The following is a 115,343-nucleotide window of genomic DNA, read 5'->3' as shown; positions in this document are numbered from 1 at the left end:
AACGCATCTCTATCGCTGAAATGCTCCTTGCACAAGCAGAAAAACAGCAAAAAAATATTTATCTTGTTGCAACGGCTGAAAATGATATCTCCAATATAGAGCCTCAAGCAGCAAAGATTATAAAACAGCATTTAATGCATTTGCAACCGCATCCTTGGCCTATCAACCGTGTGCATGCCTTCAAAAAACTCAGCAAAATAACCAAAGGAAAACCTCTTGATATTGCTTATTTAAGTGATGGATTACAAACAAATGAAGATGAGCAAGCTTTTGCTCTTCTTGAAAAATTAAAACCTAGAAACTTCTTATGGTATTTGGCTGATATTTCCGATTTAACCGGCATAACATCTATAGAAAATAACAATGGAAACATGGTCGCGCGTATTATCCGCTCAATAACACACGGCAAAACTCCCGCTACACTCAGCCTCTACGATTCAAATAATCATCTTCTCGGTCAATTTACGAAAAATTTCTCTGAAGGAGAAACAACAGCACTTGTTCCTTTTGATATCCCACTTGAAATCCGCAATGATATCGCTTGGATAAAGATGAATAATCAAAACCATGCTGCCGCAACCTTCTTGGTGGATAGCCATAGCAGGATAAGCCGTGTTGCTCTTCTCTCACCAGATACCAATGAAATGGCACAGCCTTTACTTGCTCCATTTTATTATATTATCAAAGCATTACAAGGTCATACACAGCTTATAACAGCCGGTGGAAGAGAGCTTTCAACGGATATTGATCATTTGCTTAAACAAAATCCATCTGTTTTGATTATGGGCGACATTGTTAACATGCCCGAAAATGCAGAAAAAAAACTTTCTGATTTTGTGAATAAAGGGGGAACCCTCATTCGCTTTGCAGGAGAAAATCTCAGTAGCGTAGAACATTACGATAGCCTCCTTCCGATACCGTTGCGTCCTGGTCAACGTTCCCTTGGAAGTATTATGTCTTGGACAAAACCACAAAAGCTTGCACCTTTTGCAAAAAATAGCTTTTTCTTTGATCTTCCTTTTCCAGAAGATGTTACTGTCTCTCGCCAAATCTTGGCAGAACCAACCCCAGATCTTTTTGAAAAAACATGGCTTAGCCTTTCAGATGGAACCCCTCTTGTTACAGCAGAAAAACGTGGTAAAGGAACCCTCATTCTTATTCATATTGCCCCTGATCCTACATGGTCTAATCTTCCTCTTTCTGGCTTTTTTGCACAAATGTTGCAAAAACTAATCACATTAAGCACCTATGAAAATACAAACCCAACACATAGAGAAAAAAGAACAGTGGTACAAAGCCCTTGGCGAACTATAGCAGCTGACGGACAATTACAAGTCCCGCCCTCTGATGTTATTCCACTGGTCTTTGATGCTCAAAATCCACCCCGTCCTTCCTATCATACTCCACCAGGACTTTATGGTGTCAAAAACGATTTTTATGCGCTTAATCTCTTAACTCATTCATCGCGCTTGGTGAAACAATCATCATTGCCACCTTCTCTTAACAAGAGTCCTTTATCTTACGATACAAAAGAAAAAAATCTTACCGGTCCACTTTTAGGATTAGCCATCTTATTATTCGCCTTTGATAATTTTCTCATTTTATGGATGGGAGGTATTTTTTCTTTCAATAAACGGCATAATATGTTTTTCCTCCCTCTCATAATTCTTATTGCCTTGTTTGCATATGCTCCAATTCTTCATGCACAAACGACAGAAAATCATCATGATAGTGTACAAGCCGCTGGCGCAACACATCTTGCCTACGTTATAACCAACAATCGTGAAATTGATACAACGAGTAAAAGTGGTCTAGAAGCCTTAAGCCAATTTATCGCAGAGCGCACAATGCTCTCCCCTGGCTCTGTTACAGCACTTGATCTCGATAAAGATGAACTCTCCTTTTACCCTCTTATTTACTGGCCAATTGATATTGAGAGTCCTATACCAACTCCCAAAAGCCTTGAAAAAATAAATAATTTTATGAAACATGGGGGAACAATTTTATTTGACACACGCGATCAGATAAAGAGCAACCTTAATCTTGAAGGAGATGCCACTCCAGAAACGCAAAGATTACGAACCATCTTAAAAGGATTAAATATTCCATCCATTGAGCCAGCATCAACCGATCACGTTGTTGCACGTTCCTTTTATATTATGCCAGATTTTCCTGGTCTCTACCGTGGTTCACCTTTATGGGTTGAATCCTCATCAACAAACAAAAAAAATAAAAATTCTCTTGCCAGTGGTGATAACGTAAGTTCTCTTCTCATCACCGCAAATAACTTTGCCGGTGCTTGGGCACTCGATGAAAAAGGAACATGGAAATATCCCCTTGTTCCCAATGATCCAATGCAACGTCTATGGGCATTTCGCGCAGGTTTAAATATTGTTCTTTATGTGCTTACAGGAAACTATAAAGCGGACCAAGTTCATGTTCCTGCGCTCTTGGAACGCTTTAAAAGAGAAAGAAGGCAATGATACCACTTTTCACTTTTCAGCCTTTCTTACCACTCTTTTGGATTCTGCTCTTAAGCGGAATATCCTTTCTTTTTGTCGTTGTTGGTCTTGTTACGCAACGTCAAGGTTCTATATTTCGTCTGATGGCATTAAGCGCCCTCATCCTTGCTTTGCTTAATCCAATGATCATAAAAGAACAGCGCGAACCACTGAAAAGCACAGTGGGAATTATTATTGACCGCAGCAAAAGCCAAACATTTGGAACACGTACAAACGACAGTGATGAAGCGCGCGCGCAATTAACTCAAGTATTGGCGCATTATCCACAATTTGAACCACGTTTTATTGAAGCTGGAAAACTTGCTGATAATCAGTATGCGCCCTCAACGAATTTGTTTGAGACTTTAACACAAGCAGTATCTGATGTACCACTCTCTCGTTATGCAGGAACCATTTTTATCACTGATGGACAAGTGCATGACATCCCTGACCTATCAGATCTTCATCATGAAGCACCTCTCAATGCTTTGATTACAGGATACTCAGATGAATTTGATCGCCAAATCAAGTTTATTTCTCCTCCACGCTTTGCCCTTGTCAACAAACCACAAACGCTCTCCATTTTGGTAGAAGATAAAGGCCCCGCCAAAAAAACAATACCACAGAAAGCAAATATTACACTAAGCGTCAATGGACAAGACATTGGCCATTATTCTGTAACTCCTGGCGTGATTTTTCAAACTGAAATTACTCTTCCTCATGCTGAAAAAAATATTATCCAAGTTATAACTGATCCATACAAAGGTGAACTAAGCTTTGAAAATAACCGCGCTATAACAATTATTGAAGGAATCAGAGAAAATTTACGCGTTCTTCTTATTTCAGGTGCTCCTTATAATGGAGAACGGACATGGCGTGACCTTTTGAAAGGTGACTCCAATATTGATCTTGTGCACTTTACTATTTTGCGTCCCCCCACCAAAGCAGATAATACGCCCTTAAGCCAATTATCCTTAGTGGTCTTTCCCACAAGAAAACTCTTTGTTGAAGAGATTAATAACTTTGATCTCATCATCCTTGATGGCTACCAGCACTCTGCTGTTCTACCCTTAATCTATTATGATTATATCGCCCAATATGTACAAAAAGGTGGTGCATTGTTGATGGTAACAGGACCTGAATTTACCCAAAAAAACTCACTTGCAAAAACACCTTTAATAAGCATTCTACCGGCATTGCCCAATGGAACTATTATTGAAAAACCTTTTCGCCCCACATTAACCAAAGAAGGTGAGCGCCATCCTGTCACAAGGGGTCTAGCAACACTTAACTTTCCCGCTTCTCAATGGGGACAATGGTTGCGACAAATTGCTATTCAAAATATAAACAACGGAATCGCCCTCATGAAAGGAGCCAATGAACAACCACTTTTAATTCTCTCCCATGTTGATAAAGGGCGTGTAGGCATGTTGCTTTCCGATGAAAGTTGGCTTTGGGCTAGAGGTTTCGAAGGCGGAGGTCCTTATGCTGCTCTTTATCGACGAATTGCCCATTGGCTTATGAAAGAACCAGAACTTGAAGAAGAAAAATTAAGTGCGACCAGCAGCAATCATCATTTAACAATTCGCCGCCAAACCCTCAAAGAGCGTCCAGAGCCCGTCGAAATAATCTTTCCCTCTGGAAAAAAAGAAAATATTACTCTCACCAAAGAACAAGAAGGCCTTTTTACTGCAACTGTGACCACTAATGAGACAGGAGTTTTTACCATTAAAAATGGCGATTTAACAATACTTTCTTCTGTAGGGATGCTCGATAATCTTGAGTTGTTTGACTTGATTTCAACACAAGAAAAACTAGCCCCCATTATTAAGCACACTGGTGGCTACATCGGACGTTTACACCCTGAGGGAAAAGAAAATTTTCATCTTCCTCCATTCAAGCTGATTCAATCAAAAACAAATCCGTCCTCTTCCCCAGCACATTCAATTGTTCTGAAAGAAGCGACCGAAACCCGTTTAATCAATACCTTTTATTTTTCGATATTTTCTGGCTTTTTTGCACTGCTTGCCTGCCTTTTACTGTTGAGCAGCATGTGGTATCGTGAAGGTCGTTAAAAAATCTGAAATTTAGTATAATTAGTTTTTTTAAATTGAGTTTATCCTTTTACGTGTTTACGTGTCTTTTATAATTATAAAACAGTTTGATTGATAATTATAATTTGTATTTTATATTGAGTAATAACGCCAAATACAGGGGGATTTTTCTTATTTCAAATATCCATTACATCAATAAAAATCATTCTCTTGCGTATCATGAGAAGGAGTGCTGTATGGACAAAAACCATCGAAAAAGAGAGTGAAATACCTCTTATGAATCCTCTTAAAACAAAAATTTTCACCAAGTTGGGAGAAATAATATGATGATTTTAGTTTCCAGCTTGTAGAAGTTATAGAGATGGTAGTTGTATAATAAGCCTTATACACTTTACAGAGGCTTTTCCGTTATAGCACCCAAGTACCTTTCGTAAAATTGAGCTCATGCACATTGAGAAATGTTTTTTAACAAATGTGTGAATATACAACACAATAATATTCTATTTGGAACCTTCCACTTGAAACATTCTGTTTTACGTGAAATATGTTTTTCCCTTAAAAAGCAGTACAGAGCAGTGCAAAACCGTGAAAATTCCTGATCATTTAAAATACAATACATTCTTTCGTATTTCACACTTAATAATGAGATGTTTTATGATCATGTATGGTTGTATAAAAGCCGTTTAAAAATCCTAAAACTTTATGATCACTATTTTAAAGTTTATCCCATCATACAAAAAACATATCGGTTACCAACAATGATATGTCGTATTATGCTGTCTTTTTTATTTTAAAAATCAATACAGCATCAATTCTTTACAGAATTTTCTCATATTTTCAACAAGCTATTTTTCATTTTATAATCTTTCTTGCCTTTAAGTACCAACTTATCTTATGTTTGTTCTTTAAGTCGCTTTTAATGCTCTACGAGATTTTATGTTTTATCTTGCCCATATATCGGATGTACATCTTTCACCTCTTCCGCAACCTTCCCTCTTCGAACTTTCTGGAAAACGTCTTAGCGGTTATCTGAATTGGCAAAAAAAACGTAAGAGGCAAATGGCAACAAATGTCTTAGAAACTTTAATGGATGCCTTGAAAAAAACAAAGCCTGATCACCTTGTGATCTCTGGTGATCTTGTCAATCTTGCTCTCGATAAGGAATTTGAACAAGCGTATCGTTGGCTCCTTAACTTAGGACAACCCCAAGATATTTCTTTGACATTTGGAAATCATGATGCCTATGTCCGCGGAGCTTTATCAAAAGCATGTACCCTCTTTAAACCTTGGATCACAGGTGATATCCCTCAAAAAAGCGCCTTTCCTTTTCCTTATATGCGCATTCGCAAAGATGTCGCCATCATAGCAACTTCTTCAGCCATCGCGACACCACTTTTTCAAGCTTCTGGTTATTTTGGTAAAATGCAAGCACAAATTTTACCGCTCTTTTTAAAGGAAGCAGCACAACACAACTTTTTTCGTGTCGTCATGATTCACCATCCCCCCTTTCCCAAAGCAACATCTTGGCATAAAAAACTACGGGATACAAAACGTTTTCTAGACGTTATCAAATATCACGGTTGCGAACTTATTCTTCACGGACATACTCATTTACCCACATTGAATTACATCGAAGGACCAATTAAAAAAATTCCTGTTGTTGGTGTCCCTTCCGCATCACAAGCTTTTGGTGATAAAAAACCACCCGCAGGCTTTAACTTATTTTCCATTGAACGCTTACAAAATCAATGGCACTGCCAGTTGCAACGTTATAGCATTATTAACCCCCAAAACGAGATCGCATGTACCGAAACAATTACTCTTTAAACGCTTTGTAAAAACGCTTCCAAAGTTGCCCTAACAACCAAAAACGAAAATATTTTTACTTTATATTCCTTTGCAAATCATAATTTTATTTCCCTCCTTCTCTTAATAAGACAAAGTTTTACCTTTTTTATCGATAGATCAATTTCTCTCAGAGAGCTCCACATGCTAATTACTTATGTAATTTATTTTACAAACGTACCGGTTGCCTTCCTTTCTTAAAGAAGGAAAATTTCTACTACAACTGATCTATAAATAATCCGGATTCTTGTCGAACGAATTCCACCTGCTCATCGCACATGTAATTTACCTCACAAAATTCTACAAACAAACCCTACTTTGAATTTCATCACACAATCCCCCAAAAGCATCTAAGACATAAAACCCTCATACCACCACCTTAGGTGATGATATTTTATAGCATAAAGCATAATAGAATAATAAAGAAACGCATTCAGCTTCTATGCCTGAATACCAATACCATAAAAAGCCAAATAATAACTAAAGTATATAATTTAAATAACCTAACCTACTTGTGATTCATAAACAAATGATGTTGATTGATTTATCGTAAATAGATTTGAAATGATCCATTACTATTTCACTCGAAATTTATTATCGTACATTAAAAAATTAGGAAAAATAATAGATTATATTTCGATAACAGACATAGGTAATAATATTTTTTATGTTTCAATAAATTCCTAATTTTCTATCTATTTTTTCCTATAAATCACTTTATAATACTCTTTATAATTATTTTATTATTGAGTTACATTGCGGATGTAATTTTACGTTCTTTAGAATTTTTTTGCGAGCTTTTTGTTATTAAATAAAATATTTTACGATACCGCAAAACAGAAAAGTTGATTGTATGAGAGATCTTTCAAATAAAATAAAATAAAATGCCATTAGCTTGCCAATTCACATGTTGGTTTAAAAAAGCATCTTTTAAAGCACCCAAACCCATTTCCCGACGGCACCTATGAATGATGTAATGTTAAGTCCATTTAGCAACACCATCTTCACGTTTATGGAAAAGCAAGCTAGTATCAAATCTCATACTTTGCCCCCCCTAATGTAGCGACAGCCTTTAGCACTTAAGATGGTTCATAAGAAGCATTTTTATTCTTTCTTTAATGTTTTTATCTCACGACTCCCCCTCTTTTTGACGTGCAAAAGACATGGTTTTGGTTGGTTCAATATGGTATAGGTTTAAAATGAGAAAATCTTATGACACTTGGGTCTCTCACTCAACATGACAAAAAGTAGTTTATATTTACAAATCAAAGTATTGTTCGAATAAAATAGTAGCTCTTTTGAGTAAAGGATATTTACTAGAACATATCTGAAAAATAAAAGCCTCATTCGAAAATGAGACTTTTTAAGTGTTTAATTCTGCAAAAAATTAAAATTTATAAGCTACACCTACGCGGAAATCATTCGTCTTGTAGCCCATTTCAAATCTATCATGTACAAACTTCTTTTTGCCAAAATCTGAGTAACGATATTCTGCACGCACAATAATGTTATCAGTCATTGCAAAATCAACACCACCTCCAAGGGTATAGCCAATCATAGTCTTTTTTTCATCATGGAACCAATCAGAAAAATCAACTTCCTCATTTTTGCTATCAGCTACTGTCGCAAAAATATTCTGAAGTTGCGTATAAGCAATCCCTCCAGAAACATAAGGCATCATACGTTCAAGTGCAAAACCAACTTTCACTCGCGTAGCACCAGACCATTTTTGTTTTAAAGTATGCTGTATAGCCTCAATAGGCAACGCTGGAGATTCCTCCTCATGAGAATCTCTTGTGTGACCTATTCTTTCTAAAGATTTTGATGTTTCTTCAGGTTGATTTTTTGGTAGAGGGATATCCTTCGTACTTTTTTTATTAGACCACATAACATCCGTATCAATACCTATAATAAAACCATTATCGATATCAATATTGGAACCTGCATAAACGCCCCCGATAAAACCAGAAAGTTTAGGCAAATTCTCTTTTCCAACTGGATTCCATATCCCTGTCTCTTTTTTTAAATAACTTGCAGTCGTTTTGCCTGAAAAGTTTCCAATCTGCCCTCCAAGATAAAATCCTGTCCAAGAAAAAGAAGGCGCTACAATAACAGGAACAGGCTGTTCAGGAATAACGCTATCTGCCGCCTGTACGATAGAAATTGAAATTAAAGAAAATATAGATGTTGAGATTAAATACTTTGTAATCATAATTGCTCCCCTAAAAGCTAATGTGATACATAAATAATAGTAAATCGTTTCACATTTTTTGCAAAAAATCTATAGCAAAAATGACACAGTTAAAAAATTTAAACTCCTATTTAAAAATAAAATTATTTTTTAATAAATAATTATTATAAATACTTTAAAAAAATTATTTATAATTTTCTTAAATTATTACTCTATAATAGCTTTCATAGATGGATATTTTTCATTATTATCCATAATAATATAAACAACTCCAATATCAATTTTAAAAAAAATGAGATATATAATCAATAAAACTTTTTATCATATTTACTTCAATATATTTGTATAATAATAAATAATATATCCACTACCTCTATAATATTTTATATAAATCTAATATGATAAAAACATTATCGAATATATTATTGTGTTTAATATCTCTAACTTGATAAATATATCTAATATAATACTACTGTTTTATAACTTCTTCATATTCTTTTATCATATACATGAGAAACATCATTCGCTAAAATTTAGTCCTTATTTCTTTTTGTATAAAGAATAACACCTAGAATGATTTTTTTTGATAGAGAAACTCTTTCATGACACTTGAGGAAATAAGTAGAGAATGGTTTTTACTCTCTAGATCTCTCAAACCTATAATGACATAAAATCTCAAAATTAATATAAAAATGGAATTAATAATTTTTAAGCTTCTATAATATCTTTTTATGATTTTATCTAATAATCGCATTCAATAATTTCATAAAAGCATTATAAAATACATTTAATGTTTCATGACTTTCGTAAAAACTGAACAGACTAATTGCCCAGTTTCTGCAATTAATTTTTCAACACGAAGCAAATCAGGTTCCCCAACACTCTTTAACAAAAGATCACTTAATCCAGCTGGCATATCATTGGGATCAAAAGAATCATTTAAGCAAAGCCGTATAATTTGACTCAAGTTTGTATAGAGACCATAGGCATAATGTAAATCAGCAACACATGACTGATTAAGAAAACTATTTGGTAAATTATCTAAAATATCTGCTGTCGTCTCTCCAATGTGAAACTCAATGACATGTGTAATAAGAGCAAATTGAGCGATAAACTCCAAATCCATAATGCCACCAGACATCGTTTTAAAATCCCACTGATTTTTGGGCGGCTTTTCTTTTGCAATTAAAGAACGCATTTCGCATACTTCTTTTGCAACTTCCTCCTTATTACGAGGAATAGCAATAATTGCGCACACTTCATTTTCTAGCCTTTGTAAAAAATCAGGATCTCCTGCAATGCCTCGAGCTCTTGTTAAAGCAAGATGTTCCCATATCCATGCTTCTTGGCGATAATATTTTTTAAAAAATGGAAAAGAAACAGCAACAGGTCCTTTATTGCCTAAAGGCCGTAACCTTAAATCAACGGCATAAAGAACACCTTGGCTTGTAAGAGTAGATAAAGCAGAAATAAGGCGCTGTGCTAAACGGGTATAATATTGAGAAATATAAAGAGGCTTTTCTCCATCAGATATTTCTGCATCCTCATCGTGTTCATAAAGCAAAATAAGGTCAACATCAGAGCCCGCTGTTAATTCGCGACTTCCAAGCTTCCCCATACCCAATATGCCAACACGCCCCCCTTTAATACGACCATGAAGACAAGAAAACTCCTCTTGAACGGCAGCAAATGTTTTTGTAATCATAAGATCAGCAAGAGCAGTAAAAGCAAAACCCGCTCTTTCTCCTGTAATTGTACCATTCAAAATTCGAATACCAATCAAAAAACGTTGTTCATCTGCAAAAATCCTTAAATGGTCGAGAATTTTCTCATAAGAAAGAACATTTTCAAGAAAATATTCAAGCCGTTTTTCTAAATACGTTTTTGTGGGTAATTCTGAAAGAATATTTGGGTCTAACATTCCATCAAAAACATGAGATCTGCGTGTAATAATTTCTGCAAGACGTGGAGCTGCACCCATAATAAGGACAAGCATATCCAAAAGAGAGGGATTAGATTGCAAAAGACTAAAAAGTTGAATTCCTGAGGGTAAGCCCTGTAAAAAACTATCAAAACGCAACATCGCCTCATCAGCTCGCTTTGTCGCGCCAAAAGCTTTCAAAAGAGCAGGTGTTAATTCCGTTAATCTCTCGCGTGCTTCGGCTGATTGCGTTGCTTTATAACGACCACAGTGAAGGGTGCGCATAATACGACAAATATCACTTGCTCTTTCAAAGCCTAAACGGCTTAACGTTATTAATGTCTCTGGATCATCTTCTTCACCTGTAAAAACTAAATTACCAATTTCTAAACCAAGTTCTTGCTCATTCTCAAACAGTGCTGCATAATGCTTTTCAACAACATGAAGTGTTTTTAATAAATCGTCAATAAAACTGCTCCTATCGTGATAGCCCATTAAATAGGCAACACTCGTGAATTGAGTAATATCATTTGGGAGAAGATGCGTTTGTTCATCTGCAAGCATCTGAATACGATGTTCCACATTTCGCAGAAAAGCATAACTTTTTATAAGACTATCTCTCGTTTTCTCACTAATCCAACCAAGCGCATGAAGTTCTGCCAACATCGCAACCGTCTGACGTCCACGCAATTGAGGAAAACGCCCACCAGCAATGAGTTGTTGTGTCTGAACAAAAAACTCAATCTCACGAATACCCCCACGACCTAACTTTATATTATGGCCATAAGCTGCAATTTGACCATAACTTTTATGCGCATGAATTTGACGTTTGATCGAATGAATATCAGCAATAGCAGCATAATCTAAATATTTCCGCCACACATAGGGAAAAAGCTCTTTGAGAAAGTTAAACCCCGCCCTCTTATCGCCAGCGACTGGACGTGCTTTAATCATAGCTGCGCGTTCCCAATTTTGTCCACGCCCTTCGTAATAACGCAATGCAGTCCTTACTGGTAAGGCTAAAGGTGTTGATCCTGGATCTGGACGAAGCCGAAAATCAAGACGAAAAACATACCCTTCCGCAGTACGTTCTTGAATGATACGGATTAATCGACGTACCATTTTAGAAAATATGTCGACACTTTCAGAAAGATTACCAATATGAGATGATGTTTCATCAATAAAAACAATAAGATCAATATCAGAAGAATAATTAAGTTCCCCTGCTCCTAATTTTCCCATCCCTAAAATAATTAAACCACAGTCTTTTTCTGGATTTTCGCGGCTTAGCAAATTAATCTTACCATGATCATGTGCTTCTCTTAAGAGAAAACGCAATGCTACACCTAATGCTGCTTCACCCAAACGTGTCAACCAAGCACATGAAACTTCGTAAGTAAAAATACCACCCAAATCAGCTAAAGCAATGAGAATATGCGCTTCTCGTTTTTTGCGCCTTAAAGCAGCCATTAATGAAGTTTCATTTATAGTTTCATCCTGATCAATAACTGTAATATCATCTATAATTTCGCTCAGTCTTGTTTCTATATCAACGTTTAATAAAGCACTAAGATATGATGGATTGGCAATTAAAACCTCACGCAAAAAAGGAGATAAGGTCATAACCGCACTGATAAAATCAATCTGTGTTCCATGCTCTGAAATGATGGAAACAAGCGGTTCTAAACCTTCTTTCCTTGCTTGTTCTTCCATGTCTTTTAACCATTGGGAACCACTTTTATCGAGAGGACATAAAGGGAGAAGCTGTGTTTTTAAAAAAGCTTGTTTCGTCTGCGCTCCCTTGAAAAGCATTTTGCTTTCCTTTCTATTGCATTATACTTTTAAAATAGTTGTTACGTATAAAAAGAGAAAAATGAAGAAAAATATCTTTAAGGAAATAACAAAACAGCCCTAAGCCCTGGATTTGCATTTTCAAGTAACAATTCACCGCCATGAAGCTTCATAACTGCTTTTGCTATACTTAAACCAATCCCAAAACCAGCTTGTGTACGACTTTCTTCAAGACGAACAAATCGTTCTGTTACTTTTTCACGTTTATCCTCTGCTATTCCTGGTCCATTGTCGCTCACAACAACTAATAAATGTTCATCACGATATTCCATTGATAAGCAAACTTTTGCTTTCCTTCCACCTTTAGGCGCATATTTAATGGCATTATCTATAAGATTAAAAATTGATTGCGCAACAAGCTCACGATTCAACTTAAGCTCTTTATCAAATATATCCCCCAACTGAAGTAAAACACCTGACTCTTCAGCAAAAGGTTCGTAAAGTTCAATAGCATCTTCAAGGATCAATTTCATATTCATCATCTCAAGATGCTCAATTGCACTGCTCGCTTCAATGCGTGAAATCATTAAAATTGCATTAAATGTACGAATAAGTTGATCTGATTCAGCAATAACACTATCAAGTACCTGACGATATTCAAGCTTTGTTTTATTTCCCGAAAGCGCTTCTTCAGCGCGATTTCTAAGGCGTGTTAACGGTGTTTTTAGATCATGAGCAATATTATCTGATACTTGACGCAAACCAATATTTAACTCTTCAATGCGATCTAACATAACATTAAGATTAGTTGACAGTCGATCAAACTCATCCCCTACCCCAGAAACAGGTAAACGCCCACTGAAATCACCATCCATCAAACGCTGTGATGCAGCCGTTACGTGATCAATCCTTTGTAAAGCCCTCCTGCCAACAAAAAACCATATGAGTAAAGCCCCCCCAACCATTGCAGCAAGTGCAATGATTACAGCTTTATGAATAACCGCCGCAAAACGTTCTGGCTCATCCAAATCGCGTCCGATAAGAATCTTCATAGCATTAGGCAAATCAACAACAACTGCCAAAGCGCGATGTTCACTTGTTTTGCCAGGTTCTCCAAAACGGGAATACAAAAAAGAGGTAGAAATAAAACCGCTCTGATTCAAAAGGCCTAATTCAATACGTGCAACATTTCCTGCTAAAATACGCCCCATAGGATCCGTGACAAGATAAAGAAATGCACCTGGTTGTCTTGAACGATAATTAATAGTGCGCATTAATAAAGATAACCCCCCATAATTATAAGCATTTTCAATATACTTTAATTCTTCATGTAAAGCCTTTTCAGTTTGCTTTGTTAACAATGAAACAGAAAATGCTGTCATATAAATAGAAAGCCCTGTTGCCACCAATCCAAACAATAAAATATAAAGTGCTGAAAGCCTTAACGCTGTCGTGCGCATTATATTAATCAAACGATTCATGCTTTATTATCTGGCGCTTTCAGCATATATCCAGCTCCACGTACAGTATGGAGAAGTGGAACATCAAAATCTTTTTCAATTTTGGCTCTCAAACGGGATATATGAACATCAATAACATTTGTTTGTGGATCAAAATGGTAATCCCAAACATTTTCCAAAAGCATAGTGCGTGTAACAACTTGCCCCGCATATCGCATTAAATATTCAAGTAAACGAAACTCTCGCGGTTGCAATAGAATGTTTCTATCTCCCCGTTTTACTGTATGTGCCAACCGATCAAGCTCGAGATTACTTACGCAATAAACAGTTTCTGCTTCTTTAGGATTCTTCCGCCGTTGTAACACTTCAACACGCGCAAGAAGTTCAGAAAAAGCATAAGGCTTTGTCAAATAGTCATCTCCCCCTGCACGCAACCCCGTGACACGATCATTAACTTGCCCTAATGCCGACAGGATAAGAACCGGTGTTTCATTGCCTTTAGCACGCAATTCAGCAATAATAGAAAGACCATCGCGATGCAAAAGCATTCGATCAATAACCATAACGTCATAATTTTCCGTGGTCGCTAGAGTATATCCCGTATCTCCATCATAAGCAACATCAACAGAATGCCCTACTTCCAAAAAAGCTTTTTCGAGATAACGCCCCGTCTCATGATCATCTTCAATAACGAGTATCTTCATAAAACGCATCTCCATTATTTTAGTGTGTTTTAGGACAAATTTTAATAAACATTTGTCCTAAAACCAAAGCTTTATTTTTTGAAAATTGGAAGAGCAACAAAACGATTTTGATCATTTGTTCGCACTTGTAAGAGTATAGCTTTTCGTCCTAACTGCTGAGCATTTTCGATTGTGCTAATAATATCAGAGACTCGTTTAACCGGTTTATTATTCACTGTCACAATGATATCACCAGGGCGTATCCCTTTATCTGCTGCATCTGAATCGGAATCTACATCGGTTACAACCAACCCTACACCATCATCAGAAGGAATAACAATCAAACCATAATCTTCCAATGTGTCATCTAAATCACCGCGTCCACTTGAATATTTTGAACCCTCTTCTTTACTTTCATCTTCAGACATTGAAGCAAGTTTGACTTTGATATTCTTCTCTTTACCTGATCTCCAAATCCCTATATCAACCGTTTCTCCTGGTTTAATATTTGCAATACGTCTCGCTAACTCACGCGCATCGGCAACCTTTTCATTATTCACTGAAATAATGACATCACCAGCCTTAATACCAGCCTTTTCTGCTGGTCCCTTTAACGGATCAGTAACCAAAGCGCCCTTTGCTTCTTTTAGACCTATTGAATCAGAAATCTCCTTTGTTACCGGCTGAATCTGAACGCCTAACCAACCACGCTGAACTGAACCTTTTTCGATAAGTTGCTGTACAACCTGTTTGACAGTCGTTGCCGGAATAGCAAAAGCTATCCCAACGTTTCCTCCAGAAGGAGAAAAAATTGCTGTATTAACCCCAACAACTTTTCCATTAAGATCAAAAGTTGGTCCACCAGAGTTTCCTCTATTAACAGCGGCATCAATCTGAATAAAATCATCATAGACACCCGTGCCAATATCACGTCCGCGCGCTGAAACAATCCCTGCTGTTACAGTCCCACCAAGGTCAAATGGATTTCCAATGGCAACAACCCAATCTCCAACACGAAGCTTTGAATCATCTCCAAAATCAACATAGGAAAATTTCCTGTTATCATTCACTTTTAGTACGGCAAGGTCGGTTTTGGGGTCTTTCCCAATGAGCTTTGCATTCAATTTTGTCCCATCATCAAGAACAACAGAATAACTTGTCCCCTCAGAAATTACATGATCATTGGTCACAATGTAACCATCAGACGAAATAAAAAAACCCGATCCAAAAGCGACAGGACGGAGTCGCTGCGAATGATTGGGAAAATTATTTTTAGGTTTATCAAGATCATAAAACTCTTTAAAAAGCCTCTTCAAAGGGTGTTGATCTGGTAATTGATCAATACCCGGCCCACTAAAAAAGTTACTAAAGAACCAATCTTTTTTCTTTTTATTGCTCTTTACTTGTACTGCAACAACTGCTGGCTTCACTTGAGCAACGATATCTGCAAATCCCTGTTGTGGTATTAACGAAGTCAATACAGAACTTGCATGAGCTTTTGTCGTCCACAAGCTTGATGTACATCCACTAAAAAACAGTGCACTCTCCAATACTGCGGAAAAACTTACTGCAACAAATGTTTTAAAGAATGTTTTTTTTAACATTTATTCTATGCTCCTATTCAATCATTCCTTTATCCCAATTTTGATAACTTATAAAATACCTGACCTTACCGTTTTGTGTCTAAATTATTAAAATTTTGTAAGGTTTCAGTATTCCCCAATATAATACGATAAGGTTGAATGTTCATTGCAGATAATCTGAATTTTTTCTTTATATGTGCATCATTTTTAATGCAATGGCATTTTTGATTGTTCTTTTTCATTCACATAATCCATTATTTTTTCACTATTATACCGTCTTAACTGGAAAAATATGACACTGGCACCAATGATGATAATTATCAAAGGCGAAAACCATAAAAACCAAGTTTTTTTATTCAATGGTGGTTTCAAGAGAATAAATTCACCATATCGTTCAACAAGAAAGTCAATGACTTGCTGATTACTATAACCCATTTTTAATCTTTCCCGAATGAAAAGCCGTAAATCACGTGCTAAAGCAGCATCTGAATCATCAATTGATTGATTTTGGCAAACAGGACAACGTAAATGCGATGAAATATCTCGTGCGCGCGATTCAAGAATTGTATCCTTTAAAATCTCATCCGGCTCTACTGCTGTAGCTAATCGAAAAGGATACGCTGCTATAAAAAAAAATAAAATCCAATAAAATTTTTTCATCTCAATGTCTTCTCCCTAAATTTAAAGCCCCCAGCACCCTGTGGTACACGCCAATGCGAAACCAATACCCCAGAAGAGAAAGACATCCTCCCATAGCCATTATGAAAGCCCCTAACCAAATACATATTACATAAGGCTTCCACCATATGTGCACAACAAGACCCCGATTATCGATCCGTCCCGGCACAATATAGAGCTGCGATAAGCCATGATTTTGAAGACCAACTTCCGTTGTTGATGTATTTTGGCTTGAATAAAATCGCTTTGAGGCTGTTACATGACCAACAATATTTTTATTTTCATATACTTTAAAATAAAACTCCATTGCCGAATAATTTGAACCAAAACCATCATGCACTGCATCAAAATAAAGAGTTTTATCCGCTATCGTCACCCTATCTCCTATATTCATGGTTAAAATACGTTCTTTCCCCAAATTGGCCACACAGACAATGCCAAATAATGTAACGCCTAATCCCATATGTGCCATTGCAGCACCAAAAACAGACCATGGCAATCGCAAAAATCTCTTCACGCGTACTGAAAAAGCTGTCTTGCCATATCCACTCTTTCCCCACAGATTCGCTAAACTGCCTAAAAAAACAAATGCTGAAAGCCCAATGCCTAAAACTGCAAAAATATCATGCAAAGATGTCGCGTAAAATGTTATAAAACAGACGATACCAACCAATACAAAAACAAACCACAACCGTTCAAAAACTGCGAGAAAATCACCGTGTTTCCATGCCATCATTGTCCCAAATGGGACAAACAACAACAGCAAAAGCATTAGTGGACCACAGGTAAGATTAAAAAAAGCAGCTCCTACAGAAATTTTTTGCCCTGTTAACATCTCAATAAAATAAGGATAGAGCGTACCAATCAATACGGTTGCTGTTATTGTTATGAATAACAAGTTATTTAAAACAATAAATCCTTCACGCGAAATTGGTTGAAAAAATCTTTCTGTTTTAAAAATAGGGATGCGCAAAGCAAAAAGAAGAAAAGCTACACCCGTAAAGAAAAATAAAAGTGCAAGAATTGCCTGCCCCCGTGCTGGATCAATAGCAAAGCTATGAACAGAAACTAAAAGTCCCGAACGAACAAGAAAAGTTCCCATTAAAGAAAGAGAAAAAGTTAGCAGCGCCAAAAACAAAGTCCAACTTTTTAATATTTCTCGTTTTTCGAGAACGAGAATAGAATGTAAAAGAGCTGTTCCTGAAAGCCAAGGCATAAACGAAACATTTTCAACAGGATCCCAAAACCAATACCCCCCCCATCCTAGCTCATAATAAGCCCAATAAGAGCCAACCATAATACCCAATGTCAAAAAACACCAAGAAAGCAAAAGCCAAGGACGAATCCAACGCGCCCAAATTCTATCAATATGTCCCATAATCAATGCAGAAACTGCAAAAGAAAAACAAAGTGAAAAACCAACATACCCTAAATAAAGCAGCGGTGGATGCATTGCTAACGCAACATCTTGTAAAAGAGGATTGAGACCATTTCCCTGCAATGCTGGTGGATTCACACGTAAAAATGGATTGGATAAAAAAAGAATAAATAAAAGAAAAGCACTTGTAATCCAACTTTGGCAAATTAAAACGAGTGTCCTAAAATCTTCTGGTAAATGTTGGCTAAATAACGCCATCAATGCACTAAAAAAAGCGAGACTTAAAACCCATAACAACATAGAGCCTTCGTGATTGCCCCAAACACCTGTAATTTTATAGAGCATCGGTTTTTCTGAATGAGAATTCTCAACAATATTCAAAACAGAAAAATCAGATACGACATGAGCGTAAACCATCACTAAAAAAGATAAGAGCAGTAATGTAAAAGTGATGTATGTTAGAGGAACAGCTGTTTGCATTAACAAACGCTCTTTCCACCAAAAACCTAAAGCAGGTAATAAAGTCTCTAATAAGCTTACTGCAAATGCTGCAACTAAAAAAATATGACCCAGTTCGACAAGCACAATCGAATTATTTCTCCACACTGTAATGTTTTTTCAAACGATCAGCTGCTCCTTTAGGCATATAAGTTTCATCATGTTTTGCTAAAATACGCCTACCTATAAAAAAACCCTGTTTATCAAAATGTCCTTCAATAATGACCCCCTGACCTTCACGAAAAAGATCCGGTAGTACACCATTGAAAATCACTTTTTTACGCTTTACGCTATCCGTTACAAAAAAAATAACGCCCATCTCTCCAATATATTTAACAGTTCCTTTTTCAACAAAACCACCCAAACGCAAAGAGCGCCCCGTTAAAATATCTTCTCTTGTAATATCAGAGGGCATTCTAAAAAAACTGACCGCATTACGCATTGCATAAACTATGAGACTTGCTGCAATCGCCATAACCAAACAACACAATAAGATGATGAGTAAACGCTCTTTTTTTCGCTGCTTTAAAATAACCTTCAACGAAGTAGAATTTTTTAAAGATTGATTGTTCATAGACACTCTACAAAAAAATTTTAAACACGTTAAACACGTTATATAAGCATCCATTTCTATATTTTATTTTTTAAGAGTTTTGCACATCTTCTCTATAGGTGCAACTTTTTATCCAATCTCTCACCTTTGCTAATAAGCTTACCAATAGCTTTCTTACTTTTTGCACCAATTTTTATTTAATATATAACCACTTATATTGCGCCTCTTTCCATTCTTCATTTCTGTTCTTTAATCGTCTCTACACATACCTTTCCCTTCTAGAATGCCCCCTCTTTTATCTTCCTAAACAGCTTTTCTCATCTCAATTGACGCCTATTCCTTTTCTTTGTATGGCCCACTCGATAAATTACGTAACTGAATCATCATTTTTTCAACACGTGATCGTCCTGCAAAATCTTCAGGCATTGTATCAAGAAAGCTTTGCAAAAATTGCACTGCCTGCACAGTTTTTCCTGCTTGATGAAAGGCATCGGCCAACAATAAGCGCGGATAAAAATCTGTTGGCGCTAAATCCGCTGCTTTTTGAAAAGCATTTTGTGCTTCTTGCGTTATCATTCCTCCTTCATAACCAACCAATGCTAAACCATATCCTACAAGTCTTGGAGCTGTCTCTCCATTCAAACGAAGTGCATCTAAATAAGCATTGACCGCCTCTTGAAAATGGCGCTCTTCAAGATACCCTACCGCTAACGCATCTGCGAGCTTGCCATCACGAGGTGAGCGGAAAAACAGCACTTGTAAGCGAACAAGCTTTTCTTGCTGACTTAGAATTTTAGGATCTTTATCCATTAATTCGCTAAAAAAATAGCTTTTCACTTCCGGATTGCCTGTCAGCCCATAAATACTCCATGTGATGAGAAGAACAAACAAAACACTTAAGTCCTTAAGAATATTCCTTTTTTTATAATGCATATAAAGCTTGTTACACTCAATCGTATGCCTATGACTTCTATCACCATCCATGGTTTGAACTTTTCCTTCTTTCTTTATCCTATCGTCAAAACGAAGTGAAAGAAAAAGAATACCTGCCAGAAAAGCCAGAAAAAATGCTGCAAAAATGAGTAAGAGCATATCACTTTTTTCCAATACGAACAGAGAATCTCTCGCTTACCTTTTATCCTCTTCATAAGAAGAGTGATGCTAAATGATAAAAATCATTTTTTCATGGAGTACATTATAAACTTATATAAAATATATTGTTCATTTTTCTCATATAGATCACCTCTATCAAGAAAACAAAAACAAGGCTTTATTTTCATATTTTGATTATAAATACAAATCTTCTGAAATACCTCCCTACTTTTTTGTATTGTCTGAAAATATTGCTTTACACACCTTATAGATGTTTTCTGATAGAGGAGAAAATATGTTATTCTCCTATCTTGGGTAATAAAACTTTTGCATACAACCCACCCAAATCAGAACGCAATAAAAAGAGATTTCCACCATATTCATTGACCATATCTGAAACAATTGCTAATCCTAAACCTGTCCCCGGTTTACTTTCATTAAACCGCCGCCCTCTTTTTAATGCTTCATCAATTTTGTCTTCTGTTAAACCAGGACCATCATCTTCAACAAGGATACTGAAATATTTCTCTTCTTCAACGTTTTCTTCTATACAACAAGAGATCAACACCTTTGTGCGAGACCACTGAGTAGCATTTTCAATCAAATTTCCTATAATTTCTTCTAGATCTTCCTTCTCTCCAGAAAAAACAATATCATCAACATCCATAATAAATTCAATTTTTTTTTCAGGATTAAGCTTTTTCATAACCCGCACTAAACGATCAATCACACTGCGAACAGATGTATGATAGATAATACTATCGCATTGTGCTGCAATCCGCGCCCGCTGAAGATAATGATTGATTTGAGCACGCATAATTTGCGTTTGCTCTCTCAACAGACACGCCTTTTCTCCGTGCATCTTATCGGTCTCATTCATAATCACGGATAGAGGCGTCTTCAATGAATGCGCGAGATTACCAACCTGTGTGCGAAATCGCTCAATAATACGCTGATTATTATTAATGAGAGCATTCATCTCTTGTACAAGCGGCATCACTTCGCTGACTAAATCCGTATTCACATAATGAACTCTTCCTTCGCGAATATCATTCAATGCACGTCGAATAAGCTTCAACGGTTGAAAACTAAAGAAAATAATAGCAATATTAATAAGAACACTCCCAATACCAAAACTCCAAAGAAAAATTTGCAAAGTTTGCTTAAATTCCTTTACTTGCGCATGGGCTTCATCGATATTCCCAACAAGCCGAAAACGTGCAATATGATTTTTATTATCAAGAACAACATCACTCTCAATCACTTGTAGCTTTTGGCCATCATTTCCCTTGATCCGATAAGAGCGAAAAAATTTATTATCAAAAGGTATATCGACTTCGCTTGGGGTAAATATCTTTCCTGTTCCCAATGAGGGAGATGTCAATCTTCCTTTTAAATTATGGGATATCGCAACAACTTCCCAATACCATCCCGTTGTTGGATCAGAATAACGAATATCATCAATCTCAGCCCCTCCTTTCAAAATGCCTTCCGGTGAGACCATGACTGTTGCAATAAGACTGTAAAGTTGAGCAGAAAGGATACGCTCTAAGCTTTGTTCAGTTGAACGTTTATAAAATAAAATACTCACTGCAGAAATCGATAAAAGAGAAATCACAACCCATAGTGTTGATAAGATCATAACACGTAAACTGAGAGATCGCGTAATGACAAAAAAGAACTTCCCAAACCAATTATCCTCCTTGAAAATATTCATTTATCACCTGGCGTTCCCACGCGATATCCCATTCCTCGAATAGTCTCAATCAAATCTACTCCAAGCTTTTTCCGTAACCGACCTACAAAGACTTCCACCGTATTCGAGTCCTTATCAAAATCCTGATCATAAAGATGTTCGGTAAGCTCCGTTCTTGAAATAACTCTGTCACAATGATGCATGAGATACGAAAGAAGTCTAAATTCATAAGATGTTAGTTTAATCAATTGACCATCCACAAAAACACGAGACGTCTTCGTATCCAATAAAACATTTCCACAACATAATGCACTTGTCGCATGTCCGGTAGCGCGACGAATTAATGCCCGTAAGCGCGCCATTACTTCCTCCAAATGAAATGGCTTCACAACATAATCGTCAGCCCCTGCATCAATACCAAGCACCTTATCAGACCAACGGTCTCGCGCCGTTAGTATTAAAACAGGCATGGAGTACCCTTCTTGACGCCACTTTTCAACAACACGAATACCATCAATAGACGGTAAACCTATATCAAGGATCACTGCGTCATAAGACTCTGTACTGCCTAAAAAATAAGCCTCTTCACCATCGAAAGCACTATCAAAAACATATCCAGCATGCTTTACAGCTTCTGCTAATTGATGGTGAAGATTCCGATCATCTTCAGCAATTAAAATACGCATGACAACATCTAATGCTAATCGGCAGGAACCACAACCTCAACACGGCGCAATTTCTCACCATTACGGGCTGGCACAACAACCACAATTGCACACATATCCCTTCCATCCTCAACAACCAGTTTTGAACGGACGAGAACCCCCTTCTCCTGAATTGCAACCTTCTTCCCAACCTCAGCGCAATCAGCTGCTAGAACAGAATCTGCTCCTAAAAAAGATGCTAACATTACAACTAAAAAAACTTTTTTCATCATAGATACTTTAATAACTTATTATTCTTCCTTCTGAAGAATAAAAGAAATAATGGTTTTTGTGGGGTCGATTAAAAAATCACAAATGGAAAATAGTTTATCCTCTATCTTACGGAATAACATATTAATATTACTCCAAATTTTTAAAAATTTAAAATAAAATATTTTTAACAATAAGAAGAAAATTTATTTAATGAAACCATAAAATCTTAATACACTATCTGACGAGAAATGAATAATTCTCAAATAAACTTTTTCTCTGCGAGCACTATAGCAAAAAAATACTTCTACTCCATATACTTATTGTAGATTTGTTTGGTTGTATTGCTTTGCCATAGGCTCTCTTTAAATGTTTGATTTTTTTAAAAAAAAGAAAGGACAACACCATAAGCCATTTCATAGTCCTGCTCTCATTGAATTAGACGCACGATTAGACACAGCGCTTTATCACATTCGTTCTGCTAACAGTTTTTTCTGGAAAAAGGCAAAAATCGTCTCACAAAATTTTCATCTTCAAGGATGGAAATACTTTATCGTTGAAGTTCTCGATGAAATACTAACATTAGGGTTGATGGGATTTACTCTTTTCACCATTTTGGGCATTTCTGTTTTTGAACTTACCAAAACAGATTGGTCTTCTCCTAAAAACTTTTCCATTCTTTTTCTCGATCTCTATGGAAATCCAATTGGACACCGTGGTGCAATGCCGGCTATTTCTGTCCCTGTTGAAGAAATGCCTGACACTGTTATTAAAGCCGTTCTTGCCACAGAAGACCGTCGTTTTTTTGATCATTGGGGCGTTGATTTTCAAGGACTTACACGGGCAATTTCACAAAATATTCAAGCTAAAGGGGTGGTGCAAGGTGGTTCAACTCTCACACAACAATTGGCTAAAAATTTATTCTTAACAAACGAGAGAACCATAACACGTAAAATCAAAGAAGCTTATCTTGCTCTTTGGCTAGAAGCAAATTTTAGCAAAAAGCAGATTTTGCAACTTTATCTTGACCGTGCCTATATGGGAGGAAACAATTTTGGTATTGCAGCCGCTGCAAAATTTTATTTTGGAAAAGATATCCGTCATGTATCTTTGAGTGAATCTGCTATGTTAGCAGGACTCTTTAAAGCTCCAACAAAATATGCCCCTCATAGTCATCTCTTTGCTGCTCAAACACGTGCCAATGTCGTCCTTTCTAATCTTGTTAATAGTGGCTTTATGACGAAAAGCCAGATTATCAATGCGCATCGCCACCCTGCTAGGGCCCTTCCCCAAATAGACAATAATCAGCCTGATTATTTTCTTGATTGGGCATTCGAGGAAGTCAAAAAAATGCGCAATCAACTTCCAAGCCATAGTTTAATTATTCAAACGACCCTTGATCCGAATATTCAAAAAGCAGCAGAAGAATCAATTGCCTATCATTTACATCAATATGGTCAACAATATCGTGTAACACAAGCAGCCACCGTTATACTCGATAATAACGGTGCGGTATGTGCAATTGTTGGAGGACTAGATTACAAAAAGAGCCAATTTAACAGAGCAACACAGGGCGGTCGACAACCTGGTTCTTCATTCAAACCTTATGTTTATGCAGCCGCAATGGAACATGGATTATCACCCTCAACAATCGTTCTAGATGCTCCCATCAATTGGGGAGGTTGGACACCCAAAAATAATTCTGGTCGTTATCTGGGAAAAATTGACTTAGCAACAGCTTTAGCCTTTTCCATTAATACAGTCCCTGTTTATCTCACCTACCAATATCTTAACCGCGATACCCAACCTATCATAGATCTCATTAAAAATATGGGGATTAACGCGCATATTTTATCACACAAAACGATGGTTCTTGGCACTTCCAACATGACCCCCATGGATCAAGCTACAGGCTTTAATGTCTTTGCCAATGGAGGAATAGCGGGTAATCGTCATGGGTTTACGCAAATCAAAACAATTGATGGTCGTGTTGTGTGGGATTTCGAACATAACGGAAAAAAACTACACCGAGTTCTGAGTGAACAATCAGCAGCTTATATGAATCAAATGATGGTGGGTGTCACAACACGAGGATCTGGTAAGCGTGCTGCGTTGCCCATGACTCTTGTCGCTGGGAAAACTGGAACATCACAATCTTATCGTGATGCTTGGTTTGTTGGCTTTACGGGAAATTATACGGGAGCGGTATGGATGGGAAATGATAATTTTTCACCGATGAATCGTGCTTTTGGGGGTGGCGTTCCTGCCATGATATGGCATCGTATCATGCTTGCTGCGCATCAAAATATTATGCTCAAACAGCTCTATGGTGTTAAAGATTCTCTCCTTCCTTATCAGCCTCCAGTACTTTCCGCCCGTGTAGATTCTGAAGTTCCTTCCCCAATACCCTCTACGCTTTCTCCTGAAACATTAAATATCGTGCGATTGATTAACAAAGATCTGAAAAAACCATCTGCAATTTCTTTGAAGATGAAAACAACTGGAGATTCAACATTTTGAATTCAAGATATTCACTGATGTTTTTTAATATCACCATTTTCTTTTTTATCTTCGCTTTTTCCATTTTATGTGGAAAACTGAGTGTCGATTATGTGCTCAATTCCTTTCCTCATTTTGGACGCTTTAGAATTGGAAAATGGAGTGCTTATCCACAAATGGGAACTGCCAATATGGATCCTTATACCCGCGCTCGCACCGCCAAACGAGGCATTGTTTCACTCGGACGAACTGAAGGTATTCAATTCCAGATTTGGCAAGATAACCAAGGGCGTCCACTTCATCATCACTGTCATTATTTGCTCAAAGGCACCATCCCTGAAACCCGTCTTTTTACCCTTTATACAGCTGACAAATCCCTTAAACCCTATACTTCATCCAAAGAAATACCTTTTGAACTTCACACTAACAATATTATCTATGAGCATGATGGCTCATTGCGCATCAATATTTCACCCACACCGCAAACCGGCAATTGGCTTGCAACAGTTAGTCAAAAAGAATTCGGGCTTATTCTCACCTTATACGATACCTCAATCATCTCTGCAACGGCATTACAAAAGCTCACAATGCCCTCTATAGAACAAATTCCATCAGGACAAATAAATTGTGATTAGATTCATTTATACCGCACTTCTTGCAATCATTGGCGCTATTATCGTTCATATTTGCTTTTTATTTCTGATCCCCACTTGGGCACAAGATAATATATGGACAGCACTAAAAAAATCTGGAATCTCTTATCAATTTGTCGATTTTACGCCCAATAATCCTATTCAGCAATCTGCTGATCCCCTCTTTCTTCTTAAAGTCTGCAGATTTAATCTTGAAAATGGACCTGTTCATTTAAAAGCTTTGAAAACACAACAATTTTGGTCACTGGCAGCCTACACACACGACGGAATTATTTTCTATAGCCTTAATGACCGAACAGCCCCTGATGCGACACTTGATCTTATCATTGGAAAACCAATACAAATCATAGAACTCAAAAAATCAAAACCTAAAAAAAATGCCAATTCAGTTTTGGTTGCTAAAAATTTGAATGAAGGGTTTGTTATTTTACGTATTTTTGTCCCTTCTTCCCTTGCAAAAAAAGAAAGTGAAGCTTTTCTTTCATCTGCGACCTGTCGCATATTTTATGAATAAAAACGGACTAACCTCTCATTTGTACAACACCTTACTTTCTATACAAAATACATGAAGCCTATCAAAATGGTTATCTTTTTTCTCTATTAATTGAATATTCAAATTTATCTGATTATAAATCCCTCAATTTTTTATTGAGATATAATGAAATCTCTATTGCACATCATCATATCCTATTTGAGACGCATTATCTGACAGAAAAAACTCCCCGCAATCAGAAGAGAAAAATCAAGAGTAAAGCTCTAAAAAAATATGCTGCTAACAATTGTAAAACTTGTTATTTGAGTTTATTTCTTTTTATTTACAAACATTCCCATAAAATTCGCATCAATAACATGATAAACTATAGAAGAAATACTGTTTACCTTCAATGAAGTGCCAAAACAATCGCTGGAAACTTATAAGACATTACACATCCTTGACCTCAAAAATAAGTGCTTTATTTTTGTTTTATGAGCATAAGCTTTTTGTAAGATATGCGCTCTGAAAAAACTTGGCTTATAGTTTACAATTGAGGGGAAAAACTTCATGAAGAAGAGATATGTTCGGTTCATTTCAAGAGCAGCAGTATGGTCCCCTCGATTTGGTGGTTTAGCCTTCTTTATTTTATTATTTTCGGTCATTTTACAACGTTTTTCCGTACTTAACGTAAGCGACTTCATAATCTTGATAGGAATCTCTACTTGCTGTGTGATTATTTCTCTTTTTCTCGCTCTTAAAGCACTTCATAGTTTGTGGGTCTATGGAGCCCTAGGGGGAATGAAAGCTGTAAAAGGGATCGTTTATTCGTTAATAACTGCAACACCATTGATGCTCTTTTTGGGACTTTGGTTTACCTTACCGGCTCTTTATGATATTTCTACCGATACACAAAACCCGCCGGCTTTTTTTCGCACAATACGTCCTAGCGATGCTTTACCGCTCAAAAGTGTTTTGACTGAACAAGCAACATTACAGATCTCACAATGGCCAGAAATGTCAGGGCGCCGTTATGATGGATCACCTGACCGTATTCGCGAATCCGTTCTCAATGTTTTAGCTGCGTATGATTGGCCCGTTGTGGCTCAAAAAAAGTTTAAAGGTGAAGAAGATGCGCTTTATATTGAAACAATGGCCAAAACTTTTTACCTTGGCTTTATTTCAGATATTGTTATTCGTTTAACGAATGAAGGGGATACAACTTTTGTTGATATGCGTTCTGCTTCTCGTTATTTGCCAAGAGATTTGGGAACCAATGCTGCTTTTATTATCGATTTTATGGATGCGCTTGATACAGAAATAGCCTCACTTCCTCTTTCTCAAGATGATGAGTAGAAACTTGTACTTACTTCCAACAGAAAAATCCCTACCAACCTGTCATTTGTTTCCACTATTATTACTTATTACTGAAAGTGCTTTTACTCTTTCAAGACAAAGCTTTTAAACGAAAATATCTCAATCCTAAATTATTTCATAACAAAAATATTGTTTTGTCTCCCATTTGATGTTTTTATTTAAAATGTTTTAAGTATTAATGTATATTAACTATTAATATACTATGTATTAAACAATAAAAATGATTTATTTTATTAAAAAGTAAATTTACAATATTTGACAAACAATAACAAATTAACTAATAGGTAAGTATTATAATTAAAATTTTAATTGTTTATTTTTCTTACTTCTAAGCGGGGAGAACATGCGGAGCTTATAAGGGAGGAACAGCTATGTCTAAAAAATCTTTACTCTCCTGTACAGCTGTCGCAGCAATTATGCTTTTTGGCAACAATCTCAACGTACATGCTGAATCTCTTGAAGTTGATAAAGGAGAAGTAAAAAACGTATCAAACAAGACTTATGAATATATTCAAACAACAAATGGTGGAAAAATCATCGGTAAAAATTTAACACTGACCGGAGGTCATCCAATAAACAACGATTTGGATGCTGTAGTCCTTAGAACCAAATCTTCAATTGAGTTATGGGATACAACCATTAAAAGTGCAAACAATACTCAGCTGCATAGTGGTGTTGGAATATGGCATGGTAGTACATTTAAGATGATAGGAGGTGTTATTGCAGCCGATTATGGCGTTATATCAGACACTGATGACAGTGGCACAACGATATTGGAAAACGTGAAATTATCAAGCGGTAAAGACAACACTTCGATGACCAAAGGAATCTCCGCTATAAAAAGCATAATTACTTTAAAAAATGTAACCGTCACAAAAGCAAAACGCAGCATCTATGCAGATAACAAATCTCAAGTAATGGTTTCTAGTGGATCTTTTGAAGCAAAAGAAGATGCAATCAATGCTCAAAGCGGTAGTACCATTACTTTGGACAATGAGGCTAAAATCACATCATCTGAGGGTGATGGCCTCCATGCAGTTGGTGAGCAATCAAAAATTTTTATGACAGGGGGAACTGTTACCGGTAGCAATAGTGTATTATATACAAAAGCTGGTGGATATATTAATGTTAAAGACGTTGCTCTCACAGCAAATGGAAAAGGAACAAAATTCGGCGCATTTGCAAGAGGTTCTAGCACCATTGAATTAAATGGAAACACAACAATTAAAAATGCTACGATCGGTGTTAAAGCCCAAAGTAAGAATGCGACAATCAAGATGACAGGAGGATCTATTGAGATCACAGGCGGCCAAGCAGTAGGTGCATTATTCCTTGACACCATAAGCAAAAAAAACACGCTGAAAGATGTGAACATATCAAGTGGAAAAGATGGCTTTCTTATGGAAAAAGGAATAAATGCTGATAATGGAAGCACTGTTACTTTAAAAAATGTAACCGTCACAAAAGCAAAACGCAGCATCTATGCAGATAACAAATCTCAAGTAATGGTTTCTAGTGGATCTTTTGAAGCAAAAGAAGATGCAATCAATGCTCAAAGCGGTAGTACCATTACTTTGGACAATGAGGCTAAAATCACATCATCTGAGGGTGATGGCCTCCATGCAGTTGGTGAGCAATCAAAAATTTTTATGACAGGGGGAACTGTTACCGGTAGCAATAGTGTATTATATACAAAAGCTGGTGGATATATTAATGTTAAAAACGTTGCTCTCACAGCAAATGGAAAAGGAACAAAATTCGGCGCATTTGCAAGAGGTTCCAGCACCATTGAATTGAATGGAAACACAACAATTAAAAATGCTACGATCGGTGTTAAAGCCCAAAGTGATAATGCGACAATCAAGATGACAGGAGGATCTATTGAAGTCACAGGAGACGAAGCAGTAGGTGCATTATTCCTTGAAACCACAAGCAAAGAAAACACGCTGAAAGATGTGAAAATATCAAGCGGTAAAGATGGCTTTCTTATGGAGAAAGGAATAAGTGCTGACAAAGGAAGCACTGTTACTTTAAAAAATGTAACCGTTAAGAATGCAGAAAAAGCTCTCTTGGCTAATGATAATTCCCAAATAACAGTAACGGGCGGCGGTTCCTTTGGTGGAGAAGTACAAACTCTGAAAGGTAGCACTATTACTTTAAACGATAATGTCACAGTAACATCTGATACGACTGGGTTATATGCAGATGATGAAGAAGCCAAAATCACAATGACGGGAGGGAGTGTAAGTGCAAAAGGAGCAGCATTTGTCTTAAAAGATGGCGGACATATTGATGTCACAGATATTTCTGCAAAAGCACAGCGCAATGGACTACGCTTTGATAACTCAAAAAACGATCAAACTTCAGAAATCAACCTGACCAATACAAACCTTCTCATCGAAGATGGAACGGGTATTGTTGCCAACAATTCATCAAATGGTAAACTCAACCTCAAAGATTCAGAAATCAGAGCCGATAGGTTATTCGTAGGGATAATCCACGATACACCAAAACATAATCAAATCTTTTCACTCTCCGCAGACCGTTCTGTCTTACAAGGTGGTGTAAGAAATGACGAAAATGGGCAAACAAGCTTTGATCTCAAAAACAGTACAACATGGTTTGTGAACACCAGCAGAAAAGAAAAAGATGATGCGGGAAAGTTACTTGATATCACTCAAAGATCACGTTCTGATGTTTCTGTACTCAACCTCAATGACAGCAAAATTGTTTTTGAAAAAACAATAGAAAACCATTACCACACATTACATATCGGTTCTGGTAAAAAAAATACTCCAGAAGTCTATAACGCTTCTGGAAACGCAGAAATTCACTTTAACATGGCATGGAGCGATGGGGTTGCAGTAGACGATCAAAAAACCGATCGAGTTCTCATTCATGGCGATGCATCAGGTACAACAACAGTTTATATCAAGAGTGATGTAGGGGATAAAAACAGTGTAGAAAACGCTGCAGCTCCCTCGAATGCAGGCGGTATTTCCCTTATCCAAGTCTCTGGAAAAGCGATGGAAGACTCCTTCAAATTAGCCAATGGTTATATCACAAGAGATGGTTTGCCTTATAAATACATACTAACTGCTTATGGACCAGAATCAAGCCATGGCACAGCCAATATTGAGCAAAACCTCTTTGATGAAAAAAATGAAAACTTCTGGGATTTTCGCTTGCATAAAGCATTTCTAGACTCCGGTGGTGGTGATGGCGGTTCTGGCGGCGGTTCCGGTGGCTCTGTTCCTAGTCCACATGTGGAAGCTGTCGTACCGCAAGTGGCAAGCTATATCGTGATGCCTAACGCGCTCTTCTACGCTGATTTTACCGACATTACTAAGCAAAGCAAATTGTTAGCTGATATCCGTACAACACAAAATTATTCTTTCTTCTTTTTACCCTATAGTAGCACTGCTACCTTAACCTCTGAGCGTGGTCCCTTCAAATATGGCTATGGCGCTGATATTCGCTATGCTGCCGTACAAGCAGGTGGTGCATTAGCTGCAATGGAAAGCCAAAATATCACCATGCATTTTGGACTTATGGGAACCTATGGGCAACTCTCTTTCACACCTAAGGATATGGAGGGTGCAGACAAAAGCACACTCAATAAATGGGCGGTTACAGCTTATGGCAGCATACAACACAACAATGGCTTATATGTCGATGTCCTAGCTTCCTATGGCATGATCGATGGAAATATCACTACGGCTGACATCAAGAATGCCGCAAACTTGAAGGGTGCCAAAACTTTGAGTGCTTCGGCTACCATTGGAAAAGTATTTGCTACAGGAATGGCAGGGATAGAGTTTGAGCCACAAGCACAAATTGTTTATCAACAATTGTCGTTTGACACCATGAAAGATGCTGATAATCTGGAAATTGATATGAAAAATCCTTCCCAATGGTTGGTTCGGATTGGCGGACGTTTAACTAAAACTGTTTCTGCCGAAAGCGATCATCCCTTTTCTTTTTATGGAAAAGTGAACTTTCTTAAAACCTTTAGTGATGATGGGAAAATACAGATTGGTAGGGAATTTGACCTTGATCCTGCTGGAACTGCCATTGAAGGCGGTTTGGGCATCAATGCACAACTCTCCCACAATATCGCACTTCATGGTGATGTTAGTTACCAAAAAAAGCTGCAAAAAACGGGTATAACAGGAGCGAGCTTTTCTGGTGGAATACGTTATCAGTTCTAAGAAAAGGCTGTAAAGTGAGCATTATTTTCCCATTTGCTTGCATAAAAAGGCTGCACAACTCCATACTGTGTGGCCTTTTTGATTTGCACAAACCTACCGTGGAATACCGGTTATTCTTGTCTTTATAACATACCTACAACACTTCTTGCTGAAAGCAATCCTTTGGATAAAATTTTGTAACCAAAGCGCTTGCCTATCTGCCAATTTCTCCTTCTGGCAACACAACTCAAGAATAGAAGGAGAAATACTCATTAGTGTTACCCTTCAATCTCTCCAAGATAAATTAAAAGCGCTAAAAGCACAAGCGGACCGCGTCGAGCGCAGCGGTGCAACACAACATGCGCAATTAGGTAGGTTGGAAGATGATCGTCAATTAAGCCAAGGGAAATTAAAGGCTGCAAAAAGCCTAATGGAAACAAAAGTCATTAGCCAAGCCGTTTACTTAGAGCGTTTACATGACTTTAAAAATGTCGAGCATGAAATTTTAACCAATCAAAGACGTTTGGAAGAAAATGCCGCCGAAATAAACACCCTCCGCCAACAACGGAAAAGTCTCATTTCCGATGAAAACGCCCGCTATCGACAATTTTCGCGTGAAACAGAGCTGAATCTTCAAGGGTTAAAAGCAAAACTTGATAGCACTCAATACCATCTTGACCACTTATCACTTTATGCACCTGTTGATGGACGTATTGATGATTTAAGTATCCATACTTTGGGTGGCTTTGTAGAGGCTGGTAAAACTCTCATGCGCATTGTCCCTGGTGCGGGCGGTCTCATTATTGAAGCATTTTTTGATAATCGAGATATTGGTTTTTTAGAAAAGGGCCAACGTGCTTACATCAAGTTTTCTGCCTTTCCGCCTGAACGTTTCGGTGTTATCCACGGCTCAGTCGTTAATGTAGGCGCTACAGCGCGCTATAATAAAGAAATTAATGGTGTCTACGCTGTTTTAATCAAAATTGACCAAGATCACATCACTTTGAATAACAAACAATTTAAATTTATCCCTGGCATGACTGTAACAACGGATGTCATTACCTCAAAACGGCGTCTCATTTCTTATTTCTTTGAACCTATCACCAAAATTTTAGAACAGTCCCTAAAGAAAAGATAAAGATTAATGTGTGTGCATGAAAATCCTTCATCATCACTCATAGACTCTCTTACAGCATTAGGAGCTATGATGGTTTTAATGCTTACATCTCCCTTATACCACCGCTGGCGAATTTGGGATATAGACCGAAACTTAGGTCCAGCTTTACAGACTGGGCAATACAAGCTCTATAAAAATGAACGTGGAGAATTTTGCGCCTTTATCACTTGGGCTTTTTTAGATGAAAAAAATCATCAATCTACGCTTAAAAAGGGAGAATTTTTACCCGATGCCAATTGGCAAAATGGAAAATACGTATGGTTTATTGATTGTGTAGCACCTTATGGCCATACTGCTCATATTGTACGTGATATGCAACGAAATATATTTCCTGATCAGCGTTATTGTTATGCTGTACGACGTAATGAAGATGGTGGAATAAGAAAAATCGCACGCTGGTGTTGCTATAGAGCGCAAAATCCAGCCAAATAGTTTTTCTAAAGCAAGTGCGCATAAATCATTTAAGCCCCACTCTTATAAAGAAAAATCCCTAAAATAACTATTTTGACTATAGTTATAGTAAGAGCCACTCCGCTACAGACGCGTATTTCCTCTCTGACCAATCCGATATGAATGGCTAAAGATAATATAAGAGGTTTAATCCACTCTCAACTCTATGATTTCTCAAGTTTATGATTGATTCATTTCACTAAAGGCTGGCTGGGGTACCTGGATTCGAACCAGGGAATGCCGGTACCAAAAACCGGTGCCTTACCGCTTGGCTATACCCCAAAAAAACACGATTTACAATTACTTTTGCACCTTATAGCGATTCCTGTGATTGGACGCAATATCTGAAAATCAAAGATCTTATTTTTTATTGTAAAGTTTCTAAGTCTTGAATGATATTGCATCAATACAAATTCGCAGCGAAAACTAATATACAGCTGCACCTTTAACACAACAACCATTTATCCACCAATTATTATACCCTTTTATTAATTTTCTAAGAGCATAAAATGAGAATCTTGTCGTTTACTCATTTATTGAATAAATCAGCATATTCTGTATTTTTCTTTGTATCTTCAAATCTCATCTTACTCAATTAAAACAAAACAAAGAGAAAATGTTGTGTGTTGATGATTTTTTTTATCTTCTTAATTGTATTTTTGTTTTTGGATTCCTCAATATAAAATAATTTGCCTTTCCTTACGAATAGATTGGCTTTGAGTAAGCTTTTTATAGAAAATTCTATTTTTAATCAATATGTGTAAACCTTCAGTGGTAATAAAATTTACAAAATATTTTTTTAATCTTGTGCAAAAATCAGCAGTATCCGCACAAGATAAATATTGATTTACAATAAAAATTAACAAATTTGCACTTCTGAGTAACAACCTCAAACATCGTAAAATTTTTTCATTTCAAATTCTTTTATATTAAACCAATCAAAGTCATTCTCTCGCATATCACAAGCAGAGGTATGGATAAAAAACAATAGAAGACTAAGGAGTAAAACGCTCTTATGGACCATCTCCAAATAAAAAAATAAAAGCTGTGACAACATTGGGGATCAGTAACATATATGATGATGCCGGTGCACTTTTTCATAAGTGTAAAGATGATAATATCCAATGTTTTTACGTTATATTATTCATGAGTAGCGCTATAAAATGAAATCAAGCACATTGAGAAATGTCTCTTAAAAAATAACACTTAATATTCCTGTTGCAAACACCATGGATACACCATACCAATAGGTTGGAAAAATTTTACAAAAATTAAAAACAATTTGTCTCGTATTTGAAAAAATATTTTGAGGTACAAGAACAAGGAATGATAACTATTTCCATTTACCTTCTATTCAAAAGGTCATGATATTTTTTACCCGTTCATAGATGTAAAATTTCTTTTGAAGCAATATTTATATAGACCAGTGCCCTTTTTTGATTGATGAGCATACATTGCCTAAAAGCTCCTTTTACAAAGAGAGACATTAAATTAATTAATATAAATACGCATTCAACATTTGCTTTTAGGTGATGCAAATGGCAAATTGGGCGCTTAACAATTAGAATCGAGGAGATTTTTAAATGGCTTTTGAATTGGCTGAATTGCCTTATGACTACGATGCTCTTTCGCCCTATATGTCACGCGAAACTCTTGAATATCATCATGATAAGCATCACCTCGCTTATCTTAATAATACCAACAACTTGGTGAAAGATTCAGGCTTGGAAAATGAAAGCCTTGAAGAAATTGTTAAAAAAAGTTTTGGGAAAAATATTGGTTTATTTAATAATGCAGCGCAATACTACAATCATAACCATTTTTGGCATTGGATGAAAAATGGTGGTGGTGGTAAAAAAATGCCTGAAAAACTAGCAAAAGCTATTGAATCTGATCTAGGTGGTTATGACAAATTCCGTGCTGATTTTATTGCTACTGCTGGTGCCCAATTTGGCTCTGGGTGGGCGTGGGTTGTGGTTAAAGATGGCAAGCTTGAAATTATGAAAACGCCTAATGGTGAAAATCCTTTGGTTCATGATGCTAAAGCTATTCTAGGCGTTGATGTGTGGGAACATTCCTATTATATTGACTACCGCAACGCTCGCCCGAAATATCTCGAAGCTTTCGTGGATAATTTGATTAATTGGGATTATGTTTTGAAACTTTATGAAGATTGTGGATTGTAAGCTGTCTAAATAATTGTATAGCCTATAAAAGTCCCTATAGTCTAATGAATTATAGGGCTTTTAAAGTGGGGATATTATAGATTAACAACAGTTTTTCTTGCTATCTTTAGAATATATGCATAGATATAGGCAACTTCTTCTAGCTTTGAAAAACGTCCAGCTGCACCTGCATGCCCTGAATCCATATTAATGCGTAATAAAATCGCATTATCATCTGTTTTAAATTCACGCAATTTAGCTACCCATTTTGCAGGCTCCCAGTAAGTTACACGAGGATCGGTTAATCCTGCTATCACAAGCATGGGGGGGTATTTTTGCGCTTTGACATTATCATAGGGAGAATAAGAAGCTATAAGTTTATAATCTTCTTGTGATTCAAGAGGATTTCCCCATTCTGGCCATTCAGGAGGCGTTAGAGGTAAGGAAGCATCTAACATCGTTGTTAAAACATCAACAAAAGGCACATTAGCTACGATTCCAGCAAAATCCTGTGGGGCTATATTGGCAATAACACCCATCAACATTCCTCCTGCCGAACCACCATGCGCAATAAGCCGATCATGAGCTGTAAATTTATTGTTTACAAGATAGCGCCCACAAGCAATAAAATCGGTAAATGTATTATATTTAAAAAGATGTTTTCCTTTTTCATACCATTCAACACCCTTTTCCTTTCCCCCACGAATATGAGCAATGGCATAAATAAAACCTCTATTTACCAGAGAGAGTACATTGCTATTGAAACTGGCAGGAATAGAGATGCCATAAGCACCGTAACCGTAAAGTAGACAAGGTGCACGACCATTCAGAGGAGTAGTTTTATGATAAAAAAGTGAGATGGGAATTTTCTCACCATCGTCTGCAATGGCCATAACACGTCGCGTTATATACTCATCTTTGTTATGGCCAGAGGGAATTATTTGCATCTTTAACAATATTCGTTTGTGTCTTTTCATCTCATAATCGAACACTTGATCAGGCGTTGTCATAGATGAATAAGAAAAGCGAATGGATTGACTGTTATATTCTGCTGCCCCTTGCAGACCTAAAGAATAAGCCTCCTCATCAAAAGTAATAGAATGGATTTGTTTCGTCGTACGCTCCATAATTTTTATACGAGGAAGCCCCTCAAAACGTTCGAGCCAGATAAGAAAATCTTGATACGCATCATGAGATAGTATCAAACATCCAAGCTGATGTGGAATAAGCTCTGACCAATTTTCTGATTGCGGCGCAGCATACGGCGCAACCATAATTTTAAAGTCCTTTGCGTTATCTAAATTGGTAAGAATATAAAAGACATCACCACCTTCTGTAAGTGAATATTCAATACCTTTTTGCCGCTTGCGCACACATTGAGGAACGCTAAGAGGCGCTTTAGCAGGTATTAACCAAATTTCTGACGTTTCATGATCATGAATATTAATATAAATAACATCATGAAGCTTAGAGCCGCTTACATCTAAGAAAAAACCTGGATTATCTTCACGAAAAATAAGCTTATCTTGCGATTGATCAGTGTTTAAGCGATGATAATAGAGCTCTGAAGGTCGATGATTTTCATCCACTTTTGTATAGAAAAAACCTTCAGATTGAGCATCCCACACAATCTGTCCGGATGTGTCAGTAATAATATCCATACAATCAGATAATGTTTCTAAATTCCGAATTTTAGCTGTATAAAATTCTGATCCTTTATCATCATAGGTCCATACAACATATCTATGATCAGGAGATTCTTGAACTGAACCAAAGTTGAAATATTCTTTACCTTCAGCCAAAAGATCACCATTAAGATAAACATGTTTTTCTCCACCATTCCTTGGCATGCGAAAATAATGTGGTTGTTGCCCCCCGGTAACATAAGAAAAACCGTAAGCAAAAGGTCCATTTTTTATAGGAACGGAACTATCATTCTCTTGGATCCTGTTTTTCATTTCAGTAAAAAGCAAATCTCGTAATGGCTTTATATCAGCCATTTGAGCTGCTTGATAAGCATTTTCTTTTTCGAGATGCTGTCGAATATTGGAGTCAAGACAGTTAGGATTTTTAAAAACATCTTGCCAGTTAGATGCGCGTAACCAATGATAGGGATCATCACGAAAAATACCATGATATATTTCCTTATGAGTGATTCTAGATGCTTTAGGAGGAATTGTAAAAGTGCAAATCATACATAACCCTATATAAAATATGTTAATAGCTTCAGTTATATGTTAGAATCATACTTATTTATGCAAGTGTAAAAATCTATAAGTCCTACTCACTTGCAAAAATAGTGCTATGATAATTTTACAATTAATATCCTTCTATTCATTACATATCACTGCTATTGTTTTCTAGGAATATAATACCATTTTATAATAAAAGAGGTTGGTAAGGTAATTATGCTATAAAAAGAAGAAATTTATTTTTAAAAAACAGTATAACTGAACACTTTTATAGAAAGATAGATATATATATAAAGATTTTTCATTATATTATGAAATAATAAAAAATATTCCACGCCATTTTAATGAAATAATTTTATATTGTAATATTAATAATTTGTATTTTTAAAATTTAATAAATTACGAATTAAAATAAATTTAAAATTTATTAAAAAAATATTTAACAAATTATAAGTATTAAAATAAAAATACTTATTTATATGGTGTATTTTTATAGTTAACAATTTTATTTTTATGTTCTAAACAAATAATAAATTTTATCCTATATTTTTTTATATTTGTGATATATTGGATATTATGTAGGATATGTTATAGAATAAAGCTATCTTCTAGCATGTAAGGGGGACGTTTTTCTTATTGTATATTATGACGAAAAAGAGGTATTTATTTGATTTTTTTGTGTTTTGGCAATTTTATAGAATAATTTAATTGACAAAAAAGATTTTTGTACAATATGAAACCCATGTGCATGAGATCTTTATATTATGAGTATATGCACTATATCTCGATTTTGAATTACTCGATTTTAAATTAAAGGAAACAAGAATGGAACATCGTCCAGTCTTAGAGACTGAAAGCAATTTAGTTATTACATTGGTTGCTGATATTGTTGCTGCCTACGTGAGTAATAATTCTATTCGACCGACTGAAGTGCCAAGTTTAATTGCTGATGTCCATGCTGCTTTTCGTAAAGCAGGAAATCTAGAGCTAGCAGAAGTTGAAATTGAAAAACAGAGGCCTGCTGTTAATCCAAAGCGTTCAGTATTTCCTGATTATCTCATTTGCCTTGAGGATGGAAAGAAATTTAAATCTTTAAAGCGTCATCTCATGACACATTATGGAATGTTACCAGAGGAATATCGTGAAAAGTGGCAATTAGACAGTTCTTATCCTATGGTAGCGCCTAATTATGCAAAAACACGATCAGCTTTAGCCAAAGAAATGGGTCTTGGACGTAAAAGCAAGCGGAAAAAAACTAAATAATTATATTTTGCGAAAAAATAGTTTCGTGTGTAAAATTGATTTTTAGTATACATGTTTCCTGTGAAGCCTTGGTATGTATAGACCTTTTTAAAGGAGAGGTTATATATAACTTTCGTTACGAATCCGTTTGATCATTGATTTCAGACCATTTGATCGTTGTGGTGTAAGATTTTCATTTAAACCAAGTTTTTCAAAAAGTCCGTGAGCATCAGAATTGCGAATTTCAGAAGCTTTTTTTCCTGAATAAAAAGCTAGAAGAATGTAAATGAGTCCACGCACAATATGGGCATCGGAATCACCTTGAAACGTTAATATTGGATCTTCTGAATTATTACGTGAAGATAAAAGCCACACTTGGCTAACACAACCACGAACTTTGTGGGCATCATTTCGAGCATTTTCCGGAAAAGGTGGAAGTTCGTAGCCAAGCTCAATTACATAACGATAACGATCTTCCCAATTATCTAGAAGCGAAAAGTTTTCTATAATATTATCGATTGTTTCCGCCATCATCTTAATCCTGTTTCATTTTAATCATCATGTTAAATACACTTATTGGATAGATAAATATTTATTATCCTAATACAAATAACATGAGGAACGTTAAAAATTCCTATTTCAAGATAACATTGTATGGTTGTGTAAGAATTATTTTACTTCCATTTTGCGAGAAGCGTTTGGGGAAGGCTCTGTATTATTTTTGTTGCCTAATATGTGCCCAAAATACTCATAAGCAGCTCTTGCACCGTAATATGCGCGTTCTCCAAGTAAACTTAAAAAGGATTTTCCTACTTTGCAGGTTTCTATATTACGGTCACAAAATGTTCCTAAGTCATTTAAGGCTTCCTTAAAAGCAATAATCACATCGCTCGTTGTTGTCTCATTATTTTTGGGGCTAGAAGAATGGTTACTGCTTGGATCTGCTACAAAAAATGAAATAATGACAAAAATAAAAAATAAAAGAAATGATAATTTGATTAAAAAACGTATCATGGACAATCAATGTACGGCAGTGGTAAATACAATAAAAGAAGCATTTTATACACTGTTGCTTTATAAACAATTTATAAAATGTGTTTTTTATAAAATTGAGTATTCATGTATTGGAGCTATATAATTGGCTTTTTTTATAAATATGACACAATTCCTCTGTATAAAATAGTATACATTGTCTATTCAGTAAAAAATTAATATCAAAATTATACACTTACAGGCTGATCATGTTAATGAACATACTATGGTAAAAAATGAGAGATATAATCATGTTATGTACATACTTATTTTAAATAACAATTCACCATCTTAGCTTAGTTGAAAAAGCTAAAAAGAGTAAAATTCTGTTATTCTGACTTTAATAGTGATAAAATATTTACATTATCTATAAAATTTTTACGAGCACATCATCAACATGATCAATAGGTCGATCAAAAAATTAAACAATTGTTTCATCTCTTATAACTCCATCTCCAGATCTCAAGGCAAGTTTTTTTATAACATTGTAAATCAATTTAATTGATATAAAAGTAGCTACACTAAAATATAATAACCTTAAGAGACCAGTATTCTCACCAAACCGTTTACAGAAAAGTAACCCTATATATGTAAATTGTAAAGAATATAATGACTCTTATCTTTTTAACGTTATAGAAGAATAATCTCTAACTTGTTTTTAAATAATAGGCAAACATCTGCGCCAAAAATGAAGAATAACGTGATATTATTATTGAGATGATTATATGTGATAATGCAGTTTGCAAACACTAAAATGATCTTGAACGTTAATCATTTGATGTTCTCTTTATACATATTAAAGATTTGTAAAATCTGAAATTAATAAAAATTGATAAGAGCTCTTGTTGATTGATCAACTTATACATTGATAGAATGAAGCTGCTTATTCTAGGAGTTTGAAAGGAAAAAACAATAATGTAAATGCATTTCTCTCTAGCGAAAAGTAAAACTAATTTGCATTCGTTTCTTTGTGAAACATAAACGCAACTGAAAATAAAAATGATGACAACAAAACGAAAGACGTTTCGAAAAAAAACTGTAAAACACCGTAAATACTCTAGTAGTATCGTTATCACACTTCTTCTTACAATTTTTCGTTTCATTTTTTGGAGTATAAAAAATCTTTATTTCTATACACGAAAAAATACTTTATTTTTTGTTGGGTCTATTCTTTTTACTATTAGTTTTTTATTTGTTTCATTTAATGCTTTATTTTTGCAAATGACAATGCATCAAGATATTTTCACTCGAATGAAGTTTTCCTCCGCTCAAAGTATAGGGAAGAGCTCTATTTTATCCGAAAAAGAAGCAAGATCACAAGAACTCTCTCGTGTGACTTCTCTACATTCTCAAAGTCATAACCACAAAAATTCACCTTTACCCCCTCAATCAGCAAGAATGCTGGAAAAGCAAAAAGAACTCGCAAAATTAGGACTTTATGATGGACCATTAGATGGACTGGAAGGACCTAAAACACGCCGTGCGATCACTTTATGGAAACAACAAGCTGCTCAGAAAATGCAAAATAATGTTTTACCTCATCCTACAACAGATGAAATTGCGCTATTAATTAAGCAGAGCGAAATAGAAATGGAAAATAAAACAAAAAGCAATATAACACATTTAAGGGAAACTGTTTTAGAGCCTTCTGTTGAAGATATTATACGGGTACAAAAAGCTTTACATATTTTTGGTCATGAGGAGGTTATTGCCACAGGAATAGAAGATCAAAAAACGATAGAAGCCTTAAAACAGTTTCAAAAAATGTTTGATCTTCCTGTAACTGGTAAAATTAATCATACAATTTTAATAAAAATGCGTGAAATTGGTTTATTAAATTGAAGCTAATCATCAACATTATAAAACAATCTCTTGATTTATAATGATAATTTTCTTGTTGAATACCCTCTCCGAATACAAAAAAATTCCTTCATCTCAAGCCCTCTTATATTAAATCAATCAGGGACATCTTCTTACACATTACATATTGAGCCATACAATTTATGGCAAGGGGATCGAGGCTTCTAGCAGAAAAAAGAAATCATTGCGAGAAAACAAACGCGTTTATTTTAAAATTTCCAATGCTTCAGATGATAAGGACACGCGAAATTCTATTGTAGCATCACGCTTTCCTTTTATATTCTCGAGCCAAGAATTATCCAGATATCCCCATCAATCTGATCTCACATAACGCAAAGAATTTGTGTACCTGTAAGAATAAGCAAACGCTAAGTCAAATTGTATCATTGTTATCGTTTTACTGAGTATCTAGACAAAAGACGGAAACCTCTTTCCAATCCATTGCTGGTCTATTTTGCATTTTATGGAGTTGTTTTTCTCAGAAAGTATGTGCTTTTGTTGTTGCCTGTAAATCAACATCAAAACCTAACGCTGCAGTATGTTTGAAACAAATATTAAGGTGGTTCAGTGCTTTTTCTGCTGTTGCAGCTTTTGGTATGCCAGATGGGAGAAAAAGTATTGCATATCTCTGTTTGCCTAATCTCTGAAACGAGGAGGCAGCCTAATTGGGGGAGAATATGAAGTTTTAAAAATAGAAACCACTTCTCACCTTTACCATTTTCTCTTAATTTTGCTTTACGTCTTTCAAAAGCATCTAAAGCAATGTTCTTTTAGATAATGGAGATGACGCATTGCTTCACGCTTTTGTTTCTCACTTTCTTTAATGAAGTCACGTCCCTTCATGTAAAACAGAACGCCCCAAACCAAATATACTTGAGTTGCACATTCACGTGCTTTCTTTAAAGAAACAACTCTCAAGGCATCCAAACCTATTTCACAATGATATGCGTGAATGGTATAAATAATAAACCCGCTGTGCGCTACCATCTTGACGCTTGAGCAAACCCGCACCATCCACTTTGCCTCTAATGTTGCTCCAACTCTTGGCACTTGAGACAGTTCATTATAGGCATTGTTTAGTCTTTTCTTTAATGTTTTCCCCGCATACATCGATATTCCTTATGTGAAAGCGAATGATTTTGACTGATTCAGCATGGAATAAATTTGAAATGAGAGAATCTTATGATATTCAAGGCTCTCATTCAAGATGAGAAATTAAATTTATCATTATAAATCAATGCTTTGTATAATTATGATATTCCTTCATAAATGTAAAAGATGGTAGCGCACAGTGGATTTTATAAACTCTGAGGGTATAAACTTACGAGAAACTTTACGTAATTCCATTCCACGAATACCAATGTGAAATGAGTTTTGCACTGAGAAACGTTTCTTCAAAACAACAGATCACTCAAAACAAATGCATTTGTTTTGAGTGATCTGTTTTGCGTGAAGAGAGTTCATAACCCTATTAAAAAGAAAATGTGTGAATTAACTGCACACAATAACACGCTGCCCTCTATCAAGGAGGAGGCTCCTCAATACTTGAAAATGTATTAATAATACATCTTTGTCTATCATGCTTTATATTTTCTCTCATAAACCTCTAAAAAAACACTTTCTCGCGTAACACAACTTATCGTGCATTTTAGAAGCATTTTTATTCCCTTTATTAAAGAAAATAAAAAAATATAAAAAATTTATTTCTGTAATAACTATACAATAAAAAATATTAACCCATTACATCCTTTTTGCTATTGCGGCCTGAGCTGCTGCTAAACGAGCAATTGGTACTCGAAAAGGAGAACACGAAACATAATCTAGGTTATTTTCTTCACATAAAGCAATAGAGGCAGGATCGCCTCCATGTTCACCGCAAATTCCCAATTTTATTTTTGCACGCTTTGAGCGTCCACGCTGTGCAGCAATGGTAATAAGTTCCCCTACTCCATCACGGTCAATAGATACGAAAGGATCTTGCTCTAAAAGACCTTTTTGAAAATAGGTTGCCAAAAAAGGAGCAGCATCATCACGGGAAATCCCAAAAGTAGTTTGTGTCAAATCGTTTGTTCCAAATGAAAAAAATTCAGCAGTTTCAGCAATTTCATCTGCTCGAAGCGCTGCCCTTGGAAGTTCAATCATCGTCCCAACCATATATTGAATAGTACCTCCCTTTTCTTTCATCACTTCCTCAGCAACCTGATCAATACGCGCTTTTACAAAATCGAGTTCAGATTTAAGCGCAACCAATGGCACCATAATTTCAAGCATAACAGGAGATCCAGATTTTTGGGCAGCTTCTGCTGCTGCTTCAAAAATCGCCCGCGCTTGCATTTCTGCAATTTCAGGATAAGTAATAGCTAAACGGCATCCTCGTAATCCAAGCATAGGATTAAATTCGTGTAACTGCTGAGCACGTTCAGCAAGCACTTCAGCAGAAACCCCCATAGCTGTTGCAACATCAAGAATTTCTGCTTTCGTTTTAGGCAAAAATTCATGGAGTGGCGGATCTAACAAACGAATGGTAACAGGTAAACCACACATAATTTCAAATAGTTCACTAAAATCTGAACGCTGCATTGGCAAAAGCTTATCTAGTGCTTTACGACGACCACTTTCATCATGACTTAAAATCATTTCACGCATGGCAACAATACGTTCTCCAGAAAAAAACATATGCTCCGTACGGCAAAGACCAATACCTTCAGCCCCAAAAGAACGCCCCATACGGGCATCAGATGGCGTCTCAGCATTGGCGCGAACTCTTATACGTCGCATCCCATCAGCCCATTCCATTAATTTTGCAAAGTCTCCGCAAAGCTTAGGCTGCAACATTGCAACTTTCCCTTTGAAAATTTCCCCACTTCCACCATCAATCGTGATAACATCGCCTTTTTTAAAGCTTTCTCCTGAAGCAAATAGCGTATTTGTATTATAATCAATCCGCACACTACCAGCACCAGAAATACATGGTTTTCCCATTCCCCGCGCAACAACAGCAGCGTGACTTGTCATGCCGCCACGCGTTGTTAAAATTCCTTCTGCAGCATGCATACCATGAATATCTTCTGGGCTTGTTTCCACACGGACCAAAATAACTTTTCGCCCTTCTGCTGAAACCGTTTCTGCCTCTTCCGAAGTAAAAACAATTTCACCCGTTGCTGCTCCAGGAGAAGCAGGTAAACCACGTCCTATAACAAAACGCTCTGCTTTGGGATCAAGTGTTGGATGTAAAAGTTGGTCAAGTGACTTTGCATCAATACGCATTACCGCCTCTTCACGGCTTATTAACCCCTCCTCAACCATTTCAATTGCCATCTTGAGAGCTGCACGAGCCGTACGTTTTCCCGAACGAGTCTGCAGCATCCATAATTTACCTTTTTCAATGGTAAATTCGAGATCTTGCATATCCCGATAATGCTGCTCAAGCTTCTGCGCGATCTGACATAACTTCAAAAAAGCCTCAGGCATAATTTTTTCTAAAGACGGCTTATTTGAACCAGCAACAATACGCGCATTTTCTGTAATATTTTGAGGCGTTCGAATACCCGCCACAACATCTTCTCCTTGCGCATTAACTAAAAATTCACCGTAAAGTTCTTTTTTTCCTGTCGATGGATTGCGTGTAAAAGCAACACCTGTTGCCGAATCTTCACCCATGTTGCCGAAAACCATAGCTTGCACATTAACTGCCGTTCCCCAACTTTCAGGAATGCTATGTAAACGACGATAAGTGACTGCGCGTGCTGTCATCCAACTTGAAAAAACGGCTCCAATCGCCCCCCATAATTGCTGTTCAGGATCTTGTGGAAAAGGGATTCCTAATTTTTCTTCAATATATGCTTTATAAGAAGCAATAACATGTTTCCAATCATCTGCTGTCATTTCTGTATCAATAGTGTAACCATTGCGTTCTTTTGCCTCATCAAGAATCTCTTCAAAATAAGAATGGTCTACCCCCAAAACAACGTTAGAATACATTTGGATAAAACGCCGATAACTATCATAAGCAAACCGTTCATTATTAGCTTGTAAAGCAATAGCTTTTACAGTCTTATCATTCATGCCAAGGTTAAGCACTGTATCCATCATTCCTGGCATAGAAGCCCTAGCCCCTGAACGAACAGAAAGCAAAAGTGGTCTTTGCTCATTACCAAATTCACGTCCTGTTTGTTCACCAACGCGTCTTAATGCTTGCTTAACAGATTCCTGTAGCTCTTCTGGGTATGATTTGTCATGTGCGTAATAAAAATTACAAACTTCTGTTGTCAGAGTAAATCCTGGCGGTACGGGCAAACCAAGATTACTCATTTCTGCTAAATTAGCCCCTTTACCTCCGAGAAGATTACGCTCGCTTGCACTTCCTTCTGCGTTTCCATCTCCAAAACTATAAACCCATTTTTTCATTGTACAAATCCTCCCATATCAGCATCAAAACACCATTCAACCTAGGCTTAACTTAAATGATTCAAAATCGGCGAAATAAAAAAGATCGCTTCATAAATGCATAATACCTAATCTTCTTAAAAGAGATAATGACCACATCACCATCTATCTTCTAGAAGATTAAGATTCAGTTTTTAAGAAAACTATCAATCACCGAAAAAAAGTCTTCTACTTTCATAGCACCTTCATATTTATTACCATTGATAAAGAACGTAGGCGTTGCTGTCACACCAAGTTCTTTACCACGCTCAAAAGATGCATTCACTTCATCTAAAATGGTCTGATTTTTCAAACACGCCGTAAAACTTTCATCTGTAAAACCCGCCATTAAGCTAATTTTTTTCAATGGTGTCAGAGCATCTTTTCCCCAAACCCACTCATTTTGTTTTTGAAATAAAACTTCTATCAAAGGGAAATAACGATCTTCTGGTGCACACCGTGCTAACATAAAACCTGCTGTTGCCCGAGGGTCAAAAGCATAATCGCGGAAAATCAGTTTCACTTTTCCTGTTTTGATATATTTTTTGCGAATTTGAGGAAGTATATCATTGTAAAAATGTGCACAATGAACACATGTTAACGAAGCGTACTCAACAATGATGACTGGTGCATCCGCCTCTCCCTCAAAGCGATCCTTTACTTTACCTGATTGGAGAAGCTCAGCCATATCAACTGTTGCCACTGGTTTGAGATCACGCGCTAAAGCAACTGTTACACTATTTTGTACAATCGTTATGAAGAGAAAAATTATCCCGAAAGATAAAAAAGAACGAAATTTTACCATAAATAATACTTTTCTGTTGTTATTAAACGAATAGGAATCCAATGCTTTCTCATATATTAAAGAAAAATATATAAAATATCTTGCTATTTATTATTTTTTTCCGAAAAAATGCAACAGCCAAGTTTATAAAGTGATTGGCGTAAACTTTTATCTTCAATTCCTTCAAGCATTTTCTCCACGCATTTTTTGTCTTGTTCACTCAAAGTCGGCTTTAGAGGCAAATGATTCATAAAAACCGACAGACGCCTTTGTTCAATCTTGATGCGATCAATAGCAATATAGCCAAAAAATCCATTAATTTTATGAAGAAATTCCTCTGTTTCATGCATCAATTTCAACGCCGCAAATCCTTCACATGCGACAACAAGTGTTGCTGGCTGAAAAACTTCATCTTGATCTGCACGACGTTTCCAAATAATTTTAAGCGGCATTGTATGTTCACTGATATCATGGCCCACAATTTGTGGCCAATGCTCTATAAGCTCTACATTTAGCCCTGTCCGTTTGCGCAAAACGGGATCAAGTATTTTGAATACCGTCTCAGAAAGAGAATAAAAGATATGTTTTTTTAGTTGTTTTCTCATTTTTAGATCATTTTTCAACCATTTACTTAATTACAATAATTTGTTTTATCTAAAAATAATTGCCTCCCTAATTTATAAAATATCAACAAAATAAAAATCCACTCCTCACCAGGATCTCAACAATAAAAGAGCAAAAAAAAGAACTACAAAATAAATATTTTTTCTTTTGCATTTTACATCTCTCTATGCTTGAAAACAATCATGTATGAAATTTCTTCGCACCTCCTTTCTTGGTACGATCAAAATCATAGAAACCTCCCATGGCGGATTACCCCCGAAGAGCAAAGACAAGGTATCCGTCCTGATCCTTATCAGGTTTGGCTTTCTGAAATCATGCTTCAACAAACAACCGTTGAAACAGTTAAGCCTTATTTTAAAAAGTTTCTAAAACTATGGCCGGATCTTTCCTCTTTAGCAAAAGCCTCCCAAGATGATATCATGAAAGCATGGGCTGGACTTGGTTATTATTCACGCGCACGTAATCTTAAAAAATGTGCGCTACAGCTTGTTGAAAACTACGCGGGACAATTTCCACAATCTGTAAAAGAATTGCGAACTCTAGCCGGTATTGGAGATTATACTGCCGCAGCCATTGCTGCGATTGCTTTTAACCACCCTGTAGCAGTGGTTGATGGTAATGTCGAACGTGTGGTAGCGCGACTTTTTGCTATCACTTCAATATTGCAAAAAGCAAAAGTTGAAATTAAAGAAAAAACACAAAAAATTACTGCTTTAAATCGTCCTGGTGACTTTGCTCAAGCAATGATGGATTTGGGAGCAACAATTTGTACTCCACGCAAACCATCTTGTTATACCTGCCCTCTTCAATGTTTATGCAAAGCAGAAAAGATGCAACAACCGGAGTCTTTTCCAGTTAAAGCCCCTAAAAAAGAACGCCCTTCAAAAACAGGTATTGCTTTTGTGGTCCTTAATAAAAAGAAACAAATTTATTTGGAAAAACGACAGACGCAAAAGCTCCTTGGTGGAATGACCCAAATTCCTAACAATATTGGCATAAACAACGAAAATGGGCTCCAAAACGCACCCTTTACTGCCAATTGGCAATTCAAAGGACAAATTACGCATGTTTTTACTCACTTTTCTCTAAAACTCGATGTTTACTATACCGAAGATGTTCATGAAATGAATTGTGAAAATGGTTGGTGGTGTAACATTCAACATCTTGCCGAAGAAGCATTACCTACTGTTATGAAAAAAGCCATTTCCGTAGCACTTCCCAATTCTTTCAGATTTAAATAACCTTCCCTATTCATAAAAATGTTTTCTAATGGAGACTTTTGTATCTCTAGCGATCATTTATTAATCTGTAAAAGAAAAATTTTAAAAAATGAAATAACCAATTTTTTCTACAGACAAAAATTAAGGAGGGATAGAAACGCTTAGAAGCTTTAGATTTAAATTTCAGGATCTATCCTTTTTTCGCTTATGACGGAGCAAGTTAGCATCATCGTTATATTTACCAGCCCCCTCAACATCCCTTGGTACGTGAAACGGATTATAAGAGGTACTTTTAGTTCTTTCGTTAACAATTTTTATTCACACGCCACCCCCGTTTATGACATGCAAGAAAGTAATTTTCATCGATTCAATATGGAACAAATTTGAAATAAGAAAACTTGACGATATTCCGAGGGCATTTCAATATGAGTTGCGCTAAATTATCTTTATAATCAATATATTATATGCACTTTACAGATGTACGTATTCAAAAAAGCACTTAATTTTGAACTTCTGAATGAACCTTTTAATTCTGATATTTCATTTTTATAAGCTTATATTGAAACTTTACTGTTTTGGAACTAAAACGAGAACATAGAGTGAAAATTTCTCATTTTAATTTCTTCTAAAAGAAGCATAAAAATACTCGCTTGTCGCTTACAAGCGAGATTAGTGTGTCAATAAAAAACATCTAAGAAAGGCTAAAACACCCTCACGTCCATCTCAATCAAGATCAGGTACATTGGTGGTCAATAGAATGAAGCGATCAGCTTAATTCATAAAACACCCGTTTTTAACATTTGTGAACGTATGATCATTCTTAAATGATCTATGGACTTCAACCGTCCATTTTCCTCATAATACCAAAAGGTCCAACCATTACAACTCTGCGAATCTTGAGCCTTTCTTCCCATTGCGTGAATTGAGCCCGCTTCACCACCATGCATAATCGTACCATCAGCTCTTACAATAGCAGATACTTGCTTCTTACGATCATACAGAACTTCTCCAGGATAGAGTAAACCTGCTTCAAGCAAACTGTTGAATGCTACGCGCGGTTCTGCTTTTTTTCTATCCAAAATCGCTAGTTCTGGTTGCGCTAAAGGTTGAACCGCCGCAATTCTCTCACATGCTGCATCGATGTAATCTTGCTCGCGTTCAATCCCAACAAAATCACGCCCTAAAAGCTTGGCAACAGCACCTGTTGTTCCCGAACCAAAAAATGGATCGAGAATAACATCACCAGGTTTACTAGAAGCCATAATAATACGCGCTAATAACGCTTGCGGTTTTTGTGTTGGATGTAATTTACGCCCCGAATCATCCTTTAAACGTTCAGCTCCAGTGCAGAGAGGGAAAAGCCAATCTGAACGCATTTGTAGATCTTCATTTGCCGCTTTTAAGGCATCATAATTAAATGTGTACTTTTTATCTTTTTGATCTCGCACGGCCCAAATAAGCGTCTCATGAGCATTTTGAAAACGGCGCCCTCGAAAATTAGGCATCGGATTATTCTTGCGCCAAATAATATCATTAAGCATCCAAAAACCTAAATCTTGTAATGCCGTCCCAACCCGAAAAATATTATGGTAAGATCCGATAACCCAAAGTGTTCCGTTGGGTTTTAATACACGACGACAAGCAAGCAACCATGCACGAGTAAAAGCATCATAAGCAGCAAAACTCTCAAACTGATCCCATGCATCATCAACCGCATCAACAATCGAATGATCTGGACGGTATAAAGCTCCATCCAATTGCAAATTATAGGGTGGATCCGCAAAAATCATATCAACAGAATGTTTTGGAAGTTTTTCTAAAACGGAAACACAATCTCCTTTAAAAATTTTATTGCGCCATGGCATTTGTGAGGGAGTACGAAGGAAATCTTTTTGAAGCTGAATAACTGTCATGAAAAACCCAACAAAATTAACTGAATTTGCCCTATAATCAACCAAAATAGTTTATAGGCCCGCATTACCAATCTATATTTACAAAATAGCGTAAACGTATCGTTAAAGTTCTACAAAATTGATAATTGTTTTTGTTTTTTTAGTAAAAAAAAACTTTCATATGAATGAAACCTTAATTTTCTTTTTTTCAATGTACTGTTCCTATATCTTTTATTTCGTAAAAGAATTAAGAATCATTTTCAAAGCGTATTTTTATGAAATAAGATCTTCTCAATATCGTTTTCATGAAAGTTGTCCATCTCGTAACATGTAAAGGAATATCTTATGCCTCAGATAGATCTTATTATTTTTGATTGTGACGGAGTTCTCGTCGACTCTGAATATCTTGCAGCAAAAATTGGATCTCAATTGCTCAAACAAACAGGATATGAAATATCACCCGAAGAATTGAGTGAGCGTTTTGCAGGGCTTATCTTTCGCGATATTCTTAAACACGTTGAACAGGAAACAGAAAAACCTATTTCTGCTCATCTCATAGATCAAATGACTAATATTTTTCGTACACAAATAAAAACTGAATTACGGGCTATTGATGATGTAAGAGAAGCAGTAGAAATTATTCAAACACGCTATCCCTACTGTATCTGCTCTAATGCAAAAAGCATCGATATAAAAGAGATGCTCACCACTGTTGATCTCTATGAACTTTTTGAAGGTAAAATATTTTCTGCACCTGAAGTTGGAACAAAAAAAACCAAACCTGCCCCTGATGTTTTCCTTTTTGCCGCAAAACAATTACAAGTAGAGCCTCAAAACACTATCGTTATAGAAGATTCAATTCATGGTGTACATGCCGCCAAAGCAGCAGGAATGCGTGCCATCGGCTTTACGGGAGGATCACATAGCTATCTTGGCCACTCTAATGCACTTGCAGAAGCTGGTGCAGAAACGGTTATCGCAAAACATGCTCATTTAGGAGAAGTCTTAGAAGCCATGGCAGTATGGCGAGATTTATTATAAAAAAATCTCTTAAATATATCAGTTTATAAACTCTCGTAAGAGGTATTTTTACCAAAATATCCTCTACTTCTCGCTCCTCCTCTTTTATAAGACCTTCAATAAATGTGTGATTCACAACCCAGATCAATTGCATCTCAATGCAAAGAAAAAATATGGCACCTCATTGAACAACCATAAGTTAACTAACCATTGCACATGCTTAAAAAGAAGCAAAAAACAAGAATGTGAACTCTTAGAAATCAAAACCTGCTTATCTATCTCAAATCTGATATCCTACTCCCAATCTCAGCAGCCCATCCTGATAAATTATGAGATTTGTCAAAAAAGGAATATTACAATTCCTTACCGATAAGATGTGAAAATCGCTATGCCTCCTTCATCTGATCAAAGAAATCACATGCCATAGTAAAATTGTATGGTATGGGCGCCTTAATCATGGAGAAACATATTAAAATTCGTATAACCTATGGAACACAAGAGTTTGTTGAAAACAACAAAAGCACCCCTGCTGAGTTATAAGGGCTTATACTTCCTTAATCTAAATTTAGTAAACTTGTTAAACGTTTATTTATATTGCTGTTTAAACAATATTTTAACTGCATCAATAAGTCCTGCCTCTCTGAAATTACAAAAGATAAAGAAAAGACATCCTAACAAAAGGGTGTGATTACATAGGAAAATTCCATACCACGCAATTGATAAGCAATATATTGATTTACAACAATAAACTAGCATTATTTAAATTAAAAAAACAAATATCTTAAGAAGCTCTCATTTCAAATCTGGATATGTTGAATCAATGAAAAATAAGGAATTAAAATGCCTCTTAATGAATTATTTCAAGTGCCAAAGACTGTGTTGCAATACGAGGAACGCGCAAAATGTATGATGATGCCATTTTTCTCCTTTATAAACGTAAAGATGGTGATGCCCTATGACTTTTATATTATAGGGGGTTATCATTATACTGCCCCATACTATAAAAATCATAAGACATCATTATGAAATAGGCTTAAATTCCTTGAGAAAGGTCTCTTTAAAACAAGCGCGTAAATATGAAACATATAATAGTATTGGATGATGTAAAGAGATAACAGCAAGCTTCAAAATTTTTTGAGAGCACTTCATAGACTTTTTTAATAGGCAATGAAACCAAACCTTTTGGAAAACAATCCAACTTTTTAAAAATACTCTTTCTAAAAAACAAAAATATCTCTTCAGGTTGGATAGAAGAAAATGTTGAAAAATATTATCCCTTGCTGATCTTTCGGCACGCATAAATATGTCTGAATTGATATTCTTCTATACACTGTCTTGCACCGTGGTAATGCTGTTCACCTTAGTGAAAAAGATGAAAGATAATATCATTTATCTCTATCCAACTCACACTCTACTTCACACTATAAGAGAACTGTACATCTTTTAGGATCTATAACATAAAAGTAGATATAATTAAGCGAGGAGTAAGCAATAGCATTATGTCATCATGATATAATTAAACATAACTATTGAATAAACCATCTACAGAATACATATTCCATAATAATAACTATTTATAACACTCCTATAGCGAACAAAATTTATAGAACTTCCCTTAAGACATTAATTATTAAGAATATCTTCATCAACACATCACCATTTTCATATATTTTTATTACAAAATAGATAATAAAAATAGACTTTATAGATTTATTTCATAAAAATTTTAATCAATTGTATTGTATCTAAATGTATTAAAATAATATCAATTATATTCATTATATTATCTTATTAAGACTCATTAAAAATAATATTAAGATTTTTTATAACAAGATACGATATTTAGGTATTATTTTATATAATTATATCATAATGAAATATTTAAAATATATCTTACAATATTATAAAATATATTAATACTATATGACAATTATAAAATAACATATAGTAATACATATATAAACGCTAAAAAATATTTTTTGTAATTATTAGTGTTACTTTTTTACAATAATTTTTATAAAAACTATCGTTATATTTTTAATATGTGTTTTTAATATTGACTAAAAATACATAATGATATATGGTTGTTCTCTATAAAGTAAATTATGTACACATATTGTATATTTAATTGTATATCCAAATTAAAAATATTTGAGGTAAAGTTATGGTAAAAATATTTAAAAGTTATGTCTTAAGCATTTTTATAACAAGCGCTTTTTTTCTTTCACAAACCATAAATGTTAATGCAAACTATTTAAAAAAAGAGGCTCCAAAAGAAGAGTGTTCTGTTGCCCTAATGGAACAAGTAAAGAATGTGAAATCTGACGCAGTTTCTATGACTGCTTTCCATGTTCCATCTGTAAGTTATGGAACAGAAAATGGGACAACCTTTGAAGGAAAAGTTGAAAAGGTCGTTGAGCCTATGACTATAGGAATGGGACTATTGTTCGCTGGATATGCAATGAGTTTTATCGGATCGATAATAAGTTGGATAAAGGACATAGTATTGATGTTTAAATAATTCAATCTCGTCTATAACTCTAGAATAATAGCTTCATTATGAATCGATAATTCATTATAAATAATTGCATAATGAAGCTTATTTTTCCATGAAATATAAATGTTGTAGATTATATCCAAAATATAAATTTACGCATATATATTGAATAGTATAAAATATTTGAGGTAAATTATGATTAAATTGTTTAAAAATCATATGTTAAGTATTTTCATTATGTCTGCCTTTTCTCTTTCACAGATTATAAATGCGCATGCAGGCTATTTGCAAAATAATACTCATGGTGAGAATATTTTTGTTTCTGCAATAGAGCAAAAAAAACAAGATGCAGTCCATACCGTTTCTCTCTATAGCCCCTATCTAAATGGTGGAGTGGATAATGAAACTACTATTGAAGGAAAATTTGAAAAAATCGTTGAACCTCTTACACTCGGGACTTTTGGTATTGGGATGGCTCTTGGTTATGCATCAAGTACGGTAGGTATGTTTTTAGGATGGATAATCAGCAAAATAATATACTATTTTAAATCTCGTTAAAATTGAAATTTCATAAGCATAAGATCTTCTCATATAAAAGATAAACTGTAGATACATTCTGTTTTTATCTATTATTAATGATAAAAAAACTAATGAATTATCACATTAAGAATGAAGAAATCTTTAAATACTTCTGTTTCTCTCAATGGGCACTAATTCTGTCAATGTATCAATTTATCCTAAAACAACAGTAAAAGTATTGGAGGTAAATGATGATTAAAGTATTGAAAACTTACGTATTAAATATTTTTATAGCGGTCGCTTTTTTGCTTTCACAAGTTATAAATGTTCATGCCAATCATTTGAAAAATGATGCTCAATGGGAAGCTGTTTCTTTCATAGAGCAAGGGGAAACAAAAACGATCAATATAGCTGCTCTTTATGTACCGAGTTTCACTCATAAAACAAAAAGTGAATCTGCCATTGAGGGAAAATATGAAAAAGTATTTGAACCCATTACTCTAGGAGTTTTTTCTACAATGGGAGCTTTGGGGTTTGGATTTTTGACCGGATCTGTTATGTCCATATTTAGTGCGATAATCGGATGGGCAATAGGAAAAATTAAAGGCAAATAATTCAAAACTGCTCAGTTATTTGTTCTATTTTTAATAAGAGTATTTTACAGCCTGCTTCACATCATTTGGCAGGCTGTTTTTATGCTTTCTATGGATAAACTTTAGGTTCCCATATGTATAGCACAAATATAATATCTATTAGTATACAAAATGATCAATTAAACTCAACAAAGATTATTTAAAATATCCATTTATGCACGAAATGTCATAAATTTACCTTATAAATCCTCCAGTATGAATCCCAAAATGTATCAGCTCAACATTCATTTTAGAAGATTTATTTTTCATAAAGTATAAAAGCATAAAATAACTATGAACAATTGAATTTTACAAAAAAGTTATTCAATAAATACTATTCTATATATTTGATTTCATTATTGAGGAAGGTACATAAGTGAAAACATGCTGTAAAATTTATAATAGAAAGAAATTTTTCGACTATAACAGATTTTCTGTGAAAATGTGACGTTTATATCTCAAAAATAAAAATGCTTAAAACTATTTCTTTTCATTATTGAGTTAAAAAGAAGAAAATAAACTTCTATCCATTTAATAATTTAAATATTATGAAAAACGTGAAATGAATAACTGCATCAATTTGCCAGAAATAAAAAAGGATAAGACTTATGAAATATATCAGCACGAGAGGTGAATCTCCTGCTTTAAGCTTTACGGAAACTATCATGACAGGGTTGGCGAGTGATGGTGGACTTTATCTTCCAGATAAATTTCCGCAATTATCATTTGATGCGTTACGAACACTTCGTGGACAATCCTATACAACAATTGCTAAAACTATTCTTTGGCCCTTTGTGAATAACGAGATCGAGTATACAGCCTTTGAAAATATGATCGCTGAATCTTATGCAACCTTTCACCATCCAGCAATCTGTCCATTACGACAAACTAAAGCAGATGAATTTATCCTTGAACTCTTTCACGGACCTACTTTAGCTTTTAAAGATGTCGCAATGCAGTTTCTTTCTCGGCTTATGGATTATATTTTGACTAAAAAAAATAGACGTGCAACGATTGTTGCTGCAACATCGGGTGATACAGGGGGTGCTGCAATACAAGCTTTTGCTGGAAAAGAACATTCAGATATTTTTATTTTATTTCCTAAAGGACGAGTCTCACCTGTTCAACAAAGGCAAATGACAACCAATCAAAGTATAAATGTTCATGCTATTGCTATTGAAGGAAATTTTGATGATTGCCAAGCTCTTGTTAAAGCAATGTTTAATGACCACAATTTTCGTAAAAAAACAGCGCTTTCAGGTGTTAATTCTATAAATTGGGCGCGTATCATGGCGCAAATTGTTTACTATTTTTCATCCGCACTTTCCTTAGGTGCGCCTGATAGAGCTGTTTCATTTACTGTTCCTACTGGAAATTTCGGTGATATTTTTGCAGGTTATGTCGCTGCTCGTATGGGATTACCCATTGCTCAACTGGTCATTGCAACGAACGATAATGACATCCTTGCACGTACATTGACCAGCGGTACTTACGAAACACAACCAATCGTCCATACAACATCACCTTCTATGGATATTCAAGTCTCGTCTAATTTTGAACGTTTACTCTTTGAAAGTAGCAATCGTGATCCAATGTGGATTCGCAATGCAATGGAAAATTTGAAAAAAATGGGGGTCTTTTCTCTTGATGAAAAACATCTCAAAAATATTCGTTCCCTATTTTCCGCTGGGACAAGCAACATGGATGAAACAGCACAAACAATTGATAGTGTCTATAAGGAAAGTGGCTATCTTATTGATCCACATACAGCTGTCGCCCTTAAAGTAGCGCGTGAAAACAAAAAACAGCATATTCCAATGATCGTCCTTGCCACGGCTCATCCAGCCAAATTTCCTGATACTCTCAAAAGTGCTTGTGGACTTCATGCCCCATGGCCCCCCCATCTCAATGATGTAATGGAATGCGAAGAACACTTTATAAGTCTTGCTAATGATGAAAAAATAGTAAAAAATTATATTTCTTTAAAATCGCGTGCATCTTATTAAAGTTAGCAGCATTAATTTAAATCAAGAATATTCTAATGCCCTTAACAATGAGGTATTTAGCTTTTTAATGGAGTTGTAAATACATGGATGTAGATATCTGTCGCCTAAATAATGGTTTGACTATCGCCACACATACAATGCAACAAATTGATAGTGTTGCACTCGGAATATGGGTTAAAGTGGGCTCACGCAATGAAACCTCCACACAGCATGGTATTGCCCATCTACTTGAGCATATGGCTTTTAAAGGAACCGAAAATCGTAGCGCTTTTCAAATTGCAACCGATATTGAAGATGTTGGCGGTGAAATTAATGCCACAACCAGTATTGAAACAACAGCTTACTTTGCACGTGTACTTAAAAGCGATATCCCGCTTGCTATCGATATTTTATCCGATATTTTGATGCATTCAAAATTTGACGAAGATGAACTAGAACGAGAAAAACAAGTCATTTTTCAGGAAATTGGTGCTGCCTATGACACTCCTGATGATATTGTTTTTGATCACTTTACAGAAACAGCCTTTCGTCATCAATCCCTTGGTCGCTCTATTTTAGGAACATCTAAAACTATTCAATCATTTACCTCTGCTGATCTCCATGATTTTATCAATAAACAATATAGTGCAGATCGTATGATTGTCGTTGCAGCTGGAGCTGTAAAACACGAAAGTTTCTTGCGAGAAGTTGAAAGTCGTCTTGGTACTTTTCGCTCTCATTCAACCGCACCTCTTATTAATCTTGCAAATTATGTCGGCGGCGACTTTCGTGAGTATCGTGATTTAATGGATACACAAGTTATTCTAGGGTTTGAAGGGCGTGCTTATCACGCACGTGATTTTTATGCAGCCCAAATTCTTTCAATTATTCTTGGTGGTGGTATGTCCTCACGTCTTTTTCAAGAAGTAAGAGAGAAACGTGGATTATGCTATTCTATTTATGCTTTTCATTGGGGATTTTCAGATACTGGGCTTTTTGGTGTTCATGCAGCTACTGGACAAGAGGGGCTCAAAGAGCTCCTTCCTGTGATTCTTGATGAACTTTCCAAGGTCAGCAAAAATATTCACGCCAATGAACTTCAACGAGCACAAACACAATATCGCGCTAATCTTGTAATGTCACAGGAAAATCCCTCTAGTCAAGCACATCTCATTGCACGCCAAATACTCCTTTACGGTCGCCCCATTCCAATATCGGAAACAATTGAACGCCTCAATCTCATCACTCCTACAAGATTAACTGATTTAGCGCATCGTCTTTTTACAAATTCCACTCCAACACTAACCGCTGTAGGACCTGTAGGACCTCTCATGAATTTTGATGATTTAACGTCAACTCTTTCATACAAGCTAAAATAAAAAACTACTTTTCAAAGCAGCATCACAATAACATAAACATATTTTATCATAAAATTTACCACAAAAGCCCTCTTCATTAAATAAGTTTTGGAAATAGTGGGCAAAGAGGTGTACAAAACTACCCAATTCATACTTCATGTGATAAAGATTCTAATCAGTAAAGGTATATCCGTGAAATCTAGAAATTCATGGTTTAGCTTTGCCCTTTTAAAATATAAAACTCCATTCGCTTCAAGTTCCATTGAAGCAAGTGGGTATGTGGTTTATTTATATATAAAATCATATAACTTAAGAAAAAGTGATAACAATCTATTATGTAGATAAATTGTAAAAGGTGGGCGGTGTTTTTTCTCAAAAATCTAAATGAAAACTAAACATCCTAAAATATTGAGAGTCGGACATTGTGAAGAGTTTGCGTAAAATAATTGACATCATTTTCATTGTAATCGTTAGTTCTTTTGTCCATCTTACATCAGCACAAGCAATTGAACCAGTTAAAATTTCTTCTCAGGATGCTGCTCTTGATCTCTCAAAAGCAATTGAAATTCACCATACAAATAACTCTATTTTTCAAACAAGTACAGCGCCAGGACCAGATGGTATTGTGTGGCGTATTGAAGTGCAGGCAAAAAGTGAAAATTTTTCCGGAAATTGGGCCGTTTTTTCTCTTGCAAATCCAACAGATGAACAAGTTGATCGTCTCATCGTTGCTCCCCATTACCGTATGGCGCGTTCTGGATTTTTTTGGCCAGACCTTGGGTCAGCAAGAATTCAATCCATAACACCAAGCGAAGGTTTTTCTCTCGATCGTCAACCGAGTGCAAACTCTGATATCTTTCGTATTACCCTTAATCCTGGTGCTGTTGTTACATTTGTAGCCGAACTTAACTCTGCAAATCTACCGCAAATCTATTTATGGCAACCTGAAGCTTATAAAGATGCAATTAATTCTTATACGCTTTATCATGGTATTCTTCTTGGTATATCAGGTCTCTTAGCGCTTTTGTTAACTGTTCTCTTCGTCGTCCGTGGGACAGGACTATTTCCTGCAACAGCGGCTGTCGCTTGGGCAGTGCTTTTTTATATTGGTATTGACTTCAACTTTTTAAATAAATTCTTTGCAGTTACACTTACAACACAGCCAATCTGGCGTGCTGGTACAGAAGTAGCACTTGCCGCTACACTCTTCATTTTTCTTTTTACCTACCTCAGCCTTAATCGCTGGCATTATCATTTTAGTTATGGTGCTATCGCTTGGACCATTGCCCTTTGCAGTCTAGGAGCCTTTGCTATTTATGATCCAATCAGAGCCGCTGGAATTGCGCGTTTGTCTTTTGGTCTTACCGCTGTTCTTGGTATCATGTTAATCATCTATTTCTCAATCAGAAGCTATGACCGCGCAATTATGCTTATTCCAACATGGCTGCTCATTAGCTTTTGGTGTGTTGGAGCTTATGCCTGCATAGCAGGACATTTAAACAATGATATTATCCAGCCAGCATTAGCAGGGGGATTAGTGCTTATTGTTCTTCTCATTAGCTTTACTGTCTTGCAACAAACTTTTTCCAATGATGCTTTTCATGAAGGAATATTTTCCGACCTTGAACAACAAGTACTGGCAGCAAAGGGAGCTGGAAATATTATTTGGGATTGGAATATAGAGCGTGACCGCATTGTTGTCCATCCAAACATGGCAACCCTTTTTGGTACTGAAATTCATAACCTCAATGGACCTATGCGCAACTGGATTTCAGCCTTGCACCATGATGATCGTGAACGCTTTCAAGCCATATTGGATATCATTCTTAAAAATAAAAAAGGGCGCATTGATCAAATTTTTCGGCTTTCTTCTGGGGGGGGGTATTATCATTGGTTTTCTCTTCGCGCACGTCCAGCTATGCAAAAAGATGGAAAAATCACCCGTGTCATTGGAACTATTGTCAATATTACAAATCATAAAAAATCTGAAGAACGCTTATTGCATGATGCAATCCACGACAGCTTAACCGGACTTCCTAATCAACAAATTTTCTTTGATAGACTACAAAACTATACCTCTTTGGCTAAAGCAAATATCAAAATTAGACCAACCGTCTTTATGATTGATTTTGATAATTTTCGCCAAATTAATCGCAAATTAGGTATCGCTGTTGGAGATACTGTACTTCTTATAATCGCACGTCGTTTAAATCGTCTCATTAATTTTCAAGATACCTTATCGCGCCTTTCAGCAGACCGCTTTGCAATTATTTTACTCAGTGAAACTGAACCACAAAAAATTGCAGCATTTGCAGATCATTTGCACAAAACAATTTCAGCTCCTATTTCACTTTCAGAAAATAAAATAATCCTTTCAACATCTATCGGATTGGTTACATGGAGTGAAAGTCGATCAACTGCTAAAGATATTTTTAATGATAGTGAATTAGCAATGATTCGCGCAAAACAAATGGGTGGAAATCATATTGAACCTTTTCGTCCTAATTTTCGCACTCTGGGTCTCGAACATAATACTCTGGAAAAAGATATTCATTATGCCATAAGACGTAATGAGATGAAAATCCTCTACCATCCTATTCTGAATTTATCAGATGGATATATTATTGGTTTTGAAACAATTGTAGAATGGCATCATCCAACTTATGGAAATTTAAATGTCTCTGATTTCATAAAAATCGTAGAAAACGAACAAATTGTTATGGATTTGTCACAATTTATCATCGATAATGCCATTATCGATCTTATAAATGTACAAGAAAAATTTTCCCAACAATCTTTCTTTATTTCAATTAATTTACCAAGCGCAGAAATGCTTCATCCTCGTTTTATTAGTCAATTGCGTGCCGCTTTGCTTCGCCATCCGCTTCACAAAGGGCGCTTAATGATTGAAATATCTGAATTTGTCTTAAGAAAAAATCCTGAACAATCAGCGCACTTTCTTGAACAAATTAAAATACTTGGAATGAATCTCGCACTCGATAATTTTGGAACAGGTTATTCGTCACTGACCTATCTTGTACGTTATCCATTTGATATGGTTAAACTTGATCGCTCACTTATCTCAATCGACTCTCTCAAGAAGAAACTTGTTCTCAAGTCTATCATTAATATAGCAACAGATCTTAACTTGCAAATTATCGCGGAAGGTGTAGAAAGTGAAAAAGAAGCAATCTTCCTCCGTCAAGAAGGCTGTAAATATGTTCAAAGCACACTTGTCACGAAACCAATTACCATAGAAGAATTAATCACTCTCGTTCAGAGCCATTTCCCTTATAAAATAAAAACATAAGGAATAGAATAACGTGTAAAGTTAAAAAACTCAGAAAATAACAAAACTCTATGCATGTCCCATTTCAGAAGCAAGATAGGTTGGATTGATTCCCATGCGCGTTAAGCTTTCGTCATACTTGCGACTTAAATCGCTTTCAAAAAGAAAACTAGGTGATGTAGAACTGATTAGCCAACCATTCGTAGAAATTTCAGCCTCAAGTTGTCCTGCTTTCCATCCAGCATAGCCTAATGCGACCAGTGCATGCTGCGGACCTTGTTCACAGCTAATCGCTTTTAATATATCAATTGTCGCAGTAAAACAGACCTTCTCTGCAATAAAAACAGTTTCTTCACAAGCATAATCATCTGAATGAAGGACAAAACCACGTGAAGGATCAACAGGACCACCATAGCGAACTGGAAACTTTTTTATCGGTTCAGAAAGGCATTTTTTTTTGCCACTGTCTATTACTCCAAGGTGAAGCAAAAGCTCTGGAAAATCAATATGGTGTAATTGATTGAGAATAATGCCCATCGCACCAGCATCAGAATGCGCGCAAATATAAATAACAGAACGAATAAAGCGTTTGTCATTCATTCCAGGCATTGCTATGAGTAATTGACCACCCAAAAAGCCATTACACTGCTTCATTAATCTGTTATTCTCCATAATTTACATGATAAAAGTTTGTTCATTTAGTACACTAGGAAAATAAAACTCCAATGAAAAAAAGTCACATATTTACAAATTTACAAAATATCGCAACTTTCTTTTATAAAAAGCTTTTAGTTACTTTATGCTTAACATTCCTAGTTTTAAAATTACTTAACATTCCTGTAAATGCTCAAACAGAACAAAAACTCCAGCTTTTCGCAACATCTTGGTATGAATCAGAGGGTGGTCGTATCCGATTAGCAATCACTGAACCTTCTCTTTCTGGAATAAGAGAAGGTATCATTGAAATTGTGCTTAAACCAGGATGGAAAACTTACTGGCGCAATCCAGGTAATTCTGGCATGGCACCATTTTTTAATTTCAACCAACACGTTTCTTATGAAATCTTTTATCCGACTCCACAGCTTTTTGAAACAGAAAATGATTGGTCATTAGGCTATAAAGATAAAGTGACATTGCCCTTCAATCTTTCTAGTTCAAGCAAAAATTTAAGTGGGGATTTCACTCTTGGACTATGTAATAAAATCTGTCTTCCATTGACTATTAACTTTGATTTTTCGCCATCTGTTCTTAAAAACAAACATCTTCCCCTTTCCTTCTTAAAAAATGCCCAAGATTCTTTGCCTCGCATGATGCAGAATGCACTCAAAATAAGCGCCGAAAAAAATAACAATACTCTTCTTCTAAAAATAAAAAATAACGACAAAACTACTCCTTCCTCTCTCTTTTTAGATGGAGGAGAAATGCAAATTGGAGCAGCAAAAAAAGTCAGTGATAACGCGGAATATACGCTCTTTAGTGCTCCGATCTATTTCGTACCAGAAGAAATAAACCAAAAAATTTTTTACACTGTTTCTTTTAAAGATCACGCCTTAAGTGGAACATTCATATTCCATACGCAGCCCCTCTCTCTTACAACTCCGTGATAAAAGAGAAAGGCTCTCAAACAGCAATTATGCTGGAAAATGTCCATTGTTGCGATATTGAGTAATTGCTTTGCGAGCAAGTGCATCAGCGCGTTCATTCTCTGGATGTCCCGCATGCCCTTTTACCCAGTGCCATCTGACTGTATGACAAGAACAAACATCCTCAAGAGCTTGCCATAGCTCCATATTTTTCACAGGATTTTTTGATGCGGTGCGCCAATTATTCTTTTTCCAATCCTCAATCCACTTAGATATCCCATTACGCACATAAACTGAGTCTGTATAAAGGTCGACCAAACAGGGCTCTTTAAGCGCCTTTAATGCACAAATTGCCGCCATGAGTTCCATTTGATTGTTTGTCGTATGGACTTTACCGCCATAAAGCTCACGTTCATGACCATTCCAGCGTAAAATCGCTCCCCAGCCTCCAACTCCAGGATTCCCTGAGCAAGCACCATCTGTATAAATTTCAACGACTTTTTGTTGACTTGCCATAAAATTTAAAAACCTAATTCATTCAGGGAATTTACATTACTGAAAAAACAAAGCTTGTGCCAATACTCCCATGGATCTTTCTTAATAACAAAGCTATCAGGCGGTGTATTAAACCAATCATAAAGGCGTGTGAGTAAGAAACGTAAAGACGCACCACGAGCTAATAAAACAATCTTGTCCAGTTCTAAAGGGATCAATGGTCTTATTTTTTGATAATTTTCCAATAACTTACGTGCTTTGATAAGATTATAGGAATGATCAGGCTCAAAGCACCAAGCATTTAAACAGATTGCTAAATCATAAGCCCAAAAGTCATTACAAGCAAAATAGAAATCTATCATACCAGAAAGATGATGATTCACAAAAAAGACGTTATCATTAAATAAATCCGCATGAATAATGCCTGTTGGTAAATTTAATGGCCAGTTTTCTTGTAAAAAAACCAATTCCCACTCAATTTTTTGTCCAAATTCTTTTAATAATGCATCTTCTTTTGTTTGACAACGTTGCCACAATACCTGCCAATCCATAACAGAAAGAGTATTTTTACGACTGAGTGTAAAATCCTGTCCTGCTAAATGCAATTGTGCTAATCCCGTCCCCACTTCGCCACAATGATCTATATTGGGCTGGCGGATCCACTCTCCTTCCAGAAAAGTAATAATAGCAGCAGGACGTCCTGCTAGTTCACTGATCATCATGCCATCATTTTGAATAACGGGTTGAGGACAAGGAATTCCACGCTGTCCTAAATGCTGCATTAAGCTACAAAAAAAAGGTAAATCATCTTTTGAAATACGCTTTTCATAAAGTGTTAGAATAAATCGTCCTTGTGTTGTCTCCAACATAAAATTAGAATTTTCAATCCCTTCCTCTATACCTTGATAAGACAAAAGCGACCCTATTGCGTAACCTGTTAAAAACGCTTTTAAATCATTTGGATGAATATCTGTATAAACGGCCATTATTCTGCTTTCGTTTTAGACATGTCTGTATCTTGATGTTCATTTTTTGTACTATTTTCTTGACCATTCACAAAAGCCATATCTTGAGAGGTTAAAATAACATCACGTAATTCGCGACTCACTAAAAACCTTTCCGTTTCCACCACTGTTTCAGCCAATTCTATTGTGACATCATAACGCTCACGAAATGCTGAAATAATTTCATCAATAATAATTTCAGGAGCGGAAGCCCCTGCTGAAAGACTGACAACAGAAAGAGCTTTTAGGTTTTCAAAATTAATTTCATCAGCGCGCTGTACTAAAATAGCTTGTCGCGCACCAGACTTTTCAGCAACCTCGACTAAACGTCGCGAATTAGAAGAATTTGGTGCTCCAACAATCAAAAACAAATCACTCCCTTTTGCCGCTGCTTTAACCGCATCTTGTCGATTCGTTGTCGCATAGCAAATTGACTCAGCCGCTGGGGCTGCTAATGTAGGAAAACGTTGTTGTAATATATCGATAATTCCTGCAGTATCTTCAACAGAAAGCGTTGTTTGTGTCACAAATCCTAATTTATCTGGATCCCTTGGTTGATAATGCAAAGCATCTTCTATCGTTTCAATGAGCGTCACAGCCCCTTCTTCAAGCTGTCCCATCGTTCCTATCACCTCAGGATGACCAGCATGACCAATCAATATAACATGACGACCGTGACGTTGATGCCGTATCGCTTGTTTGTGAACTTTCGAGACCAACGGACATGTTGCATCAAGATAAAACAAATTATAGCGTTGTGCTTCTTTTGATACAGATTTTGGTACACCATGGGCAGAAAAAACAACCGGTTGAGTGCGATATTCTTCTGGAATCTCATCAAGTTCTTCAACAAAAACAGCTCCCCGTTGCTGCAATCCCTCAACTACATAGCGGTTATGTACAATTTCATGACGAACATACACTGGAACACCATATTTTTTTAATGCAAGAAGAACAATCTGGATAGCACGATCAACCCCTGCACAAAATCCACGTGGACCACAAAGACGTATCGTTAAAGGGGGAAGTCCAGACATAAATCATCCTTAATCTCTATAGCTTTAGTATCATAGTCAAACAACCTATCCTTATGCACGAATAATCAATGCAAAAAAACTAGCAATACCATCTTTTACATAAGAACATATTTTATAGTATCTTCTTGTAGGAAAGCTCTTTTAAAATTTGTTTTTTATATTTTCACGCTCCTAAAGAGCGATAAAATACCAAACAAGAGATTCAATCAAAAGAAACCCAAAGATAGCTGCCAAATAAAGTAATGAAAAGAAAAACAGTTTTTTTGCCATCAAAATAGTTTCATTATGTGTATCAGCTTTCCACAAACGATAGGCAAAGTAAACAAAGATAATGCTTAAAATTGTTGAAAAAATACCATAAAAAATTCTGCCAAGACCAGTAAAGAAAGGAGCAGCAGCGCATAATGCCATCAAAATAGTATAAAATAAAATCTGTTTTTTTGTTGAATATTCACCTCGTACATTAGGCATCATAGGAATACCTGCAGCCTCATAATCAAGAGATGAAAAGAGAGAAAGAGCCCAAAAATGAGGAGGAGTCCACATAAAAATGATTAAAAATAATAAAAAGCTATCAATACTCACTGTCCCTGTTGTCACAGCCCATCCAATCATTGGTGGAAAAGCTCCAGAAGCACCACCAATAACAATATTTTGGGGTGTGATACGCTTTAACCAAATTGTATAGATAACGACATAAAAGAAAATTGTAAAAGCAAGAAAAAACGCCGCAAACCAATTAATGAAGCTCCCCATAACCAATACCGAAAGCATAGAAAGAACCATACCAAAAATAAATGCCTTTCGGGGGCTTATTTTACCCGTAGGAATGGGGCGCTTTTGGGTCCGTTCCATCACGGCATCAATATCAGCATCATACCACATATTAAGTGCCCCCGCACCACCGCCACCAGCAGCAATACATAAAATTGCTAAAAAACCATACCATGGATTGATAGGAACAGGAGACACCACCAAACCAACCAAAGCCGTAAAGACCACAAGAGACATAACACGTGGCTTTAATAATGTGATATAATCACTAATAATGGATTTTGGTGGCGTTGACTTGCCATTCGCAACCGATAACTCTCCTGAAACTGACATGCCACTTAAAACCTTTTTCCATTTTTGTCATTCACAAATCAATATTATTTGGCAAATATTATCTAACATATGAGAATGACCAATTACGACCAATCTATTTTTGAGAAAATGTGCGATAGCTCTGTTGTATGTACCCTCTAAAATAGATAGAAATATTTGCAACAAAAATATATTTTTTCAATCAACATTCTATCGTATATTACAAATGTATCATAAAAATGTATCCTACTAAACATCATAAAACCATGCTGAAAATTTATCTCTTACAAAATGCTCCTCGTTCTCATTTTCTTTTATTTCTAGCATATGGATTAATATATTTGGGTGAATACTAGTTTTGTGTTATAGTTTTTATATGGAGAATTCATTTTTTATGCAAATCTATGTATGATTGTGTATGTTGAATCGGATAGGATTTTCTGTGATATTTTATAGATTACTCAAAAAAACTTTTTTTATTGGTGCTGTTCTTTACACACTTTATAGTAGTGTTATCAATCATGCTTTTGCACAAACACCCTATGCGCAAAACGTCCCTGCTCCACAAACCTATGGTGCATGGACAAAAGTTTGTTCTCTACCACCAGGTACACCTAATATGCAGTGTGAAGTTGTACAAAACGTCCATACACAAGGTCGTCATGATATTACCCTCCGCGTTACCTTTTATAAACTCCCTCAAAAGCAAGGCGCTTTGATGCGTGTTTTTGTTCCGATTCGCGTTGAGTTACGTCCTGGTGTTGGCATTAAAATTGACGATAAAGATATGGGAAGAATGGAATATCGTCGTTGTCTTGGTGATAATTGTGTTGCTGAAGCTTTTCTGAAAGAAGACATATTACAACTCTTTTTAAAAGGAAAAATGGCAACCTATTTTATCTTCACAACCCCAGAGCAAGGAATTGGAGGTCTGGTTGACCTTCAGGGTCTTAGCGATGCCTATGCAACCTTACCAACATGAATGAAATCGACACACATTGGACAATTAAAATCTCATCGTATATTTTGAGAGCTCCTTAATTAGATCAATAAAAATCTTATCATCCCCATAACAATAGGATAATTCTTATGAAATCGCTGATTGATCATTTTGATATTGCTTCCTCTAAAGTGCAGTCTCTTGTACAGGAAACGCTTCATCATGCGGATGATGGCGAACTTTACCTTGAGTATACAGAAAGGGAAGCTCTTTTATTTGATAATGGACAGCTTAAAAACGGCTCTTTCCATCAAGATATGGGGTTTGGTCTGCGTGTCGTTGCTGGAGAAGCTACCGGATATGCACATTCTAATGAATTATCAGCTGCTGCACTCAAGCATGCTTGTGAAGCAGCTAAAGCTGTTACCTATAATAATCATGCTGGACCTTATAGCGTAGCACCTCAACAAACAAACAAGAGACTTTATCAACCGCATAATCCTCTTGATACTCCGTCATTTGAAGAAAAAAGTGCTCTTTTGCAAAAAATTGATGCCTATTTGCGTGCGAAAAATGATAAATTACATCAAGTGACTGTTTCTCTTTCCGGCTCGCTACAACATGTTGAAATTTTACGTGCAGATGGATATTTGGTTCGTGATATTCGTCCACTCGTACGACTTTCTATATCTGTGGTCGCCGCTGAAGGCAATCGACGTGAAAATGGTTTCTATGGATGTGGGGGGCGACAAGCATTTTACCAATTTATTCGTGAAGAAAATTGGAAAGAAGCTGCGGATGAAGCCTTACGTATGGCTTTAACAAATTTAGAAGCAGAAGCAGCACCTGCAGGATCTTTTGATGTTGTCTTAGCCAATGGATGGCCTGGCGTTATGCTCCATGAAGCCGTAGGTCATGGTTTGGAAGGTGACTTTAACCGCAAAAAAACATCTGCTTTTGCTGGACTTTTAGGACAACAAGTTGCGGCAAAAGGTGTTACAGTTGTTGATGATGGAACAATTCCACAACGCCGTGGCTCTCTTACTGTCGATGATGAGGGGACGCCTTCAGGATATAATGTTCTCATTGAAGATGGAAAACTCGTTGGTTTTATGCAAGACAGGCTTAATGCACGGCTTATGGGGGGTAAATCAACTGGAAATGGACGGCGTGAATCTTATGCTTATGCACCAATGCCGCGAATGACCAATACAATCATGCTAGGAGGAGATAAAACACCTGAAGAAATCCTTTCTTCACTCAAACATGGTATCTATGCTGTTTCATTTGGTGGAGGACAAGTTGATATTACTTCCGGAAAATTCGTCTTTGAGTGTACTGAAGCATACCGAGTAGAAAATGGTAAAATTGGTGCACCAATTAAAGGCGCAACTCTTATTGGAAATGGACCGGATGCTATGAAACGTATCACAATGATTGGAAATGATAGTAAACTGGATAATGGTATTGGTATGTGCGGAAAAGCAGGACAAAACGTTCCTGTTGGTGTTGGACAACCTCATCTGCGGATTAATAATATGACAATCGGTGGAACTGCGTTGAAGTAAGCTTGCTCATTCCTTCCCAATATTCAATATTGCCCCTTCTCGTTTATCAAGATGGTCTTGTGAAGGGTGAATTTTACATTGATTTATAAAGATAATTGAGCGTTATTCATATTTAAATTAGAACCTTGAACACCGTAAGATTTTCTCATTTTGAATTTGTGTCTGTTGAATCAATTAAGATTATTCGTTTGTACGTTACAAGCGGAGGGGGAGATGCATGGAGTAAAACTGTACAAGAAAGAACTAAAAATACCTATAATGAACCATCTCAAGTACCAAGAGCTGTAGCTAATATTAGGAGGTGGCCAATATTACGATGGTGTTGGCTTGCTTAAATACACCTTCTTCATGATACGTTCGTCTTTTGTATGGAGTAGTGGAGCAACTATCTTTTATGTTTTATAATAAAAAAGTTTCAAATAAAAAAACTTCCCGTATTTCAGTGCTTTCATTCAATAAGAAAAGAAAAAGATTATTATTGTAGATAAATTTTAGAGAGATTTTATAATAATACTCAAATGAACTATGTCAAAAAAACTTTCAGGCTAAAGCTTCCAACTTTTCTTCTTTTTATTTTTGCTCAAAACAGCAACAACTTCGACATGTGGCGACCATAAAAATTGATCAATTGGTATGATTTTTTCTACTGTATATCCCCCTGCAACAAGAAAAGATAAATCACGAGCAAATGTAACGGGATTACACGAAATTGCCACAACACGTGATATTGTTGCCTTTGCCAGTTCATGTACTTGTTCCTCTGCTCCAGCGCGAGGAGGGTCAAAAACAACGCTCTCAAAACACTCAAGTTCCTTTACAGAAAGTGGATGGCGAAAAAGATCACGTTTTTCACAAGTGACTGTTTTTAAACCAGTTGCAAAACGTGCTGCTGTATTTAGATTTCTTAATGCATCTTCATTATTTTCTACTGCATGAACATTCATCTTTTTTGCCATACGCAAGGCAAATGTTCCTACCCCTGAAAATAAATCAAGAGCATTCTTTGCTTTTTTTAAATGAGTCAAAATAATATCGCCCATTATATTTTCAGCTTCACAAGTTGCTTGAAGAAAACCACCAGAAGGAAATTCAACACGGACATCTCCAAAATAAACCAATGGTTTTTCTTGTTCAACCAAAACTTCTCCGTCAACAGATAAACGTATAATCCCATATGAAAGAGCAGCACTGATCATTTTCTGACGAACACGCTCATCGCGTATAACACAATCGCTTAAAGCGATATCTAAACCGTTTTCAACAGATGTTATCGTTATATGAAACCGTTTGGCATGATTGCTTACAAGAGCACAAAGTGACCTGATATCATCTAGTTTAGACATAATCTCTAAACGCGTCACTGGACATTCTTCAAAAGCTACAATCTCATGAGAGAGATAACGATTAAAACCAACTTTTTGCCCCTGTGGGGTCATGGATGCTGTTAACGTCATCCGACGTCGGCTATAGGGTTTACATTCTATTAAAGGCGCAACAACATTATTAAGTCCATACTTTTTAAGTGCATCAACAACTAATTGTCGTTTCCATACGCAATAAGCATCAGTATGCCAATGCTGAAGAACACACCCTCCACATTCTCCAAAATGCTGACAAAGAGCATCAACACGTTCTGGTGATTTTTCTTTTAATGCTATACATGTTGCATATTTTCCATGAACAGTAATTTCAGCACACTCTCCCGGTAAAGTAAAAGGAACATAAATAAAACCGTGCGACGTCTTGGAAGTACCATAACCATTTGCTCCAATATAGTCGATTATCACATTATCGTTCACTCTTGTTTTTCTCCGAATAGTAAATATTCCACATTGCCATCACCACCTGTAATGGGTGAAGGAAGTAAACCTTTTGCACGCCACCCCGTTTGAGTATCTAACCAGATAAAAAGTGCCTCAGCGGTTTTTTTAGCACTTGATGGATTTAATATTCCTCCCTTTCCAAGGTGCTTACGACCAACCTCAAACTGAGGCTTTACCAATAAAACAGCTTGAGCACCCTTCTTGGCTAAAGATAAAACGGGAGGCAATGCAAGTTTAAGAGAAATAAAGCTGACGTCGGAAACGATAAGATCAATTTCCCTACCGCCTAAATGTTCCTGTTGAAAATCTCTAACATTTAAGCCTTCTAATAACGTTATAGCCCTGTTGCCCAATAAACGTGTATCAAATTGATGATGCCCAACATCAACCGCAATGACATGGGCCGCTCCACGCTCTAAGAGAACTTGTGTAAAACCACCTGTTGATGCCCCAACATCAATGGCTGTCACTTTATCTGTCATAATTGGAAATGCATCAAGTGCAGCAATCAATTTTAACGCGGCCCGAGAAACATATTTCTGCGCTGGATCACAAACGGTAATCTCTGCATCATCAAAAACGATTTGCCCAGCTTTAAAAACGATTTCTCCATTAACTTTAACAGTTTGGCGCATAATTGCATCACGTGCGCGTGAACGTGTCGTAAAAAAGTTTTTTTCAACTAAAAGAATATCGAGTCTTTTTCTGGAAGCCATCTCATACTCGAATTTTCTATCCTGTTCGAATCTCGCGTCCCAAAGCAGTAAAAACCGTGTTTAAAATACCCATAGCATCAAGTCCGACACGTGAAAGAACTTTTTCTGGTGAACCATGACTCAAATATTCATCAGGAAGTTTTAGTGTACGAACTTTCAAACCATGCTCTAAGAGCCCTTCTTGCGCTAAAAATTGTAATATGTGTGCTCCAAACCCACCAATTGCACCTTCTTCAATTGTCACCAAAACTTCATGCTCATGTGCCAAACGACGCATCAAATCCTTATCTAAAGGTTTTGCAAACCGTGCATCTGCAACTGTTGTAGATAATCCTTCAGCCTCCAACGCATCAGCAGCTTGCAACACTTCTGACATCCGCGTGCCAAAACAAACCAAAGCAATCCTATTTCCTTCACGCAGAACGCGCCCTTTTCCAATTTCTAACAACTCACCACGTTGCGGTAAATCTATACCAAGACCCTCACCACGTGGATAACGAAAAGAAATGGGACCCTGATCATAGGCTGCAGCTGTACGCACCATATGCATCAATTCAAGTTCATCAGAAGGTGCCATAACAACAAACTCAGGAAGAGTGGACAAAAAAACAATATCAAAACTTCCAGCATGTGTTGCACCATCTGCCCCCACAAAACCTGCTCGGTCAATAGCAAAACGTACCGGTAATTTTTGAATTGATACATCATGAATAATTTGATCATAAGCACGCTGTAAAAAAGTAGAATAAATTGCAACAAAAGGCTTATACCCTTCACAAGCAAGTCCTGCCGCAAAAGTTACGGCATGTTGCTCAGCAATACCAACATCAAACATTTTTTCAGGAAATTTTTCCGCAAAAGCATCAAGGCCTGTCCCTGTTGGCATCGCTGCTGTTATGCCCACAATCTTATCATCATGGCGCGCTTCTTCTGATAAAGCTTTAGAAAATACCTTGGTATAGGGTAGAATATTACTTGATACTTTAACCTGTTTTCCTGTCGTAACATCAAAACGATTAACACCATGATATTTATCAGAAGATGCTTCTGCAGGTGGATATCCCTTTCCCTTATGGGTTACGACATGCACCAAAACTGGACCATTAGGACATTCACGAATATTTTTTAAAACGGGTAATAAATGCCCTAAATTGTGCCCATCTATGGGGCCCACGTAATAAAAGCCAAGCTCATCAAATAACGTTCCCCCAACCAAAAAACTACGCGCAAATTCCTCTGAACGGCGTGCCTTATCCAAAAAAAACTTTGGCAATTTTTCGCTCAACATCTTTACACGTTCACGCAAATGACGATAAGCAGGACGAGAAACTAGTCGTGCAAGATGTGCACTCATAGCACCTGTAGGCGGTGCAATAGACATATCGTTATCATTAAGAACAACAATCAAGCGCGCATCCAAAGCACCAGCGTTATTCATTGCTTCATAAGCCATGCCCGCAGACATTGCACCGTCACCAATAACAGCGATAATATTGCGTCTTGTCTCTGCCTTCAAAGCACTCGCTACCGCCATGCCAAGCCCCGCCGAAATAGAAGTAGACGAATGGCCCGCTCCAAATGGATCATACATACTTTCTGAACGTTTTGTGAAACCTGATAATCCTCCCTCTTGACGTAATGTACGTATTTTTTCTCTACGCCCCGTTAAAATCTTATGTGGATAGGTTTGATGACCAACATCCCAAATAATCCTATCCTCTGGTGTATTAAAAACATAATGTAATGCAACAGTGAGCTCAACAACACCAAGTCCTGCCCCAAGATGACCACCTGTTACAGAAACCGCATCAATTGTTTCTGCCCGCAACTCATTAGCCAACTGTACCAAATCAGACTCAGGCAAAGCCCGCAAATCTTGCGGGAAACAAACACGGTCAAGCAATGGTGTTAAGATATGAGACAAAAAAACTCCCTCCTATTACCTTAACTCAAGAGAACGCAACGATAAAAATACATCTTCTCTACTCTTTTATTGACAGTTTTGCATCTTTTTTACTGAAAAATCTCTATTTGAGATGATTTATGATTTTTCTCATTTTTAACTTATTTTATAAAAAAGAAACCAATAAAATTTGCTTTCTATAAATAAGGTTATTGCACTGCTTAATCCCGCAATAAATATCCAAAAATAGTTTAATATTATTGAGCATCAAGTGGTTCTACTCCTTCTGGAGAACCTCCCTCTGAAAGTTGAATTTTTTCAACTTTAGCTTCAGCAACTTTCAAGAGTTTTTCACAATGTTTTTTAAGCGCTTCACCACGTTCATAAATATCTATGGATTGTTCCAAAGGCACATCGCCACGTTCCAAATTTTCAACAATAACTTCAAGTTGCTTCAGCGCTTGTTCAAAACTTAAGGTCGTAATATCCCCCTCTTGTATTTCTTTTTTCATATGAACCTCACAAAATATCTATTCTGGATATACGAATTCCAAAACCTTCTAAATCTACATAACGACGCTCTTTAGAAGCGTAAACAATAACAGAACTGATTCCTAAATGTTTCAAAATTTGTGACCCTAAACCAATTTGGCGCCATTCTTCTTCACGTTCAATTGCCTGTATATGGTTTTCTGAACCGTCTTTTGCCATTTCCTGAATGCTCATAGCTGATTTTTCATCAATACCAACTGATCCTTCACGTAAATAAACAAAAACACCCCGTTTTTCTTTTTCCATCATACGCTGCATGATAGCGGTAACATCTGACGCTTGACCAAAAACATCATTCATAATGTTTTCACGATGCAAACGCACAGGAATATTTTCACCATCACGAATATCACCAAAAACGATTGCAACATGCTGAACTGTTTCCCAAGGAAGTTGATAACTTTGCACAACAGCTGGGCCTATTGATGTTTCGATAGGCATTTCTCCAATATGCCTGATCAAGATTTCTTTACGCTGACGATAAGCGATTAAATCCGCAACCGTTATCATATGCAATCGATGTTCTTGTGCAAATTTTGTAACTCCATCTCCATGTTTAACACTGCCATCATCATTAACCAACTCACCAATAACACCAACTGGCGGTAAACCAGCTAATTTACATAAATCAACAGCCGCTTCCGTGTGACCTGAACGCATAAGAACACCCCCTTCATGCGCAATCAAAGGGAAAATATGTCCTGGACGAACAAAATCATCCGCGCTTGCATCTGAATTCGCAAGATTACGTACAGCTAATGTACGGTCATGCGCTGAAATCCCTGTTGTTATGCCGTGTTTAAAATCAACAGTAACAGTAAACTGAGTCCGATGTGCTGAATTATTATCTGGCACCATAGGAGCAAGATGAAACCGTTTTGCTTCTTCTTTTGGCATAGGTGCACAAACAATCCCTGTTGTGTGGCGAATGATGAATGCCATCTTTTCTTCTGTACAATGAACAGCAGCAACAGTTAAATCACCCTCATTTTCACGGTCATCATCATCTGTCACCACAACAATTTCACCGCGTTCAAAAGCTTTAAGTGCAGAAACAATTTTTTCTTCATCATACACCATTATTCACCTTTTCAATCACCCAACTTGACCGCGATGTCTTAGATAATGGTCAGCAATAGCACAAGCAACCATCGCTTCACCAACAGGAACAGCGCGAATCCCAACACATGGATCATGACGTCCCTTCGTTATAACATCTACATCATGACCATCAACATCAATAGAGCGACGAGGCGTTAAAATTGATGAAGTAGGCTTGACAGCAAAACGTGCAACAATTGGCTGTCCACTCGATATTCCCCCTAAAATACCACCAGCATGATTGGATAAAAAAAGTGGTTTTCCATCATTTCCCATCCGCATTTCATCGGCATTTTCTTCTCCCCTCATGCGGGCTGCCGCAAAACCATCCCCAATTTCAACTCCTTTTACTGCATTAATCGACATAAGGAAGGATGCAATATCTTGATCTAGTTTTGCGTAAATAGGTGCTCCTAAACCTGCCGGAACATTTTCTGCAATGATCTCAACAACAGCACCAACAGATGTCCCCTCTTTACGGAGTTTACTGATATAATCACTAAAAATGTGAACCATCTCTGTGTCAGGTGTAAAAAAAGGATTCTTATCAACCTCTGACCAATCCCAACGATCACGATTAATATTATGAGGACCAATTGCTATCACTGCTCCTCGAACCACCAAACCAGGAACAATTTTACGTGCAAATGCACCCGCTGCAACACGTGCTGCTGTCTCCCGTGCCGAAGAACGCCCTCCTCCTCGAAAATCACGAAGGCCATATTTAATATCATAAGTATAATCCGCGTGTCCTGGACGATATTGATGGGCAATCGAGCTATAATCCTTCGAACGCTGATCTGTATTTCTAATCAACAGAGAAATTGGTGTACCTGTTGTAACCAATGCCGTCCCATCGTCCTGAGCGATAGCTCCTGAAAGGATTTCTACTTGATCCAATTCGCGTCGCTGCGTTGTATATACGGATTGTCCTGGTCTCCGTTTATCAAGATAAGCTTGAACTTCTGCAAGAGTAAAAATAATTCCAGGCGGACAACCATCAATGACACAACCAAGAGCAGCACCATGACTTTCTCCCCATGTGGTTACACGAAACAAATGACCAAATGTATTATGCGACATGAAAAAAGATCCGTTTCTCTGTCAAATATATGCCAACGACAACATATGTTGAGTTATACACAAGACAGCTCTTTGTTCCAAAATACTCTCAGCCGCTTTTAATTTGGTCAAATTACCGCTGTTCAATAAAACCCTATAAACCAAACTTTATTCTTTAACGACAGAAATGTCTGGTGCATCAACTGCTTTCATACCTATGATATTATAACCCGAATCGACATGATGAACTTCACCAGTAACAGAACGAGACAAATCTGAAAGAAAATAAAGAGCAGAATCACCAACCTCTTCAATTGTTACTGTACGGCGTAATGGAGCATTATATTCATTCCATTTTAAAATATAACGGAAATCACCAATACCTGAAGCTGCTAACGTTTTAATCGGTCCAGCAGATATCGCATTAACACGAATATTTTTGGGACCTAAATCTACCGCTAAATACTTCACGCTCGCTTCAAGAGCTGCTTTAGCAACCCCCATTACATTATAATTGGGAACAACTTTTTCCGCACCATAATAGGTCAGTGTCAAGATTGAACCGCCATCCGGCATCAACTTTTCTGCACGCTTTGTTAGAGCTGTTAGGGAATAAACGGAAATATTCATGGTCATCATAAAATTTGATTCGCTGATATCAACATAACGACCACTTAATTCATCTTTATTAGAAAAACCAATAGCATGAACTAAAAAATCGAGTTTGCCCCATTTCTTCTCTATGGCTCTAAAGACTGAATCAATAGAAGCACTGTCAGAAACATCACAATGTCCACAAACAAATCCCTTTAATTCTTCAGCCAAAGGCTCAACACGCTTTTTCATGGCTTCACCCTGATAGGTGAAAGCAAGCTCTGCCCCTGCGCTACTCGCCGCTTTAGCAATCCCCCAAGCGATGGAGCGATTATTGGCCAACCCTAAAATTAAGCCACGCTTACCGTACAACAAACCATTACCCTTAGCCATTAGCACTGCCCCATTGTTACTTAAAATTAATATTATTCATTTGCCTATGACACAGGTCAACTTTTTCTTCAAGTAATTGGTTTGAAATCAAGCAAAAACTATGCCTTATATATAAATTTTTTAAAACTAATCCTTTTGCATTTGCAAAAACTGTTCTAGCGCAGCATTTTCACCTTCCGGCAACATAATACGAACATGCACATAAAGATCATCTCTTGTACCATTTTTTAAACGAAGTCCTTTTCCTTTCAACCGCAAAACGCGATCAGAACTTGACCAAGCAGGAATCGTTAAAACCACACGTCCCTCCAATGTCTCAACTTCTTCTTTTGCTCCCAAAACAGCACGTTTAAGAGAAACTGGTAAATCAAGATGAAGCGCCCTTCCTTCAACCCGAAAACGAGGATGTTTTTGAATCTGAATGGTTATCAATGCATCTCCTGCTTGCCCATGAGGAACCTCTTCTCCCTGACCTTTTAAACGAATAGTTTGCCCGTCTTCAATATAATCTGGAAGTTTAATTTTTAACTTTTTTCCATTAGGAAAAACGGCTTCCACCTTTTCTGCGCCAACCATCTGCTCTAATGTTATGGCAAGATTAGCACGAACATGTGCTCCTTGTTGAGGGCGATTATAGTGTGTGGAATTCGAAAAGCTACCGCCTCCCCCAAACAGATCGCGAAAAATATCACTCGCATCAAAACTTGCACCACCTGAAGAGGAAAAATCAAATCCTCTCGCTCTTCCTGAAAAAGGATTTTGTTTATTGTTAAAATTCTCACCAGCACCATAGGCTTGATAAAGCGGTTTTCCTTCCATATCAATTTCACCGCGGTCAAATTGTGCTTTTTTATCTTTATCACCTATAATTTCATAAGCTTGATTAATTTCAGCAAACTTTTCTTTAGCCTTTGCATCATCTTTATTGTGATCTGGATGATACTTCTTTGCTAATTTTCTAAATGCTGATTTAATCTCTTGCGATTTTGCGGTACGTGCCACACCCAGAATCGTGTAGGGATCACGCATATTGCCCTCTTTTCAATTTTTTCGTTTTCAAAATATCAACGGATATGTTTTCAATATCCCTCATAGCTTTATCAATCTATTCCAGAGAATAATTTCTTCTTTCTTTATATGTCTATCAATAAACTAAAATACCAGATAAAATGAGATATTTATTTAATATAGCTCATTATCGTCTATGCTAAAGACAAAAATAATGAAACCACTATAAAAATACACGATAGCATTGACTTTTTGAAAATAGGAAAAAATGCTACTTTACTTCGAGATGACAAAGTAAATAAGAAAATGCCTTACCCATGCTCGCTGACATTTGGAGACACTATGAGCGATAAAATACCAACAGATGATCATTTTATGCAAATGCAAAAACCTTTTGAACTTTTTGCAAAATGGCTTGAAGAGGCAACAATAAGCGAAATAAATGATCCGAATGCTATGGCGCTCGCAACAGTTGACGAAACAGGACTTCCTAATGTTCGTATGGTTCTCCTCAAAGACTACAGTCCTCAAGGCTTCGTCTTCTATACCAATTATGAAAGCTGTAAAGGACAAGAAATTTTAAAATCAATGAAGGCATCCTTAGGTTTTCATTGGAAATCGCTCCGTCGTCAGGTCAGAATTAGAGGCATTGTTGAAAAAGTAAGTCAACAGGAAGCCGATGCCTATTTCCAATCGCGACCACGTGGGAGTCGAATTGGGGCATGGGCATCTAAACAATCTCAACCATTAGACAATCGTTTTGTGCTCGAAAAAGCAATTGCTCAATATACTGCACGTTATGCAGTAGGCAATATTCCACGACCACCGTATTGGTCTGGTTTTCGTGTTAAACCCCTTTCTATAGAATTCTGGTGTGATCGCCCATTTCGTTTACATGATCGTCTGCTTTTTACGCGTGATTGTGTTGAACACAGCAATTGGAAAAAACAAAAACTTTATCCCTAATCCTTCAAGCTTTATCGTTATGAAGATTTTGTCTTCCTAAGGGTTCAATGACTATTTTCTATTTGCAAATTTCTAAAACAAAATGATTAGTTTCCATTCAATAGAAAAGTTTTATTTTCACTATAAAAGTTGGTTGATAATATCTCCTACTGCATTGCTTGAAGACAATAGATGAGCAACAAGCTTATTTAAGAGAAAACACGGTATTCAGCAAAAATTATGATTTTACTTTTGTAATTTCTGATAAGAGAAAGTGCACTTTCAATTAAAAAAGTTGTTCATTCCTCCTAAAGTCTATTTTTATTTCAATAAAATTTGAAAAAATCGTTATTTCAAACCAGAAAGATCTGGAATAAAACTAATCATAAAATACAAAAAACTTTGAACATGAAAAAATAATACACTTTAAAATTAATGAAAGTATCTTTGTATTTTCATTCCTCTCCTCATCATCAGAATATATGATTTTATCTAATTTGTTGTTAAGCTGTAGGATAAAACATCATCCATATACCACCACATACTAAACCAGCAAAAATCACAAGACCAATAAGCGAATTAGATTTGAAAAGCCTGAGGCATTGTGCACTGTCATCTATATCAATAACTTTAATTTGAATAAACATATGGATACTTGCCACAAAAATCCCCAAAAAACTAAGAACAGGGACTTCAGCTAAATAAAATGCTAAACTCACGAACAGTACAAAACCACCATACAAAAATACTAAAGCACGCTTGGTTTCTTTACCAAAGAGAAGTGCTGTAGAACGCACACCAACCGTAGCGTCATCTTCTTTATCTTGATGGGCGTAGATTGTATCATATCCTATGGTCCATAAAATTGATCCCACATAAAGCAAAATCGGTGACCAGCTTAAACTTCCAAAGACAACAGCCCACCCCATTAATGCCCCCCAATTAAATGCAACGCCTAAAAAAAACTGCGGCCAATATGTTACGCGTTTCATAAAAGGATAAAATGCAACAGCCATCAATGACGAAATACCTAGAAAAAAACTAAACCTATTAAATTGTGATAAAACGCCTAAACCAACCAAACATTGCACAAGTATAAAAACTCTTGCTTGAAACCGACTCACATGACCTGTCGGCAATGGGCGAGAACGTGTTCTTTCTACCTGAGAATCGATTTTATGGTCAATAAGATCATTCCAAGTACATCCTGCCCCTCGCATAGCGATGGATCCTAGAAAAAAAAGAAAAAGATACCAAACCCAATGAAGCAACATTGATGAAAGAGTATCATAATGCATTTCATAAGAGAGAAAAGCCATTGTTGTTGACCAAAAACAAGGCCACATCAACAATTGCCATCCAATAGGCCGATCCCAACGCGCCAATTGCGCATAAAACCATAAAGAACAGGGAAGTAAACTGTAGACCCATTGTTTGGAAGATGCATCCATAACCCGTCCTTGGCTATTATAGGACTGAACAGGTGCGATATTTTTATTTTTTTTCATCAAATGATTTACCTTTAGTCTTGCGATAGAGACATTTCATTCTTATGAGAAGGAGATGAAATTAATCATCTTCTATGAGAGGAGCAAGCAATGAATATTCTTCTTATTGGCTCAGGTGGACGAGAACATGCTTTAGCATGGAAAATAGCAGCATCACCACTGTTAACAAAGTTATATTGTGCTCCTGGAAATCCTGCAACAACAGAATTTGGTGAAAATATTAATTTAGACATTGATGATCACCCCCTTATTATTGATTTTTGTAAAGCACATTCTATTGATCTTGTGATTGTAGGACCAGAAGCACCATTGGTTGCAGGTATAACAGATTCTCTTAATAGCGCTAACATCTGTGTATTTGGTCCTACTCAAAAAGCTGCTCAACTAGAAGGTTCAAAAGCTTTTACAAAAGATTTATGTCATAAGAATAACATTCCTACAGCAAGTTACCAATGCTTTAATGATGCCGCTAGAGCCAAAGCTTACATTCATCAACAAGGTGTTCCCATTGTTATTAAAGCTGATGGCTTAGCTGCCGGCAAAGGTGTCGTGGTTGCAACAACTATAGAAGAAGCATTTAACGCTGTTGATGCCTGCTTCAAAAGTGCATTTGGGGATGCAGGAAACAAAATTGTTGTAGAATCTTTTCTGGAAGGTGAAGAAGCAAGCTTCTTCTGCCTTTGTGATGGTAAAGTTGCTCTTCCCTTTGGATCTGCTCAAGATCATAAGCGTGTAGGAGATGGAGATACTGGAGCAAATACCGGTGGTATGGGTGCTTATTCACCAGCACCCATCATGACCCAAGAAATAGTGTATCGTACCCTTAAAGAAATTGTTGAACCAGCTTTAAAAAGCATGAACGAAATGGGCGCCCCCTTTAGAGGTATTCTCTTCGTCGGCTTGATGATAACGCAAAAAGGACCCGAATTAATTGAATTTAACGTACGATTCGGGGATCCTGAATGTCAAGTTTTAATGATGCGCCTTAAAGATGATATTCTACCAATTTTTCTTGCCGCAGCTCAAGGAAATCTTGAAAATAAACCTCTTCAGTGGTCTGAAAAGACTGCTCTCACCGTTGTTATGGCTGCTAATGGTTATCCAGACTCTCCCCAAAAAGGAACTGTTATTCGTAACGTTGATAAAGTAGATACTCTTCCCGATGTGAAAGTTTTTCAAGCTGGTACAGCATTACGAAATGGACAACTCATTGCAAATGGTGGACGTGTTCTCAATATAACAGCAACAGGAAAAACGATTACGCAAGCACAAAAACGTGCTTATGAAGCCGTTGATTATATTGTTTGGCCAGAGGGTTTTGTTCGTCGCGATATCGGATGGCGAGCTATTGCGCGAGAAAATTAAATCCTTTGACTATTCTTTTTTACGATTTGATGATTTCACGTAAGAGCATGACACACAAATTTTCTCACTGTTTTACGTTGACCATAATTTTGAAAAAATGAGTGTGCTTTCTTTTGAACAATCAAATATTGTAAATAGGATATCTACTCATGATAAAATAGGAAAAATTTCTGAATCTGAGAATGTAATATAAAATGATCATTTTACTGTTGTATTTACTTTAAACGTATTTTCTCATCATTTTTATAAACACTTTCTTTCTTATAAAATCCTGAAGAAAAACATATATACTATCATTTCTTTTATCTATCGCGTTTTTTAATGAAATTCCGCTTTTACGAAAAATAAAATGCCCAAAAAAGATAGTTATGTTATTCACATACAAACTCTTAAACAATATCTCTCATGCTCATCACTCCCATTTTACGACACTACCTGCAAATAGTATAAATCCATTCTGCCATCTTTCTGGAATAAAGATAAAAACCGATACCATCTTTGTATTTTCCAACTCTCAATATTACGATAACCCTTTCTATCTAAATGATTTTGATTATAAAAGAGAGATGAAATAAGAATGTTCTGCAATATTCAAAGCTCTCATTCAAAATGGAGAAATGATTTATTAAAAAAAATTCAAAAACACTTCCAGTAATTTTCTAATGTTTTAATAATGTGGCAAAAACCCAAAATTATACCGCAAAAAACAGTTTCTATTGTTACGAAAGCCGTTTTCACCTCTCCGAAAAAAGCGTTTTACATAATAGATTTCTGCTGCCAATGTATGGTGTCAAAAAACTCTCATTTACAATCATTGACTTCCTCTTTGTTTTCAAGAACCAAAAGTCACACCAAATCCCGTCTGTAAAAGTCTGGATTCTCATTGAGCGGGGTCCTCTTGCTTCCCACTCATATGCTGCACTTACACAAAAACCGACAAGCAAACTTAAGAATATTCGCCATATCTTCTAAAAACACTTCATGTGCGAAGTTTACACCCCTTATGTTACCGCCCCAAACAACGATGTTTTACGGCACAACAAGATAAATGCTGACGGTAGTACAACAATGAATGCATGTTAATATTACTGGAGTGCAATTCGATTCGCAATCACCAAACGCAAGCCTAACGGATTGCCATAACGAAGTAAAAAACGCTTTTGTCTAGAATACGATGTTGTACAAAAAAATCGATGTAAATCAGAACGATCTTTCACAACCACAATGCGATTATTTTCATTAATCATAAGCATGGGAAGGCTATAAGTATCCGCCCATAATCGCCAATCCAAAAGAACATTATTCAAATCTCTGGAAACCAAAAGCGGGATACAAGCTTCCTCATCTGCATGAAGTAACTCTAATGCAACGGCTCTTTCTCCTGAACGCGTTTTTACGGTGCGTGCTGCAATTCCTTTGAAATGATAAGGGGGTATTAAATGCGATAAGCTTGAAGGCATATCCGTTTTAAAAGAAACACCACGCTCATTTAACGAACAAATAACCTGATTGCCCGTTTTGGATGAAAAATATGTCGTCGTTTGTGGCAAATGGCACGGATCTAACCGAAATTCAAGCACCGCTTTTGCCTGATTAAAGCATTGATTAGCCATATACATTATCCCAATTTATTAAATAACATACACCCTTTAGCAGCTTTTTCTCATTGGATTATTAAAAGTTTGAATAAAAAACAACTGGTTTCTTTTTTGGTTATTAAAATCTAAACAAAAATAAATGATAAAATTCACCATTCTTGAATTATAATACTTTTCCGGGATTCATTATTCCTAAAGGATCGAGCGTTTCCTTAATTCCTTGCATAATATCTAATGCGACCGATGATTTAAAAGAACGAAGTTCTTCGCGCTTAAGCTGACCAATTCCATGCTCAGCAGAAAATGCACCTTTATAATCCATCACTAAACTATGAATGCGATGGTTCATTTTTGACCATAACTGCAAGAATACTGTCGTATCAACTCCTACAGGTTGTGTAACATTATAATGCAAATTTCCATCACCCATGTGTCCAAAACAAACCACCCGTGCTCCTGGAGAAATATCTTCAACAATAAGTGCTGCTTCAGCAATAAAATCAGGAATGGAAGCAAGCGGTACTGCAATATCGTGCTTAATAGATCCTCCCGCCAACTTTTGTGCCGATGATATACTTTCTCGCAATTGCCAAAAAAAATCTTGCTGTTTTAAAGATTGCGCAACAACTGCATCTTCTATCACCGCATTCTTTAAAGCTTCTTCTAAAATAGTACTCAATACCGATAACGCCTCATCATTGCCTTGCAACGATGAAATGTTCATTAATACATACCATTCATGTTTCTGCTGGAGAGGAAGCTTCTCACACATCTTATAATCTAAAGCCATTTGCAAACTGAGCTTTGACATAAGCTCAAAACCTGTCAACATCCCTCCTCCATATTCTTGAGCCAGAGATAAAAACTCTAAAGCCTTCGCCGGACTATATAATCCCACCAAAGCAACTGCTTTTCCTTTTATTTTTGGAAAAATCTTCAAAACGGCTGCGGTTATAACGCCCAATGTGCCTTCTGCACCAATAAAAAGATTTTTTAAATCGTAACCGCTATTGTCTTTTTTAACAAAACGCAAATCATCTAAAATCCGCCCATCCGGTAAAACAACTTCTAAACCAAGACAAAGATCACGCATATTGCCATAGGCTAAAACAGCTGTCCCTCCAGCATTCGACGAAAGATTTCCTCCTACTTGGCAAGAACCTTCAGATGCCAAAGAAAGAGGGAAAAAACGACCTGATTCATCCACTTTTTTCTGTAAATCCTGTAAAATAACACCAGCCTCTACAACAACAAAATTTCCTTCAATATTTATAGCTCTAATCTTATTTAATCGCTCCATGGATAAAAGAACGCTCCCTCCTCTTTCATCTGGTTGTTGTCCCCCCACAAGCCCTGTATTTCCACCCTGTGGCACAATCGGTGTGCGCGTTTTGCTCGCTAACTGCATAATCGAAGAGACCTCTGCGCAAGAAGATGGGCGTAAAAGTAAAGGTGTTTTTCCATGAAAAAGCCCACGCTCTTCAAGCAAATACGGCGCAATAAACGCTTGATCTGTTATAGCATGCTTAGCACCAACAATTTTCCTAAACCCCTCAATTAATTCCTGCTCCATGTTCATTTCTCCTTTGGAGCCGCAGCCCGTATAAGACGATCATTGATAGCCTCTCCTAATCCGTATGATGGAATAGGTTCTACTGCGATACATTTCACTTTAAATGAATCTAATTCCTTCATATATTGAAATAAATGAGAGGCTGCCTCTTCCAATTTTCCATCTTCGCTAAGGTTTAAAATAGAAACAGCATTTTCAGCCCCCATAACACGCTTTGAACCAAATGCTAAAAGCGCTTCACCACTTTCCACCTTTTCTACATTCAAACGAACCGTGGCATTGGGAGCATAATGCGACTTTAACATCCCAGGAGCTTCAATCGCTGCCCTTTGATCTATCCGTTTTAAAGACTTCCCCACAACTTCTTCAATTTCATCAGCCGCAAGCCCCCCTGGACGCAAAAGATAAATATTTTCACCACAAATCTTAATAATCGTTGATTCAAGCCCTATTTTAGAAGATCCTCCGTCCAATATCAAAGAAACAGATTCCCCCAAAGATGCAAAAACAGCCTCAGCGGAAGTAGGACTAAGACGTCCTGATTGATTCGCACTAGGAGCAGCAAGTGGGCGTCCAAAATATTGTACAACTTCCGCAAAACGACTGTCTGGAAAACGAATAGCCAATGTATTCAAACCGGCAGTCGTTAAAGGATGGATATTATGCTGTTCCTTTAAAGGCAAAACCAATGTTAAAGGTCCTGGCCAAAATTCCTCCATTAATTGGCGTGAAAGAAAGTCAATTTTAACATAACGTTCCGCCATTTCGATGCCGCTGACATGCGCAATAAGAGGATTAATTTTCGGACGACCCTTTGTAGAATAAATAGAAGAAATTGCCCCCCCATTGGTCGCATCGCCTGCTAATCCATAAACAGTTTCCGTTGGTAACGCTACTAACTTCCCTTGTTCAAGAAGCGCTATTGCCTCTTTTATCGAAGCACTATTGAGTGGTAGAATCGTCATGATACATCATTCCTATAACGTTCTTTTAGTGGTGCAAAACTATAACGATGTAATCCTACGATTGGACCATATTTATTAAGAGCCGTACGATGAACTAACGTTGCATATCCTACATGCTTCTCTAAACCATAGCCTTTATAAACTTGTCCTGCACATTCCATCATCCGGTCACGCGTTACCTTCGCAATAATAGATGCGGCTGCAATTGAAACCGAACGCTGATCGCCCTTAATCAACGCAATTGCGGGACAAGACAACCCAGAGGGAATATCACGTCCATCAACAAGTACATAGTGGGCTGAAACAGCTAATCCTTTAATACAGCGACGCATTGCTTCTAAAGTTGCTTGTCTAATATTAGATTGATCAATTGTACGAGCGCAAACACTAGCAACTGAAACCGCCAATGCACTTTGCAAAATTTCATGATAAAGTCTACTCCGTTGAAGAAAAGAGAGTTTTTTTGAATCATTTAATCCATCAGGAATATGATCTTTATCCAAGATAACTGCTGCCGTTACCACCGGTCCAGCGAGAGGACCCCGTCCTACTTCATCAACACCAGCTATATGAAAAAACCCCTGTTTCTGCAAATTCAATTCACACGAGAAATTTGGCTGAAGCGGCACATTAAACATCTTTGATAAATCACAAATACAACAAATATACACTTATTTCTGTAGCCTGCTTATTTTTTGCAAGCATTACAGTTTTAAATGGTTCTTCAAACATTCTGCGAATTCTTACACAAAAGATAAAAACAAACCATGAGATAAAGAGTATCCTATTGTCCATTTTTCTTCTAAAAAATTATTCTAGCATGTATTCATTTTGTTTAAAAAACAAAAAGTAGATTTCTTTAGTTACCCTCTTCATTATGTATAGTAGAATCAGGACAAAACAAAAGTTTTTATTTCTCAAATAGTTCCTAAAGTCATGATCGGTTTTACAAACCAATTTGGGTACATTGATTTGATAAAAAGAGCTGCCTTTTGCGCTGCTTGTTGATTTTTAAAAATGCCAAAACAAGTTGCCCCCGTTCCAGACATACGAGAAAAAAGAGACCCACATTCATCTAATACAGATAACACTTCGGCTAACTGAGGTGCCATTTTTAATGCCGGAGAAAAAAGATCATTACGCGTTTCTTGTAAAACCTCAACCAATGAATCAACAGTCTTTAAAGCGACTGAATCAATTTTTAAAGAAGGATGATGACGCTTCTCTAACGCTTTAAAAACAGCTTGTGTTGAAATTTCTTGTCCATGATTAACCAATACCATTGCCAGTGAACAAGCCTCTTGTAATCGTATGATCTTTTGACCAATCCCTTTAACCAAAAGTGGCTGCTGATATTCTAATGCAAAAAGACACATGGGTACATCAGCACCAAGAACTAAACTCATTTTTGCTAATTTTTCATAAGGGCAATCAAGATTCCACTGTTGATACAACATGCTTACAACCCCAGCAGCATCACCTGAGCCACCACCAATACCTGAGGCAACAGGTAATGTTTTTACAAGTCGAAAAAACGCAGGTTGAGCACTTTCAGGAAAAGTCTTATGCATAAAATCCCGTGCACGAATAACCAAATTATCTGAATGAGAAACAAGCCCTTTTGCAAATGGCCCCGTTAAAACAAACTGGTCACTTTCACAAGACGCATAGTGTAAGCAATCACCGCTAAGACTAAAATAAACCAAACTTTCTATTAAATGATAACCATCAGCACGTTGCCCCACAACATGCAAAGCTAAATTCAATTTAATGGGTGTAAATACATAAGAATGTCTTTGGATCGAAGCTTTTACATGTGATATCATATGACGTAATATTAACCTATACAGAGTTCTTTTATAAATATGCCCCTTTCATTCATACCTGTAGCATAAACCCTATAAACAGCTTGAAATATTCTTAATCGTTTTCTAAATAAGTAATAAATATGGAGAATTCTTATACAAAATAAACTTTCGTATCATTTCAAGCCTTTTTTCTTCTATCATCTGTTTTTAGATAAAACCTCCTCTCGAATGATTTTTGGCCTCACAAACCGTAACGCTGCCAAAGTGCCCGCTCTTCTGCTGCCATCAACGCACTGTCAACTGCTGTATAAACTGTATGAGCAGTCACTCCTGAAGGCGTTTTAGGGCTTAAAAAACTTTTTGGAGGCGTAATAAGTCGAAGTTTTGCATCATTACCAAAGCGCTCCTTAATAACAGAACGTACATCATTCAATCCGTCAATCAAACCAAGTTCAACGCCTTTTTTTCCACTCCAAAACATTCCTGTAAAGAGATTCAAATCATTTGATAATTTTGTAGATCGCCGCTCTTTAACTAAATCGATAAAAGTTTGATGTACTTCCAGTTGGAGAGATTTCAAATGCTCAATATCCGCTTTTTTTTCAGGCTGAAATGGATCTAGTGTAACCTTGTTTTTTCCTGCTGTGTAAACGCGCCGCTCCACACCAATTTTCTTTAAAAGTTCCGGAAAACCAAAGGAAGCTGAAACCACCCCAATGGAACCAACAATCGAAGAAGGATCTGCAAAAATTTCATCTCCTGCACAAGCAATCATATAACCACCGGATGCTGCTATATCTTCAATAAATACAAGAACCTTTTTATTTTTTTCTTCTGCCAAATCACGAATACGCTTGAAGATTAAACGCGATTGTACAGGTGAACCTCCAGGAGAATTGATAATAAGGGCAATAGCCGGTGCTTTTTTGTACGCAAAAGCCTTCTCTAAAAGACTGGCACATCTACTGAGGGAAAGCGTACGAGATATAGATGCTGACGAATCCATAATCGCCCCTTGAAGGCGAACGACAGGAATTTCTAATTTATTGGAAGAAAAACGATGGGGAACAAGTTTCTTGATAACGTCAATCAAAACAAAATCTCCTTATAAGTTAAGAAAAATTAAAGAGGAAAGAACAACAAAAAGGAACAACGCGATACCATCCAAAAGCGCCAATCAATCCCCACATTACAACCAGAAATATAATTTCATCCAAAAGCTAAACCTCCCTAGTAACAAAGTGTAGACTTTAAAGAATAAACTGAAAAACACAAGATACCATTACAAAAGTTCCCACAAGCTTATATATCCATTATTAATTGCATCAATCCGTGGTGAAAAAGTATGACCATTATCTTCATGTATCACCAGTGCCGGTAAAATAGATAAAGCTGCTCTACTTCCTCGTTTTGCGTAAAATAAAAGACGAATTGCTGCTGTTTTTGCACGTGCATGCACAGGAATTATACAAATACCACCAAAACGCCCTTCTAAAGCACGCAAGATATCTGCCAGCGATTGTGGTCGTGCAATTAGCCCTAAATATCCACCTGGCTTGACAATCGCTGCTGCACTCCGCAACCAATTATCAAACATCGCTTCAGGCATAACGTGTGCTTCAGATTTTTGTTGATCAGGTGTCTTGCGATCAGTAGGATTATTAAAAGGTGGATTCATAATCGCAAAATCAAAGCTATTATCTATCAAACCTGCTTTTATACGTTCATTCCCCTTGAAAGTAACATCTGCTTCTAGCAAACAAATGCGGCCAGTAAATTGTTTATTTTGTTTTAGCATAAGCGTTTTTTGAGCGTACGATATCATAAAAGCCGAACGTTCAACTAAGGTAACATGAACTTTCAGACAACGTGAAGCAACAGCCAGCCCTGCAGCTCCAGCACCTGCACCTAAATCAACGACCTTGCCCTTTAAATCACTCGGAACCAAACTAGCTAATAACATAGCGTCCATCCCAGAACGATGGCCATATTTATGAGGTTGAACCAAATAAAATTTCCCGCGATGAAAACTGTCAATTGTTTCACCACTTTGATTCGTTGCTTTATCCATTTAAAAGTCTAATGTTCACCTTGTATAAATTGCACTTTCGCTATTCAGCTACCATTTTAATTTTTTTTATCATTTTATAACAACAACATTACACTTATTAAAGAACATTTCTTGACAAGATCTATCAAAGCTTACACTTCAAAGCCACATCAAAGGCTTGAGTCAAAATAAAACCCCCTTTATGCTAACCAATAAAATAGAATTTATACATGTCCATTGCAATACTCTAGGAGTAAATACATTGAGTGCAGCCATCAAACCAGAACAAATAAGAAATAATCAAATTTCTCTTCAATCTCTTATCAATCTTACTCAACAAGATATGAAGCGCGTAAATCAATTTATTCTCTCTATGGCAAAATCAGAGGTTGAGATGATTCCTGAAATTTCTAATCATCTTATTTCATCAGGGGGAAAGCGGTTACGACCAATGATTACTCTCGCTTCTGCTCATATGTTCAATTATCAAAGTGACGGGCATATAAAACTTGCAACAGCCGTTGAATTTATGCATACAGCAACATTACTGCACGATGACGTGATTGATGAAAGTAATTTACGACGTGGAAAATCTACGGCACGGATGATTTGGGGAAATCAAGCAAGTGTGCTTGTTGGTGATTTCTTATTGGGGCAAGCTTTTAAAATGATGGTTGATGTCGGCTCTATAGAAGCGCTCTCTGTCCTAGCAAACGCTGCTGCAATTATTGCCGAAGGAGAAGTTATGCAACTTTCTGCTGCAAAAAATATCAAAACCAGTCCTTCAGACTATCTCAAAATCATCAATGCAAAAACAGCGGCACTTTTTTCAGCAGCCGCCGAAGTAGGACCCATTGTTGCTGGCTATGGAGATAAAGAGCGTTCTGCATTACGTGAATATGGAACATCTTTAGGTTTAGCTTTCCAATTGATTGATGATGCACTTGACTATAGTGGTAGTGCCCAAAACTTAGGAAAAAATATAGGAGATGATTTTCGAGAAGGAAAAATCACGATGCCTGTTATTCTTGCCTATGAGCGTGGAAATACGGTAGAAAAAGCTTTCTGGAAACAAGCACTTGAAGAGGGTAATGCCAATGATGAATCCTTCGAATACGCGCAACACTTAATGGAAAAGTATGATAGTATCACAGATACAATAAAACAAGCACGTGTCTATGGAAAGTATGCAGTTGATGCTCTTGTTCCCATGAACGAAAACCTTGCTTACAATGCTCTCCTTGAGACTGTTGAGTTTTGTATTGCACGTATAAACTGATTCTTTGAAAGAATCGCAATATTTTTCAACAAAGTAATGAGATATGATTTATAAATTACATTATCGATTGATTATCTTGAAAAGGATTAGCTCCATGTGCTCTGCAACGGTATCCCGACTTTTTACCCTCTTTATCGTGGGTATCATGATGATACCATCCCTCACCTACAGTAAAATAAGCTCTGCAATTCATACAGACTCATTTACAGGTGCTTATTTAGCTGGAAGGGTTGCAAATCATGAAAATAAAACAGATCTCGCCATTCATTATTTTAAACAGGCACTCGTTTATCAACCCGATAACGTTGAAACACAAAAAGAGCTCCTTGAAGCTATGCTCTCGGTTGGAAACTTTAAAGAAGCGGTACAACAGGCAAAAAAACTCAAAAAGCAAAATGTTATAACACCTTTTGTTTCCTTAACGTTATCAGTAGAAAGTCTCATCAAAAAAGACTACAAAAATGCCAAACTTCTTCTGCAATCAAAAGAACTTCCTACATCCAATAATCCAATACCTGAATTAATTAGTGCTTGGATTACATTTGGATCTGGACACAAATCTCAAGCAATCGCTGATCTTAAAAAGCTCAAAGGTCCTATCTGGTATGACCTTTTTATATCTTATCATTTAGCACTTATGAGCGACCTTGCAGAACGACCACAGGATGCAAAAAGATATTTCATTAAAGCACTGAATAACAAACAGGGAACTCTTATCGCTCCTAATACTTATGAGCGTATTATCATAGCCTATGCCTCATTCCAATTGCGCCGTAATATGCGCAACCAAGCTCTGCAAACAGTCCAGCATGGCGAACAAATGTTGTCAGGTCGAGAAGTCCTTAAAAATTTTCGAGAAAAAATTGAAAAAAATGCTTTCTTAGAGAGGGTTGTTAAAACACCCCAACAAGGAGCAGCCGAGGTATTGTATAATTTTGGAACTGCCCTAAACTATAAAAACTCAGGACGAATTGCACGTATTTTCAAACAGTTAGCTTTCGCTTTATACCCTCAAAATGATGCAACATTGTTTCAGCTCGCACATATTTCTGCTAAATTAGGCGACCCTTATCAAGCAATTAAACTTTATCGCGCTTTATCCCCTAAATCTCCCTATTATAAAGATGGGCAACTGCATCTTGCTTTCCTCCTTATCAATAACAATAATTACAAAGAAGCAATAAAATTACTCACATTGTTAAATAAAAAATTTCCCAACGATCGTAACATTTTGATAACACTCGTTGCTTTCTATATGCAGGACAATAAATTTCTTGAAGCCACTAAAACTCTAGACCACGCTATTGCCCAGATAAAAAACTTTCAACAGGACGATTGGAAACTCTTTTATCAGCGTGGTATTGCTTTTGAACGTTTACAACAGTGGCCAAAAGCAGAAATTGACTTGCGAAAATCACTTGAATTTTTCCCAAACCAACCGCAAGTTCTTAATTATTTGGCCTATTCCCTTGTGGAACGTGGTGAGAAACTTGAAGAATCTCTTCATATGCTGCAAAAAGCTTCTGCTTTGCAAGCGCAAAACAGTCATATCCTTGATTCTCTAGGATGGGCTTATTATAAACTAAAAGAATATAACAAAGCAGTCCAAATATTGGAAAATGCTATCAGATTACAACCTGAAGACCCAACATTGAATGATCATTTAGGGGATGCCTATTGGAAAGTTGGACGTAAACGTGAAGCAATCTTTCAATGGAACCACGCAATTGACGGAAAACCAGAAAATTCTAAACAAATTCAAGAAAAATTGAAATTTGGTTTGCAATAAACAATGCTTAACCGTAAACCACATGAAATAATAAATAGAGAAACTAAAATTACTTTGGTTTTTTGTTTAGTCCAATATAAAGAGTATAAAGCGTGAAACTGCCTGAACATCTTAATCCCACACGTTCTTTTCAGGGACTCATATTAACTTTGCAAAATTATTGGGCGCACTATGGATGTGCGATTTTGCAACCTTACGATATGGAAGTTGGAGCTGGGACTTTTCATCCAGCAACAACATTACGCTCTCTAGGTCCACGCCCTTGGAAAGTTGCTTATGTCCAACCCTCTCGACGTCCAACAGATGGCCGATATGGTAAGAATCCAAATCGTTTACAACACTATTATCAATTCCAAGTGCTTCTCAAACCCTCTCCGCTCAATCTACAAGAACTTTATATAAAGTCGCTACAAGCTATTGGACTTGATACAAAATTGCATGATATTCGCTTTGTTGAAGATGATTGGGAAAGTCCCACTCTTGGTGCTTGGGGGCTTGGATGGGAATGCTGGTGCGATGGAATGGAAGTTTCTCAATTTACTTATTTTCAACAAGTGTGCGGCATTGAATGCGCTCCAGTTTCAGGGGAACTTACATACGGTCTTGAGCGTCTAGCGATGTATATCCAAGGGGTTGATAACGTCTATGACCTTAACTTTAATGGTTTGGAGGGAGAAAATAAAATAAGTTATAGAGATATTTTTCTACAGGCAGAACAGGAATACTCATATTACAACTTCGAATTTGCTGATACAAAACTGCTCCATCAGCACTTTATCGATGCAGAACGCGAATGCAGCGCACTTCTTGATGCTGGAAAACAAAATAAAGAAAATGCATTCCATCGCTGTGTTTTTCCTGCATATGATCAATGTATTAAAGCGAGCCATATCTTTAATCTTTTGCAAGCACGTGGCGTTATTTCTGTAACCGAGCGGCAAAATTACATTCTGCGCGTTCGCGATCTTGCACGCCGTTGTGGGGAAGCCTTCTTACTCACAGAAGCTGGACAAATATACACGGGAGAAGCCTAATGTCTGATCTTCTTCTTGAACTTTTCAGTGAAGAAATCCCCGCACGCATGCAACGAAAAGCTGCTGCTGATCTTAAAAAAGCTGTTACGGATCAACTTGTGAATGCTGGATTAACCTATAAAGCCGCTCGTGAATATTGGACACCTCGTCGACTAACATTGGACGTACGCGGACTTTCTATACGCTCAAAAGATATCCATGAGGAACGCAGAGGTCCCAGTACAAAATCACCACAGCATGCCATTGATGGTTTTCTGCGTGCAACGGGGCTCAACGATATTTCTGAAGCATATCTTGGACATGATGATAAAAAAGGCGATTTTTATATTGCTAAAATTGTTAAAAAAGGTCAGCCTGCAGAAAAAATTATTGCCGATATTTTACCAGATATTATCCGCAACTTTCCGTGGCCGAAATCTATGCGTTGGGGAAAAGATTCCGCAAAAAGTGGTGTTCTGAAGTGGATTCGACCTTTACAAAATATTCTTTGCATCTTCGGACCAGAAATTGGCGAAACACGTGTTGTTCCGTTTACAATTGGTTCTCTTAAGAGCAATAATCTAACTTATGGTCATCGTTTCTTAAGTGACGGAAAGCCATTCCAGGTGCGTCGCTTTGATGACTATGTTACTCAACTTGAAACACATAAAGTCATTCTGGATGCAGAAAGACGAAAGAATATTATTTTAGCTGATGCTCAAAATCTTTGCTTTGCAAACGGTTTAGAACTGGTTCAAGATAATGCCCTCCTAGAAGAAGTTTCTGGCCTTGTTGAATGGCCTGTTATCCTTATGGGTGATTTTGACAAATCATTCCTTGATATTCCTCCAGAAATTATTCGCTTGACCATTCGAGCTAATCAAAAATGTTTTGTCACCCGTAAACAAGGGGAAAAGATAAAACTTTCTCATCATTTTATTCTCGTTTCTAATATTCTCGCCAATGATGAAGGCAAAGAAATTTCTAAAGGAAATAGTAAAGTTGTCCATGCTCGTCTTTCTGATGCACTCTATTTTTGGAAAACAGATCAGCGTGATTTGCCCGATATTAAACAATTGGAATCTTCTATAAAAAAATTTGATCTTGATATAAAAAAACCTCTTGATCAAAGAATGGCGCGACTTGATCATTTGAATGTAACTTTTCACGCCAAATTAGGTACACAAGGCGCAAGAGTAGAACGCATCGCTACACTCGCACAAAAAATTGCACTTTTGATACAAGCAGATCCTCTCTTAGCGAAACGTGCAGCAGTTCTTGCAAAAGCTGATTTACAAACAGAAATTGTCGGAGAATTTCCTGAACTGCAAGGAACAATGGGGCAAAAATATGCCCTTCTTCAAGGAGAAGATCCTCACGTCGCTGTCGCAATCGAAGACCATTATAAACCTCAAGGACCAACAGATCGTCTTCCGCAAGAACCACTTGCTATAACAATTATGTTAGCCGACAAAATTGATATGCTCGTTGGCTTTTGGCTCATTAATGAAAAGCCAACGGGTTCAAAAGATCCCTATGCGTTAAGACGAGCAGCACTGGGAATTATTAGGCTTGTACTTTCGCGGGATTGGAAAATCAATCTTATGCCACTGTTTCAGTTGGCAACGAATCTTTTTTTACAACAAAGAAATAAAGATGAAAATTCTCAAAGGGAAAATCCACAATTGCAGAATCTGCTTCCAGAAAAGACAGAATATATTTTATCAGATCTGTTATTCTTTTTTCATGATCGTTTGAAGATCTATCTAAAAGAGGAAGGTGCTCGTTATGATGCCCTTGAAGCAGTTTTAAACAAAAAGTCTGATGATTTTTTATTGGTTGCACGTCATGTCGAGTCGCTTATTGCTTTTATCAATACAAATGACGGAATGCGCTTTGCAACCTCTGTAAAACGTACTGCCAATATTCTTGAAAATGAATTTCAAAAAAGCACAACAATAACGAATGAAATTAATCCTGAACTCCTTATTGAGGAAGAAGAAAAGCAGCTCTACCGTGCAAACTATGAGGTAGAAAGAAAGATTCTTGCCACCATCAATACAACAAATTTATCGCTCTCTCTTAGTGTGTTAGCGCCACTCGGAAAATTGATTGATCTATTTTTTGAAAAAGTATTGGTGAATGATAAAAATCCAGATGTTCGTGCTAACCGTCTTGCTCTTCTCAAACGTACTCACACTATTACACAAGGGGTTGCAGATTTCTCAAAACTTGTCATTTAAAACTAAAATATCCTATCAATTAATAAAATCATGAAATTGATCTCCTCTCACACCTCAAAAGATGGAATTTCCTACCAGCCTCTAGCCTATCAACAGTCCAGCTTCTCTCGTCGTGTTCCACCTGCTGACCACTCATGCAATCCACTTTATAGGCACGACAGACACGCCCTACCCTGAATACTGATCACGATATTTAAAAACACTTAATATATAAAGCTTATCATGCCTTATATCACCCCTCTAAACAACGGTGTTTTATGGCATAATAGAATAAAGTTCATTGGATACAAGACCATTACGTTTAGATAACATAGAGCGGCATTCTTTTTGCCAACTTTAAAATATTGTATATCACCCCCTTCTTAATACAATTCACAAAAATCTATGAACTCTTTTCTTCAACAATTTTTTATCCACCTGCCAATCCACCTTGTGATATGCAAACGAATGCTTTTTATATATTCATTACAAGCACAATATTGGGAGGATTCTCATTAAAAATATCTTTATCAATCAGTTCATTATAAATAATATAAAAATCATTATAAACTACATATTTTACAACAATAACTGAAAAACGCATTAAATTTCTCAAGAAAAACAAAAAAATCCAACCAGAAAGCATCTTAAAGATATGCAAAGTCACTCTCTGTAAAAATGCTATAACAACAAAACGAATAAAGAACGAGAAAAAGCCACAAGTATACTTGTGGCTTTTTCAAAGATTTAGCAAAAATAGAAACAACGCTAGAAATGATAACGCAATCCACCAGAAAAACTCGTCCCAGAAAAACCAGCTTTCGTTAGCTTGTGCTGATAAACCAAATCACCGTGAAGCGCAAATTTTTGAGACAATTGGGCATTAAAACCTAATCCTGTTTCTAATGAAGAACCAAAAGCGCCTAACTCAAAAGCATCTTTAAAATGCACAAATTGCTTTGCTGCAAAACCATGCGCAAGATTAAGCTTGCCATAGACAGAAACAACTCGAGCCTCATCCGCTGCAACTAACCTCTTTGTTAAACGCCCTCCAACACGTGCTGTCCACTGATGAAGCTTTCCTAAATCAATATCAAAGCCGTCCACATCATGTGCCTTATTAAATTGAAGATATTGATAAACAACCTGAACTTGGGGATCAAAAACAAAACCATCATCCCCTACCATAAATGTTTTACCAGCAGTCAATGAAGCACTTAAAGGATTTCCCTTTAATGTTGCCGTCTTACCCCGTGCAGTTGTCAGAACATCACCCTTAAACAAACCATAAGACACAAGACCATCAACATAAAAACCCGCATCATGTTGCATCCCACCGTACGCCGCAACTGACCATTTATCAAATGTACTTTTTTGACTCTGTTCAACCTTCAAAGGTTGCAAAGAAAATTTCTCGTAAGACCCGATAATTCCAAAAGAAGTGCTCCCATACATATTTTCAATTGCTTTTAGTAAAACACCTGCCTCTAGTGCATTATAATCAAACTCGCCGCCATAACCATATTCAAGCGCGGAAAGATTTGAAGTATAACGATGACTGCCGCCATAACCGCTTACAAAAAAGAGAGGATTTTCACGATTTTCTAATAAGTTCCCAGAAGCAATTCGCAAAGCTTCTAACCGCTTATTTTGATTGCTAACATTCATCAAACCAACATGAAATAAGGCATTGGGTAAAATAAGATACGTCGGAACCTGCGGAACAACGGCCTTAACGCCCGGCTTAGGACGAGGATGAGGCTCCGGAGCTGGTCCTGGAGGAGGTGTCGGACGAGGGTCTGGTTTAGGTTGAACATCAGAATCTATCGATCGACTTTCAAGACGGAAATCCCAAAAATCTCCGCTCCCTTCCACTAATCTTTGATCCGTGCTTGCTTTTCCCAAATTAGACCCTGGACCATAACTATAAAGCCTATATTGATAAGGTAATCCCTCTAATGCTACATAACCACCTTCCAACTGAAAAGAATCTTGCTTTGCTTCTCCAGAAACTTGAATGATTGAAAGACCTTGATCATTCCCTCCCCTTCCCGTGTATCCTCCTGGACTTCCTGCAACACCATGCACATGGAGCATTGTTTTTCCCGAAACATCACCATGGATTAAAACACGATCCGTCTTTTGATGATCAAGAGCACCACCACTATTCAGATAGCTATTAAGGGAAATAGAGGCACCGTCCCGTGCTCTATAGACTTCACCCTTTCCCTTGCCAATACGAAGGGTTTGATAATCATCAGCAGAAGAAGATTCATGTCTTTTAAAATTAAGAGAGCTCTCACCCATAAGACTAACGAGTGAAATAGAAGAATCATGTGCAGCCTCATGTTGATCTTTTTGCAACGGTTGTGGTAAAATCCATGTAGAATGACCTCCCAAATAAAGTTCAGCATTAGAATCTTTATCAACGTATGTGCGACCTTCAAGAGTAGAAGCATCAGCCAAAACTGTTATAGAAGCACCTTCCTCAGCTCTTAATAAAAAATTCCCTGAACGAAGAGTGCTTTTCATCAAACTTACCGCACCAGAAATAACGTTTTTACCATAAAGAGCCGTATCGTCTAAAACAGAAAACTCTGTTGTATCCAAATTAACAACTTCTAATCGTGGTGGAGCTTTTTCTTCCTCTGATGAAATCTCTTCTTTTTTATCCCCACCTTCATTCCATGGTTTCTTTCCCCGAAAATAGATACCATAAGATCCCTTACCCTTTACGGTAATAGAAGAGAATTTCATATTAACTTCAGTCACAGGAATTTTTGAATCAGAATCCTCATTTGATAAATCTTTAACTTCCTGCAGAGGAATAGAATCAACTGTATTTTCTAATAATATGCCATGAACATCCATAGCACGAATAGTAGTACCTTTTAAATTAATACTCCCCTCTAAATCCGTACGCAAAACCGCATGATTATCCGAATTTTTTTCTTTACCATTCCCAGTAATTTTGACATTCTCGAGATTTACTTTTCCACCTAACATCGAAGAAATCCCATGGCTGTTCATAAAATCAACCGCCCCACCTGACATCCAAACTTCTGAATGATCATAACTTAAAAGGCTTGCGTTCCCATTAGCGGTCTTAATTTCTGTATCTTCTAAAAAAACAAACGAATTCTCTGTTGCGTCAACACCCTCATGACTCTCCTCAATCTTTCCATTTTTTACTTCAATCACTCCATTACTCGCACGAAGAGCTATAACTGTATTTTTGATAATCGGATCTTCCAAAACAATCTTACCGTTCTCTAATACGTGCACCCCCATTAAAAAAGTTTTATCAGCAACTTGACTGCTAACCGTTACATTCTTCCCGCGAACTTCTGTACCTATTCCTTTCACCGTTATAGCAGTAGGATTATCAGGATAGAGGGAAACGTTCTCATTTGTAATCCTATAAGATTTATTATCAATTTTAGGCTTCCCTTTAGATCCCCCGCAATTATCGCATACGTAATATAATCCACTATAGTAATAAAACTCAGGATTCACACCTCTTTCATCAGAGTCCTTATCTTTAGCAGAGTTATCTACATTATCCTTACGCCCACTCTGTCCAATCTCTCCACTAAGCACACGATAGTCACTCCCCCCACGAATACCCTCATCGCTATCGCCAACAGAGATCTGATGAAAAGTATAATGATTATTCTGCCCACTCTCTCCACTAAGAGGAGGTTTACCCGTATTACTCCCACTAAGATAAGGACCATAAGTAACACCGATACCGTTGATCGGAGTAACAGTTATAACATAAGGTTTACTATCCTCCTCTGCAGCCGCATACACCTCTCTTCCATTTTGGAGCAAAGAGAGGATAGCTGTTGTACAAGCACACAAACATACATGATTTCTAAAAACTTTAATCATAGTTCCCTCGAAACTTTCCTTCCCCTCTCATTAAAAATAAAAGCACTTGCAAAACGCCCCTTTGTGCCCCTCAAAATATGAAAGGCGTAACAAAAGGACATGCCTCATGCTCATTTGAACCGTGCAATGAATTATCTCAATAAACCTGGCAGAAGCTCTACGCGCAAAACCATCTATAAGAGAATAATGACAAAACACACTTTATAAGTGTATAATGCATTCTGTATTTCGTGTAAAGAAAAAATAAAACCGATGCGTGCAATTAATTAAAAAACAATCTATCCTTGTGAATTTTAAAAATTAATCCATAAAGAGATGAATGAAAAAATAATTTAAATCCGTGAAAAACAAGCTCTAAAAAACGAGCTTTAGAAAGCATCAATATGGTATCTTAATGAAGTATTGTTTATTGCCTCACGCTTTTGTTTGTCACATCCCTCACGCAAAACAGAAAACCATTGCTTTGCATATTCATGTACCTGTTTTAAAGAGATATCTCTCAACGCTCCCAAGCCCATTTCACGACAGCGCCCGTAAATGGTATAACGATAAAACCATTGAGCCGCCCCATCTTTACGCTTATGAAGAAGCACGCCGCCACCATCACACACTTTGCCAGCTCGTGGGTGTTACGACAACCCTTAACCTTTGAAACAGTGCACTATAGGCATTTTTAGTCTTTTCTTGTACAATTTATATCCACATGTTAATTTCGCTTGTAACGTGCAAACGAATGATTTTGATTGATTCAACATAGAGAAATTTGAAATGAGAAAATCTTACGATATTCAAGACTCTCATTCAACATGCAAAATAAATTAAATTATCTATATAAATAAATACATTACCTAAAAATACAATGTAACGCATAGCATACTCTCTGCACTCTTTAAAAGTCTATACAAGTAAGTCGCTCTATCGCATCATCAACAGCAAAAATTTTATGAAAATTCACTTTAGCGTAGAAAAACGCTCTCATGCGTAAAACAAACTATGTCTTTTTTTGTTCACATTAAGAAGACGAGAAGCTTTTAAGAACAACACAAGTTGTTATAAAGAAAAAAGGCAGCACATTGTGCTGCCTTTTCTAAAAAGTACATACTGTACCTTACATTAAAATTGATAACGTACTCCTCCGGAAAAACTTGCTCCCGAAAAACCAGCCTTATTAAGCTTATGTTGATAGAGAATATCAGCATGCAGAGAGAACTGTGGCAACAATTTGGCGTTAAAACCTAATCCAGCCTCTAGAGAAGAACCAAAAGCTCCTAACTTGAAAGCATCATTGAAATGCACAGACTGTTTTTCTCCAAAACCATGGGCAAGATAAAGCTTACCGTAGAAAGCAACAGCATCCACTCCTTCAGAACCTGTAGCAGCCTTGGTTAAGCGTCCACCAACACGTGCCACCCACTGATCAAGTTTACCCATTTCAATATCAAAATTGTCAATATCACGGGCCTTATTAAACTGAAGATGTTGATAAACAACCTGAACCTGTGGATCAAAGACAAAGTCCTTATATCCTGTAGCAATTGTCTGACCACCCGATAAGGAAACACTCAAAGGATTACCTTTCAATGTCGCTGTCTTCCCCCTTGCAAGGGTAAGAACATCACCTTTGAACAGACCATAGGATAAAAGACCATCGACATAGAAGCCAGCATCATGCTGCATGCTCCCATAGACTGTAGCTGTCCATTTATCAAATGCACTCTTCTGACTTTGGTCAACATCCAAAGGTTGCAGAGAAAGTTTTCCATAAGTCCCCATAGCACCAAAGGACATAGCAGTATCAGCATTTTCAATAGTTTGCAGCAAAACACCTGCCTCTATACCATTGTAACTAAGATCACCTGCGTAACCATATTCAAGTGCAGAAAGATCTGAAGCATAACGGTAACTTCCACCATAACCGCGCAAGTATAAAGCAGGATTCTCACGAACATCGACCATTCCATTAGAAGTTGTCCGTAATGTCTCCAACTGCTTGTTTTGATTACTGATATCCATCAAACCAGCGTGGAATACGCTATTAGGCAAGACAAGATAAGTCGGCACTTGTGGCACAACAGACCTGACAAATTGTTCAGGAAGTCCAGCAAATCCCACAGACTTCACATACTGATTTTCTAAACGGAAGTTCCAAAACTTGCCACCATCCTTAACAAATTTCTGCTGAACATGATCCTGTTTCGAAGTCGCTTCTGGAGCATAAGCACGGAGAGTATATTTGTAAGGTGAGTTGATAAGTGCAACATAATCGCCATCAAGTTGGAAAGAATCTTTCTTTGCTTGACCATAGACCTGAATAATTGAAACACTGTGGGCAATCTTAGCATTCGCCTGACCATTTCCTACATTGCCTGCATCACCTCGTACATGTATTTTTGTTTTTCCAGAAACATCACCATGAATAACAAGTCGATCAGTGACTTGTTGATCGCTTGGATCATGAGGATTTAAACGAGCATTGAGATGAATTAAAACATTCCCCTGCGCCTCATAAACTCTGCCTGTCCCATTTCCAATATGGAGAGTCTGATATTGTCCTTGAGTTTTCGAAGCTCTAAAATCAATAACACTATTTACAAGACTCACAGCAGAAACACATGAATCTACGCATCCTGAATCTAGAACATCCAAGTTCCTCTGTGCACTTCTTTTTAGAATCCACACTGAACTATTGACCAAATCTAATTTTGCATAAGAACTTTTATCAACGCGAACATCACCTGTAACAATAGAATTATTAAGCGAAACCGATATATTCGAATCATTCTCGGCTTTCAATAAGAAGTCACCCGCAAGAGTTGTTTTATTTTCTAATGAAACACGACCACCAGAATGGTTACCATAGATCGCTATACCATTTGCAACCTCAAAATCAGTTTTTTTCAATGAAATTGCCCCTGTTACGCCTATAGGTGTTTTCTCCTGTGTGGATACAGCGCTCCGTTTAACAACACTTGCCTTCTCAGTTGCTAAATCCTTACCTCGAGTTTGTTTACTTCCTTCTTTCTGTGTTACTCCATCAAAGTATATACCATAGGTTCCATTACCTTCCACTTTAACAGTAGAAGACTCGATATTTGCGTGATTCATAGCAGGACGAACATCAGAGGCTCTCTTTTTCCTAGGAGAATCCGCCTCATTCCCACTACCATTCACAACCCACAAAGCATGAGCATCAGTCACAACGCTTCCATTCTTAAAATCAACAGAACCATTATCAGCTAACAGAAAAGCTGCACGCTCTAAATTTCCTACGGAATCTGACTTATCCTGCGCTTTTTTCGCAGTAATGCTCACTTTGTCCAACTTAATGCTGCCCTTAGATTCTGATCTCACTGCCACGCCTCTTTCGATAGCAATACTTCCAGAATCCATAGTTATCTCACCAGCCTTACTTGCCAAAGCAGCTGCAACAAAATCTCCTGTCATATTAATTTTCGTATTACTTAATTGAATAGACGATTCAGAATCTGCAAAAGCAGCCACATACTGGGCATTGACCGTTCCATCATTCATCTTAACCTTTCCGCCACTTTTAGCTTCAAGCCCAATCACAGAAGATTGAATCGTTGAGTTTTTACTCAAAACAATTTCTGCTTTTTCCTCTGCAAGTACAGCACTCACAGGATTTGACGGAGTAAGATCAAGACTATTTTTATCATCAGAAGAATCCACACCACTAATGGTAACACTCTCTAACGTAATAACCGTATTCTGCTTCTTTGCATGCATAGAATGTTGAGATTTATCCGTTGCCTTCAGTGTAAGACCTTCCATTGTATATGGTTTTCCATCACTGCACAAATAAGCAACTTGCGACATACCCGCACTATTTTGCTCCGCATTACCACACTGAGAAGAAACACCTCCATTACCAGAACGATCAAGCAGAAGAACACGCCCAACAGGTCCAGAAGGTTTCCTCAAATCCACAGAAGTAGCAGAATTTATAGGTGTAATGCTATTAGATACAGTAACAGGTAGAGGCATTAGAGAAATCCCACCTGTAGATATTATAGAATCGTCATCACCTGTATCAGACCTTCCAAAAGAGTTCAGTAAAGTAGTGACTAAAGATCCTGAGTATATTCCATTCTCTTCATCATCATCTTCTATTATATCACCCTTACTTAAATTATTAGGAAGAGAAATATTCGGAGTTTTATCATATCCAGCTGTTGTTCTCAATAATGTACCTTCTGTTTGCGAATCCATACTAGAATCATCTGTATCAGCTCTCAGCAATAAACGTCCCTGCCCAGACGATGAAGAGCTTTCTGTATTTTCTCCACCAGAAGAAACAACATTCTCACTTTCTAAAGAAAAATTCCAAAATTCGTTCCCCAATCCTACCAAATCAGAAATGAAAGGGTCATTTTTTGTTTTCTCAGCACGAAGAATATATTTATAAGGCGTACCCAGTGTTACATAAGAACCTTCTAGCTTGAAAGAATTCTGTTCTGCCTGCCCATAAACTTGAATAAGCGAAACACTATACTTTTGATCTGAATCCGTATTCCCCTTCCCACCTGAAGTATCATTCACATGCACTATAGTTCCATTTTCTCCGCCAACATCACCATTAACTATAAGCCTATCAGATACTTGAGAGTTTTTCGTACCAATCGACGCTAAATTTACATTGAAGTAAATTTTAGAAGTCCCAGAAGCTGTGTAAACGACACCATTTCCCTTTTTATTTCTATCTCCAATGAGAAGGGTTCGATATTCAACATCCTCAGCATTTCCATTTTTTAAAGAAGTGAAAAATCTAATATTACTATTAGCAAGTTTCATAGATGAAATACATGAATCCACACAAATGTTATCTGAACTTCTCAAATCACGACTATATAGATCCTTTGTTACATACCACTCCGATCCGTGAGATAAAAAAAGCTTAGCATGGGAACTTTTATCAATACGAGCACCTCCCTTAATTAAAGAATCTTGAACAAAAACAAACAGTTTGGAATCCTCTTCAGCGTTCAATAGTAAACCACCAGAAAGAGTTGATTCGTCTTTTATAACAACACTTCCCTCTAAACTATCACTATAAATGGCCACGCCCTCAGGAACTTTAAGACGTGTACCTTTCAAAAGAACAGCATGCAATCTATCTTTGTTTATTGTTGCTCGATATCCTTCTGATCTATCATCACTCTCCCCATCAAAATATATACCGTAAGACTTGCCTCCTAGTTTAATCGTTGAATTTTGAATATCAGAAATCATTAGATGGGTAAATTTAGGAGATACACCATTACCTATAGAAGATGAATTTTCCTCTAAAGAATTCTTTATAACAGAAACAACCTGTCCAATAGCAGAACCGTTAGAATGAAACGTACTTACTATCTTTTCACCCAATCTCACTGTTCCACTATTATCTTCTGCTTCTTCTGCTTCTTCATCATCATCTTCATTATCTTCTCCATCAGAATCGACAAACCACTCATTATTAAAAGCATCCATTCCAAACTCATTATTTATCAACAACGCAAAGGCTTTGGAGCCCTCAAGCTTTCCATTTTGGAAAGAAATACCACCCCCAGACGATAATAAACCAGCACTATATTCGCTTAAACCATTGCTACCTTTTATCCCAGAAACTCTGACCGTCGTTTTATCTAATAAAACTGCTCCCCCTGCTTCCGATATAACGCCTATTCCACCCTCTATTATAGTCATCTCTCCAGAATCCATTACGATAATTGAGTTTCTAGAACTCCAAAGACCAATCCCAAGAACATCAACCTTTACTCCATCTAAAGAAATTTCCCCACCCTTTTTAGTCAAAGCAGCTATATGTGCACCCTTGATACTCCCCCCTTTCATAGTAATACTTCCAGAATCTTTAGCTTCAAGTCCAGTAAAAAAACCCTTAATATTTGAATTAATTAAATTAACACTTCCATTTTCTACCAGCACAGCAACATCAGAGAGCTTAAGAGCTTTACTAGCATCCTTCTTTCGATTTTGAGAATTACTATTAGAGACACCTTGAACTAATCCAGTAATATCCGCTATATTTTCAAAACTGTAAAAACCATTTTCGCCCTTTACATGCATAATAGATACAGCTTCTAAACGAAGATGAGTTTTTTCTGGAGATTCCCCTGTATTACCCTTCAAGTGTACAGCACTCTCACCTTCTTTTGCTATAATATTTTTCCCTTGCACCTTATAGTTTCCAGCATTGCTGCAAGAAATAGCTCCATATATAGCATCATTAAAACTGTCTGAACCAAGGTTTTTACTACCCTGTAGCCCTCTTACACCCATACTCGCATCTCTTGCATTTCGAGCCTGTCTCCCAGATTGAACACCCACCCCACCTGGTACAGCAGGGAGTAAAGTACCAGATGCTCTTTGTGAATGAACTCCAGCACCGCTTTCAGCCCCCCAAACACCACCCGGAATAGCAGCGTCAAAACTATTAGGAACAGCAATATGCGAAGGACGACCTGCAATACCACCAGGAACAGCACCAGGAACAGCACCAGGAACAGCACCAGGAACAGCACCAGGAACAGCACCAGGAACAATTTCTACACTATTCATTAGATTACCAAGAGTAATAGTACCATTAAATTTAGTAGAATGACAGCTAGTAATAGGTGAATACACCCGCACAGGTTCCTTATCAGCCCCATCATTAGAACCGATTGCCTTTTCCCCCTGAATTTGCAATTCTCCAGATAAAACGTCATTAGATCTATCCTCAGAAGGTGGAGTTTCTGGATTAGGTGTAGTTGCATTTGCGTATGATAAAGATGCTCCGAAGTTCGGTAATGGCAACCGATTACCCATCACCTCCATAGAAATATCTACACCTTGTAAAAAGAAGAAAGCACTTGTTGTCAGTGCATACAGACTTGTACGCTTTTTAAATACATTGATCATATGTCAAACTTTCTAAATAATGTTGCAAAAACACTAGAATTAAGTGAAAATGAGGTAAGCGAACAGTTTGTAACATATGTTAGTCAACTTTACAACATAGTGTTATTTATTGGTGCATCATTTTGTGCATAAAAATGCCTAAGTTCAGGTTTTTAAATGTGCAAACCCTTGTAATATCAGATAAAAGGATAAAATCATGATGATAAAACATATGAAATGGGTGACTTCTGTTTTACTGGTTGCTATTAGCTTTGCAACGGTTTTATGGACACAGACGGGTATTGCAAATACGAATACTCAAACAAATGTAACGATTAATCATGTTTCAGGCACAACTTCTGTTCCCGCTTCTCCACAAAAGGTTGTTGTGTTTGATCTTGCCTCGCTAGATAATATGAATCGCCTTGGTATCCAAGCAATTATCGGCCTTCCTGAAGGAAAAAAACCTTCCTATCTGCAACAATTTGACAATGCAAAATATGAAAAAATTGGAACCGTTTTTGAGCCAGATTATGAAAAAATTGCCACTCTTCGACCCGATTTGATTATTATTTCCTCCAGAACTCAAGCAAAATATAAAGACTTATCCAAAATAGCCCCAACAATTGATCTAACAGTAGAAAACGAAAATTCTCTTGAAGATATAAAACAAAATGTGTCTATCCTTGGAAAAATTTTTGGTAAAACACAAGAAGCAGAAAAGGAAATTGCAAAAATCAATGAAGCTTTTGCTGAAGTCCGTAAAAATACCCAAGGAAAAGGCACTGGGCTCATACTCATGACCTCTGGTGGAAAAATCAGTGCTTTCGGACCAAAATCACGTTTCGATATTTTCCACTCCGCTTTTGGCATTGCCCCTGCAACCGATAAACTTACCGTGCAAAAACATGGACAACTCATTTCTCCTGAATTCATTCTCGAGACCAATCCTGATTGGTTGTTGGTGATTGATCGCGATGCAGCTATTGGACGCGAAGGACAATCGGCAGAACAACTGCTTAACAACGAGCTAGTGCACCGCACAACAGCAAGCAAACAAAATCAAATTATTTATTTGGACTCTTGGAGCTGGTATCGTGCAAATGGTGGTTTAACGGCACTCATTGAAACCGCTAAACAAATCAATGAAGCCTTTACAAAGAGCAAATAAGCGCACGAAAGAGCTTGCTTGCTATAGGAATAAAATTTAAAAGCAGAGGTTGTTTATAAAATAACCTTTGTTTTTTTATTAAGTTTTGTTAGAAAATGATTTAACGTGAAGAATTACTGGATAACCATAACACTTCTAGTCCTCCTGTCTATCCTCAGCATTTTTGTTGGTTATTCTGATGTCACACCTTCTGACCTTTTCGCAGCCGATCCCCATGCGTGGCTTATTTTTTGGCAAACGCGTCTTCCTCGTACCATTGCAATCCTTTTAGTAGGCGCAGCACTTGCACTTTCAGGTATGATTATGCAACTATTAACACGCAATCGCTTTGTCGAGCCATCAACCGCCGGAACCGTTGAATCTGCTTCCCTTGGCATTCTTTTTATTATGATTTTTTGTCCCTATATTCCTGTTTTAGGAAAAATGGTCGTTGCGACAATTTTTGCCATGGCAGGCACTTTACTTTTTATGTTTTTATTGCGACGCATTCCTCTAAAATCTGCTCTCATTGTACCCCTTACAGGGATTATGCTAAGCTATATTATTGGCTCTTTAACCAATGCCATTGCAGATTATGAAATGTTACTTCCTTCTCTTCAAGCTTACTTATTTGGCAGTTTTGCGATGGTTCTTGAAGGAAAATATGAGCTCTTATGGTTATCCCTTCCCCTTTGTATTCTTGCCTATTGTACGGCTGATCGCTTTACGGTTGCAAGTTTGGGAGAAGATTTAACCAATAACCTTGGATTGAATTATCGTGTTGTCATGTTTTTTGGTCTTTTTATTGTCGCCTCAATTACCGCTGTTGTCGTCTGTACCATTGGCCGTATCCCTTTTGTTGGATTGATTATTCCAAATATTGTTTCAAGTTTTATGGGAGATAATATGCGCTATACCGCTCCTTGGGTAGCCATCAGCGGCGCAGGATTGGTCTTGATTTGTGATCTTTTAGGACGAATCATTCAACCTTCTTTTGAAATTCCCATCAGCACCATGATGGGCGTGATCGGTAGTTTTATTTTTATAATACTCCTTTTACGCTGGAGAAAGCATCTTGGATAGAAAAAAAACAATATGTGTATTAACGACGCTTATCATCACGGCATGTACTGTCATTAGTCTTTACATGGCGTGGAATATCAATGTTTATACATGGACATTTCGCCTTACAAAACTTATCTCTCTGCTCCTTATTGCCTATGCAATAAGCGTTTCTACGGTTTTATTTCAAACAATTGTTAACAATCGTCTTCTTACCCCTTCACTTATGGGATTTGATCAGCTTTATATTTTAATAAAGACTATCCTGCTGTATTTTGTAGGCTCTCTTTCTTTGCCCTTTTTGAATGAAGAAGGACAGCTCATTCTCGAAGCCCTCATTCTCATTATCTTTTCAACAAGTCTTTTTCGCTGGCTCTTTTCAGGAAGCTTAAAAGGGCTTCACTTGACGCTTTTAATTGGTGTTGTTTTAGGCGGCTTTTTTTTCAGTTTACGCATGTTTATGCAATTGCAATTAAATCCAGACCAAATGATGAATTTAACGGACATCATGTTTGCAAATTTTAATAAATTCAATACGTCATTAATAAGCTTTGCCACAATCATTGTCTTCATTGTAAGTTTGATTGGATGGCGTTCACGTCATCTTCTTGATATTTTGGCTTTGGGACGTGAAAATGCTCTCAATCTTGGCGTTAATTACCACAAAAGTGCGACAGCTATCCTTATTTTTGTTTCCATTCTCGTATCAATTTCCACCGCATTGGTAGGCCCCGTCACCTTTTTTGGACTGTTAGTTGCCAATCTTTCCTATGAACTTTCTCCTCAAACAAAACACAGTGTTGTTGTCCCTATTGCAATATTATTGGCTATTATTTGTCTGGTGGGTGGACAATTTATTTTAGAACAAATTTTTCATATGGCAGGACGTTTAAGTTTTATCATTGAGTTTTGTGGGGGAATTGTTTTCTTAATGTTACTGATGAAGGGAAAACTAAAATGATTGAGATCAATCATCTTTCCAAGGCTTACGGAGCACGATTGATTATCGATAATTTATGCCTTCATCTTCCCAAAGGGGGGATTATTTCTCTGATTGGCCCCAATGGTTCGGGAAAATCAACTCTTTTAATGCTCATAAGACGTCTTTTACCGCACCATCAAGGGACAATTAACATTGACGGCTTTGATATCGATAAAATGCCCCACGATATTTTGGCTCAAAAACTCTCAATTTTGCGTCAAGATAATCCTTTATCCTTCCGTTTAACCGTGTACGATTTAGTAAGTTTCGGACGCTATCCTTATTCAAAAGGCTGGTATACACATGAAGATAAACAATTTATCGACAGTGCACTACGATATCTGAACTTACAAGATTTACAAGACCGTTTTTTAGATGAGCTTTCTGGCGGTCAGCGTCAACGTGCTTTTATCGCCATGGTTCTCTGTCAAGATACCGATTATCTTCTTTTAGATGAACCATTAAACAATCTGGATATGAAACATGCCGTTTCCATGATGAAGCAGCTACGCCGTACAGCTGATGAACTGAAAAAAACCATTCTTATTGTTATGCACGATATTAATTTCGCCTCATCTTATTCAGATATGATTGTTGCATTGAAAAATGGGAAAGCAGCCTATTGTGGAACTCCAAAAGAAATTATGCAACCAGAAATTCTTAAAGACGTTTATGATGTCGATATTCAAATCCAAATGATCAATGACATCCCTATCGCTCTTTATTATCGATAATCTAAAGATTTTTTGCGCTTGCGTGCATTATAGAATCTGCTAAAAATCGCGGAATTGGATTATTGGGGAATAGTTTAATGGTAGAACAGCTGACTTTGACTTCGTCAATCTTGGTTCGAATCCAAGTTCCCCAGCCAGTATTTAATGATTGTAGCTTGTCATCGGGTTTTGTATAATTTGAAAGCAAGTTTTTCATCAATTTATTTTTTTCAAAGGATCATCAAAAACCTTTCAAAGGTCATTTAAAACCCCTTTAATGCATATTTTTCTCTTCCTCTAAAAATCGCAATTTGAGATGTTAAGCTCTTGAGCCGAGAGCGGATTCTTTGAACCACATATATAAGATATGCCGACCTCTTTTATCTTAAATTGGCTAAAGATTTTTCGAATCTGAGGCACATCATTGAGAGAGAAGAATTTTTCTCTTGCGCAAGCAAAGCAAACATTGTCTGGTAATCCCCTCACAAATAAATCCTTTCCATAGTAATACACGTATATCTGGCTCTGTTTATGGGAAAGCCTTATCTAATAGCTATAAATCTATCTAAAGAGAGAATTCAAAAAAGAAAGCCGAGCCAAATGATATGACGCGGCTTTCAGATATTGATTATAAGATTCAAATGAATCATCCACAATGGAGTAATGAATGCATATATACAAAACGTATCATATTGCAAGTGCTCTATTTAGAAATATGAAAACTTATCAAAAGAAACGTAAATGATAGCTATGATTTTGATATCATTCATTAGCATTATAGAGCCTATAAAAGCCTGGTAATTTTATCAATCCAATCAAAAGAAAATGCATCTTAAATGAATGTCTTCTCAATAAGGCTTTATAAGTATCTTTTCATTTTGCACTCAAATGTAACTTCTTTGCAAATTAACCAGCTCAAATTTGAGTTGGCAAAATCAATCAATTCAATTTTGGAAGCATTATCTTTGGAATAGCCATCTTTAAACATTATAGCTTTTGACACAAAATTGAGTAAAATCCCATGCCTCAGATGTTACAATGGTTTTGAATTTTGCTGCCTCATCTCTTTTTCAATAGGTCCCCTTCAAATTTGGGGGAGCTCATTTGGTTTCGTATTTTTTAACTGTAAATTTTAAAACGTTTTTTCTCACTTGCTTGCGTTATATCATTAAAAGACTTTCAATTTCATAAGACATAACATTGTGATTTCATTCTATATTGTGATGATAGTATCTATATAATGCCTGCCTATCATTTACTAACTTTTTAGTAAGCGTTTTTAAAAACGATCTTATCTTTAAATCCTTTTATGCAATCTTTAGAACCCAATCTATAAGCTTATGATAGTTTCAAACGATTATTCCTTTTCAGGTTGCGCTCAAATAAAGAGCAAAACACATCCATTCTTAAACGCATACAATTTATGTTATCGATAATTCCAAACAACTGCAATTTTAAACAATGTAATTTGTGCTGTGATAAAAACGTATCATAAAATTTATGACCTGTTATGAATTATAACCGCTTTTCATTTAATTTGAATGCACCCATGCGTTATAATATTTGCATCATGATTTGCTTTTTATGGTCTATACATCTATGGCAATCCTATATAAAAAATGATCAATTCAAACATGCATAAAAGTATGGGTTCTTAAGTGGGTTCATATAAAATAATTGCACTTAATATATTGACTTTATTAGTTTTTATGTACAGTATCTTTTTAACTTCATAAAGATATCAATTTCCTTGTAAAGAATATTCCTCCCATTCCAATAAAAGGCTCAATATAAGTGCGATGAGGGATAGCTTTTATGATTTTACAAGTACTGATCACCGGCCATGCAATAACGCCGACTGATCTCCAAACCAATTAGACCACCTGTGGAAACAGGCAGGCTGTGGGGCTGAATATAAAATGGAACAGCACCGAACGAATAAGCCACGCGCCGCAAGTAAGCCTCTTAGCGTGCATAGCTTATAGGTTTTGGAAACAGATAATTATTATAATTGAGGTACTATAATTTAGGCGATTAAAGATCGGATCTTAAGCTTTTTAATCCAGTGGACAAACACGAATAATGTGTCCGTCCGGATCTTTGATTAGGAAGGTACGTCCAAATACATCAGTATACGGTTCCTTCAAAACATTTATCTCAACAGTGGTTTGCTCTTGCCATTCCACATATAGCTTATCTACGTCCTCTCCTGTTGGCAACATAATGCCGATTTCTGAAAAACGAGGTGCATTTTCCTCAGGCGTATCGCCCCCAGACCAGAGAGCAAAGAGAGCATCCCCCGAAGAAGCAAATGCAACATAGCGTGGCGAGGCAAACACAGGTTCTTTCTTGAAGATGAATTTGTAAAAAGCCGTAGAGTACTCTATGTTTGAAACGTATACCAACTGTAGGTTTGGGGTAACAGGATAAGTAGGAATATTACTCATAAATTCTCCATGATTTAGTAGCTGTTGCCTGACAGGCATATACCTATTAGAGAATATTTCAACAAGAGTTTGTGATGCCTCCATTCGCGGTGTGCTCTATTTATATGTTTTTATTCGCTTATTGCTATATGCTAAAATATTGAGACCGCCACTACGGGGATTATAATGATATCCCTATCGCTCTTTATTATCGATAATCTAAAGATTTTTTGCACTTGCCTACACTATAGAATCTGCTAGAAATGGTAAAATTGGCTTATTGGGGAATAGTTTAATGGTAGAACAGCGGACTCTGACTCCGTCAATCTTGGTTCGAATCCAAGTTCCCCAGCCAGTGTAGCTTGCCTGTAGCTTGCCAGCTGTATGTAGCTTGCCAGCGGGTTTTGTATATTTTGCCACTAGGTTTTGTACCAATTTATTTTTTCTCAAAGAGTTTTAAAGGATCTTCAAAGACCTTTCAAAGGGTCTTTAAAGCTCTCTTTAACGCATTTTTCTGCTCCTATTTTTCCAAATCACTAAAGCATGTAAAGTCGGATTGAAATGCAAGGGGGACGATTCCTGTCGGACCATGGCGTTGCTTTGCTATAATAACCTCGGCTTTACCCTTGGCTTGCTCCATTGCCTCTTGCCATTTGTTATACTCAGCAGTGCTTTCTTTGGGTTCTTCATTTTTGAGATAATATTCTTCACGATAAACGAACAGAACAATGTCGGCATCTTGCTCGATTGAACCAGATTCACGTAAGTCGGAGAGTTGTGGACGTTTATCGGTTCGGTTTTCAACTTGACGTGAAAGTTGTGACAGAGCAATGATGGGAATATT

The 115,343-nt window shown here is 36.8% G+C and carries 77 protein-coding genes, 3 tRNA genes and 5 pseudogenes (1 of these 85 running past the window's edge); 36 read left to right on the top strand and 49 right to left on the bottom strand.

The window, feature by feature from the left end; all coding sequences use genetic code 11:
* The 3 genes from ACFINC_RS03130 to ACFINC_RS03120 all read left to right on the top strand — a co-directional run.
* Positions 1–2,483, top strand: partial view of a DUF4159 domain-containing protein gene (locus ACFINC_RS03130; RefSeq protein ID WP_375616058.1) — the 3' portion only. It extends 316 nt beyond the left edge of the window; 2,483 of the gene's 2,799 nt are visible here — the last part of the coding sequence; its start codon lies beyond the left edge, outside the window; its stop codon occupies positions 2,481–2,483.
* Positions 2,480–4,576, top strand: a complete 2,097-nt coding sequence (locus tag ACFINC_RS03125) for a glutamine amidotransferase (protein ID WP_375616057.1) — start codon at positions 2,480–2,482, stop codon at positions 4,574–4,576. The genes ACFINC_RS03130 and ACFINC_RS03125 overlap by 4 nt, the downstream gene beginning before the upstream one ends.
* Positions 4,577–5,491: 915 nt before the next feature.
* A complete protein-coding gene (locus tag ACFINC_RS03120) occupies positions 5,492–6,382 on the top strand; it encodes a metallophosphoesterase family protein (protein WP_375616056.1) in 891 nt (296 codons plus the stop codon).
* 1,405 nt (positions 6,383–7,787) lie between these two features.
* Here the strand turns inward: ACFINC_RS03120 and ACFINC_RS03115 are convergent.
* From ACFINC_RS03115 to ACFINC_RS03060, 12 genes are all read right to left on the bottom strand, one after another.
* Complete coding sequence (locus ACFINC_RS03115) at positions 7,788–8,612, bottom strand: outer membrane protein (protein ID WP_375616055.1); 825 nt, start codon at positions 8,610–8,612, stop codon at positions 7,788–7,790.
* 766 nt (positions 8,613–9,378) lie between these two features.
* The gene (locus ACFINC_RS03110; RefSeq protein WP_375616054.1) at positions 9,379–12,324 is read right to left on the bottom strand and encodes a bifunctional [glutamine synthetase] adenylyltransferase/[glutamine synthetase]-adenylyl-L-tyrosine phosphorylase; all 2,946 of its coding nucleotides are present in this window, start codon (positions 12,322–12,324) and stop codon (positions 9,379–9,381) included.
* A 77-nt stretch (positions 12,325–12,401) separates the two neighbouring features.
* Positions 12,402–13,784, bottom strand: coding sequence for a sensor histidine kinase (locus ACFINC_RS03105; protein ID WP_375616053.1), 1,383 nt, complete (start codon positions 13,782–13,784; stop codon positions 12,402–12,404).
* Positions 13,781–14,467, bottom strand: coding sequence for a winged helix-turn-helix domain-containing protein (locus ACFINC_RS03100; protein WP_375607776.1), 687 nt, complete (start codon positions 14,465–14,467; stop codon positions 13,781–13,783). Before ACFINC_RS03100 ends, ACFINC_RS03105 begins: the two co-directional genes overlap by 4 nt.
* Positions 14,468–14,538: 71 nt before the next feature.
* Positions 14,539–16,050 (bottom strand): Do family serine endopeptidase, encoded by a 1,512-nt coding sequence (locus tag ACFINC_RS03095; protein WP_375616052.1) that lies wholly within the window; start codon positions 16,048–16,050, stop codon positions 14,539–14,541.
* Between the two features lie 186 nt (positions 16,051–16,236).
* Positions 16,237–16,689 (bottom strand): cytochrome c-type biogenesis protein CcmH, encoded by a 453-nt coding sequence (locus tag ACFINC_RS03090; RefSeq protein ID WP_375616051.1) that lies wholly within the window; start codon positions 16,687–16,689, stop codon positions 16,237–16,239.
* Position 16,690: 1 nt separating this feature from the next.
* Positions 16,691–18,670, bottom strand: coding sequence for a heme lyase CcmF/NrfE family subunit (locus ACFINC_RS03085; protein ID WP_375616050.1), 1,980 nt, complete (start codon positions 18,668–18,670; stop codon positions 16,691–16,693).
* A gap of 7 nt (positions 18,671–18,677) precedes the next feature.
* The gene (gene ccmE, locus ACFINC_RS03080) at positions 18,678–19,157 is read right to left on the bottom strand and encodes a cytochrome c maturation protein CcmE (RefSeq protein WP_375616049.1); all 480 of its coding nucleotides are present in this window, start codon (positions 19,155–19,157) and stop codon (positions 18,678–18,680) included.
* 312 nt (positions 19,158–19,469) lie between these two features.
* The gene (locus ACFINC_RS03075) at positions 19,470–20,228 is read right to left on the bottom strand and encodes a tetratricopeptide repeat protein (protein ID WP_375616048.1); all 759 of its coding nucleotides are present in this window, start codon (positions 20,226–20,228) and stop codon (positions 19,470–19,472) included.
* A gap of 298 nt (positions 20,229–20,526) precedes the next feature.
* Entirely contained in the window at positions 20,527–21,945 is a 1,419-nt protein-coding gene (locus ACFINC_RS03070; protein ID WP_375616047.1) for an ATP-binding protein, read from the bottom strand.
* Positions 21,942–22,610 carry a response regulator transcription factor gene (locus tag ACFINC_RS03065; RefSeq protein ID WP_375616046.1) on the bottom strand — a complete coding sequence of 223 codons (669 nt, stop codon included), beginning with the start codon at positions 22,608–22,610 and terminating at the stop codon, positions 21,942–21,944. Before ACFINC_RS03065 ends, ACFINC_RS03070 begins: the two co-directional genes overlap by 4 nt.
* Positions 22,611–22,624: 14 nt before the next feature.
* Complete coding sequence (locus ACFINC_RS03060; RefSeq protein ID WP_375616045.1) at positions 22,625–22,861, bottom strand: hypothetical protein; 237 nt, start codon at positions 22,859–22,861, stop codon at positions 22,625–22,627.
* Positions 22,862–23,207: 346 nt separating this feature from the next.
* Here ACFINC_RS03060 and ACFINC_RS03055 point away from each other — a divergent pair, with 346 nt between their 5' ends.
* The 7 genes from ACFINC_RS03055 to ACFINC_RS03025 all read left to right on the top strand — a co-directional run bounded on the left by ACFINC_RS03055 (position 23,208) and on the right by ACFINC_RS03025 (position 33,638).
* Complete coding sequence (locus ACFINC_RS03055) at positions 23,208–25,358, top strand: transglycosylase domain-containing protein (protein ID WP_375616044.1); 2,151 nt, start codon at positions 23,208–23,210, stop codon at positions 25,356–25,358.
* A 17-nt stretch (positions 25,359–25,375) separates the two neighbouring features.
* Positions 25,376–25,972: a DUF1214 domain-containing protein gene (locus ACFINC_RS03050; RefSeq protein WP_375616043.1), complete on the top strand. Its 597-nt coding sequence runs from the start codon at positions 25,376–25,378 to the stop codon at positions 25,970–25,972.
* Positions 25,965–26,504 (top strand): hypothetical protein, encoded by a 540-nt coding sequence (locus tag ACFINC_RS03045; RefSeq protein ID WP_375616042.1) that lies wholly within the window; start codon positions 25,965–25,967, stop codon positions 26,502–26,504. Before ACFINC_RS03050 ends, ACFINC_RS03045 begins: the two co-directional genes overlap by 8 nt.
* Before the next feature lie 528 nt (positions 26,505–27,032).
* Positions 27,033–27,818, top strand: coding sequence for a DUF1499 domain-containing protein (locus ACFINC_RS03040; protein WP_375616041.1), 786 nt, complete (start codon positions 27,033–27,035; stop codon positions 27,816–27,818).
* A gap of 392 nt (positions 27,819–28,210) precedes the next feature.
* The gene (locus ACFINC_RS03035; protein WP_375616040.1) at positions 28,211–32,050 is read left to right on the top strand and encodes an autotransporter outer membrane beta-barrel domain-containing protein; all 3,840 of its coding nucleotides are present in this window, start codon (positions 28,211–28,213) and stop codon (positions 32,048–32,050) included.
* 145 nt (positions 32,051–32,195) lie between these two features.
* Positions 32,196–33,167: an HlyD family type I secretion periplasmic adaptor subunit gene (locus tag ACFINC_RS03030; protein WP_375616039.1), complete on the top strand. Its 972-nt coding sequence runs from the start codon at positions 32,196–32,198 to the stop codon at positions 33,165–33,167.
* 6 nt (positions 33,168–33,173) lie between these two features.
* Positions 33,174–33,638 (top strand): toxin-activating lysine-acyltransferase, encoded by a 465-nt coding sequence (locus ACFINC_RS03025; RefSeq protein WP_375616038.1) that lies wholly within the window; start codon positions 33,174–33,176, stop codon positions 33,636–33,638.
* Between the two features lie 225 nt (positions 33,639–33,863).
* On the opposite strand, the gene ACFINC_RS03020 is transcribed toward ACFINC_RS03025, so the two are convergent.
* Positions 33,864–33,938: transfer RNA gene (locus tag ACFINC_RS03020), tRNA-Gln, on the bottom strand.
* A gap of 1,301 nt (positions 33,939–35,239) precedes the next feature.
* On the opposite strand from ACFINC_RS03020, the gene ACFINC_RS03015 reads away from it, so the two are divergent.
* A complete protein-coding gene (locus tag ACFINC_RS03015; RefSeq protein ID WP_375616037.1) occupies positions 35,240–35,842 on the top strand; it encodes a superoxide dismutase in 603 nt (200 codons plus the stop codon).
* Positions 35,843–35,923: 81 nt separating this feature from the next.
* Here the strand turns inward: ACFINC_RS03015 and ACFINC_RS03010 are convergent.
* A pseudogene (locus tag ACFINC_RS03010) lies at positions 35,924–38,016 on the bottom strand (S9 family peptidase).
* A gap of 822 nt (positions 38,017–38,838) precedes the next feature.
* Here ACFINC_RS03010 and ACFINC_RS03005 point away from each other — a divergent pair.
* The gene (locus ACFINC_RS03005) at positions 38,839–39,276 is read left to right on the top strand and encodes a MucR family transcriptional regulator (RefSeq protein WP_375607792.1); all 438 of its coding nucleotides are present in this window, start codon (positions 38,839–38,841) and stop codon (positions 39,274–39,276) included.
* Between the two features lie 99 nt (positions 39,277–39,375).
* Here the strand turns inward: ACFINC_RS03005 and ACFINC_RS03000 are convergent, their stop codons facing one another.
* Both ACFINC_RS03000 and ACFINC_RS02995 read right to left on the bottom strand, forming a co-directional pair.
* Positions 39,376–39,786 (bottom strand): SufE family protein, encoded by a 411-nt coding sequence (locus ACFINC_RS03000; protein ID WP_375607835.1) that lies wholly within the window; start codon positions 39,784–39,786, stop codon positions 39,376–39,378.
* A 138-nt stretch (positions 39,787–39,924) separates the two neighbouring features.
* Positions 39,925–40,269, bottom strand: a complete 345-nt coding sequence (locus ACFINC_RS02995) for a DUF5330 domain-containing protein (protein WP_375616036.1) — start codon at positions 40,267–40,269, stop codon at positions 39,925–39,927.
* Between the two features lie 1,020 nt (positions 40,270–41,289).
* Here ACFINC_RS02995 and ACFINC_RS02990 point away from each other — a divergent pair.
* Entirely contained in the window at positions 41,290–42,129 is an 840-nt protein-coding gene (locus ACFINC_RS02990) for a peptidoglycan-binding domain-containing protein (RefSeq protein ID WP_375616165.1), read from the top strand.
* A 139-nt stretch (positions 42,130–42,268) separates the two neighbouring features.
* On the opposite strand, the pseudogene ACFINC_RS02985 reads toward ACFINC_RS02990, so the two are convergent.
* The 4 genes and pseudogenes from ACFINC_RS02985 to ACFINC_RS02970 form a co-directional block, all read right to left on the bottom strand.
* Positions 42,269–43,177: pseudogene (locus ACFINC_RS02985) on the bottom strand (integrase); the annotation flags it as partial.
* 710 nt (positions 43,178–43,887) lie between these two features.
* Positions 43,888–46,554, bottom strand: a complete 2,667-nt coding sequence (gene ppdK, locus ACFINC_RS02980) for a pyruvate, phosphate dikinase (RefSeq protein WP_375616035.1) — start codon at positions 46,552–46,554, stop codon at positions 43,888–43,890.
* 166 nt (positions 46,555–46,720) lie between these two features.
* Positions 46,721–47,377 carry a DsbA family protein gene (locus ACFINC_RS02975; RefSeq protein ID WP_375616034.1) on the bottom strand — a complete coding sequence of 219 codons (657 nt, stop codon included), beginning with the start codon at positions 47,375–47,377 and terminating at the stop codon, positions 46,721–46,723.
* 83 nt (positions 47,378–47,460) lie between these two features.
* A complete protein-coding gene (locus tag ACFINC_RS02970; protein ID WP_375616033.1) occupies positions 47,461–47,961 on the bottom strand; it encodes a DUF721 domain-containing protein in 501 nt (166 codons plus the stop codon).
* A 201-nt stretch (positions 47,962–48,162) separates the two neighbouring features.
* Here ACFINC_RS02970 and mutY point away from each other — a divergent pair, with 201 nt between their 5' ends.
* Positions 48,163–49,221, top strand: coding sequence for an A/G-specific adenine glycosylase (gene mutY, locus ACFINC_RS02965; RefSeq protein WP_375616032.1), 1,059 nt, complete (start codon positions 48,163–48,165; stop codon positions 49,219–49,221).
* 755 nt (positions 49,222–49,976) lie between these two features.
* Here mutY and ACFINC_RS02960 read toward each other — a convergent pair.
* Positions 49,977–51,065: a site-specific DNA-methyltransferase gene (locus ACFINC_RS02960; protein WP_375616164.1), complete on the bottom strand. Its 1,089-nt coding sequence runs from the start codon at positions 51,063–51,065 to the stop codon at positions 49,977–49,979.
* A 372-nt stretch (positions 51,066–51,437) separates the two neighbouring features.
* Between ACFINC_RS02960 and ACFINC_RS02955 the strand changes: the two genes are divergently transcribed.
* From ACFINC_RS02955 to ACFINC_RS02925, 7 genes are all read left to right on the top strand, one after another.
* Positions 51,438–52,133 carry an HAD family hydrolase gene (locus ACFINC_RS02955; RefSeq protein WP_375616031.1) on the top strand — a complete coding sequence of 232 codons (696 nt, stop codon included), beginning with the start codon at positions 51,438–51,440 and terminating at the stop codon, positions 52,131–52,133.
* A gap of 2,143 nt (positions 52,134–54,276) precedes the next feature.
* The gene (locus ACFINC_RS02950) at positions 54,277–54,633 is read left to right on the top strand and encodes a hypothetical protein (protein ID WP_375616030.1); all 357 of its coding nucleotides are present in this window, start codon (positions 54,277–54,279) and stop codon (positions 54,631–54,633) included.
* A 171-nt stretch (positions 54,634–54,804) separates the two neighbouring features.
* Positions 54,805–55,167 (top strand): hypothetical protein, encoded by a 363-nt coding sequence (locus ACFINC_RS02945; RefSeq protein WP_375616029.1) that lies wholly within the window; start codon positions 54,805–54,807, stop codon positions 55,165–55,167.
* 212 nt (positions 55,168–55,379) lie between these two features.
* The gene (locus ACFINC_RS02940; RefSeq protein WP_375616163.1) at positions 55,380–55,742 is read left to right on the top strand and encodes a hypothetical protein; all 363 of its coding nucleotides are present in this window, start codon (positions 55,380–55,382) and stop codon (positions 55,740–55,742) included.
* Between the two features lie 626 nt (positions 55,743–56,368).
* A complete protein-coding gene (gene thrC / locus ACFINC_RS02935) occupies positions 56,369–57,766 on the top strand; it encodes a threonine synthase (protein ID WP_375616028.1) in 1,398 nt (465 codons plus the stop codon).
* 83 nt (positions 57,767–57,849) lie between these two features.
* Positions 57,850–59,124 carry a M16 family metallopeptidase gene (locus tag ACFINC_RS02930; RefSeq protein WP_375616027.1) on the top strand — a complete coding sequence of 425 codons (1,275 nt, stop codon included), beginning with the start codon at positions 57,850–57,852 and terminating at the stop codon, positions 59,122–59,124.
* A gap of 403 nt (positions 59,125–59,527) precedes the next feature.
* Complete coding sequence (locus ACFINC_RS02925; RefSeq protein ID WP_375616026.1) at positions 59,528–62,413, top strand: EAL domain-containing protein; 2,886 nt, start codon at positions 59,528–59,530, stop codon at positions 62,411–62,413.
* A 48-nt stretch (positions 62,414–62,461) separates the two neighbouring features.
* Here ACFINC_RS02925 and ACFINC_RS02920 read toward each other — a convergent pair whose 3' ends face one another.
* Positions 62,462–63,046: a YqgE/AlgH family protein gene (locus ACFINC_RS02920; protein WP_375616025.1), complete on the bottom strand. Its 585-nt coding sequence runs from the start codon at positions 63,044–63,046 to the stop codon at positions 62,462–62,464.
* Between the two features lie 71 nt (positions 63,047–63,117).
* Between ACFINC_RS02920 and ACFINC_RS02915 the strand changes: the two genes are divergently transcribed.
* Positions 63,118–63,996 (top strand): protein-disulfide reductase DsbD domain-containing protein, encoded by an 879-nt coding sequence (locus ACFINC_RS02915; RefSeq protein ID WP_375616024.1) that lies wholly within the window; start codon positions 63,118–63,120, stop codon positions 63,994–63,996.
* Positions 63,997–64,023: 27 nt separating this feature from the next.
* Here ACFINC_RS02915 and rnhA read toward each other — a convergent pair whose 3' ends face one another.
* From rnhA to cyoE, 4 genes are all read right to left on the bottom strand, one after another.
* The gene (gene rnhA / locus ACFINC_RS02910) at positions 64,024–64,491 is read right to left on the bottom strand and encodes a ribonuclease HI (protein ID WP_375616023.1); all 468 of its coding nucleotides are present in this window, start codon (positions 64,489–64,491) and stop codon (positions 64,024–64,026) included.
* A 5-nt stretch (positions 64,492–64,496) separates the two neighbouring features.
* Positions 64,497–65,456: a homoserine kinase gene (locus ACFINC_RS02905; RefSeq protein ID WP_375616022.1), complete on the bottom strand. Its 960-nt coding sequence runs from the start codon at positions 65,454–65,456 to the stop codon at positions 64,497–64,499.
* Complete coding sequence (ispH, locus tag ACFINC_RS02900) at positions 65,456–66,511, bottom strand: 4-hydroxy-3-methylbut-2-enyl diphosphate reductase (RefSeq protein WP_375616021.1); 1,056 nt, start codon at positions 66,509–66,511, stop codon at positions 65,456–65,458. Before ispH ends, ACFINC_RS02905 begins: the two co-directional genes overlap by 1 nt.
* A 171-nt stretch (positions 66,512–66,682) precedes the next feature.
* Positions 66,683–67,618, bottom strand: a complete 936-nt coding sequence (cyoE, locus tag ACFINC_RS02895; RefSeq protein ID WP_375616020.1) for a heme o synthase — start codon at positions 67,616–67,618, stop codon at positions 66,683–66,685.
* Positions 67,619–68,015: 397 nt separating this feature from the next.
* Here cyoE and ACFINC_RS02890 point away from each other — a divergent pair, with 397 nt between their 5' ends.
* Positions 68,016–68,579 (top strand): invasion associated locus B family protein, encoded by a 564-nt coding sequence (locus ACFINC_RS02890; protein ID WP_375616019.1) that lies wholly within the window; start codon positions 68,016–68,018, stop codon positions 68,577–68,579.
* 107 nt (positions 68,580–68,686) lie between these two features.
* Positions 68,687–70,105 carry a metalloprotease TldD gene (gene tldD, locus ACFINC_RS02885; RefSeq protein ID WP_375616018.1) on the top strand — a complete coding sequence of 473 codons (1,419 nt, stop codon included), beginning with the start codon at positions 68,687–68,689 and terminating at the stop codon, positions 70,103–70,105.
* A gap of 545 nt (positions 70,106–70,650) precedes the next feature.
* On the opposite strand, the gene ACFINC_RS02880 is transcribed toward tldD, so the two are convergent.
* The 8 genes from ACFINC_RS02880 to ACFINC_RS02845 all read right to left on the bottom strand — a co-directional run bounded on the left by ACFINC_RS02880 (position 70,651) and on the right by ACFINC_RS02845 (position 79,278).
* The gene (locus ACFINC_RS02880; protein ID WP_375616017.1) at positions 70,651–71,904 is read right to left on the bottom strand and encodes a class I SAM-dependent RNA methyltransferase; all 1,254 of its coding nucleotides are present in this window, start codon (positions 71,902–71,904) and stop codon (positions 70,651–70,653) included.
* Positions 71,901–72,644 carry a TlyA family RNA methyltransferase gene (locus tag ACFINC_RS02875; RefSeq protein WP_375616016.1) on the bottom strand — a complete coding sequence of 248 codons (744 nt, stop codon included), beginning with the start codon at positions 72,642–72,644 and terminating at the stop codon, positions 71,901–71,903. Before ACFINC_RS02875 ends, ACFINC_RS02880 begins: the two co-directional genes overlap by 4 nt.
* Before the next feature lie 16 nt (positions 72,645–72,660).
* Entirely contained in the window at positions 72,661–74,568 is a 1,908-nt protein-coding gene (dxs, locus tag ACFINC_RS02870) for a 1-deoxy-D-xylulose-5-phosphate synthase (RefSeq protein WP_375616015.1), read from the bottom strand.
* A gap of 236 nt (positions 74,569–74,804) precedes the next feature.
* Complete coding sequence (locus tag ACFINC_RS02865; RefSeq protein WP_375606413.1) at positions 74,805–75,059, bottom strand: exodeoxyribonuclease VII small subunit; 255 nt, start codon at positions 75,057–75,059, stop codon at positions 74,805–74,807.
* Between the two features lie 7 nt (positions 75,060–75,066).
* Positions 75,067–76,179, bottom strand: coding sequence for a 3,4-dihydroxy-2-butanone-4-phosphate synthase (gene ribB, locus ACFINC_RS02860; protein ID WP_375616014.1), 1,113 nt, complete (start codon positions 76,177–76,179; stop codon positions 75,067–75,069).
* Between the two features lie 15 nt (positions 76,180–76,194).
* Complete coding sequence (aroC, locus tag ACFINC_RS02855) at positions 76,195–77,283, bottom strand: chorismate synthase (RefSeq protein WP_375616013.1); 1,089 nt, start codon at positions 77,281–77,283, stop codon at positions 76,195–76,197.
* A 147-nt stretch (positions 77,284–77,430) separates the two neighbouring features.
* On the bottom strand, positions 77,431–78,249 hold the full coding sequence (fabI, locus tag ACFINC_RS02850) for an enoyl-ACP reductase FabI (protein WP_375606416.1): 819 nt from the start codon (positions 78,247–78,249) through the stop codon (positions 77,431–77,433).
* Positions 78,250–78,375: 126 nt separating this feature from the next.
* A complete protein-coding gene (locus tag ACFINC_RS02845) occupies positions 78,376–79,278 on the bottom strand; it encodes a DnaJ C-terminal domain-containing protein (protein WP_375616012.1) in 903 nt (300 codons plus the stop codon).
* A gap of 321 nt (positions 79,279–79,599) precedes the next feature.
* Between ACFINC_RS02845 and pdxH the strand changes: the two genes are divergently transcribed.
* Complete coding sequence (gene pdxH, locus ACFINC_RS02840; RefSeq protein WP_375609083.1) at positions 79,600–80,223, top strand: pyridoxamine 5'-phosphate oxidase; 624 nt, start codon at positions 79,600–79,602, stop codon at positions 80,221–80,223.
* Between the two features lie 482 nt (positions 80,224–80,705).
* On the opposite strand, the gene ubiA is transcribed toward pdxH, so the two are convergent.
* Positions 80,706–81,710, bottom strand: coding sequence for a 4-hydroxybenzoate octaprenyltransferase (gene ubiA / locus ACFINC_RS02835; RefSeq protein ID WP_375616011.1), 1,005 nt, complete (start codon positions 81,708–81,710; stop codon positions 80,706–80,708).
* A gap of 90 nt (positions 81,711–81,800) precedes the next feature.
* Here ubiA and purD point away from each other — a divergent pair, with 90 nt between their 5' ends.
* Positions 81,801–83,075 (top strand): phosphoribosylamine--glycine ligase, encoded by a 1,275-nt coding sequence (purD, locus tag ACFINC_RS02830; RefSeq protein WP_375616010.1) that lies wholly within the window; start codon positions 81,801–81,803, stop codon positions 83,073–83,075.
* Between the two features lie 1,085 nt (positions 83,076–84,160).
* On the opposite strand, the gene ACFINC_RS02825 is transcribed toward purD, so the two are convergent.
* The 7 genes from ACFINC_RS02825 to ACFINC_RS02795 all read right to left on the bottom strand — a co-directional run bounded on the left by ACFINC_RS02825 (position 84,161) and on the right by ACFINC_RS02795 (position 91,090).
* The gene (locus tag ACFINC_RS02825) at positions 84,161–84,688 is read right to left on the bottom strand and encodes a DUF6101 family protein (protein WP_375616009.1); all 528 of its coding nucleotides are present in this window, start codon (positions 84,686–84,688) and stop codon (positions 84,161–84,163) included.
* A 148-nt stretch (positions 84,689–84,836) separates the two neighbouring features.
* On the bottom strand, positions 84,837–86,246 hold the full coding sequence (locus ACFINC_RS02820) for an FAD-binding oxidoreductase (RefSeq protein ID WP_375616008.1): 1,410 nt from the start codon (positions 86,244–86,246) through the stop codon (positions 84,837–84,839).
* A gap of 2 nt (positions 86,247–86,248) precedes the next feature.
* Positions 86,249–87,211 carry an L-threonylcarbamoyladenylate synthase gene (locus tag ACFINC_RS02815; protein ID WP_375616007.1) on the bottom strand — a complete coding sequence of 321 codons (963 nt, stop codon included), beginning with the start codon at positions 87,209–87,211 and terminating at the stop codon, positions 86,249–86,251.
* Positions 87,208–87,849 (bottom strand): ribonuclease HII, encoded by a 642-nt coding sequence (locus ACFINC_RS02810; protein ID WP_375616006.1) that lies wholly within the window; start codon positions 87,847–87,849, stop codon positions 87,208–87,210. The genes ACFINC_RS02815 and ACFINC_RS02810 overlap by 4 nt, the downstream gene beginning before the upstream one ends.
* A gap of 279 nt (positions 87,850–88,128) precedes the next feature.
* Complete coding sequence (locus ACFINC_RS02805; protein WP_375606425.1) at positions 88,129–89,037, bottom strand: 4-(cytidine 5'-diphospho)-2-C-methyl-D-erythritol kinase; 909 nt, start codon at positions 89,035–89,037, stop codon at positions 88,129–88,131.
* A 223-nt stretch (positions 89,038–89,260) separates the two neighbouring features.
* Positions 89,261–90,112 carry a S49 family peptidase gene (locus tag ACFINC_RS02800; protein ID WP_375616005.1) on the bottom strand — a complete coding sequence of 284 codons (852 nt, stop codon included), beginning with the start codon at positions 90,110–90,112 and terminating at the stop codon, positions 89,261–89,263.
* Positions 90,113–90,301: 189 nt separating this feature from the next.
* On the bottom strand, positions 90,302–91,090 hold the full coding sequence (locus tag ACFINC_RS02795) for a tRNA1(Val) (adenine(37)-N6)-methyltransferase (protein ID WP_375616004.1): 789 nt from the start codon (positions 91,088–91,090) through the stop codon (positions 90,302–90,304).
* 181 nt (positions 91,091–91,271) lie between these two features.
* Between ACFINC_RS02795 and ACFINC_RS02790 the strand changes: the two genes are divergently transcribed.
* From ACFINC_RS02790 to glyS, 4 genes are all read left to right on the top strand, one after another.
* Positions 91,272–92,348 (top strand): polyprenyl synthetase family protein, encoded by a 1,077-nt coding sequence (locus tag ACFINC_RS02790; protein WP_375616162.1) that lies wholly within the window; start codon positions 91,272–91,274, stop codon positions 92,346–92,348.
* 94 nt (positions 92,349–92,442) lie between these two features.
* Positions 92,443–94,137: a tetratricopeptide repeat protein gene (locus ACFINC_RS02785; RefSeq protein ID WP_375616003.1), complete on the top strand. Its 1,695-nt coding sequence runs from the start codon at positions 92,443–92,445 to the stop codon at positions 94,135–94,137.
* A gap of 92 nt (positions 94,138–94,229) precedes the next feature.
* The gene (locus tag ACFINC_RS02780) at positions 94,230–95,171 is read left to right on the top strand and encodes a glycine--tRNA ligase subunit alpha (protein ID WP_375607820.1); all 942 of its coding nucleotides are present in this window, start codon (positions 94,230–94,232) and stop codon (positions 95,169–95,171) included.
* A complete protein-coding gene (gene glyS / locus ACFINC_RS02775) occupies positions 95,171–97,393 on the top strand; it encodes a glycine--tRNA ligase subunit beta (RefSeq protein ID WP_375616002.1) in 2,223 nt (740 codons plus the stop codon). Before ACFINC_RS02780 ends, glyS begins: the two co-directional genes overlap by 1 nt.
* 747 nt (positions 97,394–98,140) lie before the next feature.
* Here the strand turns inward: glyS and ACFINC_RS02770 are convergent.
* The 3 genes and pseudogenes from ACFINC_RS02770 to ACFINC_RS02760 form a co-directional block, all read right to left on the bottom strand.
* Positions 98,141–101,266 (bottom strand): autotransporter outer membrane beta-barrel domain-containing protein, encoded by a 3,126-nt coding sequence (locus tag ACFINC_RS02770; RefSeq protein WP_375616001.1) that lies wholly within the window; start codon positions 101,264–101,266, stop codon positions 98,141–98,143.
* A 401-nt stretch (positions 101,267–101,667) separates the two neighbouring features.
* Positions 101,668–101,877: pseudogene (locus tag ACFINC_RS02765) on the bottom strand (Arm DNA-binding domain-containing protein); the annotation flags it as partial.
* Positions 101,878–102,379: 502 nt separating this feature from the next.
* Positions 102,380–108,187, bottom strand: a complete 5,808-nt coding sequence (locus ACFINC_RS02760; RefSeq protein ID WP_375616000.1) for an autotransporter outer membrane beta-barrel domain-containing protein — start codon at positions 108,185–108,187, stop codon at positions 102,380–102,382.
* A 199-nt stretch (positions 108,188–108,386) separates the two neighbouring features.
* On the opposite strand from ACFINC_RS02760, the gene ACFINC_RS02755 reads away from it, so the two are divergent.
* The 5 genes from ACFINC_RS02755 to ACFINC_RS02735 all read left to right on the top strand — a co-directional run bounded on the left by ACFINC_RS02755 (position 108,387) and on the right by ACFINC_RS02735 (position 112,231).
* Positions 108,387–109,337 carry a siderophore ABC transporter substrate-binding protein gene (locus ACFINC_RS02755; protein WP_375616161.1) on the top strand — a complete coding sequence of 317 codons (951 nt, stop codon included), beginning with the start codon at positions 108,387–108,389 and terminating at the stop codon, positions 109,335–109,337.
* Positions 109,338–109,442: 105 nt separating this feature from the next.
* Positions 109,443–110,399: an ABC transporter permease gene (locus ACFINC_RS02750; protein WP_375615999.1), complete on the top strand. Its 957-nt coding sequence runs from the start codon at positions 109,443–109,445 to the stop codon at positions 110,397–110,399.
* Positions 110,392–111,339: an iron chelate uptake ABC transporter family permease subunit gene (locus ACFINC_RS02745; protein ID WP_375615998.1), complete on the top strand. Its 948-nt coding sequence runs from the start codon at positions 110,392–110,394 to the stop codon at positions 111,337–111,339. Before ACFINC_RS02750 ends, ACFINC_RS02745 begins: the two co-directional genes overlap by 8 nt.
* The gene (locus ACFINC_RS02740) at positions 111,336–112,094 is read left to right on the top strand and encodes an ABC transporter ATP-binding protein (protein ID WP_375615997.1); all 759 of its coding nucleotides are present in this window, start codon (positions 111,336–111,338) and stop codon (positions 112,092–112,094) included. Before ACFINC_RS02745 ends, ACFINC_RS02740 begins: the two co-directional genes overlap by 4 nt.
* A 63-nt stretch (positions 112,095–112,157) precedes the next feature.
* Positions 112,158–112,231, top strand: a tRNA-Gln gene (locus ACFINC_RS02735).
* 139 nt (positions 112,232–112,370) lie between these two features.
* Here the strand turns inward: ACFINC_RS02735 and ACFINC_RS02730 are convergent.
* The 3 genes and pseudogenes from ACFINC_RS02730 to ACFINC_RS02720 form a co-directional block, all read right to left on the bottom strand.
* Positions 112,371–112,577, bottom strand: a pseudogene (locus ACFINC_RS02730) (DNA adenine methylase); the annotation flags it as partial.
* Positions 112,578–113,806: 1,229 nt separating this feature from the next.
* Positions 113,807–113,896, bottom strand: a pseudogene (locus ACFINC_RS02725) (DNA adenine methylase); the annotation flags it as partial.
* 234 nt (positions 113,897–114,130) lie between these two features.
* Complete coding sequence (locus tag ACFINC_RS02720; RefSeq protein ID WP_375615996.1) at positions 114,131–114,520, bottom strand: VOC family protein; 390 nt, start codon at positions 114,518–114,520, stop codon at positions 114,131–114,133.
* Between the two features lie 260 nt (positions 114,521–114,780).
* Here ACFINC_RS02720 and ACFINC_RS02715 point away from each other — a divergent pair.
* Positions 114,781–114,854, top strand: a tRNA-Gln gene (locus tag ACFINC_RS02715).
* Positions 114,855–115,019: 165 nt separating this feature from the next.
* Here ACFINC_RS02715 and ACFINC_RS02710 read toward each other — a convergent pair.
* Positions 115,020–115,343, bottom strand: a 324-nt coding sequence (locus ACFINC_RS02710; protein WP_375615995.1) for a DnaB-like helicase C-terminal domain-containing protein, incomplete at its 5' end; no start/stop codon positions are given.

Origin of the sequence: Bartonella sp. AP58NXGY, assembly GCF_042195785.1 — a bacterium.
Lineage (GTDB): Bacteria > Pseudomonadota > Alphaproteobacteria > Rhizobiales > Rhizobiaceae > Bartonella.
The sequence above is the reverse complement of the archived record's forward strand: the minus strand, read 5'-3'. Positions and strand labels throughout refer to the sequence as shown.

Coding starts and splice junctions, on each gene's coding strand:
- ACFINC_RS02875 (WP_375616016.1), bottom strand. CDS start 72,644: ATGGCTTCCAGAAAAAGACTCGATATTCTTTTAGTTGAAAAAAACTTT.
- ACFINC_RS02960 (WP_375616164.1), bottom strand. CDS start 51,065: ATGCCATGGCGCAATAAAATTTTTAAAGGAGATTGTGTTTCCGTTTTA.
- ACFINC_RS03065 (WP_375616046.1), bottom strand. CDS start 22,610: ATGCGTATTTTAATTGCTGAAGATGATCGGAATCTTCACCATCAATTA.
- thrC (WP_375616028.1), top strand. CDS start 56,369: ATGAAATATATCAGCACGAGAGGTGAATCTCCTGCTTTAAGCTTTACG.
- aroC (WP_375616013.1), bottom strand. CDS start 77,283: ATGTCGCATAATACATTTGGTCATTTGTTTCGTGTAACCACATGGGGA.
- ACFINC_RS03060 (WP_375616045.1), bottom strand. CDS start 22,861: ATGATGAAAAAAGTTTTTTTAGTTGTAATGTTAGCATCTTTTTTAGGA.
- ACFINC_RS02930 (WP_375616027.1), top strand. CDS start 57,850: ATGGATGTAGATATCTGTCGCCTAAATAATGGTTTGACTATCGCCACA.
- ACFINC_RS02865 (WP_375606413.1), bottom strand. CDS start 75,059: ATGAAAAAAGAAATACAAGAGGGGGATATTACGACCTTAAGTTTTGAA.
- ACFINC_RS02970 (WP_375616033.1), bottom strand. CDS start 47,961: ATGAGAAAACAACTAAAAAAACATATCTTTTATTCTCTTTCTGAGACG.
- ACFINC_RS02995 (WP_375616036.1), bottom strand. CDS start 40,269: ATGATACGTTTTTTAATCAAATTATCATTTCTTTTATTTTTTATTTTT.
- pdxH (WP_375609083.1), top strand. CDS start 79,600: ATGAGCGATAAAATACCAACAGATGATCATTTTATGCAAATGCAAAAA.
- ACFINC_RS03025 (WP_375616038.1), top strand. CDS start 33,174: ATGTGTGTGCATGAAAATCCTTCATCATCACTCATAGACTCTCTTACA.
- ACFINC_RS02945 (WP_375616029.1), top strand. CDS start 54,805: ATGATTAAATTGTTTAAAAATCATATGTTAAGTATTTTCATTATGTCT.
- ACFINC_RS02810 (WP_375616006.1), bottom strand. CDS start 87,849: ATGTTTAATGTGCCGCTTCAGCCAAATTTCTCGTGTGAATTGAATTTG.
- ACFINC_RS03070 (WP_375616047.1), bottom strand. CDS start 21,945: ATGAATATTTTCAAGGAGGATAATTGGTTTGGGAAGTTCTTTTTTGTC.
- ACFINC_RS02915 (WP_375616024.1), top strand. CDS start 63,118: ATGAAAAAAAGTCACATATTTACAAATTTACAAAATATCGCAACTTTC.
- ACFINC_RS03040 (WP_375616041.1), top strand. CDS start 27,033: ATGAAGAAGAGATATGTTCGGTTCATTTCAAGAGCAGCAGTATGGTCC.
- ACFINC_RS02815 (WP_375616007.1), bottom strand. CDS start 87,211: ATGACGATTCTACCACTCAATAGTGCTTCGATAAAAGAGGCAATAGCG.
- ACFINC_RS03090 (WP_375616051.1), bottom strand. CDS start 16,689: ATGAAAAAATTTTATTGGATTTTATTTTTTTTTATAGCAGCGTATCCT.
- ubiA (WP_375616011.1), bottom strand. CDS start 81,710: ATGAAAAAAAATAAAAATATCGCACCTGTTCAGTCCTATAATAGCCAA.
- ispH (WP_375616021.1), bottom strand. CDS start 66,511: ATGTCTGGACTTCCCCCTTTAACGATACGTCTTTGTGGTCCACGTGGA.
- ACFINC_RS02760 (WP_375616000.1), bottom strand. CDS start 108,187: ATGATCAATGTATTTAAAAAGCGTACAAGTCTGTATGCACTGACAACA.
- ACFINC_RS02955 (WP_375616031.1), top strand. CDS start 51,438: ATGCCTCAGATAGATCTTATTATTTTTGATTGTGACGGAGTTCTCGTC.
- ACFINC_RS03035 (WP_375616040.1), top strand. CDS start 28,211: ATGTCTAAAAAATCTTTACTCTCCTGTACAGCTGTCGCAGCAATTATG.
- ACFINC_RS03120 (WP_375616056.1), top strand. CDS start 5,492: ATGTTTTATCTTGCCCATATATCGGATGTACATCTTTCACCTCTTCCG.
- ACFINC_RS02740 (WP_375615997.1), top strand. CDS start 111,336: ATGATTGAGATCAATCATCTTTCCAAGGCTTACGGAGCACGATTGATT.
- ACFINC_RS02790 (WP_375616162.1), top strand. CDS start 91,272: ATGCTAACCAATAAAATAGAATTTATACATGTCCATTGCAATACTCTA.
- rnhA (WP_375616023.1), bottom strand. CDS start 64,491: ATGGCAAGTCAACAAAAAGTCGTTGAAATTTATACAGATGGTGCTTGC.
- ACFINC_RS02795 (WP_375616004.1), bottom strand. CDS start 91,090: ATGGATAAAGCAACGAATCAAAGTGGTGAAACAATTGACAGTTTTCAT.
- ccmE (WP_375616049.1), bottom strand. CDS start 19,157: ATGAACAATCAATCTTTAAAAAATTCTACTTCGTTGAAGGTTATTTTA.
- ACFINC_RS03105 (WP_375616053.1), bottom strand. CDS start 13,784: ATGAATCGTTTGATTAATATAATGCGCACGACAGCGTTAAGGCTTTCA.
- ACFINC_RS02920 (WP_375616025.1), bottom strand. CDS start 63,046: ATGAAGCAGTGTAATGGCTTTTTGGGTGGTCAATTACTCATAGCAATG.
- ACFINC_RS02805 (WP_375606425.1), bottom strand. CDS start 89,037: ATGATATCACATGTAAAAGCTTCGATCCAAAGACATTCTTATGTATTT.
- purD (WP_375616010.1), top strand. CDS start 81,801: ATGAATATTCTTCTTATTGGCTCAGGTGGACGAGAACATGCTTTAGCA.
- ACFINC_RS02825 (WP_375616009.1), bottom strand. CDS start 84,688: ATGGCTAATCAATGCTTTAATCAGGCAAAAGCGGTGCTTGAATTTCGG.
- ACFINC_RS02950 (WP_375616030.1), top strand. CDS start 54,277: ATGGTAAAAATATTTAAAAGTTATGTCTTAAGCATTTTTATAACAAGC.
- fabI (WP_375606416.1), bottom strand. CDS start 78,249: ATGGCTAAGGGTAATGGTTTGTTGTACGGTAAGCGTGGCTTAATTTTA.
- ACFINC_RS03005 (WP_375607792.1), top strand. CDS start 38,839: ATGGAACATCGTCCAGTCTTAGAGACTGAAAGCAATTTAGTTATTACA.
- ACFINC_RS03055 (WP_375616044.1), top strand. CDS start 23,208: ATGTTTGATTTTTTTAAAAAAAAGAAAGGACAACACCATAAGCCATTT.
- glyS (WP_375616002.1), top strand. CDS start 95,171: ATGTCTGATCTTCTTCTTGAACTTTTCAGTGAAGAAATCCCCGCACGC.
- ACFINC_RS02890 (WP_375616019.1), top strand. CDS start 68,016: ATGTTGAATCGGATAGGATTTTCTGTGATATTTTATAGATTACTCAAA.
- ACFINC_RS02755 (WP_375616161.1), top strand. CDS start 108,387: ATGATAAAACATATGAAATGGGTGACTTCTGTTTTACTGGTTGCTATT.
- ACFINC_RS02720 (WP_375615996.1), bottom strand. CDS start 114,520: ATGAGTAATATTCCTACTTATCCTGTTACCCCAAACCTACAGTTGGTA.
- ppdK (WP_375616035.1), bottom strand. CDS start 46,554: ATGAAAAAATGGGTTTATAGTTTTGGAGATGGAAACGCAGAAGGAAGT.
- mutY (WP_375616032.1), top strand. CDS start 48,163: ATGTATGAAATTTCTTCGCACCTCCTTTCTTGGTACGATCAAAATCAT.
- tldD (WP_375616018.1), top strand. CDS start 68,687: ATGAAATCGCTGATTGATCATTTTGATATTGCTTCCTCTAAAGTGCAG.
- ACFINC_RS02975 (WP_375616034.1), bottom strand. CDS start 47,377: ATGGTAAAATTTCGTTCTTTTTTATCTTTCGGGATAATTTTTCTCTTC.
- ACFINC_RS03075 (WP_375616048.1), bottom strand. CDS start 20,228: ATGCTCTTACTCATTTTTGCAGCATTTTTTCTGGCTTTTCTGGCAGGT.
- ACFINC_RS03000 (WP_375607835.1), bottom strand. CDS start 39,786: ATGGCGGAAACAATCGATAATATTATAGAAAACTTTTCGCTTCTAGAT.
- ACFINC_RS02845 (WP_375616012.1), bottom strand. CDS start 79,278: ATGCGTGATCCCTACACGATTCTGGGTGTGGCACGTACCGCAAAATCG.
- ribB (WP_375616014.1), bottom strand. CDS start 76,179: ATGGTGTATGATGAAGAAAAAATTGTTTCTGCACTTAAAGCTTTTGAA.
- ACFINC_RS02990 (WP_375616165.1), top strand. CDS start 41,290: ATGACAACAAAACGAAAGACGTTTCGAAAAAAAACTGTAAAACACCGT.
- ACFINC_RS02940 (WP_375616163.1), top strand. CDS start 55,380: ATGATTAAAGTATTGAAAACTTACGTATTAAATATTTTTATAGCGGTC.
- cyoE (WP_375616020.1), bottom strand. CDS start 67,618: ATGTCAGTTTCAGGAGAGTTATCGGTTGCGAATGGCAAGTCAACGCCA.
- ACFINC_RS02770 (WP_375616001.1), bottom strand. CDS start 101,266: ATGATTAAAGTTTTTAGAAATCATGTATGTTTGTGTGCTTGTACAACA.
- ACFINC_RS02820 (WP_375616008.1), bottom strand. CDS start 86,246: ATGGAGCAGGAATTAATTGAGGGGTTTAGGAAAATTGTTGGTGCTAAG.
- ACFINC_RS03095 (WP_375616052.1), bottom strand. CDS start 16,050: ATGTTAAAAAAAACATTCTTTAAAACATTTGTTGCAGTAAGTTTTTCC.
- ACFINC_RS03050 (WP_375616043.1), top strand. CDS start 25,376: ATGTTTTTTAATATCACCATTTTCTTTTTTATCTTCGCTTTTTCCATT.
- ACFINC_RS03015 (WP_375616037.1), top strand. CDS start 35,240: ATGGCTTTTGAATTGGCTGAATTGCCTTATGACTACGATGCTCTTTCG.
- ACFINC_RS03125 (WP_375616057.1), top strand. CDS start 2,480: ATGATACCACTTTTCACTTTTCAGCCTTTCTTACCACTCTTTTGGATT.
- ACFINC_RS03115 (WP_375616055.1), bottom strand. CDS start 8,612: ATGATTACAAAGTATTTAATCTCAACATCTATATTTTCTTTAATTTCA.
- ACFINC_RS02785 (WP_375616003.1), top strand. CDS start 92,443: ATGTGCTCTGCAACGGTATCCCGACTTTTTACCCTCTTTATCGTGGGT.
- ACFINC_RS02905 (WP_375616022.1), bottom strand. CDS start 65,456: ATGGCCGTTTATACAGATATTCATCCAAATGATTTAAAAGCGTTTTTA.
- ACFINC_RS03100 (WP_375607776.1), bottom strand. CDS start 14,467: ATGAAGATACTCGTTATTGAAGATGATCATGAGACGGGGCGTTATCTC.
- ACFINC_RS03110 (WP_375616054.1), bottom strand. CDS start 12,324: ATGCTTTTCAAGGGAGCGCAGACGAAACAAGCTTTTTTAAAAACACAG.